The organism is Paenibacillus sp. sgz302114 (genome assembly GCF_056120345.1).
Genome location: NZ_JBVYOI010000001.1, coordinates 575,101 through 690,443 on the forward strand (window position 1 = coordinate 575,101; position 115,343 = coordinate 690,443).

Below are 115,343 nucleotides of genomic sequence, written 5' to 3' on the forward strand. Positions count from 1 at the left end.
CCTTTTATGAATTCCTCTTTTATAAACACTTGAATATGTTGAATACGATCTTCCCGCTGTTCATCTCAGGATTATTCTATATTTTTCCGATTTTTATATTGAAAAGCATTGCAAGCAGTCGAATGACGTTGCAGGAAGATGCAGAGGGAAAGGGAGAGCTGCATAAGTTTTTCTACGTTTACTTGCCAGCTTGCTGGCGTCCATTACTAGCTCTTGGCGCATTGCAGTTCGTGATGCAGTGGAACTCGGTGACATTGTCTACCATCATCTTAAGCAATCCTTCGAGTTTCCCGCCATTGCAGCAATTTATGATGGCGATGCATTCGGGCATCGGTACGGAAGCTGCCTATAGTCCGGCAGTGCTGCTGCAATTCGGAGCTATCATTCTATTGCCTTCTCTCGTCGTGCTACTAGTTTTTCGCAAGTGGCTGACCGCCGCTGTATTGACTTCGCAGGTTCGGAATCTATAGTTAAACATAACGAAGAGTAGTCGAGAAATGATTTCCATCCTATTGACAGAGGTGAAGCTGATGCAGCGTTCCATTATTTTGGCAGCCAAGCTCTTTGAGCATAACGATGAGAATCGGATGACGTTTTACTGCCTGATCCCGGACGTTAAGGAAGGATATATGGCACTTAATTTAGGGTTTGGCAGGGCCGATTACGGCTTTTGGAACGGTCTACATCGGGTTCTCTCCATCCTAAATCGCTCCTACCGCGAATACGGCATCGAGCTTGCTGTATCACCGGCTCTTTTCTCGATTATTGGACAAGCCAAACAACAGGTAACTGCGCTGCTAGATCGCTTTTCATCCTACCAGCTCATACCTGCCGATGCCTACTATGATCGTCTTGATAGCATTCATGAATTGAGCATTGCAGATGGGATAAAACCGTCGGAGCTCAAAGGGTACACACTTGGAGAGGCTGCTTCTGCAGCGTTAAAACCCCCCGTTGCTTCAAATGATAAGCTGAAAAAACAAGACTATTATACGGAGCTCTCAATGCCATATGAAGGTGTGGTGCTGGATTTCGAAACCACTTCTCCGATCGTTGAGTATGCCAAAATTATTGAGATCAGCGCGCTAAAGTTTCGTGACGGCCAAATCATTGATACCTATAACACGCTGGTCAATCCCAAATCCAAGATCCCGAAGCAGGTTAGGCTTTTAACCGGTATAACCGATGAGGATGTAGCTGATAGCCCAACTTCGTTTCAAGCGCTTAAGCAGCTGAATCGGTTTCTCCAAGGGACGCCAGTGCTCGTTGGGCATAACATTCAATATGATTACCGGGTACTTAAAGCGATGTGTAAAAGAGCCAATACACGACTCTGGACTGGGAAGCTGCTATGTACATTGAAGCATTCAAGGCAGCTCAATCTTCCAATCGCCAGCTATGATCTATCTACCCTATGTGAAGTGTTCGACATTGTGAATGAGCAGCCGCATCGTGCTTGGGCGGATACGAAAGCTACGTTTGAGCTAATGAAATGCATTTACCAATCGCAGCTTGTGTAGTGTTAATCATTGAACAGTAAACCAAAAGGGCTCTGCATCGAACAGCGTAAATGCTGATACGAAGCAGAAGCCCTTTTATATTGCGCGTGTATGAGCTAAGAGTTATTCGCCCGGTACTCCGTCGGACTCTGACCGGCTTCCTTGCGGAAAAATTTAGCGAAATGATTCGTTTCCTTAAAGCCGATCTGATCGGCAATTTCCTTGATGCTGAGCGTCGTCGTTGTTAAGAGGATGCGTGCTTTATCCGCTCGTTTGCGGCTCACATATTTAAGCGGCGGCACGCCGAAATGCTTCTTGAAGTAAGCGATAAAATAGTTCGGATGCAAATGCGCCGCCTTCGCCATATCTTCAATCTTCAAGCTGCTCTCGAGATGGCTGTCGATATATTCTTGGATGAACTGGATGCGCTTCATATCCTCCGAGCGATGCTGCAGAATCGTAATCGGCACATGCTCCAGATAGCGCGCGATAATCTCCAGCATAATCGACTTCTCCCGCAGGCGTGATATAAGCGAAGGGTTTGCATGCAAGCTGACGAGCAGCTTGAACAGTGCCGTCATCTCTTCCTGGTCGGCAGTCGTAATGCGCAGCGGAACGCCAATCCATTGGAACAGGTCGAACGGACCGATGGAGGCTGTGAAATGGCACCAATATTTCAGGTAAGGTTTCTTGCCTTCCAGATACGAATACGATTGCTGCGTAAAGGCAGGCATCAGGCAGAGCTCGCCGGGAACCGGGTACATCTCATTGCCGTCCACCTTCAAGTAGCCTTCTCCTTCGACGATATAGTAGAGCTTATTATACTCGGGTACGTAGTCCATATCCCGCCAATCGGTTGTCACTTGCGTCTTCTGAGCATGGCTTACGTCGACCTGCAGCGCCTGCAGCAGCTCCATTAAGGCGGAAGCTTCGCGTTTGTTTTTCATGGGATTCGATTCTCCTATTATTGCTTCTAAACATGATCTAGTATCGGCTGTAATCGTTTTCTATATCATAGAGCATTTTGGAGGGTTGCGATACCGCTACCTTAATTTTGGCACCTTCATTCTTATTCTTAGCCATTGGAAACGCATTCTTGATAGTCCATAATCGAGACATAGCTCGCGATACAAAATTATGGGAGGTTGGATGAAGATGACGACAATCGCACAACCGAAATTGCTTACGGACGAACAGATGAAGCAATTTATTACGAATGGCTTTTTGATTTTGAAGACGGATTTCCCGCGTGAATTCCACGAACGCCTTGTTGAACAGCTGAACAACATCTACGACAATGAGGGCAACCCTGGCAACAACATTTTGCCGAGGATCCGGGAGCTGCAACGGGTGTTCGAGAATCCGGTCATCACAGGAGCGCTCACAAGCGTGCTTGGACCAAACTACTTGCTCCATACACATCGTCACGGCCATTACAATTCCGTTCCTAAGCCAGGCGGCTGGCATAAGGACAGCTATTGGGGCTATGACCGTCTGCGCAACCATCATCCATGGTGGGCAATGATTATGTATTTCCCGCAAGACACGCCGCTTGAGCTCGGACCAACAGGCGTTATGCCAGGTACGCAGTATCAAGATCAGCGTAACTTTGTTTCCGATGAGAATGCAGAGGAAGCTACAGCAAAAGGTGAAGCGGGTACGTTTGCGCTGATCCATTACGATATTTGGCATCGTTCGACGCCGAATCTGCTCGGTCAGCCGCGCTTCATGCTGAAGTTTGAGTTCATGCGGACGCAATTCCCGGCTGCTCCAACGTGGGATAATAAGGTAAGCAGCTGGCAAGAGATTGCGGATGGCTCTGAGCTGAACAGCGTAATTGGCGAAGAAGTATGGAACTGGCTCTCGGGCCGTACGGCTGCAACTGCGAATACACAGCCAGGCGATGCTGCTGAGATTGCGGCGCTGCAAGAGGCTGTGAGCAAGACGGACCAGGAGCCTGCTGCGCTGACGGCAGCGTATGAGCTGGCGAGAAGGGGAGAAGCGGGCATTGCAGCTCTGCTTCAAGCGCTTCAAGATGAGAACAAACGCGTTTCTCGTGCAGCTTCTTACGGACTATCGGTTGCAGGAGCTGGCGCTGTAGAAGGTCTGACGGCTCTGCTTGACGATAGCAGCGAACAGATCGTGAATCATGCGCTATTCGCATTGTCCGAGCTGCGCGATCTGGCAGAAAGCGCTGTGCCTGCTGTAGCTGGACTGCTTGATCATCCATCTGCGAAAGTGCGTCGTACTGCCATCGAAGCGCTCGGAATTATTAGCAGCGATGCAGCGGCTGTTGTGCCTGCTCTTATTAAAGGCCTCAAAGATGAAGATACACAGGTACGTTTCACGACAGGCTTGTCGCTTGTGCGTATCGGTTCCGCAGCGTCCGAAGCCGTGCCGCATCTCGCAGCTGTGCTTGACGACGAGAACCGTTATGTGCGCGGACATGCGCTTGAAGCGCTTCGATACATTGGCACGAAGGAAGCGCACGAAGCATTGATGCAAGAGCTGTTCAACACACGCTGGTGCTCGGATACGACGCCTGCAAGCACGTTCTAATTTCAAATGAAGAAAGCCTTCGAAGCTGCCTACCATGCAGTTTTCGAAGGCTTTTTCTAACTTAGAGCAAATTAAACGAGCTTGTCCATGGTCGGCATCCCGTCCTGCGCGCCGAACACCGTTACGGAGTAGGAAGCTGCTCGAACCGCAAGCGGAAGCGTCTGTTCCAGCGGCCATCCGCTAGCAACGCCGTAGCATAATGCGGCATTGAACGAATCGCCGGCGCCAGTCGTGTCAACCACCTGCACGATAGGGGCAGCGAATGTTGCGATGCTGCCGGAATCTGCGCAGGAGATGCCGTGCTTGCCTCGCGTAACGATGAGCTTCTGTCTTGGGAAGCGAGTATTCCAAGCGTTCATTCGTTCGAATAGCTGCTCCTCGGAATCAACGTCGATCGTTCCGCCGCAGTACATTTCGAACTCGGTCTCATTCGGCGTGAAGTAATCAGCGAGTGCTATCTGTTCATCGGTAAGCGGCAGGGCAGGGGCGGGGTTAAGAATCGTCGTCACGCCAGCTTCGCGAGCGATACGTAGAGCCGCTTCGACGGCTGGCATTGGAATTTCAAGCTGCACGATCAGCGCATCGGCACTCCGAATAATATCGGCATATGGCGCTATAGTCGCCTCGGGTGAGCATTCGCCGTTCGCGCCGGGCACGATGACGATGCAGTTGTCATTCTCGGTATGCATTATGGTCGCTGTGCCTGTCGGAACGCCTTCAAGCGTCGCAATCGCATCGGTCTTCACGCCGAACTGCTTCATGCGTTTCATGATTTCCGAGCCGAAAGCATCGTCACCGACTGCGCCGACCATCGTCACTTCAGCGCCAAGCTTCGCGCAGCCGACCGCCTGATTCGCGCCTTTGCCGCCGGAGATGTAATGGATGGCGTCCCCTTGGATCGTTTCCCCGATCTTCGGCATTCTTTGCATGGAAATGACGAGATCCATGTTTAAGCTTCCAACAACTGCAATCGACGGGCGTCTGCTCACTCGTATATCATCCTCTTCTTTAATTGGGATATGGTAACGGTTACATACATCTTTCACTGAATATAGCATGCGCCAAAATAGATCGTCAATCTCATCCCGTCCGTGAAAAACAAAAAAAGCTTAAGCACGAGGCTTAAGCTTCTCTCAATCTATTCTAGTATTCCGTCATTTCAAATGGTCGGGATGACACGATTTGAACATGCGACCCCCTGGTCCCAAACCAGGTGCTCTACCAAGCTGAGCTACATCCCGGAGTAAAGAAGATGGTGCCGGCGATAGGAGTCGAACCCACGACCTACTGATTACAAGTCAGTTGCTCTACCAACTGAGCTACACCGGCATCTCATTTACTGAAGCACAAGACGTATCTTATCACATGAATAAAAATCTAGGCAAGTCCCTTTTTAATTTTTTTTGTTATTTTGTCGCCTCATGTTGAAGCTGTTTGTTGGTCCATAGAATTTGGCGGTCTTCGAGCAGCGCAAAACCGAATTTGCTGTAGAAATGGCGCAGCCGCTCAAGATGGCCCTTCTGATCGGTGAGATGCATGCGTCCTTCGATATAGGCGATACCTTCAATTTGAGCGCGCCTTAGAAGCTCCTCCATCATGATGGACCCATACCCTTGTCCAATTTTATCACCGAGAATGCGAATGTATTGGAGCTTCCACGCATGTTGTCCTGGCACTCTCGTAACATACATGTTCAGATCGTTAACATAACGCTTCGACGCAACGCCGCTTGCATAGACAATCCGTGCATTAATGTCGCAGCTGTCAACGGGTGAATACAGAATGACGGTACGGCCATGCCTCGATTCGGTGACGTGAAGTACGCGGCAATCGTCTTCTTCGATTCGGGCCAGCTCTGCGTATAATCTCGCTTCATCCATTAGAAAGGACCTCCCAAGTAAGAATGAGCTGTCGTAATTCCATCTTATTTTGCTTCTAGAGAACAAATGACTTTCCTGCTGCCATATCTATGAACTTGGCCGAATACGCTAGTACAAAAGCAAGGAAGAGGTGGGGCGCGCCTTGAGCACACAGAAGCCGGTTGTAACGAAGGAAGAGCTGCTGCAGAAGGACCGCAAGTATGTATGGCATCATATGTCGCCGCATAATGACAACCCGCTCATCATTGTCTCGGGAGATGGCTGCTGGATTACGGATGCGGACGGGAACCGCTATTTCGACGGAATGTCGGGGCTGTGGTGCGTCAACGTCGGACATGGTCGGGAGCGAATCGCACGGGCAGCTTACGAGCAGATGAAGACGATTGCTTATTCGCCGATGAGCCAGTCGCATGTTCCGGCTATTCAGCTAGCGGAGAAGATAGGCAGCTGGCTTGACGGTGATTACCGGATCTTCTTCTCCAATTCCGGATCGGACGCAAATGAAGTAGCGTTTAAGATTGCGAGGCAATATTTTCATCAAAAAGGGGAGCCCGCACGCCATAAGTTTATCGCGAGGCATCGAGCCTATCATGGCAGTTCATTTGGCGCGCTGAGCGCGACCGGTCAGGCGCAGCGAAAGATGAAGTATGAGCCGCTCGGAGCTGGATTTCAGCATGTTCCGCCTCCTTATTGCTACCGCTGTCCATTTGGACAAACATACGGAAGCTGTGCGCTGCAATGTGCGGATGCTGTCGAGGCGGCAATTAATGAGGAAGGCGCTGACTCCGTGGCGGGCGTTATTCTTGAGCCGGTCATAACAGGCGGGGGCATGATCGTACCGCCAGCGGAATATTTGCCGAAGGTCCGGGAGATCTGTGACAAGTATGGCGTGCTGCTGATCTTGGACGAGGTGATATGCGGATTCGGAAGGTCTGGCGAGAAGTTCGGACATCACAACTTCGGCGTGGAGCCGGATATTGTGACAATGGCGAAGGGACTGACCAGTGCATATTCGCCGCTCTCGGCTACGGCTGTTCGCAGCTCGCTCTACGAGAGCTTCAAGGGAAAGGATGGAGCAAGCCACTTCCGCCATGTGAACACGTTCGGCGGCAATCAGGTATCCTGCGCTGTGGCGATCGCAAACCTCGAAATTATGGAAGAGGAGCAGCTTGTCGCAAGGTCTGCCCAGATCGGCAAGGAGCTTAATCGGCTGCTGGACCCGCTGCGAGCGCATCCAAACATCGGCGACATCAGGCTCTTCGGCTCCGCGTGTGGCATCGAGCTTGTTACGGATCAGCAGTCGAAGAACCCTGCGGAGGCGGAGCTGGTGCTGCAGGTCATCGGCGGCTGCAAGTCGCGCGGCTTGCTCGTTGGGAAGAACGGCGATACGGTGCCGGGCTTCAATAACATTATTACGCTCTGTCCGCCACTCATTACGACGGATGACGAGCTCACCTTTATTGCAGGTACAATCACGGAGGTACTTGAGTCAATTCACTTATAGGCAGGGGGGAGTAAAATGTCAAAAGCCGGTAGTCTGACCATTAACAACGAGCGACTGCACCAGCGGATAGAGGAGCTTGCTCGGATTGGCAAGCTTGGCGATACCGGCGTATGCCGGCTTGCGCTTTCGCCTGAAGACTTGCAAGGCGTGCTGCTGGTGAAGAATTGGATGGAGCAAGCAGGTCTTGCTGCTCGCATAGATGCCTTCGGCAATCTGATCGGCAGATTAGAAGGGAAGGATCCAGGCAAGCCGATACTGATGCTCGGCTCGCATATTGATTCCCAGCCGTATGGCGGCAGGTTTGACGGCGCCATTGGCGTGCTTGGCGCTCTCGAAGCAGTGCAGACGTTGATCGAGCTGGGCGAGCAGCCAGAGCAGCCAATCGAGGTTGTCGCATTCTGCGATGAAGAAGGCTGCCGCTTCAATAAGGGGCTGTTCGGCGTTCGCGGCATGACCGGGAAGCTCGAGGAAGGGGAGCTTGAGCGCCAGGACGGGAGCGGCATGACGCGGCGCGAGGCATTGCTCGCCTTCGGCGGCGATCCGAGCCGCTTCGAGGCAGATCAATATGCTGCTGGTGCCATCGGCGCATTCCTCGAGCTGCACATCGAGCAAGGGCCCGTGCTTGATGCGCGGCAAGAGCCGCTTGGCATCGTGACAGGCATCGCCGGTCCGCTCTGGCTGACAGTGGAGCTGACCGGCTTCGCAGGCCATGCCGGCTCTGTGCCGATGCCGATGCGACGGGATGCGCTTGTTGGCGCCGCTCGCGTCATTACGGCGCTCAATCAGCTTGCGCGCTTAGAAGCAGGAGCGCCGACAGTCGGCACGGTCGGATCGCTATCGGTATTCCCGAACTCGCGGAATATCATCCCCGAGAAGGTGACCTTCACCGTCGATATCCGCGACATCGATATGGCACGGCGAGCCGACCGGGAGAGACAGCTTCGCAATGTGCTTGAAGAGGTGCGCGTTGAACATGGCCTCACGTATACGGTTCGTGAGGATACGAACAATGAAGCGAGATTTTGTGCGGATTGGATAAGGGCGATCATACGCGATGAAGCGACGGGGCTGCTTGGTAACGCGCCGACTGAACTCATGAGCGGACCGTTTCACGATTCTCTCGCACTGTCGTATGTGTGCGATTATGCAATGATTTTTGTTCGCTGCAAGGACGGCATTAGTCATAATCCGCTCGAATATGCTGCCCCGCGTGACATTGAGCTCGGCGCTGAACTGTTATTCAAGTCGATGGTACGTCTTTGCAAAGGGTGAGGAGGTGTAAAACTTGTTTATTTCTGAAGATGCATTGCAGCGCAATTTTGCAGAAGTGAAGCCGGGACTGCGACCGAAGCAGGCGTTCGAGGAGGCGCACCGATGTCTGTATTGCTACGATGCGCCGTGCATTAAGGCATGCCCTACAGGCATTAACATACCGTCCTTCATTAAACGGATTGCGAACAAGAATATGCTAGGCTCCGCCAGGACGATTCTGGAGGCGAACCCGATGGGAGCCAGCTGCGCGCGCGTCTGTCCGACTGAAGAACTGTGCGAAGGGGCTTGTGTGCTGAACGATTCATCGAAGCCGATTCTCATTGGCGATTTGCAGCGGTTTGCAACCGATTGGGCGATCCGCAACAATCAGCAGCTGTTCGCTTCCGGAGAACGTAATGGCCGTACCGTCGCAGTCATCGGAGGTGGTCCGGCAGGGTTGTCCGCAGCGCGTGAGCTGGCGAGGTTCGGTTTTGCCGTTACCGTATATGAGGCGAAGGCGCAAGCAGGCGGGCTGAATACATACGGGATTGTGTCATTTCGTCTGCCGAAGGAAATCGCCCTCTGGGAAGTGGAGCAAGTGCGTAGACTCGGTGTCGATATCCGGACGAACACGGTTGTTGGGCGGGATGTGAAGGCTTCCGAGCTGCTCGGATCGTATGACGCTGTCGTGTTGGCGGTTGGCATGTCCAAGGTGCCGATGATGGGAATTCCCGGCGAGGAGCTTGAAGGTGTCTACGATGCGATTGAGCTTGTTGAGAAGACGAAGGTCTCGCTCTCTGGCGAGCTGAGCGGCCGCCGAGTGGTCGTTATTGGCGCAGGCAATACCGCAATTGACGCAGCAACCTGTTCCGTGCGGATGGGAGCAGAGCATGTAGAGATCTGTTACAGGCGATCCAAGCAGGAGATGACCGCGTATGAATTCGAATACGAATTTGCGAAGAGCGACGGTGTTGCGTTCCGCTGGTTGACGGCTCCCGTACGTATCATTGGCGATGAACATGGTCGCGTGATGGCAATCGAGTGTGTAAGGATGAAGCTGGAACAGGCTGAGAGCGGCAGACGCGCGCGTCCGGTTCCGATTGCTGGAAGCGAATTTACTATTGAGGCAGACGCCATTATCAAGGCTATTGGCCAAACTCGGCATGTCTCGCTAGTAGAGCAATTTCAGCTCGCTCATAAGCGCGGTATAGTATCTATTGATCGAGAGTCGTATCAGACATCGAATCCGAAAGTATTCGCAGCAGGCGATGTCATTTTCGGTGAAGGCCAAGGGGATGCGATGGTCGTATCCGCTGTGCAGCAAGGGAAGCTGGCGGCATTCGCAATTTACAAGCAGCTCGTACTGGACGATCCAGAAGGGGAGCGTCAACAAACGTAAGTCCACATTTCATTGAAGGGCAGGGCGTTCCTATGGCTGATTTGCGCATTAACTTGGCGGGGATCGAATCCCCGAACCCGTTCTGGCTCGCCTCCGCTCCGCCAACCAATACGGGGTATCAGGTGCAGCGGGCTTTCGAAGCCGGCTGGGGAGGTGCGGTGTGGAAGACGCTTGGCGATCCGATCATCAACACCTCCTCCAGGTTCGCGGCCGTACATTTTAACGGACAACGGGTTGCAGGCTTTAACAATATCGAGCTCATTACGGACCGCCCGCTTGATGTCAATTTGAAGGAAATTTACGAAACGAAGAAAAGATTCCCGGACCATGCGCTCGTCGTGTCTCTAATGGTTGAGCCGAAGCGGGAGAAATGGCATGAGATCGTAAAGAAGGTCGAAGCCGTCGGCGTGGACGGGTTGGAGCTGAACTTCGGTTGTCCGCATGGCATGGCGGAGCGGGGGATGGGCTCAGCGTCTGGTCAACAGCCGGATCTCGTGGAGCGACAGACGTACTGGGTGAAAGAAGCCGCCAGGACGCCAGTGATTGTCAAATTGACGCCGAACATCACTGATATCACGGCAACAGCGATTGCGGCAGCGAAAGGCTGCGCGGATGCGATCTCGCTCATCAATACGATCAACTCGCTTGCAGGCGTCGATCTCGACTCCTGGAACACCATTCCGCATGTGGCGGGCAAAGGCTCGCATGGCGGCTACTGCGGTCCTGCCGTGAAGCCGATTGCGCTCAATATGGTGGCGGAATGCGCGCGCAATTCGAAGGTAGGCATCCCGATCTCGGGCATTGGCGGCATCTCGGATTGGAAGGATGCGGTAGAATTTATGCTGATGGGCGCTACCGGTGTGCAAGTGTGCACCGCAGTGATGCACCATGGGTTCCGCATCGTCGAAGAGATGATCGACGGATTGTCCAACTACCTCGACAGCAAAGGGATTCAACGGGTGAGCGACCTTACCGGGCGCGCTGTTCCGCGATATACGGATTGGGGCAACTTGGATCTGAATTATGCGGTTACTGCACGAATCGATACGGACACGTGCATCAATTGCAACAAGTGCTACATTGCCTGTGAGGATACCGCGCATCAATGCATCGAGCGAATTGAAGATTCGGGGGCGAGCTACTTGAGGGTGCGTGAGGAAGACTGCGTAGGCTGCAATCTATGCGCGATTGTTTGTCCGGTAGAAGGTGCAATTGAGATGGTGGATCAGCCATCAGCTGGCGTGCCGATGAGCTGGAATGAGCGGCAGGCGGCGATAGCGAAGCTGAAGATGAAAGGGGCGTAACGCAGATGGCACGGCTCATTACGAACGGTATCGTCGTGACGGCGGCAGATACGATGAAAGCGGATGTGCTTATCGAGAACGGCATCGTGACTGCAATTGGCAGTTCATTATGGCAGCTTGCTCCGCAAGACGCGGAGGTGATTGATGCTGCCGGTTGCTACGTGTTCCCCGGCGGCGTTGATCCGCATACGCATCTGGATATGCCATTCGGCGGCACAGTGACGGCTGACGACTTCGAGACAGGGACAATTGCGGCCGCATTCGGCGGCACAACAACCATCGTTGACTTCTGCCTGACGGAGAAAGGGAAGCCTCTCAGCAGCTCCATTGACGCTTGGCATCGCAAAGCCGAAGGGAAAGCGGTCATTGACTATGGCTTTCACCTGATGATCAGCGAGATCAATGATCAAGTGCTCTCAGAGCTGCCTGACATCATCAAGCTGGATGGCATCACCTCCTTCAAAGTGTTTATGGCGTACAAAAATGTGCTGCAAGCCGATGATGGCATTCTGTATCGGACCCTCCAAAATGCGAAGCAGCATGGCGCGCTCGTTATGGTGCATGCCGAAAATGGCGACGTCATTGATGAACTGATCAAGCAGGCGCTGGCGGCAGGCCGTACGGAGCCAATCTATCATGCGCTGACGCGTCCTTCGATATTGGAGGGCGAGGCGACGGGCAGAGCTGTAAGGCTGACGGCGCTTGCAGATTCTCAGCTTTATGTCGTTCATGTCACTTGCGAGGAAGCCGTGCATCAGATCGCGCAAGGCCGGCTCGAAGGCTATAACGTATGGGGAGAGACGTGTCCGCAATATTTGCTCCTCGATATCACGCAGCTGGAGAAGCCGGATTTTGAAGGGGCAAAGTACGTCTGGTCGCCGCCGCTCCGCGCCAAAGAACACCAGGAAGTGCTGTGGAATGCGTTGAAGAACGGACAGCTGCAAACGGTCGGCTCGGATCAATGCTCATTCAATTTCAAAGGGCAGAAGGAGCTTGGCGCAGCGGACTTCAGCAAAATCCCGAATGGCGGTCCGATTATCGAAGACCGCTTCAGCTTGCTCTACTCGGAAGGGGTCGGTAAAGGCCGGCTGACGCTTAATCAATTCGTCGAAGTAATCGCAACGCGCGCGGCGAAGCTGTTCGGGGTCTTCCCGCAGAAAGGAACGATAGCGGTCGGCAGCGATGCCGATATCGTCATCTTTGATCCGTCTGTCGAGCGGGTCATCTCCGCGCAAACCCATCATATGAATGTCGATTACAACCCGTTCGAAGGATTAGCTGTGACAGGCGAGCCTATTTCTGTTCTCAGTCGTGGCGAGTTCGTTATTCGGGATCGGCAGTTTGTCGGCACGAAGGGAAGCGGCAAGTTTCTACACCGTAAGACGTTCGGAGCTTCTTAATAAGGGAGGAGACCTCTTATGTCGGATTTTCAAGATTTTCTGGCGGAAAAGAATGCGATAGACGGGTACTTGGAGCAAGATTATCGCATCGTTGGGGTGACTGAGGAGCTGAATGGCGATAGGCTGCGGCTTCAGCCCCCGTCCGGTGCGCCGGATAGCAAGCCGGTCACGCTTCTAATCCAGAATGCGAATGCTCGCAAGTATTGGTCGACTCTGCTGTTTGCAAGCTCGGAGTCGGATGATTTGTAATTGTCTGATCTGCGGTGAGAGCGTAAGCATTTGAACCTTTTCCCATTATGCGGGAAAAGGTTCTTTTGTTTGCGGCTGCTTTTGATATAATGATGTCAACAAAGTTAACGTGAAACTCTGTCGCGAGGTGATCAGCATGTCCGGTGTCATTGGCAAAGCGATCGATATTCTGGATGCGCTCGTTCCGCAAGGGATGGAGAAGGAGCTCAGTGTGACGGAGATTAGCAAGCAGCTGGATATGCCCGTTCAGAGCGCGCATCGGATACTAAATACGCTCACCCAGTACGGCTTTGTCACCCAGAATAGCCGAACGAAGAAGTATAAGCTCGGCCTCTCGCTCATGAAATATGGCTTTCTGATGTGGGACAGTCTGATGTTCCGTTCCGTCGCGCGGCCCTACATCGAAGAGCTATCACAGAAAACACGGGAAACCGTATATCTCGCAAGCCGCGAAAACAATGAAGGTGTCTACATCGACTCAATCGATTCCCCGCAAATCCTCAAAATCTCCGAGCCGATCGGGCTTCGGCTCCCGCTCTACATCGGCGCATCCAACCGGGTCATTCTCGCGTACATGCCTCTCAAACTGCAAGAACAGCTGCTTCGGGGGATCGATTGGACGAAAGCGCCTTCACTAAAGCCGCTAACACCGGAGTATGTCAAAGCGGATTTGCAGCGGATCCGGGCGCAAGGCTACAGCGTTACTACGGGGGAGGCGACGGAAGGGACGACAGGAATCGCAGCGCCGATTTTCTCCTATGAGCGCACCGTTGTCGGGTCTATCAACGTCGCAGGACCGGAGCTGCGGTTCCAAGCCGATACAATTGAGAAGTACAGCTATTATGTCAAGAAATATGCGGGTCTGATCTCAGCTGAGCTCGGCTATTCGGGCAGCTCCGAACGGGCGTAACTTTAGCGAACGGTCCAGATATCTCCGGTGCACCTCCTTAAGGTAGGGGATGCCGGAGATTTTTTTATGTAAAATTTATGTGTCTTCCCATTATTCGGGAAATGGCTATTTGGAGTGCCCAGGTTTGTTTCTATAATGTGAGGTAACCTCACCTCGATCTTTCGCGAGTTTCGCTGCAGGATTGTGGAGGCATTTGGCAGGAGAAAGAGAGGAATGGAGATGGAACTCATACAGAAACAGAAGGTGAAGCACCCGCTTGAGCCGCTAAGCACTGAAGAGATTGCGCTTGCCGTGAAGGTGCTGAGAGAGACGAAGCATCTCGGCGCATTCGACCGGTTCGTATCTGTCATGCTGAAGGAGCCGAAGAAGAACGACGTGATCGTCTTCGATAACTCGAAGACGATCGAACGGGAAGCAGCCATCATTATTCTGAACAATGCGCAGAATGCTTGTTTTGAAGCGACCGTCTCGCTCACAAGCGAAGCAGTCATATCATGGGTGCATGTTCCGGGCGTGCAGCCGACAATTATGCTAGATGAGCAGATTGAGTGCGAAATCGCGGTCAAGGAAGATGCGGCGTTTCAGGCCGCGCTTTCCAGGCTTGGCGTGACGGACGCTTCGCTCGTCATGGTCGACCTTTGGTCTGCTGGTAACTTCGGAGGTGCCTATGAGAATTCTCGACGAATCGCAAGGCCGCTGTGCTTCCTGCGAAGCAAGCCAGGTGAGAACGGCTATGCGCGACCGCTAGGCATTATCCCAGTTGTCGACTTGAACGAAATGAAGGTGCTTCAGGTCGAGGAGCATCCTTACAAGGCGATTCCGTCACAGCCGGCTCATTATGCGCTCTCTGAGACAGGACCGTTGCGCGCTGATTTGAAGCGGATAGACATTACACAGCCGGATGGCCCGAGCTTTGCGATAGACAGCCATGAAGTGAATTGGCAGAAGTGGAATCTTCGTGTCGGCTTTAATAGCAGAGAAGGGTTGACGATTCACACAGTCAGTTATAACGATGGCGGAACGAAGCGTCCTGTACTTTACAGGGCGGCATTATCGGAAATGGTAGTGCCCTATGGAGATCCCGGACCTACGCAGAACCGCAAGAATGCGTTCGACAGCGGCGAGTATGGGATCGGACAATTGGCGAATAGCCTGGAGCTGGGCTGCGATTGCGTCGGTTATATTCGCTATTTGGACGCAGCAATGACGAACAGCCGCGGTGATACCGTTGTTATCAAGAACGCGATCTGCATGCATGAGGAGGACTACGGCATCCTGTGGAAGCACACGGACTGGCGTACGAATGAAGTCGAGGTCAGACGTTCGCGCAGACTCGTCATTTCGTCGATTTCTACGGTCGCCAATTATGAATATGGCTTCTTCTGGTATTTCTATCAGGACGGCAACATCGAATTTCAAGTGAAGCTGACCGGCATTCTGTCCGTCGGTTGTCTAACTGATGGCGAGAAGCCTCTGTACGGCACGATGGTAGCGCCTGAACTCTATGCACCGAATCATCAACACTTCTTCAATGTGCGGCTTGACCTTCAGATTGACGGGAACGAGAACTCCGTATACGAAGTCGATACAGTGCCTGCTCCTCTTGGGCCGGAGAATCCGATGAGCAACGCGTTCACGGCGAAGTCGACGCTGCTTGCTGCGGAGAACGAGGCTGTGCGGGATTTGAAGCTGGAGACGGCACGTTACTGGAAATTCGTTAACGACAATGTGAAGAATGATATGAATCAATCCGTAGGTTACAAAATCGTCCCTGGCGAGAACTGCTTCCCCTTCGCCGCGCCGGAGTCCGATCTCATCAAGCGTGCCGGATTCATTACGCACCATATGTGGGTGACGCCTTACGATCCAGATGAACTGTATGCAGCAGGCAAATACCCGAATCAACATGCAGGCGGCGACGGTTTGGCGAAGTGGTCCAAGCAGAACCGTTCTGTGGAGAACACGGACATCGTCGTCTGGTACACGATGGGCCACAATCATATCCCGCGTCCGGAGGATTGGCCGGTCATGCCTGCGGCGTATACTGGATTTCTGCTGAAGCCAAGCGGCTTCTTCAATTGCAGCCCGGCGCTCGACGTGCCTCCGACTTTGAAGAAAACGGCAGTAAGTGGAGGCGATACCTGCTGCTCGAGGGAGGGGCATGGATGAAAGTAAGCCGCGCAGCGATAAAAGGAGAAGAGAATCGCTTGTTTGCGCTATCGACCGTACCGGTAGCGCTTATGCTGCTCATTCATGGCATCCATCTGCTGCTCGCACCGGCACTTGCAGCAATTGGCCTTGGTGCAGCGGCGATGCATCATGCGCACCAGCATGAGATGGACTCCTCGATGGCGATGTCCATGCCGATGACCGGAGCAGGCAGCTCGCTGTCTTGGTTGACCGCTTTGCTAATGATCTTGAACGGCATCGCGATCTACTGCGCTTGCCGAATGCTGTACCGGATGGTGAAGCAGCGCGAGACGGGAAGAACACACGCAGCAAGGTTAAAGGCTGCGGTGTCAGTACTATCCATTCTGATTGGAATTGCGACTTTCGTTGTCATGTAAATGATGGAATGATGGAGGCGATGCGAATGAATAGAAGGAAGGGTTACTTATCGTTGTCGATGGCGGTCCGAATTGGACTCGCGGTTATCGCGTTATGGTGTTTAACGATGACCTCCGTGTTTGCGGAAGAAGCGGCTGCGCCTGTTGTGGATACAGGCGATACCGCATGGATGCTGATTTCCTCGGCGATCGTCATGTTCATGTTCGTCCCGGGGCTTGCGCTATTCTATGGCGGGATGGTCAGCTCGCGTAATGTGCTCTCGACGATGATGTACAGCTTAAGCAGCATGCTCGTCGTTAGTATCGTATGGGTGCTGTGCGCCTACACGCTTGCGTTCGGACCTGATGTAGGCGGCTTGATTGGCAAGCTAGATTTTTCCATGTTTAACGGGGTGAGCGGAGATCCGGCAGGCACGATGACGATTCCTCATTTCATCTTTGCGATCTTCCAGTGCTTGTTCGCCGCGATTACCGTTGCTCTAATCTCCGGTGCAGCTGCGGAACGGATTCGGCTGTCGGCATGGGTGATTTTCTCGGTGCTGTGGGTCATCTTCGTGTATGCGCCGATGGCGCACTGGACATGGGGCGGCGGCTGGCTCATGCAGCTGGGCGGGCTTGATTTTGCCGGAGGAACGGTCGTTCATATTCTTTCAGGCGTCAGTGCGCTCGTCGTTGCACTCATGATCGGGCCGCGTGAAGGCTTCCCGCATCAAAAGGAATCGATGCACAATGTCATCTTATTCTTCATTGGCGGCATGTCGCTATGGTTTGGCTGGATGGGCTTCAACGGCGGCAGCGCACTTGCTTCAAATTCTCTTGCAACGCTCGCCTACGCAACGACACATATGGCTGCCGCAGCAGGCGGTATCGCATGGATGGCGATTGAATGGTACAAACGAGGCAAGCCGACGCTCGTTGGTACTGTCACAGGTGTTATTGCCGGACTCATCGCCATAACTCCGGCGGCAGGGTTCGTCTCCGTCGCATCTTCACTTCCGATTGGAGCTATCGCGAGCATCGTCTGCTACTTCGGCGTTCATTTCCTCAAGTCTCGCTTTAACTATGACGATACGCTTGATGTGTTTGGCCTGCACGGTTTGGGCGGCATCTGGGGGGCTCTTGCAACAGGCATTTTCGCCAGCAAAACGGTCAATCCGGCCGGCAATGACGGACTGCTCTTCGGCAATCCGAAGCAGGTGCTCATTCAACTGCTCGATGTTGGCGTGGCGATCGTGCTCGCTGCTGTTGGCACCTACGTGCTGCTAAAGGTTATCAGCCTCTTTGTTCCCCTTCGCGTAGCTAAAGATCAGGAAGAGGTAGGGCTCGACATCAGCTTGCACGGGGAGAATGCGTATAAGGCACCTTCGCCAACTCCTGTGGTAGCAGTATCTAATCGGCAGTCGTCGCCAGCGCTTGTTGGCGATTGATGCGAATTGTTACTCATCAAATGAAATTGAGTATTAATTGTACCGATAATCTTGATAATCCGAAGGAACTGCTTCTTCTGGCGGTTCCTTCGGTTGCGTTGCTTAAGACATTCGGGGAGGGCTGGAGAGTGAGCTTATTCGATCTCTTGCGGGGAGTTTCGAGCATTATGCGAGGGATTTTCGAACTGAGAGCGCATATATGTTCTCAGGTCGCCTGAAACGATAAACTCAATCACATATCGACTTATCCTTGATTCTGAAGATCCTCTGTGCTGACGGAGGATCTTTTTGTGAGTTTGCGCGTTTGCACAAAGACAAACTAGCTGCGGCAGTTTATACTTGGGCTATGCGATGCTTCAAAATATTGGGAGGCGTAAGCGGATGAGCACAACAGTCGTAAAGATGGGAACGCGGGAGCTGGTCATGAACGGGCCGTACATGACGGAGCTGCGTGAATCAAATGATATACTGGATGACGAGGCTGCGCTTCGCAGCAGGCTGAAGGAAGACGGGTATTTGTTCATCCGCGGCTTTCATGACCGTGCGAAGGTGCAGCAAGCAAGGCTAGCATACTTGCAGCGTATAGCGGAGCAGGGAAAGCTGATGGCTGGAACGGCGATTGAGGATGGCATCATCAACTCGCACAATAAAAGCGCTGCCTTCTTGGGCAGCGAGAATCAACCGCAGAAGCTGCTCGAAGTTGTCAACAGCGAGTCGACCATGCAATTTTTCGACAGATTTCTAGGCGGGCCATCGCTTACCTATGATTACAAGTGGGTGCGGGCAGTCGGCACCGGCGACTTTACTGGCGCGCATTACGATATCGTGTACATGGGACGCGGCACCAAGAACCTGTACACGCTATGGACGCCTCTTGATGATATCTCCTATGAGCTAGGGGGACTTGCGATTCTGCTTGGATCGCAGCATTTTGACCGCGTTCGTGAAACCTATGGCCAGATGGATGTCGACCGCGATCGCGTCGACGGCTGGTTCGCGGATGATCCGCTCGAGTTGATCGAGAAGTTTGGCGGCAAATGGGCGACAGCGGAATTCAGAGCAGGCGACGCGCTGATCTTCGGTATGTACACGATGCATGGCTCGCTGACGAATCAGACGAACCGCTACCGATTTAGTGCGGATACCAGATACCAGCTGCAGAGCGAACCGGTTGATGAACGCTGGATCGGCGCCAAGCCGAAGGGCCATTACGGCTGGCATGCAGGTCCGACGATCAGTATGGAGGAAGCGCGGACGAAATGGGGCGTATAACAGCTGCAACTGCCGTTTTCTTGCAGAGACCGGTTATGATAAATTAAATAAATAATTTCTGAAACATCTTGCTGGATGTGCCGTATACAAAAGCATGAACGAAAGACGAACATCATTTTCGAGGAGGAACTTGAACCATGTCTGTATTTAAACGATTGCGAGATCTTACACTGTCGAACGTATATTCATTAATTGAGAAAGCGGAGGATCCGATTAAGCTAACCGACCAGTATATCCGCGATATGCAAGAGGATCTCGAGGACGCGGAGAAAGCAGTAGCTTCGCAAATTGCCATTGAGAAGAAGTTCAAACAATTGTATGAGGAGCAAGACGCTCTCGTTACGAAGCGTGAAGAGCAGGCGCATACGGCTGCATCGCTTCAGAACATCGAGCTTGCCCGCCGAGCTCTGGAAGAGAAGAGAGCAGCCGAGCAGAAGCGTAATGAGTACAAGGCGAGCTTCGATCAGAACAAAGCGGCAGCCGACAATCTTCGTGCCAAGCTTACTGAAATGCGCGGCCAGCTGACAGAGATGAAGAACAAGCGTGAGACGCTCGTGGCGCGTTACCAAGCAGCGAAGGCGCAAGCGGATATTAACAAGTCGATGGCAGGATTCAGCTCCGATACAGCAATGGCTGGTTTGAAGCGCATGGAAGAGAAGATGCTCCAAGCTGAGGCAATGGCAGAGGCGAGCAATGAGATGAACAGCAAGGCCAAATCGCTTGACGATGAATTCGAAGCGCTCGGCAAGAACAAGGAAGTCGATGATGAGCTTGCGGCGCTGATGAAGAAGTACGAGAACAAAGAGTAGCTAGGTGCTGGTGAAGGAAGAACGTCTGCAGGCAAGTCTGGGTCATTCCAGGGCGCCGAGCGACGTTTTTTCTTTGCATAGTAGATGAGTTCATATTGATGATGGAGGATCAATCCGATGACATTAGATGAGATGCTAGGTATTCTGGTATGGACAGGCGCAGGTGCTGTGCTGCTGATCGTGCTGATGGCGATCGATTCATTTTTTACGCGTTATAAGGATTTGGAAGAGATCAAGAAGGGGAATGTGGCGGTGACGAGCCGATTCATCATGAAACTGCTTGCACAAGCATATATTCTGGCGCAATCCATCTCAAGCTCGGATCATCTAGGCGATGCGCTGCTGGCATCGGTCATTTCCTTCGTCATCCTGCTGCTCATTGAGAGCTTGGTTGAAGTCGCGCTTAGAGCGACGGTCTCCCTTGACCTCGGCGAAGGCACGAAGGAAGGTAAGATGTCGCATGCGCTTCTGGCGGGCTCGCTGCATGTCGCAGGGGCGCTCGTTATCGGTTCGTGTCTATAAACTTGAACATTAGGGAGTAATCACTCATGGGTTTATTCAAACGAATAAAAAATATTATGGCGAAGCCGGAGCCGCCGCGTGCGGAGAAGAGCATGCTAACGATCGGGCCTGGTGACGTGTGTGAAGTGTCGCTTGTCACCTACCAAGTGGTCGGCCGACTGCATAACCGCCAGCGGAACATCGTAGTGCTTACGCTGCAGGATGGTTCAGCAATCAGTTACTTGACCATTGAGGAGCGGGAACGGACAGAGTTCGCGCTGTATGCGCCGATTGACGGCAGACTCGATTCCGTTGAAGAAGTGCCGACAGAGCTGGAGCTGGATGGCCGTATGTATTATCTAGAGGAACAATATTCCGGTTTTGTCGTGACGACTGGCCGAACACCGTTCTTGCAGGGCGGCGAGCAATACGTGTGGCAGTTTCAGTCCGATGATATGAAGCTACTGCGCATAGAGTGGCAGGACGGACGGTTTATGCTGTACGAAGGTGAAGATGTGTTGTCAGCCGATGTGCGCGTTCTCCGCGGCAGTTAGGAGTGGATGAGCTAAAGTGCGAATTCATCGATCTTATTTGATCAAAATATTGCTTGTCATCTCGCTGATCTTCCCGCTGCTTGCCGCTTGCGGAATCACGGACACGATTCAAGAGAAATATCCGCTCGAATCGGTGAACGGCAGCGGCTCGCAGACATCCTATGTGTACCGGGCTGCAGGAGTCAGCGTTCCGGAAGTGGCGAAGGCGCTCATTGATGAGTCGAAGCCGCAGCAGCAGTCGCCTGAGAAGACGGATCATATGTTTCTTGTCTACTCGGACAAGATCATCCATCTGCAGCAGGATACGAAGAAGACTGAGGATACGCTCATCGAGGTCGATTCCAAGGAGTATGTTCGCAACAATTACAGCTCCAGCTTCCTTGAAGGGTATCTGATTGCAAGCCTGCTTGGTGATCTCTTCGATAATGGCCGCTACGGGCATGGCACTTACCGCGGCTATGACGATCGGGACAAGTACAAGCCGAAGAGCGGCAATTATCACGCTCCGACGACGCAAGAGAAGAAAGCAATTCCGCCGATGACAGTGAACCGGACCGGTTCGATCTTCAAGCGCTCGAAGAATGCGGATACGAGCAGAGTAGGCGAGGGCGGTCTATTTAATAAAGCACCTCCGAAATCATCCGGATCTATTACGCGAGGCTCGGATAGTGATAAGAAATCAAGCTCGTTCACGCCGCCAAGGAAGTCAAAGCCGAAGACGCGAGTTGGATTCGGACGTGTGAAGAGGCGCAGATAGGAAGTATAATAGCAAGAAAAGAACAGCAAGAACGGCATGGTTGGGCGATAGCGCCTTGCGGATGCCGTTCTTTTTTTTGTAACTTTATGTTCGGGAGTGAAATGGTATATGATGAAAAAATGATGATTTTGCATAATGCTCCAAACAGGAAGGAGAACTAATGGGATGAAACGGATATTGTCACCGCTGAATACGGTGGTGCTCACGCAGTTTTTAAGTGCGTTCGCGGATAATTTGAACTTTTTTCTCATCGTAGGGATGGTCAAGCGCCAAGGGGTTGAGAACCCTGATATTGCGGTCAACTATATTCAGATCGCTTTTCTTTGTGCTTACGTATTTCTTGCTCCGATTGTCGGCGCGTTCGCTGACAAGAAGGCGAAATCGCATGTATTGCTGCTTGGAAATGTATTGAAGGCGATCGGAATTGCGATGCTTCTGTTTCACTTGCCGCCGGCGCTGTGCTATATGTTCGTCGGGATCGGTGCGGTCGTCTACTCGCCGGGCAAGTACGGTATACTAACCGAGCTTACTTCAACAGAGGATGAGCTGCTCCGTGCGAATGCCAAAGTGGAAGGCTCTACGATACTCGCGATTCTGCTCGGTACAGTGGCAGGGGGCTTCTTAGCAGAAAGCTCCGACATGCCGGCGATTATCACTTGTCTCGGCGTCTATCTGGTGTCGCTGTTCATGACGTTCATGATTCCGGCAAAAGCTGGCGACAAATCGATTAAGTATGGACCTGAAGCGATGCAGTTTCTACGCGATGTATCGCTGCTGTTCCGCAACCCGCGGGCGCGGTTTTCCTTGATCGGCACCGGCTCGTTCTGGCTGACAGCTGCTGTGCTGCGTATTGCTCTTATCGCGTGGTTGCCGCTCAACCTGGGCATTGAAGATACAGACCAGCAGTCGATGATGATTGGCATCACGGCAATCGGCGTCGTCTTCAGCGCATTCTTGACCCCGCGCTTCGTGCCTGCAGGCAAGCTGCACCGAGCTTTTTATTTCGGGCTATTCATGGTGGCATCGGTGATGGTGGCGTCGTTTACGTATGTGTTATGGCTAACGATTGCGCTGCTCTTCTTAATTGGTCTTTTCGGCGGCATCTTCGTCATTCCGCTCAATACGATGCTGCAGGAGGAAGGCAAGTCGCTTATCGGCTCTGGCAAAACAATTGCCGTTCAGAACTTCAGCGAGAACATTCTTACGGTTACCGGCTTGTGCATCTATTTGACGCTTAGCCAGATGCATGTATCCGTGAATGGCTCCGTTATTGGCATCGGGCTTGTGCTGCTTCTATTCATTCTCTTCTTGGCGACGCAGCTTTCCGGCATTCGCGGAACTAGGGGACAGGCCGCAGCGCTTCATGAGCAGCAACAATAAGGAATTACCGTGACAGAAGCTTAGGTAGTATCAATTGGCTATATCTCGATTGTCAATTGTCTGCTAAACTATACGGACGTTACTATTTTTGTAGGAGGCTTCACTCGTGTCGTCGGAACCGCTGCTTACATTTCTATCACCGCCGCTTCCTTATTTTATTGAGTCTAACCGAACTACATATCAGCCGGGTGGCGAGCATCCGAACCGCCGAAATATCGGTGTGTTCGATCTGTTATTCGTACATAGCGGAAAGCTGTATATTGGCGAGGAATCTCATATTTGGGAAGTCGGACCGGGCCAGATGCTCATTCTAAGGCCGGACAAATGGCATTATCCGACGAAGCCGTGCACGGAGGAAACCGTGTTCGATTGGGTACATTTCCAAACGGCAGGACCGTGGGAAGAGCTAAGCGATATCAATTGCGGCACGCTCCGCGGCGATTATTACTCCTATGCGATCCGGTTGCCGAAGACGATGTCATTCTCATATCCGCAAGAAGTTATCACATTGTTCGGGAAGCTTCATGAAGCCGCGCTTGGCACGTCGCATGCTGCGTTCTGGCAGCGCCAGCAATGGTTTCTGCATCTGCTGCAGCTATTCGATGAAGGCTGGCGAAGCGATGCGGCTAAAGCGCCGATTGCTGTTGCGGAAGAGGCTGCTGCGTATTTGAAGATGCATTTCCGGACAACGGTGACCAACGGCAAGCTTGGCGAAGTGCTGGGGCTTCATCCTAACTATATCGCGCGCTGCATGAGCGATGTGTTCGACTGTACGCCGCAGCAATATTTGCTCTCTTACCGGATGGATCAGGCGAAGCTCATGCTGATGAAGACGAATTGGCCGATTTCGCGAATAGCGGATGAGACCGGATTCAAGCAGACGCCGCATTTCTCGCGTTCGTTCGCGGAGCATGTCGGCATTACGCCGCTGTCTTACCGCAAACGCTTCACAGGCGGTGCGAGCACCAAGCACGCTGAGCCGCGCGAGGACGGATATTAACGCCATCATTCATTCCATGTAAAAAAAAGGTCGTCCCTTATTGAGGGACGGCCTCTTTATTTGCATTTTAATTGATTGCTACGTCCACGCAATTGCAAGTCGACTACAGCGCTAGTTCAAGAATCTGTCTAACATCCTCTTGCTGCAGCTTCTTGTAGTTGCCGAGCGGTCCGAATAGTACCGCTTCTCTCGCCATGACATCGAGATTCTCGCTGCCGATGTTGTAGTGTGAGAGCGTTGCAGGAGCGCCAATGCGATTGAAGAACTCGCGAGTCGCTTCAATGCCGGCAAGCGCCAGTTCATCATCCGACTTTGATCCGCGCTCGATTCCCCATACCCGCTCCGCAAATTGCGTGAAGCGGTCGATCCGCTCTTTATACACGTATTTCATCCAGTTCGGGAACAAGATGGACAAGCCTGAGCCATGCGGAATGTCATAGATCGCGCTAACCTCGTGTTCGATGCCATGCGAAGCCCAGTCGTTCTGCGTGCCGACACTGATCAAGCCGCCGTTCAGCGCCATCGTGCCGCACAGCATCAAGTTCGAGCGCGCGTCGTAATCGTTCGGATTCTCGAGCGCTTTCTCTGCATTCTCAATAACCGTGAGCAGCACGGATTCACAGAGACGCTCCTGAAGCGGCGCGTTCTCTGTCAGCGTGAAGTATTGTTCAAATACGTGCGACATAATGTCAACGACACCATTGACGGTTTGGTCGCGCGGTACGGAGTAAGTCAACGTTGGATCGAGAATAGAGAAACGCGGATAGACATGCTGGCTGCCGAAAGCGCGCTTCTGCTTCGTTTCCCAGTTCGAGATAACGGCGTTGCCGTTCATCTCCGAGCCGGTTGCCGACAGCGTCAGAATCGTGCCGATCGGAAGGGCTTCCTGGATTTGCGCCTTTTGCATCAAGAAATCCCATACATCGCCATCATACAGCGCGCCTGCAGCTATCGCCTTAGCTGCGTCAATAACGCTGCCGCCGCCAACGGCCAGAATCAGGTCGACCTTCTCGCTGCGGCACAGCTCGATGCCTTTATTTACGGATGTCAGGCGTGGATTCGGCTCAACACCAGCTAGTTCTACAACCTTCGCGTCAATGGAATTCAATTGGGCCAACACTTCATCGTACAAACCGCTGCGTTTAATGCTGCCGCCTCCATAGACGAGCAGAATCGTTTTGCCATATGGCGCAACCAAGCTAGCGAGCTGGTTTACCGTGCCTTGACCGAATACGATATTGGTCGAATTTTGAAATGAGAAAGAATTCATGGGAAGCCCCCTTGGTCAATTTAACATCCAGTTCATCTTAGCGATATTGCGATCTAGAAGTCAAGAAGGGCCGTGGCAGCGCGTTTGCGGAGTTCATTCTTAATATTATTAAAGAAATATCTAAATTTTCTGAAAATATAGTGCGAATTGTTAAGATGGCGTGTATAATAGAATAATATCGCGCTAGTGCTAATAAAGGTGACATTTTGTTCGCAAAAAGCTGTATTTTGGGAGGTGCTAGCCTTATATGGCGAATGCTGCTGCAATCGGATTATCAATGCGCGATTTATATCTGTTCAACAAAGGTAATTATTTCCATAGTTATCGAACTTTCGGCGCGCACATCGTGCAGCTTGACGGCAAGACTGGCGTTCGATTCACAGTATGGGCGCCTAATGCGAAGGAAGTAAATGTCGCGGGCTCCTTTAATGATTGGAATGGCACCGGGTATCGCATGGAGCTAATCGGTGAAACCGGCGTATGGAGCTTATTCATTCCTGATATCGGCGCAGGCGCCAACTATAAGTATGAGATTCTGACAGCGGAGGGCAACCGGCTGCTGAAATCCGATCCGTATGCGTTCGCAGCTGAGCTTCGGCCAAGCACGGCTTCAATTGTTAGCGAACTATTCACTTATAACTGGAATGATCGAGACTGGCATCAACGTAAGCTAGAAGACAGTCCTAGCGCTTACAGCGAGCCGCTGCTCATTTATGAAGTCCATTTGGGCTCATGGCGCAATAATGGCAAGGAGCTGTTCTGGAACTACGAGCAGTTTGCTGACGAACTCGTCGAATACGTGGTGCAGATGAAGTATACACATATCGAGCTGCTGCCTATTACCGAGCATCCGCTCGACCAATCTTGGGGCTATCAGACTACCGGTTATTATGCCGCCACGAGCAGATATGGCACCCCGGAGCAATTGATGATGCTGATTGATCGCTGCCATCAGAGGGGAATCGGCGTCATTCTCGATTGGGTACCCGGACATTTCTGCAAGGACGACCATGGCTTGCGGGAGTTCGACGGTACGCCGATTTATGAGGGGAAGGACTCGAAGCGGGCGGAGAAGCCGTTATGGGGTACTCTTGCTTTTGATTATGGCTGTACGGAAGTGCAAAGTTTTCTCGTTTCGAACGCTGTCTTCTGGATGGATGTGTTCCACATTGACGGCCTCAGAGTCGATGCTGTAGCCAGCATGATCGATCTTCATTTTGATAAACCACCTGAGCTTTACACCTATAACGCTTTCGGGGGCACGGAGAATACCGACGCCCTGCGATTCCTCAAACGATTAAACGAAGTTGTGTTTCAATATTATCCTAACGCACTCATGATGGCTGAAGATTCTTCCGCTTGGCCGGCGGTAACATCGCCTACCTATATGGGTGGTCTTGGCTTCAACTTCAAATGGAACATGGGATGGATGAATGACATGCTTCGTTACATGGCGCTTGATCCGAATGATCGGATGCGTCACCACAACCTCATTACATTTTCACTGATGTACGCCTTTTCCGAAAATTACGTATTGCCTTTGTCGCACGACGAAGTCGTCCATGGCAAACGTTCTCTCCTTAACAAAATGTCTGGTACATATGAACAGAAATTCGCACAGCTCCGTCTATTTTACGGCTATTGGATGACGCATCCCGGCAAGAAGCTGCTCTTCATGGGCGGTGAATGGGGGCAGTTTGACGAATGGAAGGACGCCGAATCGCTAGATTGGATGCTGCTAGATTACGAGCTTCACGGGGCGATGCAGACTTATGTATTGTCCTTGAATGATAGATATGGCAAGACGCCATCGCTGTGGGAACGCGATTGCGATCCCGGCGGCTTCGAATGGATTGATGTACACAATGCTGCACAGAGCATCATCGTCTTTATGCGCCGCGGCCACGCGGAAGATGAATTCTCGATCATCATTTGCAATTTCTCGTATCACCACTATCCCGAATACCATGTCGGTGTTCCGAAACCGGGTCGCTACCGGACTGCAATACACAGTCAGGCGGCAGCTTTCGGCGGCAGTGTTTCTACAGCTGCTTCTACGAAAGTTCATCATAGCACCAAGACAGCTTGGCATGGAAGACCTTGCAGAATCACGCTTGATCTTCCGCCGCTATCGTTTCAAATGCTTGTTTTTGCAGATGGAGAACCTCGCCGCAACCAAGAGAAAACCATATTGCACTAAATGATGGAACTCATCATTACACGAACTGCAGCAGGTCGCTGCAGTTAAGAAGGAGAGATTGTACATGGGCAGAAAACGGATGGTGGCTATGCTTCTAGCCGGCGGGGAAGGGAAGCGACTCGGTGTGCTGACGAAAGATGTGGCAAAGCCGGCGGTCCATTTTGGCGGGAAGTACCGAATTATCGATTTTACTCTCAGCAACTGTACTCATTCGGGGATTGACACAATCGGTGTACTGACGCAGTACCAGCCTCTCGTCCTCAATGCTTACCTTGGGATCGGAAGTCCATGGGGACTGGACAGACGTGATGGTGGCATGGCTATTCTTCCGCCGTATATGAAGCAGAAGGGCGGAATGTGGTACAAAGGCACGGCGAACGCGATCTATCAGAACATGGGCTTTATCGACCAATATGATCCGGACTACGTTCTCGTTATCTCAGGTGATCATATTTACACCATGGATTACGAGCTTATGCTCCAGGAGCATGAGGAACGCGGAGCGGACGTGACGATCGCATGTATTGAGGTCAGCTTGAAGGAAGCGAGCCGCTTCGGCATTATGCATGTCGATGATGATGGGAGTATTACCAAGTTCGAAGAGAAACCGAAGGTGCCGACGAGTAACCTGGCTTCGATGGGCATTTATATTTTCTCATGGCCAGTGCTGCAGCAGTACCTCATTCGAGATGAAGCGAACCGCAGTTCCAGCAACGACTTCGGCAAGGATATTATTCCTGCAATGCTGCAGGATGGCGTCAGGCTGAACTCTTATACGTTCAAAGGATACTGGAAGGATGTCGGCACTCTCGAGAGCCTCTGGGAAGCGAATATGGATCTATTATCCGAGAATCCAGTGCTGAATTTAAATGATAAAGATTGGCGTATCTATTCTGTCAATCCGAATCGCCCTGCGCATTATACGGCGGCGACGGCGGAAATTCACGATTCACTCATTAACGAAGGCTGTTATGTAGAAGGTCTGGTGCACCGGTCGGTGCTGTTCTACGGTGTGCAGGCGGGAGCAGACTGTGAAGTGTATGAATCGGTCATCATGCCGAACGTGAAGATCGGGAAGGGAGCGCGAATCTATAAAGCAATCATCGGCGAGAATGCCATCATTGCAGATGGTGTCGTAATTGGTGATCCAAGCAGGGAGAGCGTGACGGTAATCGGTAGCGATGAATTTGTTGCGGCTAACCATTCGTTGCAGGAGGTAGAGAAGATATGAACTCCAACATACTAGGTGTTATCAATCTCATACATGAAGCGGACGAAATGGAGACATTGACCGCAAGCCGTTGCCTAGCTACCGTGCCGTTCGGAGCGCGCTACCGATTAATTGATTTCATGCTATCGAGCATGGTGAACTCAGGCATTTCGAAAGTGGCTGTATTCGCGCAGACGAAGTACCGTTCCTTAATCGACCATTTGGGCTCCGGCAAGCATTGGGATTTGCATCACCGTCAGAGCGGCCTGTTTATTCTACCTCCGGTAACAGACGATGTGAATGAAGTGCGCCGCGGCGACCTTTATCATTTCTATCAGCACCGCGATTATTTTACGCGCAGCTCACAAGAGTATGTGCTCGTTACGCGCAGCCATATGATTTGTAATATCGACTTCGAAGAGCTGCTGGTGTCACATAAGGCGAGCGGCGCGAACATTACGGTCATCTGCAAGAGACAGAATGATCTGCTTGGCGGCAAGGCGCGCAAAGTGCAAATAGACGACAGAGGCCGAATCACCTCGATGCAGGACCATTATGGCCGTCTGAATACAGATCTCATCTCGATGGAGATGTACTTAATGAAGAAGGACCTGCTGTTAGAGATCGTTGATAGCTCGCTCGCGCAAGGACAGGATCATCTCGTGCGACATGCCATTATGTCACGTCTCGACCGGCTTCATATTCAGAGTTATATCTATGAAGGCTATCTCGGCGTCGTGAACACGTTGACCAGTTACTACCAGAACAGTATGCAGCTGCTGCGTCCTGAAGTATGGAAGAGCTTGTTCTTCGAGCCGGGGCCGATCTATACAAAAGTCAAGGATGAGCCGCCTGCGCGTTACGCAGAAGGCGCGAAGACGAGCAACTCGCTCGTTGCGAACGGCTGCATCATTGAGGGGACGGTGATTAACAGTATTCTGTTTAGGGGCGTGCATGTCCGCAAAGGCGCGGTCGTACGCAACAGCATTATTATGCAGAACGGAATTGTCGGCGAGAACAGCATCGTTGACCACGTCATTCTTGATAAAGATGTAACCGTGGAGCGCAGCCGTGAGCTTCGAGGCGCTGAAGTGTCGCCGTTCCTTGCGACGAAGAGAAAGGTTATCTAAGTCGTTCACGCTATACGGATCTGCTGCAATGCTAGAGAGATAGAAGCATTAAAAGCGATAGAAGAAGAGGTGAATCCATACGATGAAAGTTTTATTTGCAGCTTCTGAGGCGGTGCCGCTCGTGAAAACGGGCGGACTCGCCGATGTCGCTGGCGCGCTGCCGAAAGCGTTAAACGCCAAAGGGGCTGACGTCCGCGTCATTCTGCCTAAGTATGATGCCATTCCTGCCGCGTTACTCGAGCAATTCGAGACGATCGCGACCTTCACGGTGCGAATCGGATTGAGGGACCAGTACTGTGGATTATTGAAGGCAGAGCTGGACGGTGTCGTCTATTATTTGATCGACAATGAGCATTATTTTAAACGCGGTGTACTGTATGGTTATGGCGACGATGCAGAACGCTTCATCTTCTTCTGCTACGCCGTCATGGAGTCGCTGTATCATCTTGATTTCCATCCGGAGATCATTCACTGTCATGACTGGCAGACAGGCCTTATCCCATTCTTGCATAAGACAAGGTATCGGTTTGATCCGGCATGTGCGGATATCGCGACGGTGTATACGATTCACAACTTGAAGTATCAAGGGGTCTTTGGGAAAGAGCTGTTCAAGGAGCTAATGAATGCCGGCGAGGAGCTGTTCTTCTCTGAAGGGATTGAGTTCTACGGAGCCGGCAACTGCATGCTCGCCGGTCTTCGTTATGCGGACAAGCTCACAACCGTTAGCCCCACCTATGCGCAGGAAATTCAAACGGAATATTATGGTGAACGGCTGGACGGACTACTGCGTCATCGCAGCGCCGATCTCGTCGGAATCGTCAACGGGATTGATACCGACTTGTTCGATCCGATGAATGACGAGGCTATTCCGTTCCCATATCGCGGCTCGCTCGCGCGCAAACGGAAGAACAAGGTGTCGCTGCAGCGTGAGCTCGGTCTGCGAGAGTCGGAGGACACGCCGCTCATCGGTGTCGTCTCGAGGCTCGTCGATCAGAAAGGCTTCGACCTGATCGCCGCTGTGTTCGGCGAGATTCTGCAGGAAGATGTGCAGCTCGTCGTGCTCGGCTCCGGCGACTCGCAGTATGAAGATCTGTTCCGTACAGCGGAGCTGGAGCGCCCAGGACAGGTTGCGACCTGGTTCGGCTTTAACGACGGACTTGCCCGCCGCATCTATGCTGGCAGCGATATGTACTTGATGCCGTCGCAATTCGAACCATGCGGACTGAGCCAATTGCTTGCGCTTCGTTACCGCAGCGTTCCGATTGTGAGGGAGACCGGCGGATTAAAAGACACTGTACTTGCCTATGACGAATATACTGGGGAAGGCAACGGCTTCAGCTTCGCGAATTATAACGCGCACGATATGCTTCACACGATTAGAAGAGCAATTGGCTTCTATAAGGATGAAGCGGCATGGCAGCAAATTGTCACGAACAGCGCCAAGGAAGACTACAGCTGGACCCGCTCGGCGAAAGCCTACATGTCGCTTTACACCACGATTTCGCCACTTAGAAAGGAGCGCCAGCCATGGCCCGTCATCTCGTAATCGGCAACGGTAAAATTCTGATCAACCTAGATCGCAACTGTTATATTCGGGATATTTACTATCCATTCGTTGGACAACTGAATCATGTCGGCGGACAATATTGCAGGCTCGGCATATGGGTAGCTGGCCAATTCTCTTGGCTCGAAGACCCGGATTGGAAGATCGAGCTTGGCTACATCGAAGATTCGCTTGTTACGAATGTCATCGCACGCAATGAAAGGCTTGCGATTGAGCTGCATATGAATGACGGCATTCACCAGCGTGAGTGCATCTACATTAAACGTGTCGTCGTCCGCAACTTAGCGGGTGATGCACGGGAAGTGCGGCTATTCTTCCATCAGGATTTGATGATTGACGGCTCAGAGGTTGGAGATACAGCCGCCTATTATCCGGATAATCATACGTTATATCATTACAAACGGTCTTCTTACTTCATGTTTAACGGCTTCTCGGATGAAGGCGGCATGACGCAGTATACGACAGGTATCAAGCGGTTCCATTCCGCAGAAGGCACTTGGCGTGACGCCGAGGACGGCAACCTGATGGGTAACTCGATTGCCCAGGGCTCTGTCGACAGCACGATCAGCTTCCGGACGGTCGTACCACCTAATGGAGAACAGACGATATACTACTGGATGTCCATTGGCAGCGATCTTGAAGCGGTGAAGAAGCTGAACCAGTATGTGCAGGACAGCCATCCGGAGAAGCTGCTCAGCCGAATCGTCATCTACTGGAATCATTGGCTGCAGCGCGCTGAACATAATCTCGGTGATCTATCGCCGGAGGTTGCCCGGTTGTTCCGGCTCAGCCTGCTGCTCGTTCGGACGCAGACGGACGAACGAGGTGCCATTATAGCAGCGAATGACACGGATATTCTGCAATACAACCGCGACCATTACAGCTACATGTGGCCGCGCGACGGCGCTCTAATCGCAGAAGCGATGTCAGCGGCGGGCTTCCAGAGTGTCATTGCGCCGTTCTTCCAGTTCTGCGCGCAAGCCTTGTCACCGGATGGCTACTTGTACCACAAGTACAATCCAGACGGCACGGTCGGCTCCAGCTGGCATCCTTACATTGTGCAAGGAAGCCGGAGGCTGCCGATTCAGGAGGATGAGACGGCACTTGTACTGTTCGCGTTATGGAAGGACTATACGCGCCATCAAGTGATCGAGCTGCCGCAATCGCTTTACAACAATCTGATCCGCAAAAGTGCTGCATTCCTCAGCCAATATATGGATTACAGCTTATCGCTTCCGAAGCCGAGCTATGATCTGTGGGAAGAGCGATATGGCATCTGGACATATACCGTGGCATCGGTTTATGGCGGCTTAATCGCGGCAGCATTCTTCACGGAGCTGTTCGGCGACTATGAACGAAGCGATCATTTCCGTTCGACCGCGCATTCGGTCAAGCAGGCGATGATCACGCATCTGTGGGATGAGGAGTCTGGCCGGTTCGCGCGTGGACTTATCCAGAAAGATAATCAATGGGTGAAGGATATGACGCTGGAGAGCAGTCTGTTCGGGATTTGGGAGTTCGGCGTTCTTCCGGTTGATGACGAGCGGGTCATTAAGACGATGAATGCGATCAAAGGCGGTCTGTCCGTTCGCACGCATGTCGGCGGCGCGGCGCGCTACACGAACGATTACTACTTCCAACAGTCAGGCGACATCGAGAATGTGCCGGGAAATCCATGGATTATTTGTACACTCTGGGTTGCTAATTTCGAGATTGAATCGGCGAAGAGTCTTGCCGATCTCGAGAAGCCTCGCGAGACGTTGCAATGGGTCGTTGATCATGCCCTCGGAAGCGGCGTTCTGCCGGAGCAGCTGCATCCGCTTGACGGTAGTCCGATGTCGGTTGCGCCGCTTACATGGTCGCATGCGACTTATGTGCAGTCGGTTACCCGGTATGCAGAGAAGTATAAGGAGCTCATTGCGGCTGCGGCAGTATCAGCTGCTGCAGAGAAGCAATATGAGCAGGCATAATTGAAGAAGAACAGCAGTCTGGGCATTAATGCTCTGGCTGCTGTTCTTTTTTGTGCTTCTCGGATTTATGCTGAACGGGCACTTGAATTTCAAACATCACTTCGCTCGGATTGTCGGTAATCGTAATATCGACCTGCATAATTTGCAGCGCATCGCCGGTGATGACATAGCCTTGCTTCTCCAGCTCGCCGCAGAGCAGTGCTAGGCTCTCGCTACGGTTCCATAGCTCGCCGTAATAGCGAATGCAAGCGAATAGCCCCTCCGGGATGCGGATAAGATGCGGCTTGGCGACGGCTGTTGAGCGCTTCGCGACGACGAAGATCATTGAAGGTGACTCGAATCGGCGTGATTCCAAATCTTCCTGCGAGAGCAGTACACCGAGCCGATTGCTTGCAAGAATAGGCGCGGTCTCCGTCAGCTGGTTCTCCAGTCCAAGCACTCCATAGCATAACTCCAGATTGCTGTTAATCTTCTGATGCAGCGTAAACAGCTTCCGGCGTTCCAAATGGCGGAACACGACCGCAGGCCGTTTGGCTGCTGTGCCGTCCCTCATGTACTCGTCTACTTCCGTCGCAGCATCTGCCTCTGCCTCAGCATCAGCAAGCAGCCCTCGCAGAAACACGAGCTTATCTCGTACGTTCTCCTCGAGCGCCGTCAATTCTTTTACCTTCTGGACAAGCTCCTCATGCTTTGCCGCCAACAGCTCGGTCGAGTTGCGTATGTTGCGCTCATTGAAATACTGCTTGATCTCCGTCGTATTCATGCCGATTTCCCGAAGTTCCTTAATCGTGCCGAGCACTTCATATTGAAAAATCGAGTAATACCGGTAGCTCGTCTGCGGGTCTACATACTGAGGCTTAAACAGGTCGATACGGTCATAATGGCGCAATGTCTCAGTCGTCATGCCGCGCAGCTGCGCCATTTCGCTGATCGTTAACCGTTCCTTCATCGCCGATTCGCCTCGCTTTACTATTTTACGAGATATTCATGTAATAAAATATAACATCACCGTTGACTTTTGTGTAGCACAAACGTTTACAATCGCCTTAAGTTAATCGATTGGAGGGATAAAACATGAAAAAACGTATCGTTTCAGCAGCCGCCGCCTGTGTGATGGCCGCATTGCTGCTCACCTCATGCTCTAGCAGCGGCAATGGCAATTCCGGGGGGAAGAGCGATGAACCGCTCAAGATTGGACTTAACCCGTTCCCAACCTACTTCCTCTGGTACGTTGCAGAAGAGAAAGGCTTCTTCAAGAAGCATGATGTTCCGGTGCAGCTGGAATGGTTCCCGAGCTATAGCGATGGCCTATCGGCGCTCAATTCGGGCAATGTGGATGCGAACAGTCAGACTTTAAGCGATACGCTGCCACCAGTCGGCAAAGGCATCAAGCTGCAAATTCCGATGATCATCGACTATTCCGACGGCGCAGACGGCTTCGTCGTAGATCCTTCGATTAACAGCATCGCGGATTTGAAGGGCAAGCGTGTCGCGACCGAGCTGGGGACGGTCGATCAATTCTTCCTCTTAACTGTTCTGAAGGAGAACGGACTGGCGGAGAAAGATATCAATTACTTCAACATGGCGATTACGGATGCCGGTTCCTCCTTCCTCGCAGGCAAGATTGACGCCGCCGTCATCTGGGAGCCGTTCCTAAGCGAAACGCTCAGCTCCGGTAAAGGCAAGCTGTTGTTCTCGTCTAAGAAGACACCAGGCTTGTTGATGGATTCGATCACCTTCCGCGAGAGTGTCATTGAGAAACGGCCGGAGGATGTGAAGCATGTAATGGCGGCTTGGTTCGACGCCGTTGCATACCTGAAGAGCAATCCAGATGAAGCGATCGCCATCATGGCGAAGCATGCGGAGATTACGCCGGAGGAATTCAAAACCTCGCTCGAAGGCGTAAAGGTTTATGACCTGCAAGATAACGTAGCTACGCAGAAGGACGAAGAAGCTTACACATCCGTTCGGTATAACGGCCAGAAAGTCGGCGAGTTTCTGAAGGATTTGGAGTTTATCGATGACCTGCCGGATATGAACAAGCTTTACAATCCATCCTTTATCAATGAATTGGTGAAGGAATCCAAATAAGCTGGAGGCGAGTGCGATGACGATTTTGGTAACAGGCGGGATGGGATTTCTTGGGTCGAGTTTGGTTCCGATGCTGCGTGAGAAAGGATACGAAGTGGTCAGTTATGACCGACGCGCGAAGGACAATGGGGGCGACGAGAGGCTCGCTTATGTGCAAGGGGATCTGCTCGATCTACCGCTTCTGCTCGAAACAATCCGCAAATATAACATCGAACGCATCATTCATACGGCAGCGATCTCGCATCCCGTAACAGCGATTGATATCCCGTATCAGACGGTGCTGACGAATGCGCTTGGGACGACGAATGTGTTCGAAGCGGCTCGGTTGTCAGGCATAACACGCGTTGTCAACTTAAGCTCGGAATACGCTTATGGCAATAACGCCGAGCTTGGCATCGTGACGGAGGATGTGCCGCTGCATCCGAGCGGCGTGTATGGCGCAACGAAGGTGTTCACGGAGAAGCTTGCTTACGGGTATCGGAACCTGTACGGCCTCGAAATTCCGTCGCTTCGTCCGGGCTGGTTGTATGGACCGGGGCAGTTTATGCAGTGCTTCATGAAGGATCTTATTCAGAACGCGATCCGCAAGGAGCCGACCTACTTGAAGGAAGGCCGCGATTACGGCTTCCAATACGTCCATGTGAAGGATGTTGCCAAGGCGTGCATCTGTGCGATGGAAGCGGACAGTTCGGCGATGAAGGGCTACGTCTACAGCATTACTGCCGGTTACAAAACGACTTTCGGTGAGCTGATCGCATTCGTGCAGGAGCTATATCCAGACGCGGTTATCGAAGTGGGCGAAGGCAGGTTCTCCGAGCTGGATCACTACGGCACATTCGATATTACGAAGGCTCGTGAAGAAATCGGCTATGTGCCTTCCATGCCATTCGAAGAGAGTGTCCGCGCCTATGCGCGCTGGCTAGAGAACAATCCTTACTAAACGAAGGAACGAGGTGCTTCTACGATGACGAACGAGACGATAGCCCCACCGAAACACGGCCGTGCGAAGGAGCTGTTGCGTGAGATGCGCGAGAGCTTGAAGGAAGGCATCATTCCCGTCGGAATATTCAATGACCGCGAGCTGTATGAGCTGGAGATAGAGAAGATTTTTACGAAAAAATGGATCTATGTCGGTCTTGAGTCCGAAATTCCGTCTCCTGGCGACTATGTGCTTCGCTACATCGGTGAGGACCCGTTCATCGTAAACCGCGATGAATCCGGCGAGATCCGCGTCATGCTAGACGCCTGCGTCCACCGCGGCGTTAGAGTATGCCGTGCGGAGAAGGGGAACGCATCGCACTTCCGCTGCCCCTATCACGGCTTTATCTATAAGAACAACGGCGATCTGATCGGAATGCCCGCCCAGAAGCATGCCTACAACGGTCTGAATAAGAAGGAATGGGGGCTGCTAGAGGCAAGGTGCGAGCTCATTCACGGACTTATCTTTGCTTGCTTGGATAAAGAAACACCGCCGCTAGAGGAGTATTTAGCAGACAGCAAATATTACCTTGATCTGCTGTTCGGGCTGCAGGACGAGGGGCTGGAGGTCATCGGCGAGCCGCAGCGCTGGATTGTCAATGCGAATTGGAAAGTCGCGGCGGAGAACTTCAGCGGAGACGCGTACCACCTGATTTTCCTGCATCATTCGGCGTACGAGGTTGGCTCTTCTCCTTTCTCCATGCTTGCGAATATGAACGGGGAGCAAATTCTCGCCGGCAACGGGCACTGCGTCGACATCTCGCTCGATAAGACGGAGCAGGTGATCGAGATGCCTTACTGGAACTTCCCGAAGGAGATCGTCGATACATTCCGCCTTGACCGTCTGGAGCCGAAAGGGCTTGAAATCGTAAGGGACTCCAAGGAAATGCTCGGCAATATTTTTCCGAACAGCTCGTTTCTGCTCATGACTGTAACACCCGAGCGGGATTTGCCGCCGGTGCCGTTCATCAGCATGCGTCAGTGGCGGCCGAAGGGACCGGATCAGATCGAGATTTGGAACTGGTTCCTCATGTTCAAGAATACCCCGCAGTCGTTCAAGGAAGCCTCGTACCGCGCCGGCTCCGCTACATTCAGCTTGGCGGGCATCTTCGAAATGGATGATTCCATGACATGGGAGACGATTACACAGACGGCAGGGAACCGATTCGCCAAAGACAACCTGAAGTTGAACTTCCAGATGGGCATGAATGGCATGGGCAAGGCAAAGCGCGACGAGGAATGGCCGCTGCCGGGTATTGCTTACTATCCGCGATATGGCGAGGGCAATCAGCGGTACTTCTATGAGTCGTATGTCGATATCATGCTGGCTGGAGATGAAGAGTAGAGAAGGGAAAGGGCGGATGAACGATGGCAGATTTGTTGACAGAAGCTGTATCCGTATCGTCGCAGCAGCAGGAGCTGCTGATTGCTGCACAGCAGTTCTTAATAGCAGAAGCGGAATTGCTTGACGGTGGTGAATACACCGAGTGGATGGCGGTATTGACAGAGGATATTCGTTATCAAATCCCGATCAGACTAACGCGCGAACGGCATGCAGCCAGCCCGTTCAGCGATCAGGCGTGGCATATGAACGAGAACTACAAATCGATCCAGATGCGGGTCGAGCGGACGTTCTCCGACTATAACTGGGCGGAGGACCCGCCGTCGAGAACGAGACATTTTCTGACCAACTTCCGGCTTGTTGATGTGAGCGAGAATTCGAGCGGAGCGAGGGAAATCATTGTGAAGAGCAATTTGCTGCTGTTCCGCAGTCGATTCGACAGCCCAACGCACGACTTGGTATCAGGCGAGAGAGAAGATACGCTTCGGCTGGACGGTTCTACATGGAAACTCGCCAAACGGTTTGTGAAGCTTGACCATACGACGATGGGCATCAGCAGCTTAGGTATTTTCTTATAGGACGGGGAGTGGACGGATGTCGGCAGCGGAAACGGAAATTCGGATTGCGAATGAGTTCGCAAGCGTAACGGTTCGGAAGGTGAAAACCCGAAACGGCGAGCGGCTCGAAATTGTTTCGAACGGTCTAGGGCTGCAGGTCAGCCTGGACCCCTTATCGCTGGAGAGCTTAACCTGGCAGCGTGCGGATATGTATTCGGCATTGCTGCAAACGCCACTCGAGCCTTATCCATTCAAGGAAGTGACCGAGCTCGAGCTGCAGCTGCCAAGAGAAAAGGAGGAGGCTTCCAAATGATGGCTTACCAATCCGAGCATGTTCATCTGTTTCAAAGCGAGCTGTATCAGACGAATGCGATGGTTATCGAGACCGCTGATCTTGTACTTGTCGTTGACCCGAACTATTTGCCTTCGGAGGTTGAGGCGATCAGGCTGTATGTGGATGAAGTGCGCGGCTCGCGTCCGGTGTACCTGTTCTTCACCCACTCCGACTTCGATCATATCGTCGGCTACGGTTCGTTTACCGACTGCACGGTTATCGCGGGCGAAGCTTTCGTGAACCATCCGGATAAAGCGGAGCGGGTTGAAGTCGTCGCTCGCTTGGACGATGAATTTTATATCGACCGCCCTTATGACATTGTGTTTCCACAGGTGGATATCGTCATCAAGCGTGAAGGACAGCAGCTTGTTATAGGCTCGACCGTGCTTACATTCCAGACGGCGTACGGTCATAACGGAGACGGGCTCATGTGCCATGTGGCGCCGCTGGACCTGCTCATTACAGGAGATTATGTATCGGATATCGAATTTCCGTTTGTTTTCGACTCGTATGCGAATTACCGCGAAACATTGGCGAAGATTGGGGCATATAGCGATTCATCCCCAGCCTTGCTCTTGCTTCCAAGCCACGGCAGCGCAACGAATGATCGCGTTGAAATTACGGACCGTATCAAGGTTTCAGTAGACTACTTGCTGCTAACAGAAAAGCTATACGAATCGCGCAATCAGGACGAGAGCGAGTTTGAACTCAAGTTCGAGTTCGAGGAGTTCATGATACTGCACGGTTACCGGTATAAGCGAGGGTTCCGCTTGCGGCATGAAGCGAACATGAAGCTGCTTGCGAAAGAGCGACAGCGGGCGGCTCAAGTATCATTTTCAGAAAATTAGGTGAATGGCTCTTGAACTTTTCGAAGGACCCGCCTATAATATGGAGCACAGAAGTATATCAGGCGATAACCAAAGACATGATTCCCATACGTCAGGCTGCACAGAGAGAGGAGCGATTGCTGCAAGCTCCTTCTGTCCTGAGATCGGAGTTACCCCTTTGCAGCTGTGCCGTTGAACCTTGGCGACTATGTGTCCCAGTTGTAAATGGCGCCGTCTTATCCACGTTACAGGATGCTAAGAAGGACCTCTCGCACACGGAAGCTTATGCTTCGCGAGGGTTGAATTAGGGTGGAACCACGAGCTGAACGCACTCGTCCCTTACGGACATGTGCGTTTTTTTGCGTTCAAATTTGCCAATTGAAACGGAGGAAGTTTCGTGGGAAACATCGTAAATGTAAAGCTGCCAAGTGGAATGGTAAGAAGCTACGAAGCAGGGGTATCGGTGGAGGATGTGGCGAAATCCATTAGCGCATCCTTGGCGAAGCAAGCTGTAGCGGGCAAGGTGAACGGGAAGCTGGTTGATCTCAGCCGTCTCGTGGAAGAAGATTGCGAGCTTGCGATTATCGAGCAAGACAGTGAGGAGGGGCAACACATCCTCCGTCACAGCGCTGCGCATCTAATGGCGCAGGCGATTAAGCGCATCTACGGTGAAGAAGCTGTTCAGCTAGGCGTCGGACCGGTAATTGAGGATGGCTTCTACTATGACGTTGCGATTGCACAGCCGCTCGCCCCAGCAGATTTGCAGGCGATTGAGAAAGAAATGGAGCGGATCGTGCAGCAAAATGTACCGATTGTCCGCCGCATCGTAAGTCGCGAGGAAGCACTTGAATTCTTCGGGAGCCGAGGCGAGCATCTGAAGCAGGAGCTCATCCGGGACTTGCCGGAATCGGAAGTCATCTCGATCTATGAGCAGGGGGAGTTCGCTGATCTGTGTAGAGGGCCGCATCTTCCGTCTACAGGGCGGATCAAGGCGTTCAAGCTGCAGTCGGTAGCTGGCGCATACTGGCGGGGCAATTCCGACAATGAGGTGCTGCAGCGCATCTATGGCACAGCGTTCTCTAAGAAGTCGCAGCTGGATGAGCATCTGCAGCTGCTTGAGGAGGCGAAGAAGCGGGATCATCGGAAGCTCGGCAAGGAGCTGGAGCTGTTCATGTTCTCGGAGGAAGCGCCGGGCATGCCGTTCTATCTGCCGAAAGGGATGAAGCTGCGGACAGAGCTTGAGCAATTCTCCCGGGAGATGCAGAACAGACGCGGATATGATGAGGTTCGTACGCCGCTCATGATGAATGAGCGGTTGTGGCAAGAGTCCGGCCACTGGGATCATTACAAGGACAATATGTATTTCACTGAAGTCGATGAGACAGATTATGCGCTCAAGCCGATGAACTGCCCAGGACATATGCTGATCTATAAGAATAGCCTTCATTCGTATCGCGAGCTGCCTCTTCGCATCGCGGAGTTCGGACAGGTGCACCGACATGAGTTTTCCGGTGCGCTGAACGGAATGATGCGGGTGCGGACATTTTGCCAGGATGATGCGCATTTGTTCGTACGGCCAGACCAGATCGAGGAGGAGATCGGCAAAATCATCGCGCTCATTGACGACATCTATGCGGTGTTCGGGTTCTCCTACCGAATTGAGCTGTCGACTCGTCCAGAAGATTCGATGGGCTCACAGGAGCTATGGGACCAAGCGGAATCCTCGCTTCAGCTGGTTCTCGATCACAGGGGCATCACATACCGAGTGAATGAAGGCGACGGTGCATTCTATGGACCGAAGATTGATTTCCACATCCTTGATGCGCTGAAGCGCAGCTGGCAATGTGCAACGATTCAGCTGGATTTCCAAATGCCGGAGAAATTCGACTTGTCCTATATCGGAGAGGACGGCGCTAAACACCGTCCAGTCGTTATTCACCGAGCCGTCTATGGCTCGATTGACCGGTTCATCGGTATTCTGACTGAGCATTATGCTGGCGCATTTCCGCTATGGCTCTCGCCGGTACAGGTCAAAGTGATTCCAGTGTCCGAGAAAGATGTTGACCATGCGTTCTCCGTGAAGCAGCAGCTGGAGGAGGCAGGGCTGCGCACCGTGATTGATCATCGGAACGAGAAGCTTGGCTATAAGATCCGCGAAGCACAGCTTGAGAAGGTGCCGTATATGCTCGTACTGGGTGAAGCGGAGCGCCAATCGAACGGCGTTGCTGTTAGGCAGAGGGGAAAAGGCGACATCGGAACCATATCGATCGCCGTTTTCATCCAGCAGCTTAAGGACGAGGTTGTCTCGAAAAAGTAAAAACAAGCACAAGCAAAAACCGGCCCTGCACCCATGGCAGGACCGGTTCTTGTTATGAGCAATAGGATGTTAGATAAAACCGCCACGAAGAACGATTACTAACAAAATATAGAGTACAAGAATAATGCCTGCACTAGTCCAAAGAAGGCCTGGTCCGCATCCCATTCCTGCGCCACCTACACCGCCGTATCCCACTGTACATACCTCCCGAGTGGTTATTTTGTGATGTTTCTGATCACATTTGTAATATATGCCTTTGCTAGTAATTCGATTGGACGTTTGTACCGGGTGCAATTGTATTTGTACATTCGCCCAGATCGGGTTGCTGCAGCTGCGCGGGTCGATATGCCTGGCATGTCAAGCGCCTACTTTAAGATTCGAATCTTATATCGTCGGAACAGGTGATGACACAGAGAATTGCCGCACATGCTTGACTCTAGCCTCGCCTTTCATCTTCAGACCATTGCCGACAAGCAGCAGCGCCGCGCTGCTGACCGCAATAATCTCGATGCAGCCGACGCTGATCGTAGGCAAGCAATTGGTTGTCCGAACATAATCCGGCTCGGAATCCATTTCATTGATGAGGGGCTTCATCGTTGGAGTCTCACGGTCGAAGATGTCGTAGGATTCGAAATAAACATTGCCGGATGTGAGATGATCCGAAGCTCGCTGAACGGCAAGCGCGCGCAGCGATGCATTTACTTCAGCACGGTCGCCAATCTGCACGACTGAGGCGGAACCCACTGTGTTCACGTAGATGCCGCCAACTTCGGAAGTGCGGACCGGGAAGTCCTCTTGCTGCGACTCATTCGTCTCAAGATTCATGCTGTAGCAGCGCCTCCAGTCCTTCCAGCGTTGCCTTCTTGAAGACATCTGCTTCGCCTTCGGCGCGTTCAAACCCTTCCGGCTCTTCAAGCGGCGCAAGCGGTCCAACGATGACGGACTCCGGCGGCGTATCGAACATGGAGACGAGCGAAATCTGCTCCGTATCTCCGATTTGAAGCATGGAGGCACTCGCGACACCGGTTAATTGAATGCTCCCGACGGCGAGCACATGATTGACTACGTTTAGTTGCATTCGCGCTCAGGCCCCTTTCTAATTACCGTTGTTCTTCAGCTTACTCATATAGTTGCGCAGCGCCATCTCGATATCGCGCGTTGTCTTGGAGATGACGGTTTGCGGTATGCTTGGTTTGTCGATCTCACCAGTACCTGGACTGCTTTGTCCGTCAGATTGCAAATGCGTGCCGTTATGCGACTTGGACACTTGCTCGATATAGAACTGGATGCGCGTGCTCATTTGCTTGCGAATATCTTCAATGACAAGTCTGCGGTGATAGGGATCAAGCGGGATGGCCATTTCCGTCTCGATCGCCTTGAGCCGTTCAGGGGCTGTATGATCGAGGAATAGATCGACCTGCCGCCGAACTTCCGGGAACGGGGCGGAAGGCATGACATCTTGCGGTCCGCCGACCAAGCCGCCTTGTGCCGGGAAGTGATTGACTTTGCTGTTCTGCGCATTCTGGGCTGGAGTCAGTTTCTTGCCCAGCAAGTTCGGATCGTTCACGACGACCTCGCTCACATTGCCTTTGCCCGGCAGAACGAGCTGGCCGACTTCCTTGACGAATTCTTCGCTTGGCGGGGTCATCCCAATATTGAGCGTGCCGTCCAGCTTCTCGACCTTCAATTGGTCAAAATGATATTGTATCGTATCGACATGATACATCGGTTTGTTTTCAGTCATTTCGATGCGCATATTCAGCATTTCAATCTGCTTATTCAGCTTATTAATGACGGCCTGCTGCTCATTCAGCTGGCAATGCAGCTTATGCATATTATGGCTGAGCAGATTCCACATCTGCCACGGCGTGAGCGGCTGTTGATCGCTTGGCTGCATGGGCAATAGGCACCTCCGTCGTTATCGTGGATTCGGCAGCGGCACGAAATTCAGCGGGTTCTCCTCGACCTGCGGCGCCGCCTCGGCAAATCCACCTGAATTGTACAGCTGTGACAAGGACGAGATGGACCCCGCCGTCCCGACTTGCAGGACGGAGGAGTTCGCCACACTGTCAACCCTTAGCTGATGAATTGTAATGGTCTGATGAACGGTGATATTCATTAGACGTTCACTCCAGTAGCCACTTCATTGCTCGTATTGTCTTGGAAGTCAGGATCGTTCGTATTCGTTGCACTGACGGCGTTGTTGGAGTTCGTGAGGCCGCCTGTTAAGAACGAGCCTGCTCCAGCATACGTTTTGGATGAACTTGACGGGGAAATTTGGACGGAATCGCCAAATTGAACGACGGCGCTTGAGCCGACGCTGATCACTTTAACGAAGCCAACGATTGCGGGCATTGCACAGTCACTCCTAACCTGATCTTTCAGCGCGGGATATGACATCTTATGCGGCAAATGCCCAGTTGTTCCATCACGGAACGGGTTGTGCCCATCTAAAACGAAAATGCATATGATGTAGGCGACAAGGTTTATGGTGCTGGAGGTGTGGATGGGAATGGCAGGGGATTGGGAGGAGCTGGAGCAGTGGATGGAGACGCAGCAGCTGCCTAAGGGCTTCGATATCTTTAAGCAATCGGATTGGATCGAGAATTATGTTCGCAAAATGATGAATAAAGCGCTGCCTGCCGCTTCAACTGCGCTGAAGCCGACGGCGGCGAATATATTGGAGACGAAACGGCATGTGATTGTTACTTATCCGCTTGGAGAAGCGGCTGATCTGGGGGCGCTGAAGCTGCTCGTGAAGGAGGATCGTGTCAAGCTTAGCGGGATAGGCGGCAGTGAGAGCGAGGTAGTCCGGCTGCCGAAGCTCGTGCTACCGCGTTCGTGCATCGCTGAGTATGACGGCGCAGTTCTGAAGATTAAGCTGAAGAAACGACCGCCAAGCAAAAGAACGCACATTGCTTCTATTCATGGGCTCTGATCCGAGGCAGCATATTATAGAAGAAAATTCACGAATTTGACTGATCTTACCGCTCTCAGGCGCTGGCGATAGCTGTCGATATTGGCGTATAATGCGAGTATAGACTTGCATAGGGAGTGTTTTATTTGACACTGGTTGACGTTAGCCAAATTTCTGCGGCGCTGTTCGTTTTAGGTGCTGTGTTTATCTTGCTTTTCTTCTCGCTGCTCAGTCTCGGGGTTCTCAAGATGTTCCAGCAGCGTTTTCGTGCAGGTGTATACAGCTTCATTGGTGCCGTAGTTAGCGGCGTAACATTCGGTATTATTCTTGCCAATTGGTCTTTCTAAAGTCAGGTAGGCCGCTAGCAATATTGCTTTCAAATAAGCTGTCCCGGCGACTGTGATCAAGCAGTCCTGGGGCAGCTTTTTTCATTTCATTATATAGTTCATGTACATAAATGGCATGGTCTCTACAATGATTCCGCGAAACGGTAGCTATTACCGTTAGAAGAAGATAAATGCCGTTTGCGCGTAAATAAATTGTTGTCCAATTGGGCTCGAAATGGCTAAAAATAGTCAATAATCCAAGTTGCCAGAACATAAGATGAAGTATAAGATAATCATATGAGAGAATATTCAGAACATTTCGTCAAATGAATCCATACGAAGGGAGGGCTTGCCGATGAACAAAAGTTACGAAGTGGAGTACTGCAATTTGGAGCTGCGATTCGACCGCCGGCAAATCCAAAATCTTATTCGGGATTTGATACAGGAGGGATATTCGCTTTATTGGAGCGAGACGGATGTCTATTTTCTCATATCGGTCCGGAGCGGCCGCAAGCTGGTGAAACTGCGGTTTCAGCGGGTTCGGGGTCGTTACAAAATTATCGGGGATTATCTGATTAAAGATGAGAAGCTGTCGGATTTGCTCGAGAAGTTAATCAATGATACACGCGGTCATGCTGTCGTCAAGCGGTTTAAAGACAGACAAATTGTTATTGAGAGCATTATGTTTGGTGAGATTATTCGTTTAGTGGAGGTGTCCGGCATGGAACATCGTATCATTTATCAAAAGAAACCTTTTGTTACGGTGGAGGAAGTGATTCAAGCCTTTCAGTCGAAGAGGGCTGAGGAGCGGGCTTCAGTGCTGCGGTTTGAGCTTGATTATGAGCTATCCGTCCTCCACGAAGCAATAACGGATGGGCGCGAAGATGTTATGGCGCAGTCCAAGGAGCGACTACAATCCCTTAGAACTGAGATGATCCAGCTTGAGCTTTGATATAACCAGAATAAAGGCAATCGAATAAACCTCCGGAGCGTTCGCGTTTCCGGGGGTTTATTTTGTGCTATTCGCAATCTTTCACACTGTCATCGACAATTTTTATGGGGCACATGGTTTTCATTCCCGGCTAAAAAGAGTAAAATGGGAATATTGTATGTGAAAACTTGCCTCTACAGGCAATGCAGTTGTTACTACTATTAAAGAGAAAAGGTGTGGAGTAACCATATGTCTAAACAACAAATCGGCGTTATCGGTCTTGCGGTCATGGGCAAGAACCTAGCATTGAACATTGAAAGCAGAGGATTTACCGTTTCGGTATTTAACCGTTCCCGTGAGAAGACTGACGATCTATTGAATGAATCGGCTGGCAAAAACCTGGTCGGTACATACTCAATCGAAGAGTTTGTAGCTTCCCTTGAAGTACCTCGCAAAATTCTGATCATGGTACAAGCTGGCGCTGGTACAGATGCAACTATCGACGCACTCGTTCCTCACCTGACAGAAGGCGACATCATCATCGACGGCGGTAACGCATACTTCCCTGATACGGTTCGCCGCAGCAAAGCGCTTGAGGAGAAAGGCTTCCGCTTCATCGGCACTGGCGTATCTGGCGGCGAAGAAGGCGCGCTGAAAGGACCGTCCATCATGCCTGGCGGCCAAGAGTCTGCTTATAAATTGGTTGAGCCAATTCTAACTGCAATCTCCGCGAAAGTTGGCGGCGACGCTTGCTGCACATACATCGGTCCAGACGGTGCTGGTCACTACGTGAAGATGGTTCATAACGGCATCGAATACGGCGACATGCAGCTGATCTGCGAAGCGTACGATCTGCTAAACCGTGTTCTTGGCGTTAGCACGGAAGAGCTTCACTCGATCTTCACAGAGTGGAACAAAGGCGAGCTCGACAGCTACCTGATCGAGATTACAGCTGACATCTTCTCCAAATACGATCCAGAAACAAACAAGCCAATGGTTGACGTTATCCTCGACTCCGCTGGCCAGAAGGGTACAGGCAAATGGACGAGCCAAAGCTCGCTTGATCTTGGCGTGCCTTTGTCCATCATTACTGAATCTGTATTCTCCCGTTTCTTGTCCGCACTGAAGGACGAGCGCGTAGCGGCTAGCAAGCTGCTGAAAGGACCGCAAACTGCGCCTTACCAAGGCGACAAAGCGGCATTCATCGAAGCGGTTCGCAAAGCGCTGTTCGCAAGTAAAATTTGCTCGTACGCACAAGGCTTCGCTCAAATGCGCGCAGCAAGCGACGAGTACGACTGGAACCTGCGTTACGGCGACATCGCGATGATCTTCCGCGGCGGCTGCATCATCCGTGCAGGCTTCCTGCAGAACATCAAGGACGCGTACGACCGCGATCCAGGCCTTACAAACCTGCTGCTCGACAGCTACTTCCAAGAAATCGTGGAATCTTACCAAGGTGCATGGCGCGAAGTAATCGCAACGGCAGTTACGCAAGGTATTCCGGTACCGGCATTTGCAAGCGCGCTGTCCTACTATGACAGCTACCGCACAGAGCGTCTGCCTGCGAACCTGCTTCAAGCGCAGCGCGACTACTTCGGCGCTCACACGTTCAAACGTGTGGACAAAGAAGGTTCATTCCACTTCAATTGGATTCAATCTTAAGACCTGTAATGACATCTTGCAGACAGCGGCGCATTCGGTCGGCTTCAACGCCGCCCCAGCCGCTGCGCTGCTTCAGTAGAATCAATGACGCTTCGGCGAAGCTTTGAAATTTCTTTAATAGGAGTGGCTGAGGGAGACTGAGTAATTCAGGCGCTTCATCAGCCACTTTCTTTTTCATAAACTCAAGTGTCCATATCACATCTTCGGATGAAATCGGGTAATCCGGATTAAAGATGCGGTTTACACGGTACTGGACGGAGAACGGTTCGGGGATCGCTGCCATTGCACATGTCACTCCTCATCTAATTAGTATGCTTCTTAGTACTATCAACTCTACGGTTGATTGAACTTTTTTATACCGGATATTCTTGAATAATGGTATAATCGTGGGAAATGTTTTTGAATGCAGGTTTACGCTTTCAAAAGGCAGGGGAAGGTGTTTCGAGTGAGCATGGAAAAGCCGCGCCAACATGTAGCCCTCATCGGGTTTATGGGCACAGGCAAATCAACGGTCAGCAAGGAGCTTGCGGCACGTCTAAACTGCGGCGTCATCGATATTGATGCGGAGATCGTACGGCGCGAATGCGCTTCGATCGCTGATATCTTCGAGACACGCGGCGAGGCGGAGTTCCGAGCAGCGGAGACAGCAGCGCTCGCTGACGTCATAGACCGCGATGAACCTCTCGTTATCGCAACTGGCGGAGGCGCAGTACTGGCAGAGCATAATCGGAAGCTAATGCTTGAGGGCAGTTTCGTGGTGTCGCTCAAAGCAGACCCTTCGCAAATTATTGCGCGTGTCAGCCAGGACCCGGACCGTCCGCTGCTGCAAGGCGATGTTGCAGGCCGGGTGTATAAGCTGCTTGAGGATCGGAAGCATGCGTATGATTTTGCCCATTTGTCTATAGACACCACTCATCTTACTGTGCAAGAAGTAGTCGATCAAATCGAGCAAGGCTTGAAGCTGCGCTTGTAAATTTACACCTACATAAAGGAGACGACTTTAACGATGGATGTACGCGTAACCCCAACACCAAGACTGCAAGGCGAGCTGCAAGCACTTTCTTCAAAGAACTATACGACACGCTACCTGCTTGTCGCTGCACTGGCAGAAGGAACAAGCACCATTTATTATCCGGCTCACAGCGAAGACAGTGACGCGATGCGTCGTTGTATCCGCGATCTTGGTGCTGTCATCGAAGAAGACGAAGAGAAAATTACAATTACCGGTTTCGGACGCAACCCGAAGGATGTTAAAGAGCTTGATGTTGGCAATGCTGGCGCTGTACTTCGCTTCTTAATGGCAATTGCTGCTCTTGCTCCAGATGTCACCTTCATTAACCGCTACCCTGACTCGCTGGGCAAGCGCCCGCACGATGACCTAATTGTTGCACTCGATCAAATCGGCGTTGATGTGGAGCATAACAGCGGTAAGCTGCCAATCACAATTCGCGGTGGACAAGCTAAAGGTGGTAAGATTCAAGTAAGCGGCAATGTCAGCTCGCAGTTCCTCAGCGCACTGCTGTTCTTGACACCGCTGCTTGAAGAGGATAGCGAGATTGAAGTGCTCCATGACCTCAAATCCAAAGTTGTCGTCGGCCAAACGCTTGAAGTATTGGCGCAAGCCGGCATCGTTATCGAAGCTTCTGAAGATCTCATGCATTACAAGGTTAAAGGCGGCCAGAAGTACGAGGCGAAGAAGTACGTCGTACAAGGCGACTATCCTGGCTCCGCGGCCATTCTTGCAGCTGCTGCAGTAACCGAGTCCGATGTGATCCTGCACCGTTTGGAAGAGAACAGCAAGCAAGGCGAGCGTGCAATTGTTGACGTGCTTCGCATGATGGAAGTGCCGCTTACGCATAAAGACGGCATCGTACACGTGAAGGGCAATGGCAAGCTGAAAGCAGTCGAGTTCGACGGCGACAAGGCGACTGATGCGGTTCTGGCTATGGTTGCAGCTGCTGTGTTCGCGGAAGGAACTTCCCGGTTCTACGATGTGGAGAACCTTCGCTACAAGGAGTGCGACCGGATTACCGACTACTTGAACGAGCTTCGCAAAGCCGGTGCGAATGTGGAAGAGCGACAAGCAGAAATTATCGTCCACGGCCGTCCGGAAGGTGTTGAAGGCGGCGTTGAGATCAACGCGCATTATGACCACCGTGTTATTATGGCGTTGACGGTTGTTGGCCTTCGCGCGAAGCAGCCGCTTCGTATCCGCGATGCGCATCATGTGGCGAAGTCGTATCCGATCTTCTTCGATCACTTGAAAGCGCTCGGTGCGAACGTGGAATGGATTGAATAGGAAATAGGCTGTGTAAGCAGGCTAAGCGGGTACCCAATAGAAGAAGGGATGGTATTCACATGGCTTTTACTAATCCTTCACGCGATGAAATCAAACGCATTCTTGAAGAAACAACGACGATTGCTGTCGTCGGATTATCCGATAAGCCCGATCGCACCTCCTATATGGTGTCTGAGGCGATGAAGGCAAAGGGTTACCGGATCATTCCGGTTAATCCGAACGCTTCGGAGATTCTAGGAGAGACGAGTTACGCTTCGCTCAAAGATATTCCTTTTCCGATTGATGCGGTCAACGTCTTCCGCCGCAGCGAGCATACGCCGCCGGTTGCGGAAGAAGCAGCCGAGATCGGTGCAAAGACGCTATGGCTGCAGCTTGGCATTTACAATGATGAAGTCGCAGCAATAGCTGAACGCGCAGGCATGCAGCTCATTATGGATCGCTGCATTAAAGTAGAGGATTCCATACTGCTGCCGCACGGAAAAGCTAACTCTTAGCAGGCAGGTTGTCCACGTCAATATAATTTAGACGGACCATAATGGTCCGTCTTTTCTTTTGACAAAGGAGGAATGAACGCTTACGATCAAGAGTAGCAATCACGTCACAACAAACTTCAAGGAGGCAGCTTATGAACATAATGGGTCATCTGCAGCAGCTTGGCCGATCATTGATGCTGCCGACGATTGTATTGCCCGGTGCCGCTATTTTCCTCAGCCTTAGCGCGCTGCCATGGGCTTCGATTGGATTGCCCGACATGCAGACTCACCTGCAAGTTGCAGGTCACGCATTGTTTGCGTACTTGCCGTATTTGTTTGCGTTTGGCGTCGCGATGGGCATGACGAGCAATGCATTGACCGCAGGCCTGGCTGCTATCGCAGGGATGTTTATTTATACGAGCGTTATCAATGCGAGCCATTACGAGCTCGAACCAACGGTACTGACCGGAGTGCTCATCGGGCTCGTCACCAGTATCTTTAATGAAAGGTTCAAGTCTATAAAGTTTCCGGAATATATTCAATTCTTCGGTGGACCGAGGTTTATCCCGCTTGCCGTAAGCGTGTTCTCCACGCTGCTTGCAATTGTGATGGTCCAGATCGCGCCTTACATACATAACGGACTTATGGAGCTTGGCGATATCATCGAATCTGGCGGAGGCTTCGGCGTCTTCCTGTTCGGCTTCGTCCTGCGTATTCTTGTCGTCTTCGGCCTACATCATCTCGTCAGCCATGTATTTTGGTTCCAAGTTGGCGGCTATACGTCAGGGGACGGTTCGGTCGTGTTCGGTGATCTGCCTCGCTTCTTCGCAGGCGATCCGACTGCGGGCGGCTATATGGCAGGCTTGTACCCGACAATGATGTTCGCACTGCCCGCGATTGCTTTTGCCATTATTCATGAGGCACGTGAAGACTTGAAACCGAAGATCAAGAAGACGTTCATGATCGCTGCGCTTTCTTCTTTTTTAACAGGTGTGACGGAACCGATCGAATTTGCGTTTCTATTTGTAGCGCCATATTTGTTCGTCATCCATGCGCTTCTATCTGGTGCGATGATGTGGTTCACGTACGAGCTAGGCATTCGGCACGGCTTCTCGTTCTCGGCAGGAGCCATTGACTTCTTGATTAATGAGCATCTCGCAACCAGAGGCTGGCTGCTCATTCCGATCGGTCTCATATTCGGCTTGCTCTACTATGTCTTGTTCAGATGGGCGATTCACCGGTTTCAAATTCCGACGCCAGGCCGAGAGGAAGGCTCGCAGCTCGATGAATGGGCAGGAGATATTCCATACCGGGCACCGCTTATTCTGCAAGCGATTGGCGGCAAAGAAAACATCGTTCAGATGGAAGCCTGCATCACTCGACTTCGCCTGAAGGTTGGCAGCGACAAGCTCATTGACATTAACGCGCTCCGCCATCTAGGCGCAGCAGGTGTTATCCGGCTAGGCGGCGGCAACGTGCAGATCGTCTTTGGAACCTATTCCGAGCTGATACGGGAGGAAATGGACAAAGCGATACGAAGGGATATATCTAGAGTACTGTTCAGCGCACCGATGCAGGGCAGGATGATGCCGCTCTCCGAAGTGCCTGACCCGATCTTCTCCGGCAAGCTTGTCGGTGACGGTGTCGCATTCATGCCGGATAAGGGAGAGCTGGTCTCACCGGTAACGGGCAAGGTCATTCATATATACCCGACCAAGCATGCGATCGGCATTCGGACTGTGGAGGGGCTTGAAGTGCTGCTGCACATTGGCATCGATACATCGCAGCTGAAAGGGCAAGGCTTCGAAGCAATCGTGGAAGAAGGCGATCAGGTAAAGCCGGGTCAGCTCCTCATCACGTTTGATATGCAGAGAGTACGAAAAGGAAGCAAGTCGCTTGCGACACCAATGGTTATTACCAATTCGGATCTGGTAAGCTCCTGGAGCTTCGCCCCGTTCAAAGGGGTTAAGAAGGGTCAAGCTTCCGTCATGTCAGTTGTTCTAAAAGAGAGAAGCGGTGGAGGGGAAACAGCGTGATTCAAGGAATTGGGGCATCACCAGGCATCGCAATCGGGAAGGCGTTCGTCCTGCCGAATTGGGAATGGGATTTACCGGAGCAAAAGATCGACGTTGGCGACTTGGCACGTGAATTTGAAAGGTTGTATGAAGGTATTCGCACCTCCAAAGTCGAGATCGAGCAGATGAAGGATGAGCTGCGCGAGGTAGTCGGCCCAGAGGAAACGAGCATTTTTGACGCCCATATTGCTATTCTGGACGATCCCGTCTTTATGAATGAGATTCAAGGCATTATCCAGCGGCAATACAAAGCGGCAGAAGTTGCGGTGAAAGAAGCGATTGACCACTTCGTGACCATGTTCGACCTGCTCGATGATGAATATATGAAGGAACGTGCGCTCGATATTAAGGATGTCGGCAATCGACTGCTTAAGCATCTGCTAGGTGCGCCTGAAATTACGCTGCCTTCGGATACGCAGCCATTCATTCTTATTGCGAAGGAGCTGTCTCCTTCACAGCTCGCTCACTTGAACCCGAACCATGTTCTTGGCATCGCTACACTGGCAGGCAGCACGACTTCGCATTCGTCTATTATGGCGAGAGCGCTTGGCGTACCGCTCGTGGTCGGCATTGAATCGAAGCTGGAAGAAGCGATTCAGACAGGCGATATGCTCATCATTGATGGTGAGCTCGGCATCGTTATTTTGGAGCCGGAGCAACTCGCCGTGGAGCAGTATACAGAGAGGCAGCAGCTCCATCAGGAGAAGAAACAGCAGCTGCGTGGAATCGTTGGCGTGCAGCCGGTGACTAAGGACGGTAAGGAGCTGGAGCTGAGCGCGAATATTAGCTCGCTCAAGGAGCTGGAGGTCGCTCTGGCGAGCGGCACGAGCGGTGTTGGCCTGTTCCGTACCGAGTTTCTTTACATGGACCGCAGCAGGCTTCCGCGGGAAGAGGAGCAGTTCGAAGTATACCGCGGCGCTGCTGAGAAGCTCGATAATAAGCCGCTCATTATCCGTACGCTCGATATCGGCGGCGACAAGCAGCTGGATTACTTCGAGCTTCCGGAGGAGGAGAATCCGTTCCTCGGTTACAGGGCGATCCGAATCTGCCTCGATAAGCCATCCTTGTTCAAGACGCAGCTTCGTGCGATTCTACGAGCGAGCTATTATGGCAATGTGAAGATCATGTACCCGCTGATCTCATCTGTAGAAGAGGTTAGAGCGGCGAACAACTTGCTCGCGCAATGCAAGCAGGAGCTGCGCAATGAAGGGATCGGGTTCTCGGAGGAAATCGAGGTCGGCATTATGATTGAGCTTCCGGCCGCCGTCGTCCTCGCGGATATGCTGGCTGAGGAGGTCGACTTCTTCAGCATCGGCACGAATGATCTTATTCAGTTCACGCTCGCCGTCGACCGGATGAATGAACAAATTTCATATCTGTATGAGCCTTTTCATCCAGCCGTACTGCGTATGCTGAAGATGACGATAGAAGCGGCGAAGCGCGCAGGCATTCACGTTGGCGTCTGCGGCGAGATGGCAGGCGATCTGAAGGCGCTGCCGATCTGGCTGGCGCTCGACGTCGATGAGCTTAGCATGTCAGCTCAAGCGATACTGCCGGTCAAAGAGAAGTTGCTGACGCTTACTCAGCAAGCGAGCCGAGAAGTATTTGACCGGCTACTAGCGTGCAGAACAAGCCAGCAAATTCATGATATCCTTTCACCGCGGGCGATGAAAGCGGATAGTGAGAATAAACAGGCAGCTGAGCGCCAGCCAGCAGAGCCAACCAAACTGACCAAATAAAGAAAGGCGGCTTCCCCGATCATCGCGATCAAGGGAGCCGCCTTTTGTCTGTTATTGATTCTTCAAAGCGTCAACGAATGCTTTCGCATACGGAGGCAGATCCGGCGGACGCCGGGAAGAGATGATATGTCCATCCACGACAACAGGTGCATCAATCCAAGTTGCGCCTGCATTCTCCATATCGTCGCGAATGCCAGGCGTAGAAGTGACGTTGCGGCCTTGAAGGATTTTTGCTGAGATCAGAACCCAGCCTGCATGACAGATTTGGCCGATTGGCTTACCTGCCGCGTCCATTTCCTTCACGAGCTGCAGCACCTTCGGATAACGGCGGAGCTTGTCCGGCGCCCAACCTCCCGGAACGAGCAAACCGTCGATCTGACTGCCGTCAACCTCATCGAAGCTTAGATCCGCAGTTGCGGGAACGCCGTATTTGCCAATATGAGTCCGGTTCTTCTCCGGTCCTGCGAATAACACTTTAGCGCCTTCTTCACGAACGCGATAGACCGGATACCACAGCTCCAAATCCTCGAATTCGTCATCAAGCAAGCAGATAATCATTTTACCTTTTAATGACACATTCTTTCCTCCTCTAGCATGTGTAAAAGCTCCTACTTATTGTACCCTCCGGCGGTTCTGAGAAGCAAACCACACTGGTTGTAACATCCGAATGATGCAAAAATTACAACCTGCCGTAAAGCAGGACTTTTTTTGCAATAGGTCGAATATCATATTCGTCGAGTAACGCCTTTGAAACGTTAGCTTTTGCCTCCGAAGGTCGGACGGCGACAGCCGGTTTCACTTGAAATCCAAGAAAGTATTAGTTTTGAATATACTTTGCTTAGATTTCTCCGCGAACCGAAAGCTATTGCCGGAAAGACGGCGACAGCGGTTTCACTTGGGTGTTCTACTTGTTTAGGAGAAGGAGTGGACGATCTTGCTAAAACGCTGTTCTTGCGGCGACGATATGCCAATGAAGCTGCGTACTGTTGTATATTCGAATAAAGTTGAAATTGATAATGTACCGATATTCTCTTGTCGTTCCTGCAATCGCAGCGAAGTGTTTCCTGAAGTGAAGCCAGACCTTACGGGACTGATCGGCAAGCTAGGCGCTCACCCTGCAAAGCAGACGTTTCTGTTTAACGAGTGGAATGAATGGGCAAATTTGTTAGTAGAGGCTTACCATGATAAGAACGTGTCTGATCCGGTCATCATGCGGCGCATGACGGAAGAGCGCATCGATATGCTGCTTGATTTGTTCCAGGTTGCACAAGCTGCAGGTGATGCAGAGTGGACAGCAGATATACATAAGCGGCTTGCACAGCTTAGCCGGAGTCTGCTTCAATATGGAAGGCGATAGAGGAAGGGAGCGGGGACTAGCTTATGGAGCTGCCCTCACCAATCACAACGATCGAGCAGTGGGAAGCAGCTTACGCGGCTGCTGCTACAGAACCGCTGCTCATTTTTAAGCACAGCACGACCTGTTCCATTAGTAGCGGTGCTTATGAAGAACTGTCGAACTGGCTAGAGGATGCAAAGAAGATATCCTTCCACATTATTATGGTGCTCGTACCAGAGAGCCGCCAAGTTTCGAATGCGGTTTCAGAGAAACTCGGCGTGAAGCACGAGTCGCCTCAGCTTCTCTTTGTCCAGGATGGAAGTGTCTCCTGGCATGCTTCTCACTGGCGGATTACCTACTCAACATTAGATGAGCATCTCGGGACACATTGCGAAAAGTAATATTTTGTCGTATCATTACGGTAAAGTAGTGCGGTGCGAGAACAAATTTGAGTTAATGGAGAGAAGGACCGTGACAGTAACCATTTATGATGTAGCAAGAGAAGCCGGCGTATCGATGGCGACTGTTTCCCGGGTTGTGAATAACAATCCGAACGTAAAGCCACAGACCCGTAAGAAAGTATTTGAAGCTATTGAACGTCTTGGCTATCGTCCAAACGCAGTAGCGCGCGGACTTGCAAGCAAGAAGACAACGACAGTTGGTGTCGTTATTCCTGATATTTCGAATGCAATCTTCGCCGAAGTTGCACGCGGCATTGAAGATATCGCGAATATGTATCATTACAATATTATTCTTTGTAATGCTGATAAGAAGAAAGATAAAGAGATTCGCGTTATTAACACGTTGCTTGAGAAGCAAGTGGACGGGCTGTTGTTTATGGGCGGCGCTGTAACGGAAGACCATCTGCAAGCATTTAAGACAGCGAATGTGCCGATCGTTCTCTGTGCGACTACAGATGAGCAAGGCATAATTCCTTCGGTTGATATCGACCACGAGAGTGCTGCTTTTGATGCGGTACAAGCTCTTATTCGGGCTGGACATACACGCATTGCGATGATTTGCGGCACGCTTCAGGATCCGGCGAACGGCTATGCGCGTTTCCAAGGCTACAAGCGTGCGCTTGAAGTTGCTGGCTTGCCATATGATGAGTCACTCGTTCGTATCGGCAATTACCGCTATGAATCCGGCGTAGACGCGATGAAATATTTTTTGGAGCTAGACGAACGTCCAACAGCTGTATTCTCCGCGACGGATGAGATGGCAATTGGCGCGATTCACTGCATCCAGGATGCAGCACTTAAAGTGCCTGACAATTTCTCCGTCATCAGCGTGGATAACAGCCGCATGGCGTCGATGGTGCGTCCGCAGCTAACTGCTGTTGCGCAGCCAATGTATGACATCGGTGCGGTATCGATGCGTCTATTGACGAAGCTAATGAAGAAGGAAGCGGTTGACAACGCGCGCGTTATTCTACCGCATGAAATTGTGAACCGTCAGTCGGTAGGGAGCATATAAGCAATTATGACAACGAAGTATCACAAGATAGGCATTATCGGTGCCATGGTGGAAGAGATTGAACTGCTGCACAAGCATGTTGATAAGACAGGCTCGTTCGTGAAAGCAGGTATTGAATATGTAGAAGGCACGCTGCACGGTCGTCAAATTGTATTCTGCAAATCAGGCGTTGGTAAAGTCAATGCAGCTGTTTGCACGCAGCTTCTAATTGATGCGGGTGTGGAATGTGTGTTGTTCACTGGTGTTGCAGGCGCGGTTGACCCGAGCTTGAACATTGGAGACATCGTTGTGTCGACGTCTTGCTTGCAGCATGATATGGACGTGACAGCGCTTGGCTTCGCTCGCGGTCAGATCCCGTTCCAGGACGTTTGGGAATTTGAGGCGGCTCCGAATCTGGTCGAGTTGGCTACGAGTGCGGCGGAGAAGCTGTTCCCTGGCCGCAGCGCAAAGGGTAAAGTGCTCTCCGGCGATCAATTCGTATCCTCGAGAGAAACGGTAAAAGCGCTGCATGATGAGCTAAGCGGTGCATGTACGGAGATGGAAGGCGCGGCACTTGCGCAAGTCTGTGTCATGAATAAAGTACCGTTCGTCGTCATTCGCTCGATGTCGGACAAGGCAGACGGCTCCGCACATGTGAACTTTGCGGAATTCACGGTACAAGCTTCGGTGAATTCACATTCCATTATTGATGAAATGATCCAACATATGTAGGGAGCGGCTTACGAATAATAAACCGCTTGATTAATGATAAAGGCAGCTGTGCATCTTGTTCCTATCCGGAACGGATGTGAGCTGCCTTTTGGTTTACTTCAGAGCCCCTGAATCGCGAGTGAAGCGACATCGCGGTTACGCGCTTCAATTTCGCTTCTGCGGGGGATCGGCTGCCAGAGGTGTGAATCATCCAGCCAATGGGTCGGCAGCTCTTCAGGGCTGCTTGCAGACCAGCTATCGAGCCAAGCTTGCGGTAGTGGCTCATTGCCAGTCTGCTCGCGAAGCTGTTTAGCGATGGGATGGTCGGTCATCTCGAGCCATACGAGCGCCCAAGCGCGCGGAACGACACGCCAGATGTCATAGCCGCCGCCGCCGACTGCGATCCAGCGTCCGTCTGTGTAACAGTGAGCAAGCTGATGGATAAGTGCAGGCATAGCTTGATAGATTCGCATACTGCAGTGAATATGCGATAACGGATCATAAGCATGAGCGTCACAGCCATGCTGGCTGACGATGACATCCGGCTTGAATACTTGAGTGACCTTCTCGATCGTTGCGGCGAAGCTCGCAAGCCAAGACTCATCCTCAGTGTATGGCTCAACTGGCACATTAATGGTTGTTCCGTAGCCAGCGTCGATGCCGCGCTCTGAGACGAAGCCCGTGCCAGGGAATAAATATTTGCCTGTCTCGTGAATGGAATAAGTACAGACGTCAGGATCGGCATAGAACGTCCACTGAACGCCGTCGCCATGATGGACGTCAGTGTCGATATACAGGACGCGCGCTCCGTACTGCTTGCGAATGTGAGCGATCGCGATAGCCGCGTCATTATAAACGCAGAAGCCGGCACCACGCTCTGGAAAAGCATGATGCAGCCCGCCAGCCATATGGTACGCGTGATTGGCTTGTCCGCTCATCACGAGATCGGCAGCTAGCACTGAACCTCCGACGATGGCTGCCGTTGCTTCGTGCATACCGGGGAAGAATGGTGTATCATCCGTATTCAGCCCATATACAGCAGCTCGATTGATGGCTACCGCATCAGGCTTCTCTGCGCTTAACAAGCGCACAGCGTCAATATAATCAGGGCGATGGACCAGCTTCAGCAGCTCGTCATCCGCAGTGGCAGGGTATCTGTATTGGGAATCGTTTAGCGAATTCGCCGCCTGGAGAAGGCTATGCGTGAGCGTTAAACGCATCGGGTCGAACGGATGGTCCTTGTTAAATTTGTACCGGCTTGCATCTTGATGATGGATATAAACGGCGTTGTCCGTCATAATGCGTCTTTCGCTTCCTTTCTACGGTCTGCTGCACAGTTGCTAATACATAAAGCGCTGTTTGAAGCGGACACGGTCGAATTGTTCAATGGAGCTGAGCGGTACTTCACGGCCGATTCGCACCATCAGGCAGTTAGCCGGATGGGCACAGATCTCAGGATCATCAGTCGCCACCCATTCCATGTTTACAGACTTCATCAGCCGCTCCATCATGGAGCGGTATTCCCACACGCTGAGGCCTGTTCCTTCCAGATCCCAGTGCCAATAATACTCCGTTGTATATACAATGACATTTTCTAACTGATCATAGGCAAAAGCGTTCTGAATCATTTTCTTTCCAAGGCCAAGCGAGCGGTAATCATCAGCAACTTCTACGGCACCGAGCTCGACCAAATCCGTCATGCCGCCTTCTGACCAGCGCTCCAGTTCGTCTGGATAGTGGAAGGTGACATAGCCGACGATGACTTCACCGTCTCTTGCCGCGATAATGCGGCCTTCCGGAAGCTCCGCGATCTCGGTGAGAGCTTTATGCTGCTCAGCCGGTCTGCGGAATGCATCGAGCTGCGGATGAAGAGTGAGACCGCTGATCGCCTCAGCGGGGAGCGGCCCTTCTATGACAATATCGCGTTCGATGTTCGGGACAATCTGCGCATGAATCCTTTTGCGATGTTCTAACAAGTGATGGCTCCTTTCCCGTTCTACACTACTTATAGCAAAAAAAACAAGACATGAAAAGAATGGTTCAAGCGCAGCAAGCGTGATATAATATGTAAGCGTATTCCTAGTAAGAGCGTCATTACGGGGGCTGCTCCCGCTAGAAACGGTTGTTGTATATTGGGTAGGAGGATGATGGAAATGTCAAACATGCATCAAGAACGGATTCCGGCAACGGCATCTGGCTCCAACATGACAAGCTATGAAGAAACCTATAATGCGTTTAGTTTTGATCAGCTTGAACAGCAGTTCTCCTGGCACGAAACGGGTAAGGTCAATATGGCTTATGAAGCGATCGACCGTCACATTGCAGAAGGCCGAGGCGATAAAATCGCCCTCTACTATAGCGATAACAGCAGAGACGAGTCTTATACGTACCAGGAACTATCCAAACAATCGAACCGTTTCGCGAATGTGCTTCGCGGACTCGGAGTCGAGAAGGGCGAGCGCGTATTCATCTTTATGCCGCGTACGCCAGAGCTTTATTTCAGCTTAATCGGTTCGCTCAAAGTCGGTGCCATCGTGGGACCGCTATTCGAAGCGTTCATGGAAACGGCGGTTAGAGACCGTTTGCTCGACAGCGGCGCTACGGCGATCGTTACGACGCCTGCACTTCTCTCACGTATTCCGCGCAGCGAGCTGCCTAATCTGAAGCATGTCATCGTATTCGGTGACAATGTGGAAGCGGGCGAAGGCATCGTTGATTTCAAAGCCGAGATGAATACAGCTTCGGATGAAGCTGAGATTGAATGGCTCGGACGCGAAGATGGTTTGCTGATCCACTACACATCCGGATCGACAGGCAAGCCGAAGGGCATTTTGCATGTGCAAAATGCGATGATTCAGCACTATTTTACAGGGCGGGTCGTGCTCGATCTGCAGCCTGATGATATTTATTGGTGTACGGCCGATCCAGGCTGGGTAACAGGAACGTCATACGGTATCTTCGCACCTTGGCTTAACGGTGCGACGAATGTAATCCGCGGCGGTCGCTTCAGCCCGCAGGATTGGTATTCGACAATTGCACGTTATGGTGTAACGGTATGGTACAGCGCGCCAACCGCATTCCGCATGCTGATGGGAGCAGGCGACGATGTCGTGAAGCAATTCGATCTGTCGAGCCTTCGCCACGTGCTTAGCGTCGGCGAGCCGCTTAATCCAGAGGTTGTACGTTGGGGTCTTAAAGTGTACAATCAGCGCATTCACGATACGTGGTGGATGACGGAGACTGGCGCTCAGCTGATCTGTAACTACCCGAGCATGGACATTAAACCAGGCTCGATGGGCAAGCCGATTCCAGGTGTGAACGCAGCTATTATCGACGATAGCGGCAACGAGCTTCCGCCATACCGGATGGGTAACCTCGCCATCCAAACGCCATGGCCTTCTATGATGCGTAAAGTATGGAACAACCCGGCGAAGTACGAGGAATACTTCCGCATTCCAGGCTGGTATATCTCTGGCGACTCTGCATATCGCGATGAGGATGGCTACTTCTGGTTCCAAGGACGTATCGACGACGTCATTAATACGGCAGGCGAGCGCGTAGGTCCATTCGAGGTCGAGAGCAAGCTGGTCGAGCATCCGGCTGTTGCTGAGGCAGGCGTAATCGGCAAGCCTGACCCAATGCGCGGTGAAATCATCAAAGCTTTTGTCGCGCTTCGTGAGGGCTACACGCCATCCGAGGAGCTGAAGGCGGATATTGCCAAGTTCGTGAAAGAAGGGCTGTCCGCGCATGCTGCTCCGCGTGAGATCGAGTTCAAGGATAAGCTGCCGAAGACACGCAGCGGCAAGATTATGCGCCGTGTATTGAAAGCTTGGGAATTGAACCTCCCGACAGGGGATTTGTCGACGATTGAGGACTAATCAGCGTTAGCTGATTAGGAGATGGAGCGTTAGCTGATTAGGAGATGGAGAGGAGGCTGTCCCGAAAGTAGGTAAGTTCACTACCGAGACAGCATCCTTATTTTTCGAAGATGGCTATTTTAACGCAAATAGTGGTGCAGAGGTTAACTCTGTACCACTATTTTTTTGTTTACGAAGTTATAGGCTCCCTAATTTTGAGGATAACCGAGAAGAAATTTCGCACATCCATGCCCTGATAATGGAGTCCTCTTTCGTCATGCAAACTCAGGCAAAATCACCGAAAATGTTTCGTTGAGAGCGGATAAACCCTCTCAAAGCGCTTAACGAGACCCGAATGATCACACGAGAGCGGGAAAGCCTCTCTCTCGATGCAAATTCAATCACGTCGTCCTGGGTTTTGCTAGTTTACGATTGGGGAGCTATTTCCTTATCTGCGAGTGCTGAATCTGTACTCTCAGAGCTTCAATCAGCCGAATATTGTGCTGAGAGTACGTAATATGGACTCTCAGCTCCGCCAAGCTGCCGATTTCGGTTGTTCCTTATCTGCGAGTGCTGCTGAATCTGCACTCGCAGAGCTTCAATCAGCCGAAAATTGTGCTGAGAGTACGTAATATGCACTCTCAGCTTCGCCAAGCTGCCGACTTCGGCTATTCTTATCTGAGAGTGCTGAATCTGTACTCTCAGAGCAAGTATGAAGTGCAGCGCATTTCCCGGTTAACCAGGTTTGCCAATGCATAGAACGAAAGAGAGGGCTTTCCTAAAAGTTATCTATAGATAACTTTCGGAAAGCCCTCTCTGTTAAGCAACCAAACTATTGCACACTTGCCGTCGCAGAGGCAGCGGATTCGCCGACCTCATTGACTGCAGTGACGCGGAAGAATCCGCTCGTCATTGGTGATACATACTCAAACCTGGCTTCATTCGTTGAGCCGATTTTTTTGTATCTGCCTTTCTCGCTTGTACTGAAATACACATCATATTGTGTAACCTGTTCAGAGGTCGCATTATCGAGCCATGTCAGCGTAATGCCGATATCGGTTCGTTCGATCCCAACATTCATTGGCGCACTCGGCGGCGTGAGTCCTGTTGCCTGCCCATTCGACGGTCCCTGGTTCCCGTTCGAGCTGCTGTTCGAACTACCATCATTACCAGGCAAAATGATGCCTGTGTCATCACCCGTATTCTGAGCGCCTGACTGTGAATTTGAATCACCAGGTAGATCTGTAACGTTCTCCGCTGGCGGCGGTGTGCCGACACCGTTTGTGACAACTAAGCTAGGCGCGGATTCCTTACCCGCAACGTCAACCGCTGTTACGTAGTAGCTGAAAATGCCAGCACCAACATAATTAACGAATCTTGTTTCCTCGCCTGTAAGAACGGGCTTATTCGTATTGACGAATTGGCCGTCGTTCACCTTGCGGTACAACCGATATCCGACAACATCCTTCTGAGGGGACGCTGTGTATGTAATTCGATATGCACTTGACCCTTCAACAGGCACAAGACGTACATTGGAAGGCGGTGAAGGGACCGCTCCATCGTCTACACGAGGGTCAACGATAGAAGGGGCATCCTGCGCTGCATCCGGCGGCAGGTACACAGACATTGGCCTGCGGCTGTCCGCTGGTAATTTCGACTGTGCGGCTTCGATCTCTTGCATGAGCGCATCGAGCGGCTTCTCGCGTTTCACAAGCGTCAGCTCTTTGATCATGTCAGCAGGAGTCGTAGGCTGCGGAATATAGTTGACGCCATTGAAGGAGATGATTGCCATCTTCACAAGCGCGTCGTCCGATTCCTTCGGAATGAACTTGCTGTTGAACCAGTCCGTCACAAGCTTGCCGCTTGCTCTTGTCAGCTCCGTCGGCAGCTTGCCGCTTACGCTGGACACAGTCGACTTCACGATACCCGAAGGCATGGTGAATTGCTTCGTTGGGAACAGCTCCGGCCGTTCATCCGTTATTTCGTTCATTATTTTCGACCAAATTTGTTTCGCATGATTGCGGCCATCTTTGGACAAGGAATTGATCTGCTTCTCGTAACCGACCCAGACACCTAGTGTGATGTCAGGAGTATAGCCCATGAACCACACGTCACCGTAGCTTTGTGTAGAACCTGTCTTACCGACTACCGGGATTTTGCCATATTTCTTGAACAACGTTGTAATCATATGACCAGAGCCGTTCTTCTCTGAAATAACCGTTCTGAGCATATCCGTCATCAGGAATGCCGTCTGTTCGGAGAAGACACGAAGAGGTTTCTTCTCATGCTCATAAACGACGTTGCCATTCGCGTCGGTAATCCGACTGATCATATAAGCGTCATTGAAAACGCCGTTGTCTGCGATCGCGCCATATGCATTCGTAAGCTCTTCAACGGACACACCGACGCTAAGTCCTCCAATAACGCCTGTCTTCGCACCGTCATCGATTGGTTTAAGCGTCGTAATGCCGAGCTTCTTCGCGAACTTCCACGCCTCAGGGATTGTCACCATATTGTTGAAGATCTTGAGCGCCGGCAAGTTTAAGGAGCGGTTCAGCGCGTCGCGGGCTGTAATCAAGCCGTAAAATTTCTTCGTGACGTTCATCGGGATGTGATAGCCCTTCTGTCCATCTTTAAGTACCATAGGCGTATCGTCCACGATACTCGCTGGCTGGATGAGACCTGCTTCAATTGCAGGCAGGTAAGCCGCGATTGGTTTCATCGTTGAACCCGGCTGACGCGTCATCTGCGTCGCATGGTTCATCTGCTCGGTGTAGAAGTCACGTCCCTCGAGCATGCCAAGAATTGCGCCAGTCTTATGATCCAGCATGACGGCTGCCGTTTGCTCCATCCCTTTGGTCTTGCTGTCCGGATCAAAGTTGGACGGATCGGAGCCGACTTTGTGCATTGAATTGTAAATCCGTTTGTCTATCGTCGTATAGATATGATAACCACCGCGGAGCAGGTGCTCACGGGCTTCTTCGATTAGCGGTGCGTTCTCTTTCTTGCGGACATCGCTAATTGTCAAATTCGGATCTTCCTGCATGAGCAGGATTTCGGCAGCCTGACGCTCGGACTCCAGCATGAGGTACGGGAATGTCGAGTAAGCTTTCTCCGTCGGCTTCGCGAGTGAGGCACGAACGTCGAAATTGAGCGCTTCATTATACTGTTCACTGCTGATACGTCCTGTTTCAAGCATGCGTTTCAGCACGATATGCTGGCGATCCATTGCCAGTTTGAAGCCGGATTCATTAAACTTCCCTTTGCTTGTGAAAGCGGTATAAGCGGAAGGACGCTGCGGCAGGCCTGCCAGATAAGCGGACTGCGCAATGTTCAGCTGAGTCAAGTCGGTAATATTAAAAATCCCTTTGGCAGCGGCTTTAATCCCGTACAAGTTGTATCCGCTGTTACCCGTACCGAACTGAACTTTGTTCAGATAAGCAGTCAAAATCTCGTCCTTTGTCATGAATCGCTCAAGACGCAGCGAGAGGAAGATCTCCTTCACCTTACGGCTGTCGGTCTTGTCCAGTGTAAGGAACACTTGCCTCGCCAGCTGCTGAGTCAGCGTACTGCCGCCGGTCTGCGTATCTTCATTTAATACCTTCTGTTTAACAGCGCGAGCAATTCCGTTGAAATCGACGCCGATATGCTTATAGAAATTGTTGTCTTCTGTAGCAAGCACGGCATTGATGACTTGCGGCGGAATATCGCTCCGCTTGATGAGCCGCCGATCCTCCTGCGTACGCAGCTGGCCGACAGGCGTTTGTCCATCATTGAAATATACAAATCCCGTGATCGCATTTTCATCAATTTTATTCTCGATGTCAGTGCGTGGACGTACTGGCTCGTCCTTGACGAAGGAAGCTACATAGCCAGCGACGGTTGCTCCGGCAAACAACCCAATTAATAAACCGAAGATGAATAACCATTTCAAGGTGATGAGCGTAACGAGCCCAAAAGTCCGCCATTTGCTGTATCCTTTTGTCTTCTGCTCACGTTCTTGTTCCATATAATGATAAGCCTCCTCTGATTAACAGAGCTATTATAGCATAAATCGCCAGCCTGATTGCAGCTTCGGGAGATGTATTTGTCTAAGAATTCACTAATTTGGCATTCGAATGGCTGGACGAAATGGGAATTCATTGACTTTTATTAATTGCATATGGTATAAGAAGATCAGTTAAAAAAGTTCATATTCCAACGTGTTGACAGGCTTCAGTAGAGCTGCAGATGGAACGTTTCAGAGAGCCGGTGGTTGGTGCAAACCGGTACGCGCTGCAACTTGAATTACCGCCTCGAGCTGATCAGACGAACGACGCGCAAGGTGACTTGTGACGTGCCAGTAGTCTGTTTCCGGATAGAATCCGTTATGAAATGAAGTGAGAGCCGCCTTATTCGTGAAGGCTCGTATCTATATATAGGTACGATTGCCGGCGACTCTAACGAGGGTGGTACCGCGAGCAAATCCTTCTCGTCCCTTGAGGACAGAAGGATTTTTTGTATTTTCCGGATAAGAGAGAGGACAGTTGAAATGGTTAAATGGGAAGAGCTAACAGCTGCACAGAAGCAAGAAGTTGAGCGCCAAATGGATGTAATCCGCCGCGGCGTTGTGGAGATTGTACCGGAGGATGAGCTGAAAGCGAAGGTGGCGAATGCAGTTGCAACGGGCAAGCCGCTCAAAGTGAAGCTTGGTCTTGATCCATCTGCGCCAGACATTCACATCGGTCATACAGTCGTTCTGCATAAGCTGAAGCAGTTCCAACAGCTGGGACACTCGGTACAGCTCATTATCGGTGACTTCACAGGCCGAATCGGCGACCCGACAGGCAAGTCCGAGACGCGCAAGCAGCTGACTGAAGAAGATGTGAAGCGCAATGCTGAGACGTACAAAAAGCAGATTTACAAGCTGCTTGATCCGGAGAAGACGACGGTTTACTACAACTCCGAGTGGCTTGGACCGATGAATTTTGCAGAAGTCGTCACTCTTTCGGCTAAAGTAACTGTAGCACGTATGCTGGAGCGCGATGATTTCACGAAGCGTTACACGACAGGCCAACCGATCAGCATCCACGAGTTCTTCTACCCGCTGATGCAAGGCTTCGATTCCGTGGCGCTAGAGAGCGATGTCGAGCTTGGCGGTACAGACCAGAAGTTCAACCTGCTCATGGGCCGTACGCTGCAGAAGGAATATGGCAAGTCGACGCAAGCAGCGATTATGACACCGCTGATCGAAGGCTTGGACGGCGTCAACAAGATGAGCAAGAGCCTTGGCAATTACATCGGTATCGATGAAGAGCCGAATCAAATTTACGGCAAGTCGATGTCCATTCCAGATGAGCTGATGTTAAAATACTACGAGCTAGCTACAGATATGAGCAATGAAGAGCTGGCTGCAATGCGTTCTGGACTTGCAGACGGCACGAAGCATCCGCGTGATGCGAAAATGGCGCTAGGTCGCACATTCGTACGGATGTACCATGGTGAAGAGGCGGCTGAGGCAGCGGAGCAGCATTTCATAACGGTGTTCCAGAAGCGCGCGCTTCCCGACGATATTCAAGATGCGGTGCTCAATGCAGCGGATCTTGATAACGGTACGATCTTGATCACGAAGCTGCTGACGACGCTTGGCATGCAAGCTTCCGTCAGCGAGGCGAGACGGAGCGTTCAGCAAGGCGCTGTGCGTATCAACGAAGAGAAGATTGAAGATCCGGCTGTTGTAGTTACTCCTGCTGACGGAGATATCATTCAAGTTGGCAAACGTAAATTTGCCAAGTTAGTGCTTCAATAGTATGGAGAGAAGCTTACTGTGCAGAGATTCTGCGGCAGTAAGCTTTTTTTTTTGCCCAATTTGGCGGAAACTAGGTTGAGCGAAACTTCTCATCATATGTAGCGTAATACATAACATGAAGGATTCTTCTAATTTTTGGATTTTGTGATAATTGAAGGGAGGGAGGGCTCTGGAAGGCTTATTTATCGGCTGTTTGACTTTAGGCATCTTGTTCGCAATAGTGAGCGTAATTATTGGCGACTGGCTGAGCGCTTCTCTTGACGGGATGCTCGATTTCTTATCGTTGGATGGATACCCCATCGTGCAGCCGACCACAGTCGTGAGCGGCATTACCGTCTTCGGCGGTGCAGGGCTGCTGCTTGAGCATCACACTTCATTGCATGCTGCACTTGTGATTCTCACGGCTATCCTCATCGGAGCTGCTGGAGCTGTCGGTATGTTTTTCTTCTACGTACGCCCTATGGCTCGCAGCGAGAACTCGACCAGCTATTCCATAAAGGAATTGACAGGCAAGATCGGAGAAGTCAGCATTACCATTCCGGGGAAAGGCTTCGGCGAAGTGCTCATTAAAGTCGGAGCGGGACTTACGAATCACATTGCCTCAAGCGTGGATGGCGATCAGATTCCGAATGGCGAACGGGTCGTCGTCGTTGGCATTGACGGACATACGCTCCAAGTTACCAAGCTAGAGCTGTAACAACACTGTAACTACGGACAAGAGAGGGGATTTTCACTTGATTCCAGATTACTACATTATTCCAGCAATTGTGGTTGGCGTTCTGATTGTGCTCGCTCTTGCCTTCTGGGCGAGATACCGTACGGTTGGACCAGATAAAGCAATGATCGTAACCGGTTCTTTCCTTGGTAGCAAGAATGCGACTGTTGATGAGACTGGACGCAAAATCAAGATCGTAAGGGGCGGCGGCGCCTTCATCCTGCCCGTGTTCCAGAAGTCTGACTTCCTATCCTTGCTCTCGCATAAGCTGGATGTTACGACACCTGAAGTGTACACCGAGCAAGGCGTTCCTGTAATCTGTGACGGCGTAGCGATCATCAAGATCGGCGGCGCAGTCGAGGATGTCGCGACTGCTGCAGAGCAGTTCCTCGGCAAGCCGACGGAGGCGCTGAAAGGCGAGGCACAGGAAGTATTAGAAGGCCATCTGCGCGCAATTCTTGGCTCGATGACCGTTGAAGAAGTGTACCGTAACCGGGATAAGTTTGCTCAAGAGGTACAAGGCGTTGCAGCGCGTGACCTGAAGAAAATGGGACTGCAGATCGTCTCGTTCACAATCAAGGATTTGCGCGATAAGCACGGTTATCTCGATGCGCTCGGTAAGCCGCGTATTGCAGCTGTGAAGCGGGACGCTGACATTGCAGAGGCTGAGGCGGTTCGGGATTCGCGGATCCAGAAGGCCAGAGCAGAAGAAGAAGGCTTGAAGGCAGAGCTGCTGCGCGACACGAATATCGCGGAAGCTTCCAAAGCGAAGGAGCTGAAGGTGGCTTCCTTCAAGAAGGAGCAGGATTCGGCGAAGGCGGAAGCGGACCAGGCGTATGCGATACAAGAAGCGCGTGCGAAGCAGCAGGTCGTTGAGGAGCAGATGCAGGTTGAGCTCGTCCGCAAAGAGCGCGAAATCGACCTTGAAGGCAAGGAAATTTTGCGCCGCGAGAAGCAGTATGATGCAGAAGTGAAGAAGAAGGCGGATGCAGACCGCTATGCGGTAGAGCAAGCGGCAGAAGCCGACAAGTCGAAGCGGATGCGCGAGGCGGATGCGGCGCAGTACAAGATCGAAGCGGAAGCGAAGGCGAATGCCGAGCAGAAGCGGCTTGAGGGACTCGCGATTGCAGACGCGGAGCGGGCAAGAGGTACAGCAGAGGCCGATGTCATCCGGCTGCGCGGTCTTGCGGAAGCGGAAGCGAAGGAGAAGCTCGCAAAAGCGTTTGAATTGTTCGGCGAAGCGGCTGTTCTCGATATCGTCGTGAAGATGCTGCCGGAGCTTGCCGGTAAAATAGCGGAGCCAATTAGCGCGATTGATAAGCTGACAGTTGTCGATACGGGTCACGGCGAAGGTGCTGCTCGCGTAAGCAATTATGTCACGACACTTATGGCGACAGCGCCAGAGATGCTGAAGAGCGTGTCGGGCATTGATTTGAACGCGTTCGTTAGAGGTCTGACTTCGAAGACTGCTGCGGGTGAAGCAGCAACAGCAGCAGCTGCTTCAATGCTGCCTGAGAGCTTGCCTTCAACGAATTTCATTAAGCCTGATCAAACGAGCTAATTCCTAGTGTAACGTTTCACCAAATGATCCGAAGCAAATGCTTCGGATCATTTTTTTTTGCCCAAAAGACCATCTCGACGAATGTCCTAATTGCAGTTATACTTCATTTAGAATGGCAATCTACTAAAATTTACTAGCATAAGAAGGGGAATTGAACATGACAAAACTTACGCAAGTTCCTTGGCGAAACGTTTCGATTGGCGAAGGCTTCTGGGGAACGTGGCAGCAGACGAATTCTAGCTCTACCGTGAATGCCGTTTACAATCGTTTCTAAGAAACAGGGCGAATTCATGCGATGAGTCTCGACTGGCAGGAAGGTAAACCAGATAAACCGCATGAATTTTGGGATTCGGATGTGGCGAAGTGGATGGAAGGCGCTGCGTATATTTTGTACTATCATCCTAATGAAGAGCTGAGTCAGAAGCTTGAGAACATCATAGATCTCATCGAGAAAGGTCAGCATGAGTCTGGTTACTTCAACTCGTTCTTCTTAACGCTTGAACCACAGAACATCTTCACTGACCGTAGTGCGCATGAGCTCTATACAGCAGGTCACATGATTGAGGCAGCAGTTGCCCATTTTTACTCTACAGGAAGTAAGCGCTTCCTTAATATTATGTCCCGTTTCGCCGATTGCATTGAGGATGCTTTTGTAATTAACGGAACAGCTAAGTACACCACATGCGGTCATCAGGAGATTGAGCTTGCTCTCGTACGACTCTGGCAGGCAACAGAAGATGAACGCTATCTGGAGCTATCGAAGCACTTCGTTGATTCTCGTGGAATAGATCCGAAGGAGCGGGTGTTCTCGGTGCCAAACGGTACTCCGCCAGCCGATCCGAAGGTGCGCTGCTACGTTCACTATAACGACAGCTATGCGCAGGACGATGCACCGGCTCGCTAGCTGCCTGCTGCGGCAGGCCATGCCGTAAGGGCGATGTATTACTATTCCTCCATGGCGGATCTCTCCAGAGACTATGATGATAAGGAGCTGTACGAAGCTTGCTTGCGCCTCTGGAACGATGCAACACTTCGCAAAATGTACGTAACAGGCGGAGTTAGTGCGGATCGTTACGGCGAAGCCATCGGAGCGGCGTTTACGCTTCCGAATGCCGGGTCTTATGCAGAAACCTGCGCGTCCATCGCAATGGCATTTTTCGCGCAACGGATGTTCTCGATGGAGCCTGATGCGCGGTTTACCGATATCGTTGAACTGCAAATGTTTAATGGCGCATTGGTCGGATTGTCGCTGGACGGGACAGGCTTCTTCTACGATAATGCGCTGCAGTCATCGCCGGCTTACAATGACTTCTCGCGCGGCATTGACGATAAGCGTTTGCCGTTCCCTCACTACCGGCGCGAACGCGTATTTGAATGCTCCTGCTGCCCTCCGAACATCCTACGATTCATCGGAGCGCTTGGAGAATATGTCTACGCGACGGAGAACGATACCGTATATGTCAGCCAATATGCGCAGAGTGAGGCGAGCGTCCAGTTAGCTTCTGGCGCTTTGCAGATCTCACAGGTGACCAACTATCCTTGGACGGAGACGGTCACGGTTAAAGTGGACGCAGAGCAAGCGCCGAATTCGGTTGTTGCCTTCCGTATGCCGGGCTGGTGTACAGCTCCAACCGTTACGATTGACGGTACGGTCGTCTATGGCAACGGAACGATTGCACACGGCGTCGTTGAAGCACGAGGTTATGTATATCTTCCTGCTGCGCTGATTGCTGGCGGCACAGTTGTTCTGAACTTCCCGATGAAGGTCGTCGAGCTTGAAGCCAATCCACTCGTCTCAGAAGATTGTGGCAAAATTGCGATAATGCGCGGTCCTATCGTTTATTGCGTGGAAGCAGAGGATAATGCCGGCATCAATGTTTTTGATCTCACAGTGCTTCGCAATCCTCAATATGAGAATCAGATGGGAGAAATAGCAGGTGTTCCGATGGTGCTGCTAAATGGCAAAGCGGCGGTGCGCTCGACAGAAGGCTGGACGAATACGCTATATCGCCCCGGCAGCTCCAAGTTTACGAATGTAGACTTCACGGCGATTCCGTATTTTGCATGGGCGAATCGTGAAGCTGGGGATATGTCCGTGTGGTTGAAGAAGGAATCGATGATTTCATAATAAATACACAAAAAAAAGCGATCCGGAGCAAATGCTCTGGATCGCTTGATTTATTAACGGCTGTAGAACTCGACGATTTGCTTCTCGTCGATCTCTTGTGGAAGCTCAGCGCGCTCAGGAAGACGAAGGAACTTGCCTTCAACAGCTGCTTCGTTGAACTCCAGGTAGTTTGGCAGGAAGTTGCGACCAGCCAAAGCTTCTTTAACGGATTTCTGTGCACGGCTGCGCTCACGCAGACCGATTACATCGCCGAGTGCTACTGTGTAAGAAGCGATATCGACTTTTTTACCGTTTACTGTAACGTGACCGTGGGATACCAATTGACGAGCACCTGCACGGGAGTTAGCGAAACCAAGACGGTAAACCAGGTTGTCCAAACGGCTCTCAAGAAGGGCCATGAAGTTTTCACCGGCAATACCTTTCAGTTTCGAAGCTTTATCGAACAAGTTGCGGAATTGTTTCTCGTTCATTCCGTACATGTGACGAAGCTTTTGCTTCTCTTGCAATTGGATACCGTAACCGCTCATTTTTTTACGTTGGCCAGGACCGTGTTGACCTGGAGGGAAAGCACGTTTCAATTCTTTACCTGTACCGCTAAGGGAGATGCCGAGGCGACGGCTAAGTTTAAATTTAGGACCTGTATATCTTGACATGTGTCGTAAAACTCCTTCTTCAAATGGGATGTTTGAAAATGGGTGTTTCGCCGAGTGCTGTCGATTGCCACATTGTATAAACAATGAAGGCCTAATATGCATGTTCAGCCGCAGGCATATTAGCGACAGTCTCTTGAGGGTGACACAAAACCGTTCCCATGTATTCAACTATAAATATTATATAAATTCAGGGGTCAAAGTCAAGCGGTTTGCGTTATAAAAATGTAGGACAATTTATAACATTCTACTTTGGGTTGCAAGTCCTATTGATCGAGCCCCGGTAATAGTGCATTTACACTACTAATCGAGTATAGTAATAGAATGGTCATGACTGACAACAAAGAGGTGGCTGCTTATGGCAAGAAACAGTGACTCACAGTGGAAGATCTTATCGATAAATGTGACACACAGCAAAGTGCAGCAGCCTAATCTAGAGCTCTTTCAAAGAGATGTACGTGAGAGGGACGAGTATGACATTGATGAATTGCTGAAGGAGAGCTTCCAGCAATGGTTGGACGAGACGCAGCAGACGCGCTCGCCGCTCCTTCATTATAGTTTGGAATTATGCCAGGCTGGCGGCCAGCCGCTCGTGCAAACAGGGCAAGCCAATCCAGCAGCGCCGCATCAGGTCATAGAAGTGCCGATTACGATGCGATCAGACGATACTCAGCTGCTTGGCCTGCTACGCTTCAAGAAGCAGGACATGAGCGACGATATTATCGCGCTCTTGCATGCTGCAGCGATGCACATCAAACAAATCTTTTATCACCGGTATGATCTGGACCAAGCCGCGCAGCTGCTTAGGCAGCACCAGAGGCGTATGCTTGACGAAAGCAGCCGCGACATCTTGTTCCTCGTTGCCAAGCGTCTCCATGATCAGAATGACGTCTCCAGCGTCCTTCAAGTGCTTCTGGAAGACTTCGCGCAGCTATATCCGTACGCGGAATTTCAGCTGTATCTTTCCCAGGACCATGTAAATGTGGATCCGCGGGTAAAACCGCTTCTTCTGCGGCACGCGATGGAAGATCTGAATGCAAAGGCTTTTCTGACCGGCCAGCCGAATCAAATGGAGGACGAGCAGGGCAGAATTAAGCTCGCGGTTCCGATGTGCGGCAAACAAGCTGTGTACGGCGTACTAAGCATCGGTATGCAAGGTGAACGATGGGACGAGTCGGAACTGGACGCATTGATCATGCTTGCAGATACGGCAGGCTCGGCCTTCGAGAACGCGAAACTGTTCGAGCAATCTAATTTGCTAATTAGCGAGCTCCAGCTCATTAATGAATTAACGAAGCGGCTTAATCAATCGCTTCGGCTAAGCGAAGTGTTTGAGTTTGCCGTCAGTGAGCTGCTTTCTATATTTAAGGCGGATTACTGCAATATTTTGCAATTAAATAATGATGGGAAGTTTCAAGTTGTCGCGAGCAACTTGCCGCATGAGGCGAATGAGTCGTATTCCACTCGTTACGGATTTTGCGGAATGGTATACAGCACGAGGGAACCGCTCATTATTGCCGATTACTGGTCCACGCGCATTGTCGACTCAAAGCTGATGGACGCGACCGGCTCAAGATCGCTGATCGCCGCGCCATTAATGGCTGGACAAGACGTCGTTGGCGTTATTATGGTTTCACATCAGAATGCGAATTATTTCTCCTATGAGAATTACAAGCTGCTGCAAGTGCTGTCAACGCATATCGGGCTTGCAATCTCCAATGCATCCTTGCATGCGGAGGTTCGCCGGATGGTCATTACGGATAATCTGACCGGCTTGTATGCACGTCATTATTTGAACGAGAACATTCAAATGAAGCAGCGCAAAGATCCGTTCGGCTCACTCGTACTTGTAGATATTGATCATTTCAAGAAAGTGAATGATACTTACGGTCATTTGCACGGCGACAGCATCCTGGTGACAGTAAGCGAAGTGATCCGATCATGTATCCGTGATAGCGACATTGCAGCAAGATGGGGTGGCGAGGAGCTTGCCGTATACTTGCCTAAAATACGTACAGCACAGGCTTATCGGATCGCGGAACGAATTCGCAGCATGGTGGAGCTTCATACGACCCCGGTTGTAACGGTGTCATGCGGCTTGTCGGAATGGACGTTTGAGGATGAGAAAATTAGTGTAGAATCCCTTTTCAATAAAGCGGACGTGGCCTTGTATGAAGCGAAGAAGAAGGGCCGCAACTGCATCGTCATTGGTTAACGGATATAGAATAGCGAACGGGAGCGCCTCAGGTGCTTCCGTTTTTTTGTCGTAAGATTTTCACATAGAAATGGTGACAACCGTTTACGATTGCATAAAGCGAAGCTAGGCTACAGACGCTACAAGCAAAGTATTAATGAGGAGGGATGTCAGATGAGAAAGCTGCGAATAGTAACGTTTGGCTGTGTCCTGCTCATGCTGCCTGGCTGTGGCAACGCGGCAAACAATAGATCACCGCAAGAGCTGCTCTCCCTTTCGGTGTCTGGTCTATCTGGCGTTGATCGGTATGCTTTTACAGGAAAGACCGGCATTGGCTTCGGAAGCAGTGGGACCCAGAGCAAAGCGACTTCGTTCGAAGGTACCGTCGAGAATCATAATCAAGTTCAGCTGAAAGCAAGCGAGAACGACACGCTAAGCTCAAATGTACGCCCGCTCGAGCTGCTCACTGAAGTGCAGAAGACTGCGCAGACAACAGAACTCATCGAATCCGAGTCGGGCAACCGGACTGCTGTGCTGCGCATCAAGGCGAATGAGAAGCTTGCGAGCGAGAACTGGCGCAAGAAGCTGCGCAGTGAGTTCAGCGTGTTGGAGCAGAAGGTGCCTGCCGCCATAAGTGCGAAGATGAAGAGCAAACAAACGATTGCTGCGAGCAAGAGGTCAGATCTTGAGAAGGCATGGCAAGAAGAGCTTGCGAAGTCGAAGAGCCAGCTCGAGGACATGCTGTCCACGCTGCGCGTTCAGTCGAACTACCGCTTAATTATCGACCGGAACAAGCTGCTGCCACTTCAACTGGAGGAGCAGACGGTGCTTCGCTACAAGGCGGAAGGCGAGCAGCAGCAGGAATCGCGGAAGACGGTGGTCAAGTTCATGCGTCAGGGCGGGGGCAATCTATAGGTTCGTGCATCCGAGTTGAAAAAGTGGTAGGATAGAATTGAAATTCTTAAACTTTGGAGGTTTTATTAACCATGCGTGATCCTCGTATGCAGAAGCTTGCTCAGAACTTAGTTGGATACTCCATCAATGTACAGCCTGGAGAAAATGTCCTCATTGATATGATTGGCTCAGAGCGTGAACTTGCAAAATGCATCGTCGAAGAAGTTGCTAAAGCAGGCGGACGCCCCTTTGTGGAAACAAGCGACCGTTCGGTGCTTCGTTCGATGCTGATGAACGCGACAGAAGAACAAATCAAGCTGTGGGCTTCGTTTGATTTGGATCGTATGAAAGCGATGCATGGCTATATCGCGATCCGTTCCGGCGAGAATATTAACTCCCTTGCTGACGTGCCAAGCGACAAAATGCGTCTTTATGAGAAGTACTACCGTCATCCTATCCATTCCGAGCAGCGCGTAAAACACACGAAATGGGTCGTGCTTCGTTACCCGAACGACTCCATGGCGCAGCTTGCAAACATGAGCACAGAAGCTTTTGAAGACTTCTACTTCGATGTATGTAACCTTGACTATGCGAAGATGGATAAAGCACAAGACCCGCTGGCTGAGCTGATGTCGAAGACAGACAAAGTCCGCATCTTATCGCCAGGCACGGACTTGTCGTTCTCGATTAAGGGCATTGGCGCAAGTAAATGCTCCGGCGAACGCAACATTCCAGACGGCGAAGTGTTCAGCTGTCCGATCAAAGAATCCGTACAAGGCACAATTACATACAATGCGCCTTCGGTATACTCCGGCATTACGTTTGAGAACATCAAGTTCACGTTCAAGGACGGCAAAATCGTAGAAGCGACAAGCAACAATACCGAGAAGCTGAATGAGATTCTCGATACGGATGAAGGCGCTCGTTATATCGGTGAATTCAGCCTTGGCTTCAACCCGTACATTTTGTACCCAATGAAAGATATTTTGTTCGATGAGAAAATTTCCGGCAGCTTGCACTTCACTCCAGGCCAAGCTTATGAAGAGACGGATAACGGCAACCGTTCCGCGGTTCACTGGGATCTTGTCCTTATCCAAAGACCGGAATATGGCGGCGGAGAAGTGTACTTCGATGATCGTCTGATCCGCAAAGATGGACTGTTCGTCATTCCAGAATTGGCAGGGCTGAACCCAGAAAGTTTGATGTAAATAAGTCTTGTATGTGACTTTAAATCGGGTTATGATGAGGAAGTTAGCGATTCTAACTAAATTATGGAGGGATTCCCATGTCCAATAACGCGGCAATCGTAGATATTTCCCAAACGGCTAATAAATTCGTATCATCCATCGTACTTCAAGCCGAGAATAAATACATTGACGTTAAGAGTATTCTCGGTCTTTTCACAACATTGGTCGGCGGACTTTCCTACGAGCTTCACGTGCACGGCTCAGATGCAGAAGAAGCGAAAGCGGCTCTCTCTGAAGTGTTCGCGAAACATAATTTGAACGTTAAAGTTATTGAATAGTAAGCTGCTATAGTGAACAACCTGAAAGCGCCTTTGCTGAATAATCAGCGGGGCGCTTTTTTCGTTTGACCTTGTACATTCCGTTCATTTCGACTAATATAAGATTATAAAATGTTTCGTAAGTAGCGCGAGAAGGAGGAGTACGATGTCTTCATCCGATGTTCTTATTCACCTGCATCAAAAAGCGATCAATCTCCTTCACGAGGATGCCAATAAAATCGAGAAGTTAATCGAAGTGCAAATGGAAAATTTGGCAACGAGAAAATGTCCGCTATACGAAGAAGTGCTGGACACTCAAATATACGGTTTTTCCAAAGAAATCGATTTTGCAGTTCGAGCAGGACTTGTTTCCGAAGTGGCAGGCAAAGAGATGATTAGCAAACTCGAGCGGAACTTGGCACAGCTCTATGAAGCTCTAGGCAACTAACCGCTTAAATAGTGCGATGAATAACAAAGACGCTCCCTCATGCGAGGGAGCGTCTTTGTTATATATCTTTAGTTCGGCTCGTCTACACGAGATAGAACGAGATGCCGAGAATAATGTAGACTATGAGGAGAAGAGCGCCTTCGTACCAGTTCGTCGTTCCGTCCTTGGAGATCGACTTGGCGATAAAGACGGATACGCCGATGGCCGCAAGCTCGATCGGGCTGAAGACGATGTCCATCGTCTCTCCGAACAGTGCGCTGACAAGAATAAGGACTGGTGCAACGAATAGCGCGATCTGAAGGCTGCTGCCAACCGCGATTTCAACTGCAGCACCGATCTTGTTCTTCATCGCCAGCATAACTGCCGCACTGTGCTCTGCGGCGTTACCGACAATGGCAATGAGGAATGCACCGACGAACACTTCCGAAAGCCCGAACTTGGCTGTGAAGGAGTGCAATGTGCTAACTAGCCATTCAGATACAAACGCGGTCATTACGGTAGCCAAGACGAGATACATAATCGACTTGCCTTTGGACCAGGCAGGTTCTTCGCCATGATCCGGCGTCGTTTCTTCTTCGTCGGCCAAAATATCTTTATGTGTCACCATCGAGAAGACGAGCCACAATATGTAGGCGACAATCAGAATGCCAGCAATCGTTAAGCTTAGCATATTCGTCTTGTGCGTCGTGAAATGCTGTGTGGAGATAAAGATTGCCGGGATGCCAAGCGCGATAACGGCTAGAATCATCAAGGATGAGTTATGGCTGGCAAGCTGTACATTGAAGCGCTGCTCTTTATATTTCAGGCCGCCCAGCAGGACGCTGGCACCAAGAACAAGCAGCAAGTTACCTATGATGGAGCCGGTGATGCTCGCTTTTACCATATCGAACAAGCCTTCGCGTACAAGGAAAATGGCGATAATGAGCTCAGCTGCGTTACCGAACGTGGCGTTCAAGAATCCGCCAAGCCGTTGTCCCGCGTAGTGTGCCACGCTCTCTGTCGCTTTACCGAGAAAACCGGCGACGAACAAAATCGCGGCTGCGGAAATAATAAATTCAATAATCGTTCCGAAGTGGGCGTAATGGCTTATACCGCTGAGTACAAATAAAGATAGAAGCAAGGTGAAAAACAATTTCTGGTTCAACGAAGCAGCACCTCTCTTGAGCATTTTGATGAAAATGGAAATCTGTTAACACTATAGCTGAAAAAGGGTGTTGTGTAAACTTGTCGTCTCATCGTAACGATACCTTGATTCAAAAGTTGTGTTCTATTACAATGGAAACATAAGGTGAATAAGGAGTGAGTGGCATGACAGAAGAACTTCAAACAGGCATTATTCGTATTTCCGACGACGTAGTTGCCACGATCGCGGGATTGGCTGCACTTGAAACTCCAGGTATTGCTGCGATGTCCGGAGGGATCTCTGAAGGATTAGCTAAGCGTCTGAGCGGAAAAAACGCACAAAAAGGCGTATCTGTTGAGGTTGGCCAGTTGGAAGCTGCAATCGATCTGCGCATTATTGTGAAATATGGCATCCCGATTCAGGAGGTATGCCGCCAATTGCAGGAGAATGTCCGCGAGACGGTAACGAATATGACAGGCCTTCATGTCGTTGAGGTCAACATTAAGGTAGAAGGCGTTGCTTTCAAGGAAGACGAAGCACCGGAAGAAACAGCGCGTCTGAAGTAATCGACTCGGTCCAAATGTCAAAAGGCATGCTCATGTGAGCATGCCTTTTGTTTATTTACGAGCAGAGTGCTGCGGTCGTAATGTTTGGGTATGTTTTGCAGTCGTTCGTGACTGCTGTGGCTTCTCTGGACGATTGTACTCGCGAGAGATGCTGAGCAACACGCCCATGCCAAGCAAGGAAACGATCAACGACGAACCGCCATGGCTGATGAACGGAAGCGTAACACCAGTTAGCGGGATTGCGCCAGTTACACCGCCGATATTGACGAGTGCTTGTACCGCAAACAACCCGATAATGCCGACGCCGACGATGGTGCCATACGTGTCCGGACACCTCAGCGCAACGAGCAAGCCTCGCCACAGGAAGAACAGATAGAAGAGCAGGAATAGCAAACTTCCAATAAATCCGAATTCCTCGGCTATGACGGAGAAAATAAAATCGCTGTACGCATAAGGCAAGTAGTGGAGCTTCTGAACGCTGTGGCCGAAGCCTGCGCCGGTAATGCTGCCATGTCCAAGCGCCTGCAGGGAGCGGGACAGTTGATAGGTGCTGTTCTGCTCGTCCGATGTCGGATCCATAAAAGCGGTAAATCGGTTAATCCGGTAATCCCAGCCCGTCGGATCTTTCATGATGGAGATGCTTGCCCATGCACCAACAAGTGACGAAATAATAATGCCTGCGAGAAACAGCTGCTTCAGGTTGGCGCCGCCTGCAACGATAATAATAATTGAACAAGCGCCAATGACGATACATGCGCCAAGATCGGGCTGCATCATAATAAGCCCGCAGATGAAACCGATGATGATGAAGACGGGAACGAGCCCTTTCTTGAAGTCCCGAAAGTTATCGCCTTTCTTGGAGATCAAAGAGCCTAAATAAAGGATAAGTCCAAGCTTTGCAAATTCAGTCGGTTGTATGCCAAGAGAACCGACGCCAAACCAGCTGCGTGCGCCGTTCAATTCTTTCCCTATGAAAGGAACGAGAATGAGCATAATCAGGACGGGGATAAAGTAGAGGATGAACCCTTTTTTAAAAACCGTGTAGGGTATGTTCATGATGACGAACATGGAGACGATGCCCATAACGGCCCACATCAACTGGCGCTTCGTGAAATACAAGGCATCAAAATTGGAGCTTTTGGAAATGACCGCTGTGTTCGAGCTGGCGCTGAATACCATTACAAGGCCGAAGCCGACGAGCAGCAGCGTAAGAACGAGTAATAAGAAATCCGGCCTGCCGCGCAGGCCGGTTATCTTCTGTTTCATTGGTTGTTGTGGACTCATCGCCCATTAAGCAAGCAATTTCTTCAATTCTTGCAAACGTTGATTAGCGGAGTTAAGAATCGCTTGAGGTACTGGCGACTCATAATCCAAGCCGTGCGGGAAAGTTGCGCGTCCGATATAGACGGTTTCCACTTGAAGCACAGCGTGCGATGATTCCAGCTTGCCCTCAATTGCGCGGACATTGAAGCGCAGGAAGTAATCTTCGCGGTTAGTGCGGTCTTCCAGCTTCAAATCATAAGTAGCGCGATAATATTCCCATTGCCAGCGAACGAAGCCAAGCTTCTCCGAGGACTCGTCAAGATGCGCAAGGTCACTAGTCATGCCATTCAGGCCTGTATTCTCAATAATCATGTGGGGTGCGTCCTCCTTCAAGCTTCAAAACAGGTTTTCTTCTTATCCATGATAGTATTTTTCACCTGCTAGTGCAAGCCTTCCTCTTGCGACAACCATGCGCCAAAAGTGACATTTTATCGAAAAATGTTCCCATTATTTAACCAAAACGTATCTTTCGGTAACTTCTATCATTCTGCTACAATAGGGAGATAAAGTCATTAGGGCGCAAGGAGGTTTGTTAGCGTGGAGATTACAGCAACAACAGAAGCACAGCTGCAAACTGTATACCCTCAAATGGTACAGTGGCGTCGTTATTTGCATCAGCATCCGGAGGTTTCATTTCACGAAGTGGAAACATCGCGCTGGATTGCAGACCGCCTGAAGGAAATGGGCATTCATGTGCAAGAAGGTGTTGGCGGAGGCTACGGGCTGATTGCGACGATTAAAGGCGACAAGCCAGGTCCTGTCGTAGCGCTGCGCTGCGATATCGACGCTTTGCCGATTCAGGATGAGAAGAAAACAGACTATATCTCGACCGTTCCAGGTGTCATGCATGCATGCGGGCATGATGCGCATACATCGACGATGCTCGCGATTGCGAGCTACTATAACGCGAATAAAGAAGCAATTGCCGGCGAGCGCAGGCTGATCTTCCAGCCAGCGGAGGAAGTGTCGCCAGGAGGCGCGAAGAGTATGATCGAAGCAGGCGCGCTTGATGGCGTCGATGCGATCTATGGCGTGCATCTGTGGACGCCGATGCCTTATGGAACGGCGGCGACGAGGCCAGGACCGTTTATGGCAGCGCCGGATGAGATCTACATTGATATTGCCGGCAAAGGCGGGCATGGCGGGCTGCCGCATGAGACCATTGATGCGATTCTAGTCGGCTCGGCAATGGTACAGGCTATTCAAACCGTCGTAAGCCGCAATGTCAATCCGCTTGATCCAGCTGTTGTATCCATCGGTTCGTTTCAAGCTGGATCGACTGCAAATGTCATCGCCGAGCGATGCAGGATGATCGGGACAGTTAGAACGTTCACGGAAGAGGTTCGCGCCTTTATTAAGGAGCGGCTGTCGGTCATCGTGAGCCAAACGGCGGCGATGTACGGCGCTACTGCGACTTTTGAATATCGGGACGGGTATCCGCCGGTGGTGAATGATGCGAATGAAGCGGCACGGTTCTTCAAAGTCGCGCCTTCCGAATTTGGAGAAGCTGGTGTATCGGAATCGCCGCTCATTATGGCAGGTGAAGATTTTACGTATTATCTTCGAGAGGTTCCCGGATGCTTCATGTTCGTCGGAGCAGGCGGTGAAGCATGCGGTGCGACATACCCGCACCACCATCCGCGATTCGATATTGATGAACGAGCGATGCTGCGCGCTGCCAAGCTAATGATTGCAATGGCGGACGATTACGCGTCGGAAGCGACTTCTGGCGTCTGAGGCTTGTGATGCATGAGGGAGTCACCTCAAGGCTAACCTAACGGATGAAGCAATGCTGCAAACGTCGTGCGGCTACTTCATTAAGAAGGGAGCAATAGTGAAGTGACGAGACTTGTAAAAGATCTGATGTCCACCAATTGTGTGACAGCCACACTGCTCGATAACGTGTATGAGCTTGCTGTTTTGATGAAGGATCACGATATTGGTTTTGTGCCCATCGTTGACGGAAAGAAGCTGATCGGAATTGTGACGGACCGGGATTTGGTCGTCCGCGGCTATGCGGAAAAGCATTCCGGTTCGACAGCGGTTTCGGAAGTCATTACGACCGATATTCGAACGATTGATTCGAATACGACCGTCGATGATGCGGCTCGGATTATGGCCGATCACCAGATTAGGCGGCTCCCCGTTGTGCAGGATGGTAATCTTGTTGGGATCGTGTCGATTGGAGATTTGGCCGTACGCGAAATATTCGTGAACGAAGCGGGCGATGCGCTGAGCAGCATTTCGCAGCAGCATGGCGGGGATATACAGCATCAAACCGTACACTAAGAGAAACGCGATTCAGCCCTTATCGGCTGGATCGCGTATTTTTTTTGCAATATCAGAAAGTATAAATTTAAATTAATCATTATCTCATCTGATATCTCATCTGATATCTCCGCACAAAACGGTTTCGCCTATTTAGTCAGGCGAAGCCGTTTTTGCTTGCATAATTTTGTTGCTTTCATTGGATACTTGAGTAATAGGCACATTAGGGCAACTATGGACAAAATGCTTGTGATTCAGGGGGGTTGATGCAGGTGATGAAACGTGAAGACAAGCCCTTATGCGTACAGGCAGACTTTTCTGTACTGCTGGATGACCGGCACGCGGATGCAGAGGCTGCCCGTGTGAAGCTGAGCCGCTTCGCGGATTTAACGAAGCGGCCGGGTCATATCCATACGTACCGGATTACGCCAATGTCGATATGGAATGCAGCTTCGGCAGGCATGACGCCGAAAGAAATGATTCGGACGCTCGGCGAGAATAGCTGCTACGAGGTGCCGCTCCAGGTGACGAGCGGCATTCGTAAGCTTGCAGAGCGCTATGGAAAGCTGATGCTTCAGCTGACCGCGGAAGGCAAGCTGATGCTGCTCGGCGAAGAAGAGCTGCTAATTACACTTCGGGCAAATAAGACGATTAGCGAGCTATTGCGCGGAGCTGACCTCCACGGTGAAGGAAGCCTGATCGTCCGTCCTGAAGCAAGAGGGCTGCTGAAGCAGGAGCTGACCCGGCTTGGCTACCCGGTGTTAGATTTGGCGGGATACCGGCACGGTGAAGCGCTTGACGTCTCTTTAACAGAGCGGACGGCTGCAGGAAGATCGTTCGAGCTGCGTGATTATCAGCTGCGGGCTGTTAATTTATTTTATCTAGAGGGACAGGCTGACGGCGGCAGCGGCGTGCTTGTCCTGCCTTGCGGTGCAGGCAAGACGGTTATCGGAATTGCGGCGCTTGCGCGGCTGCGCTGTGACACGCTTATACTGACCTCGAATGTAACCTCCGTGCAGCAATGGAAGGCGGAGCTTCTCGATAAGACGACGCTGACTGAGGATAAGATCGGCACCTATGCGGCGGATTCTAAGGATGTTAGGCCGGTAACGATCGCGACTTATCAAATATTGACGAGCCGCAGACAGAAAACCGACGAATACAGCCATATGCGGCTGTTTCAGGAGCGGAACTGGGGACTCATTATTTATGATGAGGTGCATTTGCTGCCAGCACCTGTTTTTCGGATGACGGCAGATTTGCAAGCGACAAGGAGATTAGGCCTTACGGCAACGCTTGTCCGTGAGGATGGGCGGGAAGAGGACGTCTTCTCGCTCATTGGACCGAAGCGGTTCGATTTGCCGTGGAAGACGCTGGAGCAGCGGAAGTACATCGCTTCGCTGACTTGTACGGAAATCCGGCTGCCGCTCGCGCATGAGGAGCTCGAAGGCTATGTCGCTGCAGAGGAGAAGGCGAAGGTGCGTATAGCCGGCGAGAACTCCGCCAAGATCGAGGTCGTACGCGAGCTGCTGCGATATCATGCAGACAAGCCTGCACTCGTAATTGGTCAATATCTGACGCAGCTGCACCGACTCGCAGAGGAACTGCAAGCGCCTATCTTGACAGGCGAGCTGCCTCATGAGGAGCGGGCGAAGCTGTACGAGCAGTTCAAGGCGGGTGAAATACCGGTGCTCGTCGTCTCGAAGGTTGCGAATTTCGCCGTTGATTTGCCAGACGCAGCCGTTGCGATACAAGTATCGGGCAGCTACGGTTCCAGACAGGAAGAGGCTCAGCGAATTGGACGCATTCTAAGGCCGAAATCTGGTGATAATCAGGCGTGGTTCTATACGGTAGTTTCAGATCATACGAAGGAAACGGAGTATGCGAGTAGACGCCAGCTCTTCTTGCTTGAGCAGGGCTACCGGTATTTCCTGCGCGTGTGGGACGAGATGAAGGAAGAATTGTCCGATGAGGATGAAGAAGTGAGCCGGGAGGCAGCACAGTGAAGCTGGATGAGATTGCTGGGAAGCTGACGGAAGAGCAGAAGCTTGATTTTGAAGCGCATCCTCCGTGGCGAGGTATGAGTGGATTCAAATGGCCGATATCGCTGACCACGAGTATATGCGCGAGAGAAGCATGGCTTAGGCTGAATGATCCGGATCATTATGTGCTTGAAGTGATCCTGCTCGGTTTCGGGCTGTCGCTGTTCAGCGAGGAGCAGCTCCTTCAGGCAGCGAAGCCGCGGCTTGCCGGGTCCGAGCTGCGAATTGGACTGCTTCACCTGCAAGAAGCAGGCATTGTGTTCGCTGTCCGTAGAGGTTGGGGCGAGAAATTGTACGGAGTCCCGAGTGACATGTATACGGTCTGGTATCATGCCATGCAAGATGGGAAGCGGCTGCCTGGGATGCCGGTGATAGATTCATATGATATTGTCCCATTAGTTGGCAGTGAAGGCTATGTACCGCCATTGAGCGTTCAGCTTCTTCATGCGATGGCTGCAATACAACATGCGGGGATGAAGCGGACAACGCGTGGTGTGCTCACGAAGCGCGCAATTGAGAGTGCAACGGTACAGCTTCATTACGACAGCGAGCGGCTGCTTGGTGTTGCGGAGCTGACGCAGGCGGACGCTGCGCAGCTGTATCCGCTGCCGCTTGCGATTATGCTTCAGCTCGCTGTGCAAGAAGGTTGGCTCATCGAGCGCGCAACCGCCTATTATGTAAACCAAGCAGTATGGGAGAACTGGCTGGAGCAGCGAGCTCCTAAACGTGAAGAGAGGCTGCTTCTGCAGATCATTGAGCTGCTCAGCAGCCAGAACGCGGCTGCTGCAGTTGGCGCAGCCCAGTTGCGTACGCAATCGGAAGCATACATCTGGTACGGTGCCGCCGATGTGGAAGAGCGGCTGAACCGTGCAAGCAGCGCTGTTTTATCGAAGCTGCCACAATCAACAATTGCGCCATGGTGCCGGCTGCTTCGCACGTTAGGCTATATGGAACTCGCGGAGGATGAGTCTGGGACTGCCGTCTTTCGATGGTTGATTCAACCGTTCGAGCTTGGTGGCGTAAACGATGACGCCAACTCGAACTACAACGACAACTTCGAGGACGAGTACAACGACGACGACGATGATGTCATGAAGCGCTTCGGAGCAGCTGCGATTCAGTTTACGCCAGACGGCGATATCTACGTACAAGAGGATTGCCCTTATTCCGTCAGATGGCAGCTCGAGCTCATTGCGGAGCGGCGTAGAACGGATCGCGTTACCGTCTACCGGATGACGGAGCGCAGTTACAAGTGTACCGTTGAACAGGGGATAGGTGCAGATAAAGTCATTCGTATGCTGGAAGCAGCAGCAGATGAGCCTTTGCCTGAGACGATGAGGGCAGCGATTTCAATCGGGATGAGCGCTCATGATGCGGCGCTACCGCCTGCTCCAGAACCGTTATCGGTTACGCTGCACGGTTCAAATCCGAGCGAGTGCGAGCCGTCTCTTCTAGTACTTGGAAGCCAATCCTACGAGCTAATCGTCGAGCACAAGGCAGTCCGTTCATTGTTTGCAGGCATTGAATCCGTTCCCGCGATGTGGATGAAACAATTCCGCAGCTATCATCTGTCTACGCGAAGGGAACTGATGGAACAGGCGTTAAGCTGGCGAGCGGCGGTTAAACTAAGCTGTGAAGGCCAGATCAAGCCTTTTATTCCCGAACGAATCGTCGATGAAGAAGGCAAATGGGCGGTTGTCGGCCATTTGCAGGAGGGTGATAGCTGCCTGCCCGTCAAGCTTCAGCCGGACATGTGGCAGGAAATGATGCTCGTGCTGCCAGAAGGTACGTTCAATAACGCTCAATAATTAGGTTCTCCCGTTTCTTCTTATCTATCGTTATGATATGATGTTGAAAGTAGGCGCTAGCCTACAAGTTCATAAAGGGGCGGATATGTTTGAGAACGATATCATTATCAGACCCTGGCAGCCTAGAAATGAACTTGCCTACCTATGAAGCATTCAATGCTTATGGAGGAAGTCAAGATTCAACGCTGGATATGGGTCAGCTGCTGTTAAACGCCTATGAAATTGGCGATATGATAAACCAGTCGGCTGAAGTAGCCGAATTCGCATATTGGAAACAAGTTGTCGACCAGAACGATCAGGTGCATGAGCTTGTGAAGCAGTTCAATAAAGCGAAGGAGCTGTTCGTGGAATGTGAGCGCTTCGGACGCTTCCATCCCGACTACAACTCGGCGAAGGATAAAGTTGTAGCAATCGAGCATCAGCTCGGGGAGATTGAATGTGTGAGCAAGTACAAGGCAGCTGAGCAGGCTGTAGATGACATGCTGCATGAGATTGCGAAAGAAATTGCGTTCTCGGTTTCCGAGACGATTAAAGTGCCGAGCAATGATCCGCTGCCTAAGGGCGGCGGCTGTGGAAGCGGCGGGTCTTGCAGCTGCGGGAGCGGCGGCTGCGGTTAGTTTTACAAGAGGGGAAACGGGGGGCTTACATGTTTTCGGAACGTGTCGGTTATATCGTGTGGGTCAGCGATCTAAAGGCAGCCCGCACATTAGAGAAATACGGCACCGTTCATTATATGTCGCGTAAGATGCATTACGTCGTCATGTATATGAACGCGGATCGTGCAGAAGAGGTAATTCGCAATATGGGCCGGCTTCCGTTTGTGAAGCGGATAGAGCGCTCATTCCGCAATGAAATCAAAACCGAATACACACAAGGTGTTCCAGATAAAACTAGGTTTTACAGTTTATAGTACAGCATGAAAGTCTCGCCATGATGGATGGCGAGGCTTTTTTGCAGCTTACGAACCCAGTTAGTCCCATAATTGGATCGGCGTTATTTTAATCTTGAAATATCAGACAGGCATGCTACAATAAAATGGAAAGTACATATAGATAATAAGTCCTACTTCCAAAGGAGGGGTGGATTGCGATGAAAGACAAGATGACAGAACGTTGGAGCACCTATGAGACATTTCACATCGCACTTGGTGACAAGAAAGTTGCGGATATCGTCATCACGAACCACGCCAAGAGCCGATGGGGTGATCGAGTCGAAAGCGAGAAGACCGGCTTCGAGGACATCGCCGATTTTATGTGGCAAACATTGAAGCAGGGGCGTGTTGAGCCTTATTATCGCAATGAGCAGGATGTGTACTTAATTGATGACGATCTTGTTTTCGTCGCCGAATTTACGGTTGTTGAGAATGAAACCGATCTGGCTGGCGGACCGCTCCACAAGATGATAGTCGTCACCTTTCTAGGGCGAATGTCTGAGACTATAGAACTACGTGATTTGAAATCGTATTATTCATGGCTAAGGCATTCCAGAAGAATGACATTAATTAAAAATAGCAGGAAGCGGAAATAATAACTTACATTAATTGGCTAAGTTAAAGCATGGGCATCAGAGGCTCATGCTTTTTGCATTATAAAGGCGATGACAGCTTCTCGGATTGTTGTATAATGGTTCCAAAGAGAAAGGAAGGGATGCCCTTCATGGCGCTTAATTTTCATCAGCTCCATATCTTCTATACAGTTGCGGAGCGGGGGAGTTTCTCGGCAGCTGCGCAAGCGCTCCACATGACTCAGCCTGCCGTGACGATGCAGATCCAGTCGTTGGAGGATTATTTTGGCACGAAGCTTCTGCAGCGTTCCACGAAACGAATCGAGCTTACTGAAGCTGGACGAGCTCTCATGCCTTATGCAAGGCAAAGCATTGAACTCATTCGGGATACGGATATACAAATGTCCAAATTCACGAAGCAGCTCAAAGGCAGGCTGCAGCTCGGGGCCAGCTTAACAATCGGTGAATATATTTTGCCGCGGTTGCTCGGTCCGTTCGGAGCAGAGTACCCGCATATCGCCATCAGCATGAAAGTGATGAACACGGCGCAGATCATGGAAGATATCCTCAATCATCAGCTGAACTTCGGCCTCGTTGAGGCGCCTGTCAATCATCCTGACATGCACATGGAAGCCGTCATGAGCGACGAGCTGAAGCTCATTGTCGGCAAATCTCATCCGCTCGCAGGGTCGAAGGAAGTCGAGCTTGAAGACGTAATGACTTATCCATTCGTGCTGCGCGAGCAAGGCTCAGGTACCCGTCTTGTGATGGAAGACGTTCTGCGAGCGAAAAATATTGATCTGTCTACGATGAAGATTGTAATGGAGCTGGGCAGCACAGGTGCAGTCAAGTCGGCAGTTGAGGCAGGGCTTGGAATCTCCTTTGTTTCGAGTTCATCGGTAAAGCATGAGATAGCGCTTGGCCTTATTCAGACCATTCCGATTCGGGATGTGCAGTTCAAACGGCAATTCTATTCCATCTTCTTGAAGTCAGCGCTGCTGCCGATCTCGGCGGTGACGTTCCTAACCTTTTTGAGAGAGAGGGATTTGCACCAATGGCTGTAACAGGGAATGGAAGAGCTGATTTGCATTCGCATACAACGGCGTCAGATGGTACGATGCGGCCAGCAGAGGTCGTAGCGCTCGCGAAGGAGCGAGGGCTTGGCGCTGTCGCGATAACCGATCATGATACGGTAGACGGAATCAAGGAAGCGCTGGAGGCGGGCGAGCGGTTAGCGATAACCGTCGTACCCGGCGTTGAAATTAGCACAGTTGCAGATGGCCGCGATATTCATATGCTCGGCTACTATATCGACTGGCAGAACGAAGAATGGCGAGCGAAGCTGGGGACATTGGTTGCAGTGCGCGATCGCCGCAACGATATGATCGTCGAGAAGCTGCGTGAACTCGGCTGCTTGATTACGATGGACGAGGTTTTTGCGGAGGCGCGTGCTAAGGGCAAGGACAGCGGATCGATCGGACGGCCGCACATCGCAGCAGTGCTGGTGAACAAAGGCTACGTCAGCTCGATGCAGGAAGCTTTCGACCGGTATCTCGGCAGTGATGGCGCAGCATACAGGAACCCGCCGAGGCTGCATCCCTTCGATGCGATTGCTTGGATTAAGGAAGCGGGCGGTACTTGTATTATCGCCCATCCGGGCTTATACGGTAACGACGAGCTTGTTGAGCAGATCATCGCAGCAGGGGTAGATGGCATCGAAGTGTATCACTCTGACCATTCCGAGGCTGATGAGACCCGTTATCTGGAGCTTGCGCAGCGTCACGGCTTAATTGTGACAGGCGGCTCAGATTATCATGGCGAGCGTCATGGACATGTTTTTCACGGCGAGCTTGGATCGAAGTCAGTTGGTATCGAAGTATTGGAGCAGCTGAACCGTAGATAAAAGAAAGACACGAGTTATGCAGCAGAGATCGATCTGCTGCGCGACTCGTGTCTTTTTTATTTATTGCTTGATTACAGAAGGGAGTGCCTTAATGCGCGGCTCGTCCGGCGTAATGAACAGCGTCTTCTGATTGTCATAGATAACATAGCCGGGTTTGGCCCCGCTTGGCTTCTTCACATAGCGAATCAGCGTATAATCGACAGGTACGGAACTGGACGACTTCGCTTGGCTAAAGTGCGCGGCAAGCATCGCAGCTTCCTCAAGCGTCTCATCGCCGAAGCTTGTCCCCCGAATGACGACGTGGGAGCCAGGAATGTCCTTTGTATGCAGCCAAGTATCATTCGGCGCTGACGATTTGTTCGTTAGAAAATCGTTCTGCGTATTGTTCTTTCCAACGAAGATCGGCACACCTTCGGAAGACGTATAGCATAGCAGTGCCGGCTGCTTCGGTTTGCGCTTCTTGGCGCCGCGTTTCTCGCGGGATCGCAAGTAGCCTTGCTCGATAAGCTCATCGCGGATCTCGTCGATGTCAGATAACGAAGCGCTCTCCAGCTGCTGAAGCAGCGACTCCAGATAAGCCATCTCTTCCGATGTGCGTTCCATCTGTTCCGCTACAACGGTTAAGCTGTTGCGATACTTCGTATACCTTTTGAAATACCGCTGTGCGTTCTGCGATGGGGTTAGAAGCGGATCGAGCGCAATCTTAATGATCGGCTGCTCTTCGTCGTAGTAATCGATGGTCTCGACAAATTCGTCTCCGCGCTGGATGGTATGCAGACTCATCGTGAGCAGCTCGCCGAGACTGCGGAACTTATCCGCATCCTTCGCTTCCTGCAGCGTTTCCTCGAGCTTACCTTGCTTCTTCGCGTTCTTGTTCCGCTCGTTTTGCAGAAATTTAATGAGATCGTTCGCACGCTGCTTGACGGTATCGCGCTGCGCCTTATCGCCGTAGAAGGCTTCCAAGCAGAGGCTCACTGTCTCAAATGTGACTACTGCGCCATCTAGATGTGTCAGCGCCGTTACGGAGAACGAAGGCTTGGCGCTAGACGATGCTGCGATCATCTGCGGCTTATACTGATTCGAGCGGAACTGTTCCATCATTTCGCGGAAAGCCGGCCAAACCCGCGCTGCATTCACATCGATGTGGTCGGCGCCGTTCAGGAGCGGACCGGACTCATCGGCAGTTGTGCCCCGGTGCATGATCTCTTTCGCCAGAAGTGGGCTTAGACCGCTGAATGCTCCGACAAGCAGTTGGTTCAGCGTAATCGAAGCCGGGTCCGCTGCCTTCGGCACCGATCCGAAATGAATGCTGTCCTCATCCGGAATCGGCGGGTTGATGAGCGCGTCCGCAGTTTGCCTCAGCGCTACGGTGAAGGTCGCTTCATCGAACATAGCCAGCGGATCGTCCTTGCCTTGTTCCGGCGGTGCGACGTATGTCGTGCCCGGCATGATCACCCGATAGCTGCTGATCATCGGCGTTACGTGATGAATGCCGTCGTGAATCATCTCCGTCGCGGCATCGACCAGAATGATGTTGCTGTGCTTGCCCATTAGCTCAATAATAATCCGTTTAAAGGACATGTCGCCGAGCTCATCGCGCTGCCTCACATCCAGATGAATAATGCGCTCATTGCCGACTTGGCGCACCGCTTCAATAACCGCGCCCTCGCAATGCTTGCGAAGCAGCATGCAGAACATAGGCGCTTCCATCGGATTAATGAACGCTTGCTCCGTGAAGTGAATGCGCGGATAAGTCGGGTTCGCCGATATTAGCAGCTTCCCTTGCACACCTCCGCCGCGAATTTGCAGCACCAGATCATGGGGTCCTGGCTGATGTATTTTATAAATGCGTGCGCCTATACAAGCTTGAAGCTCGTGCGTTATGGCACGGGTAACGATTCCATCCAAAGCCATGCTGATCTTCCCCTTTATATCTGATTCACTCTCTATCATGCCATAACTTGTACAAAAACTTAAGTGCTTGCTGGGATATTTTGCAGTTTGTCCGAATACAAATAGCCCATAGAGGCTGTCCGTCAGGCGGCAGGCTAACGGGAGGGAGACGGGGCATGGAACAAGGGAAGTGGCATCAAATGGAAACTGGCGAGCTGGCGCATTCGCTTGGAGTGAAACTAGATACCGGTCTTACAGCAAGCGCGGCTGCGGAGCGGCTCGTACAGACAGGACGCAATGAGCTGACGGAGGGGAAGAAGGCTTCTCCGATTATGCTGTTTCTTGGCCAGTTCAAAGATTTTATGGTGCTCGTGCTTATGGGGGCAACGCTTATATCCGGGTTGCTTGGCGAGTATCTCGATGCAATTACGATCATAGCCATTATCGTCATTAACGCTGTGCTTGGATTCGTACAAGAATTCCGTGCGGAGAAATCGCTTCGAGCGCTGAAAGCATTATCGGCGCCCTTAGCGAAAGCAATTCGCGGTGGAGAGACGGTCATTGTGCCGGCTAACGAGCTCGTGCCTGGCGATATCGTTGAGCTCGAGAGCGGAGACCGCATTCCGGCGGACATCCGGTTTATCGAAGCAAACAGCTGCTATGCGGAAGAATCAGCGCTGACAGGTGAATCGGTACCGGTTGGGAAGCATTGCAACCCGATTAGAGAAGACGAGCTGCCACTTGGCGACATGCGCAACATCGGCTTCATGGGAACGATGATTACTCGCGGTACGGCCAAAGGGATCGTTATTCGTACGGGCATGTCGACGGAGATGGGCAAAATCGCCAATCTCATTCAGCAGACCGAATCGATGGAAACACCGCTTCAGCACCGACTCGAGCAGCTTGGCAAAATACTCATTATTGTGGCGCTGGCGCTCACTGTCATGGTTGTACTCGCAGGTATTTTACACGGACAGCCACCATATGAAATGTTCCTCGCAGGCGTAAGCCTCGCGGTAGCCGCCATACCCGAAGGACTTCCAGCAATCGTTACAATTGCGCTTGCCCTTGGCGTACAGCGCATGATTAAACGGCGAGCAATCGTCCGCAAGCTGCCTTCTGTTGAGACACTTGGCTGCGCTTCGGTCATCTGTTCCGACAAGACGGGTACGCTCACGCAAAATAAAATGACTGTTACAAAGCTATGGATCGGCGGGCACAACATGGACGTCACAGGCGAAGGCTACGAGCCTGCCGGCGGCTGCTTCGAGAACGGCAAAAACGTCGATGTGAAGCACGACCAGTCATTACGCAGATTGCTGCAGGTTGCAGCGCTTTGTAATAACGCGGTTGTCTCTAAAGTAGACGACGAGAGCGAAGCGGCGAAACGGAAGAAAGGAAAGTCCACTTTCATTCAGGACGAATGGGTATTAAAAGGCGACCCGACAGAAGGCGCGCTAACGGTGCTTGCATCCAAGCTCGGTGTATCAGCGAAGTCGATGGAGGGCATTTATCAACGGGTGAAGGAGTATCCGTTCGATTCCGAGCGTAAGCGCATGTCGGTGCTCGTGACGCATCAAGGCGGACGGCTGATCTGCACGAAAGGCGCACCAGATATGCTGATGGAGCAGTGCTCCTACGTTCTGTGGGATGGCAAGGTCGTACCGTTCACGGCAAGCCTTAAGCAGAAAGTGACGGATTCGGCAGAGGCGATGGCGCAAAATGCACTGCGGGTGCTCGGCTTCGCATACCGCGAGCTGCGTTCGCATGATGCCATTGAATCGGAGTCGGATGTCGAGAATCAGCTCATCTTCGTCGGCCTCTCGGGCATGATTGATCCGCCTCGCCGTGAAGTGCGTGAATCGATTGCAAACTGCCGCCGTGCGGGGATCAAGACCATTATGATTACAGGCGACCACCAGTTAACAGCGGAGGCTATCGCCGGACAGCTCGGTATAATGCCGCGAGGCGGCTTGTCCATAAGCGGACAGCAATTGAGCGGAATGAGCGAGGAGCAGCTGGATCGTTTGATCGACAATATCTACGTTTACGCTCGCGTATCTCCAGAGCATAAGCTTCGTATCGTAAAAGCGCTGCAGCGCAAAGGCCATGTCGTGGCGATGACTGGCGATGGCGTGAATGACGCACCGGCGATCAAAGCGGCGGATATCGGTATCTCGATGGGCATTACCGGCACGGATGTCTCGAAGGAAGCTTCGGCGCTTGTCCTCAGTGACGATAACTTCTCCAGCATCGTCGCTGCGATTGAAGAGGGCCGCGGCATTTACGAGAATATCCGCAAATTTATCCGGTATTTGCTCGCTTCCAATGTCGGCGAAATTCTGACGATGTTCCTTGCGATGATGGCAGGCCTTCCGCTCCCGCTCGTCCCGATCCAGATTCTGTGGGTCAACCTTGTAACAGACGGACTGCCGGCAATGGCGCTCGGCGTTGACCAATCCGAGAAGGACTTGATGCAGCAGAAGCCGCGCTCGGCGAAAGAAAATATTTTTGCAAGACGGCTTGGCTGGAAAATCATTAGCCGAGGCATTCTGATCGGCGTCTGCACGCTCGGCGCATTCTGGATAACGCTGCAAATCGCACCGAAGAGTCCGGGCAATCTCGTGCATGCGCAAACGGTTGCTTTTGCCACACTCGTAATGGCTCAGCTCATTCACGTCTTCGACTGCCGCAGCTCGCGCTCGATTTTCCATCGCAACATCCTGCAAAATAAATACTTGCTCTTCGCGGTGCTCTCATCGGTGCTGCTCATGCTCGGCGTGCTCTATATCGATGCTCTGCAGCCGATCTTCAAGACGGTGCCGCTTGGCTTCCGCGACTGGTGTCTTGTCCTCGTAGCCGCAGGCATTCCGACGTTCTTAATGGGCATCGGCAGCGTGCTCGGCACGACAGAGAAGAAGAAAAAGTCCAAATGGCCGCTTTCAGGGCCGAAATCAGTTACAAGATAATCAAGGGCAAGAGGAAAGCCAGTGCTGGTCGCTGGCTTTTTTCGTTATTTGAGTATCTGTTACACTTAACCTTCACCTAAGGTTATAGTTTATAATTGGTGTATAGGAAGGGAGGAACGGGCCATGAAAATCAATGAATTAGCACAGAAGCTGCATCTAACGCCGAGGGCGATCCGTTTATATGAGTCAAAAGGTTTGCTTAGTCCAGCACGGGGTGAAGAGAATGGTTACCGCTACTATTCGGATCATGATGCATGGCGGCTTCAAACCATTGCGTCACTGCGTGAAATGGGACTGAGCCTTGAACAAATCAAAAGATTGATGGAGAAGCAAGATCAAGGCGACTCTGCTTCCGTCCATCACTATTTGGAGCTGCAGCGAATGGCGCTCTACGAGAAATGGACCAGCTGGAAACACGTAATTGGTACGCTAGACGAGCTTATCGAACGACTAGAGACGAAGCAGACGTTAGTGCTCGATGATTTGTTTCAGCTGTCAGGCGAGTTGCAGCACATCCATGAAAGTGTGTCGACATGGAAGGATGCGTGGGAATTCGACCGAATCGCGCCGAGCTTCGATGGCTCGCCAGCATTACTGTCTAGCGGATCATCATTATCTCAGAGTGAATATGAGAAAGTGCTTGATTTTATCGTGCAATGGGTCGCGCCGAAGCAAGGCGAGGAAGGGTTGGATATTGGAACAGGTACGGGTAACTTGGCGGGCAGGCTGCTGCATGGCGGAGCGTTAATGTCGGCGATCGACCAGTCGAAGGAGATGCTCGCGCGATGCCGAGACAAGTTCCCGTCCATTGCGACCAAGCTTGGTAATGCGCTCGCGCTGCCTTTTCTGGACAAGCAGTTCTCGTTCCTCGTATCAGCGTTCGCGCTTCACCACTTGGATGCGAAACAGCTGGAGCTGGCTATTGCGGAGATGGATCGTGTGCTGAGACCGAACGGTCGGATCTGCATGGCAGGACTTATGCACGAAGGTGCTGGCGACGGCGAGATGTATGCGAAGGAAGTGTCAAACGGCAAGTATCCGATAGATCGAGCGAAGCTTCTTAGTTGGTTCTATGAGCATGATTACATAACGGTGCAGCATGCGGTGAATGAATGGATTCACGTTGTTTATGCAGTGCGCAAACATTAGGGGAAATCGGATATTGACCTTAACCTTACGTCAGCTCTTATGGTGGTGTTGGAAGAATCTAATCTGATGAAATCGGAGCGTGTCAGCTATGCCAAATTATGATCAAATTTATAAAAGTGAAGCGGAGCGGTACGATCAGCTTGTTTCCCGTGAAGATGTTTCGAATAACTTGCTTGAGACCATTCGGAGAATAAATCCCAATCTGTCTGACCTTCATACAGCGGATCTAGGAGCGGGTACGGGGAGACTGACGACGATGCTCGCACCTCTGGTACGCTCGATTATTGCCATTGACTCATCGGAGTCGATGTTGGAAGTGGCAACTGCGAAGCTTCGCGGGATGGGGGCGGAAAATTGGTCGAAGAAAGTCGGCTATCACGATGCAATGCCATTGCCTGATAACTCGATTGATTTACTTACGGCTGGTTGGACCATCTGTTACTCAACGAACTCGAACAATGCGGACTGGCGTGAGCAGTTACAACGAATTATAGTTGAAATTCAACGCGTGCTACGCCCAGGCGGTACAGTTATCCTATTCGAAAATTTCGGCACAGGAACAGAACAGCCAAGTCCTCCGGATTTCTTAACAAGTTATTACTCTGCTTTGGAGCAAGACTTCGGATTTGAGCACGCAGCGATTCGAACGGACTTTCAGTTCGAGTCGGCCGAAGAAGCGATTGAGCTCATTCATTTCTTCTTTGGCGAAGCGTTTAGCAGCGGAATAGAAGCAAGCGGCAAGACGACTTTCCCGGAGTGGACGGGGGTTTGGTGGAAAAGGTTTTAGGTTGTTGGAATTAAGCGGCGCAGCCGCAAAAGGTGGCGCAGCCGCTCCCGGGTAGTCCTCAGATTACCAGGATTGGCGCAGCCAATCCAAGGTAATCACTGTCTCCGGTCTACCAACTAACATATCCGCCAGTAATACGAGGCGGCCCCCAGATTACCGGGAGTGGCGCAGCCGCTCCCCCTGGTAATCATCCATCTTTCCCACGCGCCAAAAGTAAAGTGTGTCCCACGGGGACGAAAACGCTCCCCAGCACACCACCACCACACCTGTGCCTCTGTAGCTCCGATCGTTCCCATGGTCCCGCGAAGGCGGGACACCAGGTAGCTCGCGAGCGCCAAACGTCAAAGTGGGTCCCGTCAGGGACGTAAACGAGGACTAGCGCGTACGATCTCAACCGCGCTTCTCTCTAGCTCCATCGTTATCCCATTCGGGTGTCCAGAGGGTGAAACCCCCTAAATCCCCCTTCGGGAAGGGGGATTTAGGGGGAAGCATAAAGTGCAAGGAAGTGTTCCAAAAATGCAAAGATTAAAGTACACTAAATAAATTATAATGTTTGCAACAATAGTTTTCAGGGGAGTGCGAGCAAATGAACTTTACAAAGATGCATGGACTAGGAAACGACTTTATCGTCGTAGCAGGGGAAACACAATTACCGGATAACGCAGCTCAGCTCGCAGAACAGCTCTGCAACCGCTTCTTCGGAATCGGCGCAGACGGTCTTGTTTATATTTTGCCTTCAGAAAAAGCAGACTTTCGGATGCGCATTATCAACTCGGACGGCTCGGAAGCGGAGCAATGCGGCAACGCAATTCGCTGCGTAGCGAAATACGTCTATGATAATGGCCTCACAGATAAACAATCGCTCACAATCGAGACGCTCGGCGCTGGCGTGCAAGAAGTGCAGCTGACGGTCGACAATGGCAAAGTTGTACTCGTTCGCGTTAACATGGGTCAGCCTATTCTCGAAGGTCTCAAAGTGCCGACGACAATTGATGCCAACCCAGTCATTAACCAATCCATCGAAGTAGATGGTCGCGAATTCAAGTTCACAGCTGTCTCGATGGGCAACCCGCACTGCGTCATCTACGTCGACGACGCGGTTAATTTCGACCTTGCAGTATGGGGTCCGAAGCTCGAAGTACATCCGCTCTTCCCGCGCAAAATCAATGTAGAATTCGTAACGGTACGTTCGAAAGACTTCACGGATATGCGTGTATGGGAGCGCGGCGCAGGCCCGACGCTGGCATGCGGAACGGGCGCTTGCGCGACAGTTGTAGCATCCGTGCTGAACGGCTACACGGATCGTACGGCAACGGTATCGCTTAAAGGCGGCGACTTGCTGATCGAATGGAATGAAGAAAGCAACTTTGTATATATGAGTGGCCCAGCAGCGGAAGTGTTCCGCGGTACAGTATAAGCTAGCTCAGAAGAAAAGGGAGTTTTGAATATGAAACCGGATTTTCGAGAGGCGCTCACGAAGCGCATCTTGACCGGGGACGGCGCGATGGGAACCTACCTGTATGGGATGGGGTTCCCTGTCGGCGTTTCATACGAAGAATTTAATTTAATTCGTCCCCAAGTCATCGAAGACGTGCACCGCCGTTATTATGAAGCAGGGGCACGCGTGATTGAAACCAATACATTCTCAGCTAACCTTGCGAGTCTATCGAACTATGGCTTGGACAGCGAAGTCGAAGCGATCAACCGGGCTGGCGTTCGAATTGCACGGGCAGCCGTCGGCAGTGACGCTTATGTTGTCGGTGCGGTAGGTTCGATACGGGCAGGCAAGCGTAAAAATATCTCCGAAGCACAGCTAGAGCAGCTGTTCCGTCAGCAAATGGACGCCTTGTTGCAGGAAGGTGCCGACGGACTGCTGCTCGAGACGTTTTATGATCTGGAAGAGGCTTTGCTTGCACTTCGTATCGCACGCTCGCTATCGGATGTACCGGTCATCACTCAATTTGCGGTTGAGAAGGATGCGGTTACGCAAGACGGCGTGCCGCTCGCTGCGGCATTCGAACAGCTGAAGCAAGCTGGAGCAGATGTGGTCGGTTTTAACTGCAGAAGCGGACCGAACGGCATCCTCCGCGCGATTGACGCAATCGTAGGCGACATTCCATTGCCGTTGTCGGTATTCCCGAATGCAGGGATTCCGGATTATGTTGACGGGAAATATACGTTTACAGCATCGCCGGAGTATTTTGCCGATTCAGCACGGAAGTTTGCAGATCGCGGAGCACGCATCATCGGCGGTTGCTGCGGTACGACTCCGGAGCATATTTCGGCGATCTCCGCTGCGCTAAACGGATATGTACCACAGCAGTCAACAGGAACACGCGAAATAGAACCAGCCTCGCAAGCAGAATCTATTCAAGTTAGAGAAGCATTCGTGCCGCCTGCACAAACGGAACCGAACATCGTCGACATGGTTAAGGAGCGACATACCGTTATCGTCGAGCTGGACCCGCCGCGTGATTTGGATATTCAGAAGTTTATGGCAGGAGCCAAAGCGCTCAAGGAAGTAAAGGCAGATGCCGTCACGATGGCGGACAACTCCTTGGCGGTCACGCGTATGAGCAATATTGCGCTTGCCGCACTCGTTCAGCAGCAAGCCGGCATCCGGCCGCTTGTCCATATTGCATGCCGCGACCGCAATCTAATCGGCACGCAGTCGCATATGATGGGTCTAGATGCGCTCGGGATCGACCATGTTCTTGCTGTAACAGGCGACCCTGCAAGATTCGGCGACTTGCCGGATTCCAGCTCGGTCTATGATCTCACCTCTTTCGAGATGATTCGTATGATCAAGCAGTTGAATGAAGGCATTGCCTTCTCAGGCAAACCGCTCAAGCAGAAAGCAAGATTCGTTACAGGTGCAGCATTCAACCCGAACGTCAAATATTTGGACAAGGCGATTCAGCGTCTGGAGCGCAAAATCGAATCCGGCGCAGATTACATCATGACGCAGCCTGTCTACGACAAAGAATTGATCATCCGTGTAGCGGAAGCGACGAAGCATCTGTCCGTACCGGTATTCATCGGCATTATGCCGCTCGCAAGCGGCCGGAATGCTGAATATCTTCATAATGAGGTGCCAGGCATTCAGCTGTCGGACGAAGTGCGGAAGCGGATGGCTGGACTAGAAGGCGAAACAGGACGCGCTGAAGGCGTGAAAATCGCGGAAGAGCTGCTGGATACGGCCTTGGAACATTTCAAAGGAATCTATCTGATCACTCCTTTCATGTTCTATGAAATGACGGTCCAGCTGACGGACTATGTTTGGCGAAAAACGAGCAAAATAACGAGGTAAGCTCGTAATTTCTCTTGTTTACGCTTTAACACTTGTTCGTCTGTCCAAAATGAATTAGAATAGACCTTGGATGCACTTGCCATGCCGCCCCGATTGCGTTAGAATAGGGGACCTGACCAAGTGACTTATTTGACGGGTTTAATCGGCTGGCGTAACGTATGCTCCGGGCATTTTTCGTCAAGAATAGTGCAATATTCTGTGGTTTTCTCTGAAATTTACAGGGGAATTCGACTCCATCATTCTTGCGCTTATCTATACATCGTGTTCTTATTGCATTCTTATGCACGAGAGATACCGGAGGGGAACTTAAATGGCGATTAAGCTCATTAACATCGGTTTCGGAAACATCGTTTCCGCCAATCGGATCATATCGATTGTAAGTCCTGAGTCGGCACCGATTAAACGTATTATTCAAGAGGCACGCGACCGTCATATGCTGATTGACGCTACATATGGACGCCGCACACGCGCTGTTATTATTACGGACAGCGATCACGTTATACTATCGGCTGTGCAGCCAGAGACTGTTGCGCACAGACTATCGACCAAGGATGACGATCACGACGAATAGTGACGGGGAGCTATATGAAAAGAGGATTGTTAATTGTACTTTCGGGCCCTTCAGGTGTAGGCAAGGGTACGGTTTGCGCAGAGCTGCGGCATAAGCAGAGTGATCTTATTTATTCGGTATCTGCAACAACAAGGTCGCCTCGCCAAGGAGAGACCGACGGAATCAATTATTTTTTTAAGAGTAAAGAACAGTTTCAAGAAATGATCGCGAAGGATGCGCTGCTCGAATTTGCGGAGTATGTCGGCAATTACTACGGCACACCGCGTGATTTCGTAGAACGCACGCTAGCTTCGGGCAAAGATATTATTCTTGAGATTGAAGTGCAGGGCGCACTTAAGGTTAAAGAGAAATTCCCTCAAGGTGTGTTTATTTTCTTGGTGCCGCCGTCACTGGATGAGCTTAAACAGCGCATTACCGGGCGTGGTACGGAGAATCCCGATATTATCGATCATCGCATGAATGTTGCGGTGGAAGAGATGAGTCTTATTCATTACTACGATTATGCTGTCGTTAACGATCAGATTGATGCGGCATGTCATCGGATTCAATCCATTATTGAAGCCGAGCATTGCCGGAAGGAACGGTTTATCGAACAGCTTGAAGAAGTGAAAGAAGCTTCTGAGAAAGCGTGAGGGGTGAAGGAAATTGCTATATCCATCCATTGATGAAATGATGAAGAAGGTAGACAGTAAGTACTCCCTTGTTGTTGCAGCATCCCGTCGTGCAAGAATGCTAAGAGACGGAAGCAAAACAGAGATCCGCTCGCCGAGATCGCACAAGTTCGTTGGTGTGGCGCTTGAAGAAATTTATCAAGATATCCTTGTTGTTGAAAGCACGTTGAACAAGAAGGACTAGCTTAAGAAAGTCATGATGGTAAATCAATAACAACCCTTGAGGTTGTTATTTTTTTAGCCGTCTTGACGTATGCAAAGGCGAGAGGAGTGGTCTGCCATGCTGCAAGGCAAAACGATTGTGCTTGGCATTTCCGGCGGAATCGCGGCTTATAAGGCGGCGACAATCTGCAGCAGGTTAGTCCAGGCAGGTGCGCAAGTACGCGTCATCATGACGGAATCGGCGACGAAGTTTATTACACCGCTGACGCTGCAAACATTGTCGCGGCATCAGGTCTACTTAGATACATTCGATGAATTCGACCCTTCGGTCGTCGCTCATATTAATGTTGCAGACAGCGCGGATCTGGTCGTAATTGCTCCGGCGACCGCTAATATTTTGGCGAAAATGGCAAATGGATTAGCAGATGATATGTTGAGTACGACGCTGCTCGCTACGACGGCGCCGATCATGGTTGCTCCTGCAATGAATGTACATATGTATGCGCATCCCGCGGTTGCACGCAATATGGACATTTTGGCGGAAAGAGGCGTTCGTTTCATTGAGCCGGGTACGGGTTTGCTCGCTTGCGGTTACGTTGGGAAAGGGCGTCTGGCTGAGCCGGAAGATATCGTATTTGCGGTGCAGCAGTGGTTCGCTCAAAGCCGGGAGCTTGAAGGCAAGAAAGTCCTTGTGACCGCTGGCGGAACGATGGAACGGCTTGATCCGGTACGCTACTTGACGAATGATTCCTCGGGGAAGATGGGGTTCGCGTTAGCGGAAGCCGCAGTGAATCGAGGAGCAGATGTCACGCTAATTGCGGCGCGTACAACAGCAGAACCAGTGGCAGGCGTGAACACCGTTCATGTTGAGTCAGCCGAAGAGATGCTGAAGGCAGTGCTTGAGCGGTACGAGTCGGCAGATATCGTCATCAAAGCGGCAGCTGTGGCCGATTACCGCCCCGTGGCGAAAGCGAGCACCAAGATCAAGAAGGGCAATGAGAAGCTCGTGCTTGAGCTTGAGCGGACAACGGACATCTTGAAGACGCTTGGCGAGCGTAAACAACATCAGTTTCTGGTCGGCTTCGCGGCAGAAACGGAGCAACTGGCCCATTATGCAATGGACAAGCTGAAGCGCAAGAATTGCGACCTCATCGTTGGGAACGATGTGTCGCAAGCAGGCGCTGGATTTAACGTGGATACGAATATTGTGCACATTTTCGGCGAAGAAGGACTTGTCGAGTCATTGCCGATGCTTAGTAAACGTGAAGTGGCGAACAGGCTCCTGACGCGGATTACGCAGCGGATGAAAGCCGCCCAGGGGGCCGCGGAATGATCGCGAAAGTCATTGTTGATGTGCCGAGCCGGGCGACGGATCGGCCTTTTGACTATAAAATCCCGCAGCAGCTGCAAGGCTGGGTGGAGGTCGGCAGCCGAGTTGGCGTTCCGTTCGGCGGACGCGTGCTGCAGGGGTTCGTCATCGGCATCGCGGACTATGCGGATATAGATGTCATGAAGCTGAAGCCAATTACCGAGCTGCTGGACCATATTCCACCGCTGTCGCCGGATCTCGTCGAGCTCGCAATCTGGATCAGCGATAAATATTGCTGTACGATGACAGCCGCGCTTCAAGTGATGATCCCTGCTGCTCTGAAAGGGAAAGCGGATTCGGTCGTTACGCTCGTGGATGAGGAACTGGAGAACAGCTTCTTTGGAGAAGAAGCCTGGCTTCAATACATCCGCCAAAATAACGGATCGATGCGAATGGCTGCGCTCCAAGAGCGGTTTCCAGAAGACGCCGCTGCCATTAAAGCTGCGGTAAAGCAGGGACTTCTTACGGAGCAGGTGACGATCAGAGACCGGCTTTCTGTCCGGAAAGTGCTTACCGTCTTCCCACCGGACAATGAAGCGCTGGCGCTTGAGGCGCTGCACAATTATCCGGCAAGAGCTGCGAAGCAGCAGGAAGTGCTTCGTTATATGCTGGAACAACGCGAGCCGATTGCAATGACCGCGCTCGTTGAAGCGTTATCGACGACTTCTAGCACCGTTCGGGCAGTCGCGGATAAAGGCTTGCTAGAGATCCGGGAGATGGAACAGAACCGCGATCCATACGCAGGGCGTAATTTCAAACGTACAGAGCCGCTCTCGTTGACTGAAAGTCAGCAAGCGGTGTACGAAGAGATTGCTGATTCGCTCGATGCGGAGCAATCTCGTGTTTTCCTCCTTCATGGAGTGACCGGCAGCGGCAAAACAGAAGTATATCTGCAGACGATCGAGCACAGCTTGCAGCATGAGCGGCAAGCGATCGTGCTTGTGCCGGAGATCTCTTTGACGCCTCAAATGGTGGAGCGGTTCAAAGGTCGCTTCGGCGATTTGGTCGCCGTCATGCACAGCCGTTTATCAAACGGTGAGCGGTATGATGAATGGCGCAAAATCCGCGAAGGACGCGCGCAGGTTGTAGTAGGCGCAAGATCAGCGATTTTTGCACCCTTTGACCGTATTGGCCTCATTATTATAGATGAAGAGCATGAGTCCTCTTATAAACAAGAGGAGACGCCAAAGTACCATGCGCGCGATGTCGCGGTGAGAAGAGCAAGGCAGCATGGCGCAGCCGTTGTACTCGGATCGGCAACGCCATCGCTGGAGAGCTTCGCGGCAGCTTCGCGCATCGTTACTGCAAGTAGCGAGCCAACAGGCGTGTCCGCTGCCAAAGCGTCAGGAGGCGCAGCCTTATTACCGATGCCGACTCGGGTCGGCGGCCGGCCGATGCCGAAGGTGCATCTCATCGACATGCGCGATGAACTGAAGAACGGCAATCGCTCGATGTTCAGCCGGCAGCTGCACGAAGCGCTGCTTGATCGGCTTGAGCGCGGTGAGCAGTCCGTGCTGCTATTGAACCGCAGAGGCTATTCGACGTTCGTCATGTGCCGCTCCTGCGGCTATACCGCGCAATGTCCGCACTGCGATATATCGCTGACGTATCATCAGAAGTCGCGCGTCCTGCGCTGTCATTATTGCGGTCATGCCGAGCAAGCGCCGGAGAAATGCCCGTCCTGTGAGAGTGAGCATATTCGCTTCTTCGGCACAGGCACGCAGCGGGTGGAAGAGGAGCTTGCTAAGCTGTTCCCCGGCATCCGCGTCATACGGATGGATGTCGATACGACGACCGAGAAGGGCTCCCACGAGAAGTGGCTCACCATGTTCGGCGAGCGCAAAGCCGATGTGCTGCTTGGCACGCAGATGGTAGCCAAGGGGCTCGATTTTCCATATGTTACGTTAGTCGGTGTTATTGCGGCGGATACTTCGCTGCATCTCCCGGACTTCCGTGCTGCCGAGAAGACGTTTCAGCTGTTGACCCAAGTAGCGGGACGCGCGGGCAGGCACGAGCTGCCTGGCGAAGTTGTCGTACAAACTTACAACCCCGAGCACTACGCCATCGTAACCGCACAGCATCACGATTACGCGGGGTTCGTGCAGGAAGAGCTAAAGCATAGACGCTTCATGGGCTACCCGCCATTTTGCCGGCTTATTGTGGTGACTCTCTCTGATGAGCAGCTGCCGCTTCTTATTACGACAGGCGAGAAATTGGCATCAGCTCTGCGCCAGCTTGCATATGAATCAGGCATAAAAGGTTCCATTGATAGTGACGGCACACGATTTATGGATATTCTGGGGCCAGTCGCTTCCCCGATTCCGCGCATGAAGGATCGATATCGTTTTCAATGTATGGTAAAATATCGGGGAAATGTGAACGCAAACGAGCTGCTGAAGCAGGCGATCAGCATGCTTCCGGGGCCGCAAGGGCAGCCTCCGGTTCAAATTAGCGTGGACGTCGATCCGCAAATGATTTTATAACATGACTGTTTATTAGGGGGACTATAGTATGGCGATCAGATTGATTGTTCAAGATCCAGATCCGGTTCTGCGCGAGAAAGCGATGAAAGTGACGAAATTCAATTCCAATCTGCATAAATTGCTGAACGATATGGCGGAGACGATGTACGATGCGGATGGTGTCGGCCTTGCTGCTCCGCAAGTAGGAATCTCCAAGCGAGTCATCGTAGTGGATATAGGTGATGAAACCGGCCTTATCGAGATGGTCAATCCGGAAATTATCGAAGCTTCGGGCGAGCAGCTCGGTCCGGAAGGCTGCCTCAGTATCGCGAAGCTGAACGGCGACGTGAAACGCGCTCAGACCATCAAGCTCAAAGGTCAGGACCGCGATGGCAACCCGTTCGAACTCGAAGCGACGGACTTCATGGCACGTGCGTTCCAGCACGAGGTTGACCATTTGAACGGTATTTTGTTCACAGACATTGCCGTATCGATCTATGATGCTTCGGCTCGCCAGCGTCAAGACGGAGAGTGATCAGATGCGCATCGTGTTTATGGGTACACCTGAGTTCGCGGTTCCATCACTTACAGCGATCTTGGAAGAAGGACATACGGTTGAACTAGTCGTCACACAACCAGATCGGCCCAAAGGCCGCAAAAAAACGTTGACGCCGCCTCCGGTTAAGGATGCGGCGCTTCTGCGCGGTTTGCCTGTTGCGCAGCCTGAGCGTCTTCGCAAATCAGATACCGTTGACCAAATCGCAGCGATTAAGCCGGATTTGATTGTTACAGCTGCTTACGGACAAATTTTGCCGAAAGCGGTACTCGAGATTCCACGCTTAGGCTGCATCAATGTACACGGTTCGCTGCTGCCGAAGTATCGCGGTGGCGCTCCGATACAACGATCCATTATTAATGGCGAGACCGTGACGGGCGTCACGATTATGTATATGGCGGAAGGTCTCGATACCGGCGATATGATCAGCGTCGTGGAAGTGCCTATCTCTGATGAGGATACGTCGGGCTCCTTGTTTGAGAAGCTAACGATTGCGGGCGCGCAGCTGCTGCGCGAGACACTGCCGAGCATTGAAGCAGGGACCGTTCAAGCCGTTCCGCAAAATGATGACGAAGCGACATATGCCCCGAACCTGACAAGGGAAGATGAGCGAATTGATTGGAGCCGATCGGCACAGCAGATCTATAACCAGGTTCGCGGGCTGTCGCCGATGGCAGGCGGCTTTACGATCTGGAACGGCGAGCCGTTCAAAGTATGGGGCTGCAAGCCGGTAAGCCAGAGCCGTGCCGTTGTTAAGCCGGGTACGGTACTCGAAACGACAGACGCAGGCATTATCGTGCAGACCGGTGAAGACACGCTTCTACTAACGGTTATTCAACCAGCAGGGAAGAAAGCGATGAACGTCGTGGAATGGCTGAAAGGTGCGCGTCTTGAGACGGGCACGGTATTCGGCGGAGGTGAAGCGTGAGCGGGCGGGACAAGCAAGGAAGCGGCGGACCTGTTAGTGTGAAGCCTGGTGGAGGCGCTGGCACTGGAGCTTCGCGAGGTATTCGCAACAAGAAGCCACAGCAACAGCAGAAGCAACAGCAGCCTCAGCGCAAGAAGACTGCACGCGAAGTCGCGCTTGATACGCTCGTAAAAGTCGCAGAAGCCGGTGCGTACAGCAATTTGCAGCTCAATCGTGCGCTGCAAGATGCGCAGCTGTCGCGTCAGGACGCGGGGCTTGCAACAGAGCTGGTGTATGGCACGATTCAGCACCAGCGGCTGCTCGACGAGCGACTCAGTGAGCTTGTGACGAAGGGCTTCAACAAGCTGACGCCTTGGGTTCTCGTGCTGCTGCGGATGAGCGCGTATCAGCTTTTGATGCTTGACCGGATTCCACCGCATGCAGCCGTCAACGAAGCGGTTGTCATTGCGAAGCGTCGCGGTCATAGCGGAATTTCAGGCATGATTAACGGCGTACTTCGCAACATGGAGCGCAGCTTGGCGGAGCTCAAGAAGCCGCTTGAGATCGCTGATCCTGTGAAGCGGATCGGCATCACCTATTCTTATCCAGATTGGCTAGTGAAACGCTGGATTGGCAGCTATGGCGAAGCGGTAACCGAGCAAATCTGCGCGGCGGGCAATGAGCCCCCACACAATAGCGTGCGCGTGAATCCGCTGCGTCTATCTCGTGACAAGGCGATCGCGATGCTAACTGAATCCAGTGGCGGCGAAGCATTAGCAGAGCCTTCGAGGCTGTCCGAGCATGCGCTTATTGTAAGCGGCGCGGGCAACCTGGCGGGAACCGATGGCTATCGCAACGGGCTGTGGTCGCTGCAAGACGAGAGCTCGATGCTCGTCGCAGAAGTGTGCGCGCCGAAGCCGGGCATGAAGGTGCTCGATTGCTGCGCTGCTCCTGGCGGGAAGACGACACATCTGGCAGAGCTGATGGAAGACCGCGGACAGGTCATCGCCAACGACGTGCACCCGCATAAGAAGCAGCTTATCGAAGAGCAAGCGACGCGGCTCGGTCTGACCTCCGTGCAGGCGGTGACTGGCGATGCGGCTGAGCTAGCGACTAGATTCGAGCAGAGCAGCTTCGATGTGGTGCTTCTTGATGCGCCTTGCTCTGGCTTTGGCGTCATCCGGCGAAAGCCGGAGATCAAATGGACGAAGAGCGCCGAGGATGTCCAGTCAATAGCCGCACTTCAGGAGCAGCTTATAGATGAGGCGGCGAAGCTCGTTCGTCCGGGCGGCACGCTCGTGTACAGCACGTGTACAATCGAGCGTGAAGAGAATGAACACCAAGTGGCGAAGTTTCTGGAGCGCCATGCAGATTACAAGCTCGACGCAGAATGGCCGGCGCAAGTGCTTCGTTCTTTGCAAGAGGGGAATGCCTTAGCTGAGCCGTTCAGCGGCATGTTGCAGCTGCTGCCGCAGCAGTTCGGCAGCGACGGATTTTTTATCGCGCGAATGACTCGTCAGTTGTAGCAAGCAAATAACGCCCATGACAGCACAAAGTGGTCTGTTATGGGCGTTTGTGGTAATATAATCGAAAGGCGCGAACCTCGCAGCTTCATGCTTGGCAGCGTCAATATTTTCTAAAGAAACAGGTGTAACCCGATGAAACCAATCATCTATGACTATACGCTAGAGCAAATTCAAGACTGGATGAAAGAAAACGGCGAGTCCGCATTCCGCGGCACTCAGCTGTTCGAGTGGCTCTATGTGAAACGCGTGAAGAACTTTGAAGAGATGAGCAATCTCTCGAAGGGTCTTCGTCAGAAGCTCGACGAGCATTTCCAATTCGTCACGCTAACTGAAATTACCCGCTTTGAATCGAAAGACGGAACGATCAAATTTCTATTCGGTTTGCATGACAACCATGCGATCGAGACCGTTATTATGCGGCACAGCTACGGCAACAGCATCTGCGTCACGACGCAGGTCGGCTGCCGGATCGGCTGCACATTCTGCGCATCAACCCTCGGCGGCTTGAAGCGTAACCTGACAGCAGGTGAAATTGTCGCTCAGGTTGTCGTCGCACAGCAGCTGCTTGATGCAACGAATGAACGTGTTTCGAGCATCGTCATCATGGGCTCTGGCGAGCCGTTCGAGAATTATGATGCTACGATGACATTCCTTCGTCTCATGATCCACGACAAAGGGCTCAACATTGGCCAGCGCCACATTACGGTATCGACAAGCGGTATCGTGCCGAGCATGTACAAATTCGCTGAGGAGAACACACAGATTAACCTCGCGATCTCGATTCATGCACCGAACGACAAGCTTCGCTCTAAGCTGATGCCGGTTAACCGCCGCTTCCCATTCGAAGAAGTGATGGAGGCTTGCCGGAACTACATCGCGAAGACTGGACGACGCATCACGTTCGAATACGCTTTGATCGGCGGCGTGAATGATCAGAGCGAGCACGCCGAAGAGCTTGCGCAAGTGCTCAAGGGCATGCTTTGCCATGTAAACCTCATTCCGGTCAACCATGTACCGGAGCGGGATTATGTGCGTACACCGCGTGAACAGATTTTTGAGTTCCACCGCATCTTGGAGAAGAACAAAATTAATGCAACAATCCGCAGAGAACAAGGCCATGACATCGCAGCGGCATGCGGACAGCTTCGTGCTAAACATATGGAGTCTACGGCGGGGTGATGAGTTGTGATAATCGCTTATCGAAGTGATGTTGGGCGAATTCGAACAATTAACGAGGACACAGCGTGGTCGGAACATTTGGTTGATTCCGGCCTTGCCTTGGCGATTGTTGCCGACGGCATGGGCGGCCATAAAGCTGGCGAGGTTGCCAGCGGGCTCGCTGTCGATACATTCCGGGAAGCTATGGAAGACATTTCTGCCTCGCTTACGCTGGAAGAGCGTAAAACATTAATGAGCCAAGCGATTTTGCAAGCGAATGAAGCTGTTTATGAAGCAGCTTCGAGCAACGAGCAGTACCATAATATGGGTACGACGGTCGTTGCAGCACTTATTCAAGATGATAATGCAGTTATTGGTCATATCGGCGACAGCCGGGTTTATAAATGGCGGGACCAAGTGCTTACACAATTGACAGATGATCATACCCTTGTCAATGAGCTTGTGAAGTCCGGTCAAATTACGCTTGAAGAAGCGGCAACACATCCGCGCCGTAATGTCATTACGCGAGCTCTCGGTACAGATGAGCAAGTGGAAGTAGACATTATTTGCACAGGCTGGCGTGAAGACGATGTGCTAATGCTGTGCAGCGATGGGTTGACGACGATGGTCAGTCCTTCCGAAATCATAGGTACCTTGGAGCAGAATGAATTAAGCTTGGATCAGAAGGCTGATAAGCTCTTACAGCTTGCACTGCAAGCCGGCGGAGACGATAATATCACGGTCATTCTGCTGCATCATGCCGAAGACACAAAGCAAGAGGAGTGATCGACATGATAGGACATGAACTCGGCGGACGTTACGAAATTATTACCCGTATTGGCGGGGGCGGCATGGCGCTCGTTTACAAGGCGCAAGATATTCTGCTGAACCGCAACGTTGCTGTAAAGATATTGCGACAGCAATTTGTGCATGACGAAGAATTTATTCGCCGTTTCAGACGCGAGGCGCAATCGGCTGCCGCGCTGTCTCATCCCAATGTCGTCAGTATTTACGACGTTGGGCAGGAAGACGATACGCATTATATCGTCATGGAATATGTTGAAGGCAACAATTTGAACGAAATGATTAAAGAGCGGGCGCCGCTTCAGGCGGATGAGGCTGTTCGGATAGCGACTCAAATTTGCGATGCACTTGATCATGCGCATCATAACCAAATTATTCATCGCGATATTAAGCCGCATAACATTCTCATAGGCAAGAACGGTCGCGTCAAAGTAACGGACTTCGGTATTGCGCGTGCAGTGACGTCCTCGACGATTACGCAGACGGGTTCGGTAGTAGGATCGGTGCACTATTTCTCGCCTGAGCATGCAAAGGGTGTCGTTACCGGTGAGAAGTCCGATCTGTACTCGCTCGGTATCGTTCTTTACCAGATGGTTACGGGAAAGCTGCCGTTCCTTGGTGAGAGCCCGATCAGCGTCGCGCTGAAGCATTTGCAGGAAACCTTTGCGGAGCCGCGAACGCTTAACCCGTACATACCGCAAAGCGTGGAGAACGTTATTCTCCGGGCGATGCGTAAAAATCCGAATGAGCGTTACTCTTCGGCCTCAGAAATGCTGAGCGATCTCGAAACAGCACTTCAGCCAGAGCGGCTGACAGAACCGAAGATTACGTTCGGCAATCCGGATTTCGATGAAACGCGCGTCATGCCTGCGATCCGGGGCAGCATTGCAGACAAGCTCGCTGCTCCCTCTGCAGCTTCGAAGACGGAGCCAGTGGAGACCGCACAGATTTCTGCGAAATCGGATGAAGACGGCGATAAGGCTGACCGCTGGAACTCCGATGGACTTGGTGAACCACGTAAGAAAAGATGGGTCAAGCCTGTCGTTACCGTACTCGTTACGTTCCTCGTTATTGCTCTGGTTTATTGGGGAGCAATGAAAGTGATCAGTTGGTTTGACATTAAGGAAGTCGACGTGCCGTATGTCGTGAACATGACGGAGACAGAGGCGCGGACGACACTTGAAGCAGCTGGCCTGAAGGTTGAGGAGCCGTCGATTTACACTGATAAAGAAGACGTGGCCAAAGATATTGTTTACGAGCAATCGAAGCCGAATCAGCGTGTGAAGGTTGGTTCGTTTATCAAGCTCTACGTCAGCAAGGGGCCGAAGCTCGAAACGGTCAGCGATTATAAAGGCAAGAGCTACGAGGATTCGTATAATACGCTCGTTAGCCTTGGTGTAGCTGAAGAGAATATTGAGAAACATGAAGTGTTCAGCGATGAGACGCCGGGAATCATTCTGGAACAAACGCCGGCTTCAGGTGAGCAGTACGATCCGAAGACTGCGAAATTCAGCTTCACGGTAAGCCAAGGCAAAGAGACGTTCCCGATGCCGAAGCTGCTTGACTTGACCGAGAAACAAGCGATTGCTCTCTTGAAGTCGAAGGATCTCAAGATCAATGAAGCAGACATCGTTCGGGAGCCAAGCTATAAACCGGAAGGAACGGTTATCGCACAGTATCCGTTTGATCCGCAGGCGCCAGTATCAGCTGGGGAAGCGATCACGTTGACTGTCAGCTCCGGCTTGCCGCAGGAAGCGCTCGAATATACGTTCAATATCGTCATTTCGCCAGCAGTTGCGGGCAAAACGAGCGAGATTCGGATTACGTATACCGATGCGCGCGGCGAGAATATTGAATGGGGCAAACGCAAAATCAAAGATACTCAGACGTTCCCGGTTAAGGTCGTTCTGAGCCCGAATACAGAAGCAAGTGTAACAATCTATCGAGATAAGCAGTTTACCGATACGTTCTCCAAGACGTATGAGGATGTGAAGTCGGGAGCTGATGGGGCGCCGGAAACGGTTCCAGGTACCGAAATGCCGCCGGCCGATCAGCCGGCACAAACCGAGGAGAGTCCAACTGATGGCAATACGACCACCACAAACGAGCAGCCAGCGAAACCAGAAGACGAGCAGCCGGCTAACCAAACAGCAGAGCAATAATAAAGAACAAACAGGGCGAATTGTCAAAGCATTAAGCGGCTATTATTACGTTCGGCCAATTGATGCAGCTTCGGATGAGCCGACGATACAGTGTAGAGCACGCGGCATATTCAAGAAGAGGGGCGAATCGCCCCTCGTAGGCGATATCGTGGAGTTCGAAGAGACGGAGAACGGCGAAGGCGCTGTGAATTCGATCTCGACTCGTACTTCAGAGCTTATTCGCCCGCCTGTTGCGAATATTGATCTGGCTGTTCTCGTTTTCTCGGTGACCGAGCCGACGCTTAATCTGCAGCTGCTCGATAAGTTCCTCGTTCATATTGAGCATGCCGGCATTAACGCGGTGCTATGCCTCAGCAAGCAGGATTTAACGGAAGATGGCGAAGAAACGGAAGAAGCGCGTCAAGCATTAAGCGACGTGCTGCGCGTTTACGAGCCGATCGGCTACGAAGTGCTTGTGACCAGCTCCAAGCAAGGCGAAGGGACGACAGCCTTATCTGAGCGGCTGAAAGGGCATCTTGCGGTGTTCGCGGGCCAATCCGGTGTAGGCAAGTCGTCGCTCCTCAACGCTCTTGTTCCGGGTCTGACACTAGAAACGAATGAAATTAGCAACCGGCTCGGCCGGGGTAAACATACTACACGCCATGTAGAACTTATTGATATTGGCGGCGGCTATGTTGCAGACACACCTGGCTTTAGCCAACTGGATTTTGCCGAGCTTGGCATTGAAGAGCTGGGCAGCTGCTTCAGAGAAATGAAGGAGCTGTCCTCTTCATGCAAATTCCGCGGATGCACTCATCTGCATGAGCCGGATTGTGCCGTGCAAGCTGCACTGGAGAGAGGCGAGATCGCTCCAAGCCGCTACAGCAACTATGAGATCTTCATGGCTGAAATGAAAGATAAAAAGCGGAGGTACTGAAATGTCTATCATTGCACCATCCATTCTGTCGGCGAATTTCGCGACACTTGCAGAAGAGATTAAAGACGTTGAACGTGCCGGTGCCGATTGGATTCACATTGATGTCATGGACGGTCATTTTGTACCGACCTTAACATTTGGGCCGCTCGTCATCGGAGCGGTTCGGCCAGCAACGAAGCTGACGTTCGATGTTCATCTTATGATTGAACGCCCTGAGCTGCACATTGCTTCTTATGTCGCGGCAGGCGCGGACCGGATTACGGTTCATGCGGAAGCTTGTGTCCATTTGCACCGTGTCATCTATCAGATCAAGGAAGCAGGTCTTCCAGCTGGCGTTGCGCTTAATCCGGCGACACCGCTAAACGTGCTGGATCATGTTCTGGACGATCTGGACATGGTACTCATCATGACCGTGAATCCGGGCTTCGGCGGGCAGCAGTTCATTCCACAGTCGGTTCAGAAGCTTCGTCAGCTGCGCACGCTGCTGGAAGCGCGTGGATTAGGCGATATGCTTATCCAGGTGGATGGCGGCATTAATGCGACTACAGCACCGCTTGTGACTGAAGCAGGAGCGAATGTACTCGTGGCTGGCAATGCGGTCTTTTCTGAACTGGACCGGGCAGCTGCTATCGCGGCATTGCGCTAGAGGAGGGACATCGTGGGCGATAATATGAAGAAAGGGCTATGGTTGACCCTATACAGCGCAGGCTGTGGACTCATGCTCTCCATCTTTCCCTTTATGAAAAGCGGCATTAATATGATTTTTTCAGTGCTTGCAATCGTCATAGCCATATTCTATTTCAAAAGGTTCGCATCACTGCGCTCGCGTATCTTTTTCGTGATCTTTGCGCTCTTCTTCTTTATCTTCTTTACTCTTGGCATTGCCGTCATACTCTACACCAAGAATCACTCGCTGCCGTCAGCAGCTTGACCTTGGAACTACTGTCCCGTTATGGAATAGGACAGTTATATTTCGCATAGGATGGTTACATGAACGAACGTTCTTGTAACCTTTTTTATTTGGAAGGTGAGAGAGCTGTTACGGATGGAGTGAACAGAAGTTTTGCTTTGCTAGCAAAACTTTTAGGAGGGGTGGAGCATGAAATTTTATACCATCAAGCTGCCGAAGTTTTTGGGTGGCTTTGTGAAGGCGATTTTGAATACGTTTCAGAAGAACTGAGGCAAGCGCCATCTCGAGGAACGGATCAAGTGGAATGAATCAAGACGAAGTGGCAAGACAAGCAAAAAAGCACCTGATCGAATCAGGTGCTTTTTGTCCATGGCTTTATGCCGTTATACACGAGTAACTTGTCCGGATTTCAGAGCACGAGTGCTGACATAAACGCGTTTTGGCTTACCGTTAACGAGAATTCTAACTTTCTGTACGTTAACGCCCCAAGAGCGGCGGGTTTTGTTGTTAGCGTGCGAGACATTGTTACCTACCCCTGGACCTTTGCCCGTAATGAAACATTTGCGAGACATGGAATACACCTCCCTTGAAGATTCACTGCAAACAAACAGACTCCAATATAATATCACATGTCTATACATTCATCAAGCATTAGCTGAAGACGAATAAAACCTAAGAAAACGCTTATGATGTAGAATATGGTCGAAAAACAGGTGCTGGACTTCAAAAACGTCGTTATTTATAGTACAATGCTATTTAGTCCATAATAATAACGGTGAAGGAGTGGTATCCATGCCTCTGCAGATCAATTCGGAAATCGGAAATGTTTTCATTACGGACCATGTCA

At 51.6% G+C, this 115,343-nt stretch carries 108 protein-coding genes, 2 tRNA genes, 1 pseudogene and 1 other annotated feature (2 of these 112 only partly in view); of the genes and pseudogenes, 87 read left to right on the top strand and 24 right to left on the bottom strand.

The genetic code is table 11. The features are described from left to right. Both AC0LWF_RS02655 and AC0LWF_RS02660 read left to right on the top strand, forming a co-directional pair. Nucleotides 1–470: the 3' end of a hypothetical protein gene (locus AC0LWF_RS02655; RefSeq protein ID WP_474650012.1), read on the top strand. 1,210 nt of this gene lie to the left of the window's left edge; only the last 470 of its 1,680 coding nucleotides appear in the window; its start codon lies beyond the left edge, outside the window; the stop codon is at nucleotides 468–470. 27 nt (nucleotides 471–497) lie between these two features. Continuing rightward, the gene (locus AC0LWF_RS02660) at nucleotides 498–1,520 is read left to right on the top strand and encodes a 3'-5' exonuclease (protein WP_474650013.1); all 1,023 of its coding nucleotides are present in this window, start codon (nucleotides 498–500) and stop codon (nucleotides 1,518–1,520) included. Between the two features lie 95 nt (nucleotides 1,521–1,615). Here the strand turns inward: AC0LWF_RS02660 and AC0LWF_RS02665 are convergent, their stop codons facing one another. Beyond that, nucleotides 1,616–2,446, bottom strand: a complete 831-nt coding sequence (locus AC0LWF_RS02665) for an AraC family transcriptional regulator (protein WP_474650014.1) — start codon at nucleotides 2,444–2,446, stop codon at nucleotides 1,616–1,618. Nucleotides 2,447–2,654: 208 nt separating this feature from the next. Between AC0LWF_RS02665 and AC0LWF_RS02670 the strand changes: the two genes are divergently transcribed. After that, a complete protein-coding gene (locus AC0LWF_RS02670; RefSeq protein WP_474650015.1) occupies nucleotides 2,655–4,058 on the top strand; it encodes a HEAT repeat domain-containing protein in 1,404 nt (467 codons plus the stop codon). Between the two features lie 71 nt (nucleotides 4,059–4,129). On the opposite strand, the gene AC0LWF_RS02675 is transcribed toward AC0LWF_RS02670, so the two are convergent. The 4 genes from AC0LWF_RS02675 to AC0LWF_RS02690 all read right to left on the bottom strand — a co-directional run bounded on the left by AC0LWF_RS02675 (nucleotide 4,130) and on the right by AC0LWF_RS02690 (nucleotide 5,938). Beyond that, nucleotides 4,130–5,047 carry a ribokinase gene (locus AC0LWF_RS02675; protein ID WP_474650016.1) on the bottom strand — a complete coding sequence of 306 codons (918 nt, stop codon included), beginning with the start codon at nucleotides 5,045–5,047 and terminating at the stop codon, nucleotides 4,130–4,132. 175 nt (nucleotides 5,048–5,222) lie between these two features. After that, nucleotides 5,223–5,299, bottom strand: a tRNA-Pro gene (locus AC0LWF_RS02680). A gap of 12 nt (nucleotides 5,300–5,311) precedes the next feature. Then, a tRNA-Thr gene (locus AC0LWF_RS02685) sits at nucleotides 5,312–5,387 on the bottom strand. A 77-nt stretch (nucleotides 5,388–5,464) separates the two neighbouring features. Next, on the bottom strand, nucleotides 5,465–5,938 hold the full coding sequence (locus tag AC0LWF_RS02690) for a hypothetical protein (RefSeq protein WP_474650017.1): 474 nt from the start codon (nucleotides 5,936–5,938) through the stop codon (nucleotides 5,465–5,467). Nucleotides 5,939–6,080: 142 nt separating this feature from the next. On the opposite strand from AC0LWF_RS02690, the gene AC0LWF_RS02695 reads away from it, so the two are divergent. The 17 genes from AC0LWF_RS02695 to AC0LWF_RS02775 all read left to right on the top strand — a co-directional run bounded on the left by AC0LWF_RS02695 (nucleotide 6,081) and on the right by AC0LWF_RS02775 (nucleotide 24,222). Continuing rightward, complete coding sequence (locus AC0LWF_RS02695) at nucleotides 6,081–7,442, top strand: aspartate aminotransferase family protein (RefSeq protein WP_474650018.1); 1,362 nt, start codon at nucleotides 6,081–6,083, stop codon at nucleotides 7,440–7,442. A 15-nt stretch (nucleotides 7,443–7,457) separates the two neighbouring features. Then, on the top strand, nucleotides 7,458–8,714 hold the full coding sequence (locus tag AC0LWF_RS02700) for a M20 family metallo-hydrolase (RefSeq protein ID WP_474650019.1): 1,257 nt from the start codon (nucleotides 7,458–7,460) through the stop codon (nucleotides 8,712–8,714). A gap of 13 nt (nucleotides 8,715–8,727) precedes the next feature. Further along, nucleotides 8,728–10,092: an NAD(P)-dependent oxidoreductase gene (locus tag AC0LWF_RS02705; protein ID WP_474650020.1), complete on the top strand. Its 1,365-nt coding sequence runs from the start codon at nucleotides 8,728–8,730 to the stop codon at nucleotides 10,090–10,092. A 32-nt stretch (nucleotides 10,093–10,124) separates the two neighbouring features. Beyond that, a complete protein-coding gene (preA, locus tag AC0LWF_RS02710) occupies nucleotides 10,125–11,396 on the top strand; it encodes an NAD-dependent dihydropyrimidine dehydrogenase subunit PreA (protein WP_474650021.1) in 1,272 nt (423 codons plus the stop codon). Between the two features lie 5 nt (nucleotides 11,397–11,401). Beyond that, nucleotides 11,402–12,796, top strand: a complete 1,395-nt coding sequence (gene hydA / locus AC0LWF_RS02715; protein WP_474650022.1) for a dihydropyrimidinase — start codon at nucleotides 11,402–11,404, stop codon at nucleotides 12,794–12,796. Between the two features lie 18 nt (nucleotides 12,797–12,814). Further along, a complete protein-coding gene (locus AC0LWF_RS02720) occupies nucleotides 12,815–13,045 on the top strand; it encodes a hypothetical protein (protein ID WP_474650023.1) in 231 nt (76 codons plus the stop codon). A gap of 136 nt (nucleotides 13,046–13,181) precedes the next feature. Beyond that, entirely contained in the window at nucleotides 13,182–13,955 is a 774-nt protein-coding gene (locus AC0LWF_RS02725) for an IclR family transcriptional regulator (protein ID WP_474650024.1), read from the top strand. A gap of 213 nt (nucleotides 13,956–14,168) precedes the next feature. Beyond that, a complete protein-coding gene (locus AC0LWF_RS02730; protein ID WP_474650025.1) occupies nucleotides 14,169–16,124 on the top strand; it encodes a primary-amine oxidase in 1,956 nt (651 codons plus the stop codon). After that, nucleotides 16,121–16,522, top strand: coding sequence for a hypothetical protein (locus AC0LWF_RS02735; protein WP_474650026.1), 402 nt, complete (start codon nucleotides 16,121–16,123; stop codon nucleotides 16,520–16,522). Before AC0LWF_RS02730 ends, AC0LWF_RS02735 begins: the two co-directional genes overlap by 4 nt. 107 nt (nucleotides 16,523–16,629) lie before the next feature. Then, a complete protein-coding gene (locus AC0LWF_RS02740) occupies nucleotides 16,630–17,949 on the top strand; it encodes an ammonium transporter (RefSeq protein WP_474650454.1) in 1,320 nt (439 codons plus the stop codon). A 381-nt stretch (nucleotides 17,950–18,330) separates the two neighbouring features. Further along, nucleotides 18,331–19,221: a phytanoyl-CoA dioxygenase family protein gene (locus AC0LWF_RS02745; protein ID WP_474650027.1), complete on the top strand. Its 891-nt coding sequence runs from the start codon at nucleotides 18,331–18,333 to the stop codon at nucleotides 19,219–19,221. A gap of 137 nt (nucleotides 19,222–19,358) precedes the next feature. Continuing rightward, complete coding sequence (locus tag AC0LWF_RS02750; protein ID WP_474650028.1) at nucleotides 19,359–20,030, top strand: PspA/IM30 family protein; 672 nt, start codon at nucleotides 19,359–19,361, stop codon at nucleotides 20,028–20,030. A 117-nt stretch (nucleotides 20,031–20,147) separates the two neighbouring features. Next, complete coding sequence (locus tag AC0LWF_RS02755; RefSeq protein WP_474650029.1) at nucleotides 20,148–20,552, top strand: DUF350 domain-containing protein; 405 nt, start codon at nucleotides 20,148–20,150, stop codon at nucleotides 20,550–20,552. Nucleotides 20,553–20,578: 26 nt separating this feature from the next. After that, nucleotides 20,579–21,085, top strand: a complete 507-nt coding sequence (locus tag AC0LWF_RS02760) for a DUF4178 domain-containing protein (protein WP_474650030.1) — start codon at nucleotides 20,579–20,581, stop codon at nucleotides 21,083–21,085. Between the two features lie 16 nt (nucleotides 21,086–21,101). Beyond that, a complete protein-coding gene (locus AC0LWF_RS02765; protein ID WP_474650031.1) occupies nucleotides 21,102–21,842 on the top strand; it encodes a DUF4247 domain-containing protein in 741 nt (246 codons plus the stop codon). Between the two features lie 165 nt (nucleotides 21,843–22,007). Then, complete coding sequence (gene lplT / locus AC0LWF_RS02770; protein ID WP_474650032.1) at nucleotides 22,008–23,222, top strand: lysophospholipid transporter LplT; 1,215 nt, start codon at nucleotides 22,008–22,010, stop codon at nucleotides 23,220–23,222. Between the two features lie 106 nt (nucleotides 23,223–23,328). After that, a complete protein-coding gene (locus tag AC0LWF_RS02775; protein ID WP_474650033.1) occupies nucleotides 23,329–24,222 on the top strand; it encodes a helix-turn-helix transcriptional regulator in 894 nt (297 codons plus the stop codon). Between the two features lie 103 nt (nucleotides 24,223–24,325). Here the strand turns inward: AC0LWF_RS02775 and AC0LWF_RS02780 are convergent, their stop codons facing one another. Beyond that, entirely contained in the window at nucleotides 24,326–25,492 is a 1,167-nt protein-coding gene (locus AC0LWF_RS02780) for an iron-containing alcohol dehydrogenase (protein WP_474650034.1), read from the bottom strand. A gap of 247 nt (nucleotides 25,493–25,739) precedes the next feature. On the opposite strand from AC0LWF_RS02780, the gene glgB reads away from it, so the two are divergent. The 5 genes from glgB (at nucleotide 25,740) to AC0LWF_RS02805 (ending at nucleotide 33,566) form a co-directional block, all read left to right on the top strand. Beyond that, a complete protein-coding gene (gene glgB, locus AC0LWF_RS02785; protein WP_474650035.1) occupies nucleotides 25,740–27,692 on the top strand; it encodes a 1,4-alpha-glucan branching protein GlgB in 1,953 nt (650 codons plus the stop codon). Nucleotides 27,693–27,756: 64 nt separating this feature from the next. Continuing rightward, nucleotides 27,757–28,923, top strand: coding sequence for a glucose-1-phosphate adenylyltransferase (locus tag AC0LWF_RS02790; RefSeq protein WP_474650036.1), 1,167 nt, complete (start codon nucleotides 27,757–27,759; stop codon nucleotides 28,921–28,923). Then, entirely contained in the window at nucleotides 28,920–30,032 is a 1,113-nt protein-coding gene (glgD, locus tag AC0LWF_RS02795; protein WP_474650037.1) for a glucose-1-phosphate adenylyltransferase subunit GlgD, read from the top strand. The genes AC0LWF_RS02790 and glgD overlap by 4 nt, the downstream gene beginning before the upstream one ends. Nucleotides 30,033–30,114: 82 nt before the next feature. Continuing rightward, on the top strand, nucleotides 30,115–31,578 hold the full coding sequence (glgA, locus tag AC0LWF_RS02800; RefSeq protein WP_474650038.1) for a glycogen synthase GlgA: 1,464 nt from the start codon (nucleotides 30,115–30,117) through the stop codon (nucleotides 31,576–31,578). After that, the gene (locus AC0LWF_RS02805; RefSeq protein WP_474650039.1) at nucleotides 31,560–33,566 is read left to right on the top strand and encodes a glycoside hydrolase family 15 protein; all 2,007 of its coding nucleotides are present in this window, start codon (nucleotides 31,560–31,562) and stop codon (nucleotides 33,564–33,566) included. The genes glgA and AC0LWF_RS02805 overlap by 19 nt, the downstream gene beginning before the upstream one ends. A 25-nt stretch (nucleotides 33,567–33,591) precedes the next feature. Here the strand turns inward: AC0LWF_RS02805 and AC0LWF_RS02810 are convergent, their stop codons facing one another. Then, nucleotides 33,592–34,515 (bottom strand): MerR family transcriptional regulator, encoded by a 924-nt coding sequence (locus AC0LWF_RS02810; RefSeq protein WP_474650040.1) that lies wholly within the window; start codon nucleotides 34,513–34,515, stop codon nucleotides 33,592–33,594. 125 nt (nucleotides 34,516–34,640) lie between these two features. Between AC0LWF_RS02810 and AC0LWF_RS02815 the strand changes: the two genes are divergently transcribed. The 7 genes from AC0LWF_RS02815 (at nucleotide 34,641) to thrS (ending at nucleotide 42,012) form a co-directional block, all read left to right on the top strand. After that, a complete protein-coding gene (locus AC0LWF_RS02815) occupies nucleotides 34,641–35,657 on the top strand; it encodes an ABC transporter substrate-binding protein (RefSeq protein WP_474650041.1) in 1,017 nt (338 codons plus the stop codon). Between the two features lie 16 nt (nucleotides 35,658–35,673). After that, nucleotides 35,674–36,597 carry an NAD-dependent epimerase/dehydratase family protein gene (locus AC0LWF_RS02820; protein ID WP_474650042.1) on the top strand — a complete coding sequence of 308 codons (924 nt, stop codon included), beginning with the start codon at nucleotides 35,674–35,676 and terminating at the stop codon, nucleotides 36,595–36,597. 24 nt (nucleotides 36,598–36,621) lie between these two features. After that, on the top strand, nucleotides 36,622–37,980 hold the full coding sequence (locus tag AC0LWF_RS02825; RefSeq protein ID WP_474650043.1) for an aromatic ring-hydroxylating oxygenase subunit alpha: 1,359 nt from the start codon (nucleotides 36,622–36,624) through the stop codon (nucleotides 37,978–37,980). Between the two features lie 23 nt (nucleotides 37,981–38,003). Then, nucleotides 38,004–38,555, top strand: a complete 552-nt coding sequence (locus AC0LWF_RS02830; RefSeq protein WP_474650044.1) for an aromatic-ring-hydroxylating dioxygenase subunit beta — start codon at nucleotides 38,004–38,006, stop codon at nucleotides 38,553–38,555. Between the two features lie 16 nt (nucleotides 38,556–38,571). Further along, on the top strand, nucleotides 38,572–38,847 hold the full coding sequence (locus AC0LWF_RS02835; protein ID WP_474650045.1) for a hypothetical protein: 276 nt from the start codon (nucleotides 38,572–38,574) through the stop codon (nucleotides 38,845–38,847). Further along, a complete protein-coding gene (locus AC0LWF_RS02840; RefSeq protein WP_474650046.1) occupies nucleotides 38,844–39,716 on the top strand; it encodes an MBL fold metallo-hydrolase in 873 nt (290 codons plus the stop codon). Before AC0LWF_RS02835 ends, AC0LWF_RS02840 begins: the two co-directional genes overlap by 4 nt. A gap of 376 nt (nucleotides 39,717–40,092) precedes the next feature. After that, entirely contained in the window at nucleotides 40,093–42,012 is a 1,920-nt protein-coding gene (thrS, locus tag AC0LWF_RS02845) for a threonine--tRNA ligase (protein WP_474650047.1), read from the top strand. A gap of 69 nt (nucleotides 42,013–42,081) precedes the next feature. On the opposite strand, the gene AC0LWF_RS02850 is transcribed toward thrS, so the two are convergent. From AC0LWF_RS02850 to AC0LWF_RS02875, 6 genes are all read right to left on the bottom strand, one after another. Then, nucleotides 42,082–42,177, bottom strand: coding sequence for a YjcZ family sporulation protein (locus tag AC0LWF_RS02850; protein ID WP_218150164.1), 96 nt, complete (start codon nucleotides 42,175–42,177; stop codon nucleotides 42,082–42,084). A 219-nt stretch (nucleotides 42,178–42,396) separates the two neighbouring features. Further along, nucleotides 42,397–42,837: a spore germination protein GerPE gene (locus AC0LWF_RS02855; protein WP_474650048.1), complete on the bottom strand. Its 441-nt coding sequence runs from the start codon at nucleotides 42,835–42,837 to the stop codon at nucleotides 42,397–42,399. Continuing rightward, nucleotides 42,827–43,090 carry a hypothetical protein gene (locus tag AC0LWF_RS02860; RefSeq protein ID WP_474650049.1) on the bottom strand — a complete coding sequence of 88 codons (264 nt, stop codon included), beginning with the start codon at nucleotides 43,088–43,090 and terminating at the stop codon, nucleotides 42,827–42,829. The genes AC0LWF_RS02855 and AC0LWF_RS02860 overlap by 11 nt, the downstream gene beginning before the upstream one ends. An 18-nt stretch (nucleotides 43,091–43,108) precedes the next feature. Further along, nucleotides 43,109–43,909: a spore germination protein GerPC gene (gerPC, locus tag AC0LWF_RS02865; RefSeq protein WP_474650050.1), complete on the bottom strand. Its 801-nt coding sequence runs from the start codon at nucleotides 43,907–43,909 to the stop codon at nucleotides 43,109–43,111. A gap of 21 nt (nucleotides 43,910–43,930) precedes the next feature. Then, a complete protein-coding gene (locus AC0LWF_RS02870) occupies nucleotides 43,931–44,131 on the bottom strand; it encodes a spore germination protein GerPB (RefSeq protein ID WP_090573028.1) in 201 nt (66 codons plus the stop codon). Continuing rightward, the gene (locus AC0LWF_RS02875) at nucleotides 44,131–44,367 is read right to left on the bottom strand and encodes a spore germination protein (protein WP_474650051.1); all 237 of its coding nucleotides are present in this window, start codon (nucleotides 44,365–44,367) and stop codon (nucleotides 44,131–44,133) included. The genes AC0LWF_RS02870 and AC0LWF_RS02875 overlap by 1 nt, the downstream gene beginning before the upstream one ends. A gap of 157 nt (nucleotides 44,368–44,524) precedes the next feature. Here AC0LWF_RS02875 and AC0LWF_RS02880 point away from each other — a divergent pair, with 157 nt between their 5' ends. The 4 genes from AC0LWF_RS02880 to gndA all read left to right on the top strand — a co-directional run bounded on the left by AC0LWF_RS02880 (nucleotide 44,525) and on the right by gndA (nucleotide 47,848). Continuing rightward, nucleotides 44,525–44,950: an Hsp20/alpha crystallin family protein gene (locus AC0LWF_RS02880; RefSeq protein WP_474650052.1), complete on the top strand. Its 426-nt coding sequence runs from the start codon at nucleotides 44,525–44,527 to the stop codon at nucleotides 44,948–44,950. A 125-nt stretch (nucleotides 44,951–45,075) separates the two neighbouring features. Next, the gene (locus AC0LWF_RS02885) at nucleotides 45,076–45,276 is read left to right on the top strand and encodes a hypothetical protein (protein ID WP_474650053.1); all 201 of its coding nucleotides are present in this window, start codon (nucleotides 45,076–45,078) and stop codon (nucleotides 45,274–45,276) included. A gap of 334 nt (nucleotides 45,277–45,610) precedes the next feature. Beyond that, nucleotides 45,611–46,207: a hypothetical protein gene (locus AC0LWF_RS02890; RefSeq protein WP_474650054.1), complete on the top strand. Its 597-nt coding sequence runs from the start codon at nucleotides 45,611–45,613 to the stop codon at nucleotides 46,205–46,207. Between the two features lie 228 nt (nucleotides 46,208–46,435). Beyond that, a complete protein-coding gene (gene gndA / locus AC0LWF_RS02895) occupies nucleotides 46,436–47,848 on the top strand; it encodes an NADP-dependent phosphogluconate dehydrogenase (RefSeq protein ID WP_474650055.1) in 1,413 nt (470 codons plus the stop codon). On the opposite strand, the gene AC0LWF_RS02900 is transcribed toward gndA, so the two are convergent. Next, entirely contained in the window at nucleotides 47,829–48,131 is a 303-nt protein-coding gene (locus tag AC0LWF_RS02900) for a hypothetical protein (protein ID WP_090573034.1), read from the bottom strand. The two genes, gndA and AC0LWF_RS02900, sit on opposite strands and share 20 nt — an antisense overlap. Before the next feature lie 168 nt (nucleotides 48,132–48,299). Here AC0LWF_RS02900 and AC0LWF_RS02905 point away from each other — a divergent pair, with 168 nt between their 5' ends. From AC0LWF_RS02905 to ptsP, 5 genes are all read left to right on the top strand, one after another. Further along, nucleotides 48,300–48,821 carry a shikimate kinase gene (locus AC0LWF_RS02905; protein WP_474650455.1) on the top strand — a complete coding sequence of 174 codons (522 nt, stop codon included), beginning with the start codon at nucleotides 48,300–48,302 and terminating at the stop codon, nucleotides 48,819–48,821. A 33-nt stretch (nucleotides 48,822–48,854) separates the two neighbouring features. Next, nucleotides 48,855–50,147 carry a 3-phosphoshikimate 1-carboxyvinyltransferase gene (aroA, locus tag AC0LWF_RS02910; protein ID WP_474650056.1) on the top strand — a complete coding sequence of 431 codons (1,293 nt, stop codon included), beginning with the start codon at nucleotides 48,855–48,857 and terminating at the stop codon, nucleotides 50,145–50,147. 59 nt (nucleotides 50,148–50,206) lie between these two features. After that, on the top strand, nucleotides 50,207–50,641 hold the full coding sequence (locus tag AC0LWF_RS02915) for a CoA-binding protein (protein ID WP_474650057.1): 435 nt from the start codon (nucleotides 50,207–50,209) through the stop codon (nucleotides 50,639–50,641). A gap of 131 nt (nucleotides 50,642–50,772) precedes the next feature. Then, a complete protein-coding gene (locus AC0LWF_RS02920; RefSeq protein ID WP_474650058.1) occupies nucleotides 50,773–52,656 on the top strand; it encodes a glucose PTS transporter subunit IIA in 1,884 nt (627 codons plus the stop codon). Then, nucleotides 52,653–54,434 carry a phosphoenolpyruvate--protein phosphotransferase gene (gene ptsP, locus AC0LWF_RS02925; RefSeq protein ID WP_474650059.1) on the top strand — a complete coding sequence of 594 codons (1,782 nt, stop codon included), beginning with the start codon at nucleotides 52,653–52,655 and terminating at the stop codon, nucleotides 54,432–54,434. Before AC0LWF_RS02920 ends, ptsP begins: the two co-directional genes overlap by 4 nt. A gap of 51 nt (nucleotides 54,435–54,485) precedes the next feature. Here the strand turns inward: ptsP and AC0LWF_RS02930 are convergent, their stop codons facing one another. Next, nucleotides 54,486–54,992, bottom strand: coding sequence for a type 1 glutamine amidotransferase domain-containing protein (locus tag AC0LWF_RS02930; RefSeq protein ID WP_474650456.1), 507 nt, complete (start codon nucleotides 54,990–54,992; stop codon nucleotides 54,486–54,488). A 376-nt stretch (nucleotides 54,993–55,368) separates the two neighbouring features. Here AC0LWF_RS02930 and AC0LWF_RS02935 point away from each other — a divergent pair, with 376 nt between their 5' ends. From AC0LWF_RS02935 to AC0LWF_RS02950, 4 genes are all read left to right on the top strand, one after another. Next, nucleotides 55,369–55,791 (top strand): hypothetical protein, encoded by a 423-nt coding sequence (locus AC0LWF_RS02935; RefSeq protein ID WP_474650060.1) that lies wholly within the window; start codon nucleotides 55,369–55,371, stop codon nucleotides 55,789–55,791. 23 nt (nucleotides 55,792–55,814) lie between these two features. Then, nucleotides 55,815–56,171 (top strand): bacillithiol system redox-active protein YtxJ, encoded by a 357-nt coding sequence (gene ytxJ, locus AC0LWF_RS02940; RefSeq protein ID WP_474650061.1) that lies wholly within the window; start codon nucleotides 55,815–55,817, stop codon nucleotides 56,169–56,171. A 70-nt stretch (nucleotides 56,172–56,241) separates the two neighbouring features. Continuing rightward, complete coding sequence (gene ccpA, locus AC0LWF_RS02945) at nucleotides 56,242–57,246, top strand: catabolite control protein A (RefSeq protein WP_474650062.1); 1,005 nt, start codon at nucleotides 56,242–56,244, stop codon at nucleotides 57,244–57,246. A 6-nt stretch (nucleotides 57,247–57,252) separates the two neighbouring features. Next, entirely contained in the window at nucleotides 57,253–57,957 is a 705-nt protein-coding gene (locus AC0LWF_RS02950) for a 5'-methylthioadenosine/adenosylhomocysteine nucleosidase (protein WP_474650063.1), read from the top strand. Between the two features lie 98 nt (nucleotides 57,958–58,055). Here the strand turns inward: AC0LWF_RS02950 and AC0LWF_RS02955 are convergent, their stop codons facing one another. Both AC0LWF_RS02955 and AC0LWF_RS02960 read right to left on the bottom strand, forming a co-directional pair. Further along, nucleotides 58,056–59,234, bottom strand: coding sequence for an acetoin utilization protein AcuC (locus AC0LWF_RS02955; protein ID WP_474650064.1), 1,179 nt, complete (start codon nucleotides 59,232–59,234; stop codon nucleotides 58,056–58,058). 42 nt (nucleotides 59,235–59,276) lie between these two features. Continuing rightward, nucleotides 59,277–59,912, bottom strand: coding sequence for a GNAT family N-acetyltransferase (locus AC0LWF_RS02960; RefSeq protein ID WP_474650065.1), 636 nt, complete (start codon nucleotides 59,910–59,912; stop codon nucleotides 59,277–59,279). 177 nt (nucleotides 59,913–60,089) lie between these two features. Between AC0LWF_RS02960 and acsA the strand changes: the two genes are divergently transcribed. After that, nucleotides 60,090–61,814 (top strand): acetate--CoA ligase, encoded by a 1,725-nt coding sequence (gene acsA, locus AC0LWF_RS02965; RefSeq protein ID WP_474650066.1) that lies wholly within the window; start codon nucleotides 60,090–60,092, stop codon nucleotides 61,812–61,814. A gap of 811 nt (nucleotides 61,815–62,625) precedes the next feature. Here the strand turns inward: acsA and AC0LWF_RS02970 are convergent. Then, complete coding sequence (locus AC0LWF_RS02970) at nucleotides 62,626–65,802, bottom strand: transglycosylase domain-containing protein (RefSeq protein ID WP_474650067.1); 3,177 nt, start codon at nucleotides 65,800–65,802, stop codon at nucleotides 62,626–62,628. Between the two features lie 187 nt (nucleotides 65,803–65,989). Then, nucleotides 65,990–66,275: a binding site (T-box leader), on the top strand. 49 nt (nucleotides 66,276–66,324) lie between these two features. On the opposite strand from AC0LWF_RS02970, the gene tyrS reads away from it, so the two are divergent. The 5 genes and pseudogenes from tyrS to AC0LWF_RS02995 all read left to right on the top strand — a co-directional run bounded on the left by tyrS (nucleotide 66,325) and on the right by AC0LWF_RS02995 (nucleotide 71,985). After that, the gene (gene tyrS, locus AC0LWF_RS02975) at nucleotides 66,325–67,581 is read left to right on the top strand and encodes a tyrosine--tRNA ligase (RefSeq protein WP_474650068.1); all 1,257 of its coding nucleotides are present in this window, start codon (nucleotides 66,325–66,327) and stop codon (nucleotides 67,579–67,581) included. A 151-nt stretch (nucleotides 67,582–67,732) separates the two neighbouring features. Next, nucleotides 67,733–68,278 carry an NfeD family protein gene (locus AC0LWF_RS02980; RefSeq protein ID WP_474650069.1) on the top strand — a complete coding sequence of 182 codons (546 nt, stop codon included), beginning with the start codon at nucleotides 67,733–67,735 and terminating at the stop codon, nucleotides 68,276–68,278. A gap of 40 nt (nucleotides 68,279–68,318) precedes the next feature. Further along, entirely contained in the window at nucleotides 68,319–69,857 is a 1,539-nt protein-coding gene (gene floT, locus AC0LWF_RS02985; RefSeq protein WP_474650457.1) for a flotillin lipid rafts scaffold protein FloT, read from the top strand. Nucleotides 69,858–70,152: 295 nt separating this feature from the next. Then, a pseudogene (locus tag AC0LWF_RS02990) lies at nucleotides 70,153–71,268 on the top strand (glycoside hydrolase family 127 protein); the annotation flags it as partial. Next, nucleotides 71,266–71,985, top strand: a complete 720-nt coding sequence (locus AC0LWF_RS02995) for a glycoside hydrolase family 127 protein (RefSeq protein WP_474650458.1) — start codon at nucleotides 71,266–71,268, stop codon at nucleotides 71,983–71,985. The pseudogene AC0LWF_RS02990 and the gene AC0LWF_RS02995, both read left to right, overlap by 3 nt. Before the next feature lie 53 nt (nucleotides 71,986–72,038). Here the strand turns inward: AC0LWF_RS02995 and rpsD are convergent, their stop codons facing one another. Then, on the bottom strand, nucleotides 72,039–72,638 hold the full coding sequence (gene rpsD / locus AC0LWF_RS03000; protein ID WP_474650070.1) for a 30S ribosomal protein S4: 600 nt from the start codon (nucleotides 72,636–72,638) through the stop codon (nucleotides 72,039–72,041). Between the two features lie 355 nt (nucleotides 72,639–72,993). Here rpsD and AC0LWF_RS03005 point away from each other — a divergent pair, with 355 nt between their 5' ends. From AC0LWF_RS03005 to AC0LWF_RS03025, 5 genes are all read left to right on the top strand, one after another. Then, nucleotides 72,994–74,850, top strand: coding sequence for a diguanylate cyclase (locus tag AC0LWF_RS03005; RefSeq protein WP_474650071.1), 1,857 nt, complete (start codon nucleotides 72,994–72,996; stop codon nucleotides 74,848–74,850). 153 nt (nucleotides 74,851–75,003) lie between these two features. Further along, the gene (locus AC0LWF_RS03010) at nucleotides 75,004–75,744 is read left to right on the top strand and encodes a hypothetical protein (RefSeq protein ID WP_474650072.1); all 741 of its coding nucleotides are present in this window, start codon (nucleotides 75,004–75,006) and stop codon (nucleotides 75,742–75,744) included. Between the two features lie 71 nt (nucleotides 75,745–75,815). Continuing rightward, nucleotides 75,816–76,931 (top strand): aminopeptidase, encoded by a 1,116-nt coding sequence (locus AC0LWF_RS03015; protein ID WP_474650073.1) that lies wholly within the window; start codon nucleotides 75,816–75,818, stop codon nucleotides 76,929–76,931. A gap of 77 nt (nucleotides 76,932–77,008) precedes the next feature. Beyond that, entirely contained in the window at nucleotides 77,009–77,248 is a 240-nt protein-coding gene (locus AC0LWF_RS03020) for an HPr family phosphocarrier protein (protein ID WP_090573054.1), read from the top strand. Nucleotides 77,249–77,393: 145 nt separating this feature from the next. Continuing rightward, nucleotides 77,394–77,675 carry an Fpa/YlaN family protein gene (locus tag AC0LWF_RS03025; protein ID WP_126017797.1) on the top strand — a complete coding sequence of 94 codons (282 nt, stop codon included), beginning with the start codon at nucleotides 77,394–77,396 and terminating at the stop codon, nucleotides 77,673–77,675. Between the two features lie 82 nt (nucleotides 77,676–77,757). Here the strand turns inward: AC0LWF_RS03025 and cax are convergent, their stop codons facing one another. Then, entirely contained in the window at nucleotides 77,758–78,819 is a 1,062-nt protein-coding gene (gene cax / locus AC0LWF_RS03030) for a calcium/proton exchanger (protein WP_474650074.1), read from the bottom strand. Between the two features lie 164 nt (nucleotides 78,820–78,983). Between cax and AC0LWF_RS03035 the strand changes: the two genes are divergently transcribed. Beyond that, nucleotides 78,984–79,364: an Asp23/Gls24 family envelope stress response protein gene (locus tag AC0LWF_RS03035; protein ID WP_474650075.1), complete on the top strand. Its 381-nt coding sequence runs from the start codon at nucleotides 78,984–78,986 to the stop codon at nucleotides 79,362–79,364. Nucleotides 79,365–79,415: 51 nt separating this feature from the next. On the opposite strand, the gene ftsW is transcribed toward AC0LWF_RS03035, so the two are convergent. Both ftsW and AC0LWF_RS03045 read right to left on the bottom strand, forming a co-directional pair. Then, nucleotides 79,416–80,630 carry a putative lipid II flippase FtsW gene (ftsW, locus tag AC0LWF_RS03040; RefSeq protein ID WP_474650076.1) on the bottom strand — a complete coding sequence of 405 codons (1,215 nt, stop codon included), beginning with the start codon at nucleotides 80,628–80,630 and terminating at the stop codon, nucleotides 79,416–79,418. A 24-nt stretch (nucleotides 80,631–80,654) separates the two neighbouring features. Then, complete coding sequence (locus AC0LWF_RS03045; protein WP_474650077.1) at nucleotides 80,655–80,999, bottom strand: YugN family protein; 345 nt, start codon at nucleotides 80,997–80,999, stop codon at nucleotides 80,655–80,657. 276 nt (nucleotides 81,000–81,275) lie between these two features. On the opposite strand from AC0LWF_RS03045, the gene AC0LWF_RS03050 reads away from it, so the two are divergent. From AC0LWF_RS03050 to AC0LWF_RS03090, 9 genes are all read left to right on the top strand, one after another. Further along, a complete protein-coding gene (locus tag AC0LWF_RS03050; RefSeq protein ID WP_474650459.1) occupies nucleotides 81,276–82,424 on the top strand; it encodes an amidohydrolase in 1,149 nt (382 codons plus the stop codon). A 102-nt stretch (nucleotides 82,425–82,526) separates the two neighbouring features. Beyond that, nucleotides 82,527–82,976 carry a CBS domain-containing protein gene (locus tag AC0LWF_RS03055; RefSeq protein WP_474650078.1) on the top strand — a complete coding sequence of 150 codons (450 nt, stop codon included), beginning with the start codon at nucleotides 82,527–82,529 and terminating at the stop codon, nucleotides 82,974–82,976. A 254-nt stretch (nucleotides 82,977–83,230) separates the two neighbouring features. Continuing rightward, nucleotides 83,231–84,961, top strand: coding sequence for a DNA repair helicase XPB (locus AC0LWF_RS03060; RefSeq protein WP_474650460.1), 1,731 nt, complete (start codon nucleotides 83,231–83,233; stop codon nucleotides 84,959–84,961). Then, nucleotides 84,958–86,805 carry a helicase-associated domain-containing protein gene (locus AC0LWF_RS03065; RefSeq protein ID WP_474650079.1) on the top strand — a complete coding sequence of 616 codons (1,848 nt, stop codon included), beginning with the start codon at nucleotides 84,958–84,960 and terminating at the stop codon, nucleotides 86,803–86,805. The genes AC0LWF_RS03060 and AC0LWF_RS03065 overlap by 4 nt, the downstream gene beginning before the upstream one ends. Before the next feature lie 128 nt (nucleotides 86,806–86,933). After that, nucleotides 86,934–87,422 (top strand): YlbF/YmcA family competence regulator, encoded by a 489-nt coding sequence (locus tag AC0LWF_RS03070; protein WP_474650461.1) that lies wholly within the window; start codon nucleotides 86,934–86,936, stop codon nucleotides 87,420–87,422. A 29-nt stretch (nucleotides 87,423–87,451) separates the two neighbouring features. Next, nucleotides 87,452–87,715: a YlbG family protein gene (locus AC0LWF_RS03075; RefSeq protein WP_090573063.1), complete on the top strand. Its 264-nt coding sequence runs from the start codon at nucleotides 87,452–87,454 to the stop codon at nucleotides 87,713–87,715. A 179-nt stretch (nucleotides 87,716–87,894) separates the two neighbouring features. Further along, the gene (locus AC0LWF_RS03080; RefSeq protein WP_090573064.1) at nucleotides 87,895–88,332 is read left to right on the top strand and encodes a hypothetical protein; all 438 of its coding nucleotides are present in this window, start codon (nucleotides 87,895–87,897) and stop codon (nucleotides 88,330–88,332) included. A 128-nt stretch (nucleotides 88,333–88,460) separates the two neighbouring features. Further along, nucleotides 88,461–89,372, top strand: coding sequence for a selenium metabolism-associated LysR family transcriptional regulator (locus AC0LWF_RS03085; RefSeq protein ID WP_474650080.1), 912 nt, complete (start codon nucleotides 88,461–88,463; stop codon nucleotides 89,370–89,372). Further along, nucleotides 89,363–90,211 (top strand): PHP domain-containing protein, encoded by an 849-nt coding sequence (locus AC0LWF_RS03090; protein WP_474650081.1) that lies wholly within the window; start codon nucleotides 89,363–89,365, stop codon nucleotides 90,209–90,211. Before AC0LWF_RS03085 ends, AC0LWF_RS03090 begins: the two co-directional genes overlap by 10 nt. 60 nt (nucleotides 90,212–90,271) lie before the next feature. Here AC0LWF_RS03090 and AC0LWF_RS03095 read toward each other — a convergent pair whose 3' ends face one another. After that, nucleotides 90,272–92,125: an Rqc2 family fibronectin-binding protein gene (locus AC0LWF_RS03095; RefSeq protein ID WP_474650082.1), complete on the bottom strand. Its 1,854-nt coding sequence runs from the start codon at nucleotides 92,123–92,125 to the stop codon at nucleotides 90,272–90,274. Between the two features lie 155 nt (nucleotides 92,126–92,280). Between AC0LWF_RS03095 and AC0LWF_RS03100 the strand changes: the two genes are divergently transcribed. From AC0LWF_RS03100 to spoVM, 20 genes are all read left to right on the top strand, one after another. After that, the gene (locus AC0LWF_RS03100; protein WP_474650083.1) at nucleotides 92,281–95,076 is read left to right on the top strand and encodes a calcium-translocating P-type ATPase, SERCA-type; all 2,796 of its coding nucleotides are present in this window, start codon (nucleotides 92,281–92,283) and stop codon (nucleotides 95,074–95,076) included. A gap of 123 nt (nucleotides 95,077–95,199) precedes the next feature. Next, nucleotides 95,200–96,225, top strand: coding sequence for a MerR family transcriptional regulator (locus tag AC0LWF_RS03105; protein WP_474650084.1), 1,026 nt, complete (start codon nucleotides 95,200–95,202; stop codon nucleotides 96,223–96,225). Nucleotides 96,226–96,313: 88 nt separating this feature from the next. After that, nucleotides 96,314–97,012 (top strand): class I SAM-dependent methyltransferase, encoded by a 699-nt coding sequence (locus AC0LWF_RS03110; RefSeq protein ID WP_474650086.1) that lies wholly within the window; start codon nucleotides 96,314–96,316, stop codon nucleotides 97,010–97,012. Between the two features lie 586 nt (nucleotides 97,013–97,598). Further along, nucleotides 97,599–98,429 carry a diaminopimelate epimerase gene (dapF, locus tag AC0LWF_RS03115; protein ID WP_474650087.1) on the top strand — a complete coding sequence of 277 codons (831 nt, stop codon included), beginning with the start codon at nucleotides 97,599–97,601 and terminating at the stop codon, nucleotides 98,427–98,429. Between the two features lie 30 nt (nucleotides 98,430–98,459). Then, nucleotides 98,460–100,322, top strand: a complete 1,863-nt coding sequence (locus AC0LWF_RS03120; protein ID WP_474650088.1) for a bifunctional homocysteine S-methyltransferase/methylenetetrahydrofolate reductase — start codon at nucleotides 98,460–98,462, stop codon at nucleotides 100,320–100,322. A gap of 310 nt (nucleotides 100,323–100,632) precedes the next feature. Beyond that, on the top strand, nucleotides 100,633–100,893 hold the full coding sequence (gene remA / locus AC0LWF_RS03125) for an extracellular matrix/biofilm regulator RemA (RefSeq protein ID WP_020615370.1): 261 nt from the start codon (nucleotides 100,633–100,635) through the stop codon (nucleotides 100,891–100,893). Between the two features lie 14 nt (nucleotides 100,894–100,907). After that, nucleotides 100,908–101,525, top strand: a complete 618-nt coding sequence (gene gmk, locus AC0LWF_RS03130; RefSeq protein ID WP_474650089.1) for a guanylate kinase — start codon at nucleotides 100,908–100,910, stop codon at nucleotides 101,523–101,525. A gap of 13 nt (nucleotides 101,526–101,538) precedes the next feature. Continuing rightward, on the top strand, nucleotides 101,539–101,748 hold the full coding sequence (gene rpoZ / locus AC0LWF_RS03135; RefSeq protein WP_090573074.1) for a DNA-directed RNA polymerase subunit omega: 210 nt from the start codon (nucleotides 101,539–101,541) through the stop codon (nucleotides 101,746–101,748). Between the two features lie 96 nt (nucleotides 101,749–101,844). After that, nucleotides 101,845–103,059 (top strand): bifunctional phosphopantothenoylcysteine decarboxylase/phosphopantothenate--cysteine ligase CoaBC, encoded by a 1,215-nt coding sequence (gene coaBC / locus AC0LWF_RS03140; RefSeq protein WP_474650090.1) that lies wholly within the window; start codon nucleotides 101,845–101,847, stop codon nucleotides 103,057–103,059. Then, nucleotides 103,056–105,578 carry a primosomal protein N' gene (gene priA / locus AC0LWF_RS03145; RefSeq protein WP_474650091.1) on the top strand — a complete coding sequence of 841 codons (2,523 nt, stop codon included), beginning with the start codon at nucleotides 103,056–103,058 and terminating at the stop codon, nucleotides 105,576–105,578. Before coaBC ends, priA begins: the two co-directional genes overlap by 4 nt. A gap of 28 nt (nucleotides 105,579–105,606) precedes the next feature. After that, nucleotides 105,607–106,092 (top strand): peptide deformylase, encoded by a 486-nt coding sequence (gene def, locus AC0LWF_RS03150; protein ID WP_474650092.1) that lies wholly within the window; start codon nucleotides 105,607–105,609, stop codon nucleotides 106,090–106,092. A 4-nt stretch (nucleotides 106,093–106,096) separates the two neighbouring features. Beyond that, a complete protein-coding gene (gene fmt, locus AC0LWF_RS03155) occupies nucleotides 106,097–107,041 on the top strand; it encodes a methionyl-tRNA formyltransferase (protein ID WP_474650093.1) in 945 nt (314 codons plus the stop codon). Continuing rightward, nucleotides 107,038–108,546 carry a 16S rRNA (cytosine(967)-C(5))-methyltransferase RsmB gene (rsmB, locus tag AC0LWF_RS03160; protein ID WP_474650094.1) on the top strand — a complete coding sequence of 503 codons (1,509 nt, stop codon included), beginning with the start codon at nucleotides 107,038–107,040 and terminating at the stop codon, nucleotides 108,544–108,546. The genes fmt and rsmB overlap by 4 nt, the downstream gene beginning before the upstream one ends. 132 nt (nucleotides 108,547–108,678) lie before the next feature. Beyond that, nucleotides 108,679–109,725 carry a dual-specificity RNA methyltransferase RlmN gene (gene rlmN, locus AC0LWF_RS03165; RefSeq protein WP_474650095.1) on the top strand — a complete coding sequence of 349 codons (1,047 nt, stop codon included), beginning with the start codon at nucleotides 108,679–108,681 and terminating at the stop codon, nucleotides 109,723–109,725. Between the two features lie 6 nt (nucleotides 109,726–109,731). Next, nucleotides 109,732–110,490 (top strand): Stp1/IreP family PP2C-type Ser/Thr phosphatase, encoded by a 759-nt coding sequence (locus AC0LWF_RS03170; protein WP_474650096.1) that lies wholly within the window; start codon nucleotides 109,732–109,734, stop codon nucleotides 110,488–110,490. A gap of 5 nt (nucleotides 110,491–110,495) precedes the next feature. Next, the gene (gene pknB / locus AC0LWF_RS03175) at nucleotides 110,496–112,670 is read left to right on the top strand and encodes a Stk1 family PASTA domain-containing Ser/Thr kinase (RefSeq protein ID WP_474650097.1); all 2,175 of its coding nucleotides are present in this window, start codon (nucleotides 110,496–110,498) and stop codon (nucleotides 112,668–112,670) included. Then, on the top strand, nucleotides 112,591–113,586 hold the full coding sequence (gene rsgA / locus AC0LWF_RS03180; RefSeq protein WP_474650098.1) for a ribosome small subunit-dependent GTPase A: 996 nt from the start codon (nucleotides 112,591–112,593) through the stop codon (nucleotides 113,584–113,586). The genes pknB and rsgA overlap by 80 nt, the downstream gene beginning before the upstream one ends. A gap of 1 nt (nucleotide 113,587) precedes the next feature. Then, nucleotides 113,588–114,232, top strand: coding sequence for a ribulose-phosphate 3-epimerase (gene rpe / locus AC0LWF_RS03185; RefSeq protein ID WP_474650099.1), 645 nt, complete (start codon nucleotides 113,588–113,590; stop codon nucleotides 114,230–114,232). Between the two features lie 12 nt (nucleotides 114,233–114,244). Continuing rightward, nucleotides 114,245–114,517 carry a hypothetical protein gene (locus tag AC0LWF_RS03190; RefSeq protein WP_474650100.1) on the top strand — a complete coding sequence of 91 codons (273 nt, stop codon included), beginning with the start codon at nucleotides 114,245–114,247 and terminating at the stop codon, nucleotides 114,515–114,517. A 168-nt stretch (nucleotides 114,518–114,685) separates the two neighbouring features. After that, nucleotides 114,686–114,766 carry a stage V sporulation protein SpoVM gene (gene spoVM, locus AC0LWF_RS03195; protein ID WP_010345573.1) on the top strand — a complete coding sequence of 27 codons (81 nt, stop codon included), beginning with the start codon at nucleotides 114,686–114,688 and terminating at the stop codon, nucleotides 114,764–114,766. Between the two features lie 113 nt (nucleotides 114,767–114,879). Here spoVM and rpmB read toward each other — a convergent pair whose 3' ends face one another. After that, entirely contained in the window at nucleotides 114,880–115,068 is a 189-nt protein-coding gene (gene rpmB / locus AC0LWF_RS03200) for a 50S ribosomal protein L28 (protein ID WP_090573085.1), read from the bottom strand. Nucleotides 115,069–115,288: 220 nt separating this feature from the next. Here rpmB and AC0LWF_RS03205 point away from each other — a divergent pair, with 220 nt between their 5' ends. Further along, nucleotides 115,289–115,343 carry the 5' end (the start) of an Asp23/Gls24 family envelope stress response protein gene (locus AC0LWF_RS03205; protein ID WP_090573086.1) on the top strand. The gene runs 305 nt beyond the window's last position, so the window shows 55 of its 360 coding nt (coding positions 1–55); the start codon lies at nucleotides 115,289–115,291; its stop codon lies off the right edge, out of view.

Excerpts from the sequence above, each read along its gene's own strand:
- rpe (WP_474650099.1), top strand. The coding sequence starts at position 113,588 with ATGTCTATCATTGCACCATCCATTCTGTCGGCGAATTTCGCGACACTT.
- AC0LWF_RS03010 (WP_474650072.1), top strand. The coding sequence starts at position 75,004 with ATGAGAAAGCTGCGAATAGTAACGTTTGGCTGTGTCCTGCTCATGCTG.
- acsA (WP_474650066.1), top strand. The coding sequence starts at position 60,090 with ATGTCAAACATGCATCAAGAACGGATTCCGGCAACGGCATCTGGCTCC.
- pknB (WP_474650097.1), top strand. The coding sequence starts at position 110,496 with ATGATAGGACATGAACTCGGCGGACGTTACGAAATTATTACCCGTATT.
- AC0LWF_RS02810 (WP_474650040.1), bottom strand. The coding sequence starts at position 34,515 with ATGAAGGAACGGTTAACGATCAGCGAAATGGCGCAGCTGCGCGGCATG.
- gmk (WP_474650089.1), top strand. The coding sequence starts at position 100,908 with ATGAAAAGAGGATTGTTAATTGTACTTTCGGGCCCTTCAGGTGTAGGC.
- AC0LWF_RS02970 (WP_474650067.1), bottom strand. The coding sequence starts at position 65,802 with ATGGAACAAGAACGTGAGCAGAAGACAAAAGGATACAGCAAATGGCGG.
- AC0LWF_RS02660 (WP_474650013.1), top strand. The coding sequence starts at position 498 with ATGATTTCCATCCTATTGACAGAGGTGAAGCTGATGCAGCGTTCCATT.
- AC0LWF_RS02825 (WP_474650043.1), top strand. The coding sequence starts at position 36,622 with ATGACGAACGAGACGATAGCCCCACCGAAACACGGCCGTGCGAAGGAG.
- AC0LWF_RS02790 (WP_474650036.1), top strand. The coding sequence starts at position 27,757 with ATGGGCAGAAAACGGATGGTGGCTATGCTTCTAGCCGGCGGGGAAGGG.
- AC0LWF_RS02950 (WP_474650063.1), top strand. The coding sequence starts at position 57,253 with ATGACAACGAAGTATCACAAGATAGGCATTATCGGTGCCATGGTGGAA.
- rpsD (WP_474650070.1), bottom strand. The coding sequence starts at position 72,638 with ATGTCAAGATATACAGGTCCTAAATTTAAACTTAGCCGTCGCCTCGGC.
- AC0LWF_RS03005 (WP_474650071.1), top strand. The coding sequence starts at position 72,994 with ATGGCAAGAAACAGTGACTCACAGTGGAAGATCTTATCGATAAATGTG.
- AC0LWF_RS02750 (WP_474650028.1), top strand. The coding sequence starts at position 19,359 with ATGTCTGTATTTAAACGATTGCGAGATCTTACACTGTCGAACGTATAT.
- glgD (WP_474650037.1), top strand. The coding sequence starts at position 28,920 with ATGAACTCCAACATACTAGGTGTTATCAATCTCATACATGAAGCGGAC.
- AC0LWF_RS02735 (WP_474650026.1), top strand. The coding sequence starts at position 16,121 with ATGAAAGTAAGCCGCGCAGCGATAAAAGGAGAAGAGAATCGCTTGTTT.
- AC0LWF_RS02780 (WP_474650034.1), bottom strand. The coding sequence starts at position 25,492 with ATGAATTCTTTCTCATTTCAAAATTCGACCAATATCGTATTCGGTCAA.
- AC0LWF_RS02905 (WP_474650455.1), top strand. The coding sequence starts at position 48,300 with ATGGAAAAGCCGCGCCAACATGTAGCCCTCATCGGGTTTATGGGCACA.
- AC0LWF_RS02835 (WP_474650045.1), top strand. The coding sequence starts at position 38,572 with ATGTCGGCAGCGGAAACGGAAATTCGGATTGCGAATGAGTTCGCAAGC.
- AC0LWF_RS03120 (WP_474650088.1), top strand. The coding sequence starts at position 98,460 with ATGAAACCGGATTTTCGAGAGGCGCTCACGAAGCGCATCTTGACCGGG.
- glgA (WP_474650038.1), top strand. The coding sequence starts at position 30,115 with ATGAAAGTTTTATTTGCAGCTTCTGAGGCGGTGCCGCTCGTGAAAACG.
- AC0LWF_RS02855 (WP_474650048.1), bottom strand. The coding sequence starts at position 42,837 with ATGAATCTTGAGACGAATGAGTCGCAGCAAGAGGACTTCCCGGTCCGC.
- AC0LWF_RS02820 (WP_474650042.1), top strand. The coding sequence starts at position 35,674 with ATGACGATTTTGGTAACAGGCGGGATGGGATTTCTTGGGTCGAGTTTG.
- spoVM (WP_010345573.1), top strand. The coding sequence starts at position 114,686 with ATGAAATTTTATACCATCAAGCTGCCGAAGTTTTTGGGTGGCTTTGTG.
- AC0LWF_RS02730 (WP_474650025.1), top strand. The coding sequence starts at position 14,169 with ATGGAGATGGAACTCATACAGAAACAGAAGGTGAAGCACCCGCTTGAG.
- lplT (WP_474650032.1), top strand. The coding sequence starts at position 22,008 with ATGAAACGGATATTGTCACCGCTGAATACGGTGGTGCTCACGCAGTTT.
- AC0LWF_RS02670 (WP_474650015.1), top strand. The coding sequence starts at position 2,655 with ATGACGACAATCGCACAACCGAAATTGCTTACGGACGAACAGATGAAG.
- preA (WP_474650021.1), top strand. The coding sequence starts at position 10,125 with ATGGCTGATTTGCGCATTAACTTGGCGGGGATCGAATCCCCGAACCCG.
- AC0LWF_RS02805 (WP_474650039.1), top strand. The coding sequence starts at position 31,560 with ATGGCCCGTCATCTCGTAATCGGCAACGGTAAAATTCTGATCAACCTA.
- dapF (WP_474650087.1), top strand. The coding sequence starts at position 97,599 with ATGAACTTTACAAAGATGCATGGACTAGGAAACGACTTTATCGTCGTA.
- AC0LWF_RS02725 (WP_474650024.1), top strand. The coding sequence starts at position 13,182 with ATGTCCGGTGTCATTGGCAAAGCGATCGATATTCTGGATGCGCTCGTT.
- aroA (WP_474650056.1), top strand. The coding sequence starts at position 48,855 with ATGGATGTACGCGTAACCCCAACACCAAGACTGCAAGGCGAGCTGCAA.
- AC0LWF_RS02860 (WP_474650049.1), bottom strand. The coding sequence starts at position 43,090 with ATGCAACTAAACGTAGTCAATCATGTGCTCGCCGTCGGGAGCATTCAA.
- AC0LWF_RS02760 (WP_474650030.1), top strand. The coding sequence starts at position 20,579 with ATGGGTTTATTCAAACGAATAAAAAATATTATGGCGAAGCCGGAGCCG.
- AC0LWF_RS02915 (WP_474650057.1), top strand. The coding sequence starts at position 50,207 with ATGGCTTTTACTAATCCTTCACGCGATGAAATCAAACGCATTCTTGAA.
- gerPC (WP_474650050.1), bottom strand. The coding sequence starts at position 43,909 with ATGCAGCCAAGCGATCAACAGCCGCTCACGCCGTGGCAGATGTGGAAT.
- AC0LWF_RS03105 (WP_474650084.1), top strand. The coding sequence starts at position 95,200 with ATGAAAATCAATGAATTAGCACAGAAGCTGCATCTAACGCCGAGGGCG.
- AC0LWF_RS03045 (WP_474650077.1), bottom strand. The coding sequence starts at position 80,999 with ATGATTATTGAGAATACAGGCCTGAATGGCATGACTAGTGACCTTGCG.
- priA (WP_474650091.1), top strand. The coding sequence starts at position 103,056 with ATGATCGCGAAAGTCATTGTTGATGTGCCGAGCCGGGCGACGGATCGG.
- AC0LWF_RS03100 (WP_474650083.1), top strand. The coding sequence starts at position 92,281 with ATGGAACAAGGGAAGTGGCATCAAATGGAAACTGGCGAGCTGGCGCAT.
- AC0LWF_RS03025 (WP_126017797.1), top strand. The coding sequence starts at position 77,394 with ATGTCTTCATCCGATGTTCTTATTCACCTGCATCAAAAAGCGATCAAT.
- rpmB (WP_090573085.1), bottom strand. The coding sequence starts at position 115,068 with ATGTCTCGCAAATGTTTCATTACGGGCAAAGGTCCAGGGGTAGGTAAC.
- AC0LWF_RS02755 (WP_474650029.1), top strand. The coding sequence starts at position 20,148 with ATGACATTAGATGAGATGCTAGGTATTCTGGTATGGACAGGCGCAGGT.
- AC0LWF_RS03070 (WP_474650461.1), top strand. The coding sequence starts at position 86,934 with ATGAACTTGCCTACCTATGAAGCATTCAATGCTTATGGAGGAAGTCAA.
- AC0LWF_RS02930 (WP_474650456.1), bottom strand. The coding sequence starts at position 54,992 with ATGATTATCTGCTTGCTTGATGACGAATTCGAGGATTTGGAGCTGTGG.
- AC0LWF_RS02880 (WP_474650052.1), top strand. The coding sequence starts at position 44,525 with ATGGCAGGGGATTGGGAGGAGCTGGAGCAGTGGATGGAGACGCAGCAG.
- hydA (WP_474650022.1), top strand. The coding sequence starts at position 11,402 with ATGGCACGGCTCATTACGAACGGTATCGTCGTGACGGCGGCAGATACG.
- AC0LWF_RS02955 (WP_474650064.1), bottom strand. The coding sequence starts at position 59,234 with ATGACGGACAACGCCGTTTATATCCATCATCAAGATGCAAGCCGGTAC.
- tyrS (WP_474650068.1), top strand. The coding sequence starts at position 66,325 with ATGGTTAAATGGGAAGAGCTAACAGCTGCACAGAAGCAAGAAGTTGAG.
- AC0LWF_RS02830 (WP_474650044.1), top strand. The coding sequence starts at position 38,004 with ATGGCAGATTTGTTGACAGAAGCTGTATCCGTATCGTCGCAGCAGCAG.
- AC0LWF_RS03050 (WP_474650459.1), top strand. The coding sequence starts at position 81,276 with ATGGTACAGTGGCGTCGTTATTTGCATCAGCATCCGGAGGTTTCATTT.
- rsgA (WP_474650098.1), top strand. The coding sequence starts at position 112,591 with ATGGCAATACGACCACCACAAACGAGCAGCCAGCGAAACCAGAAGACG.
- AC0LWF_RS02745 (WP_474650027.1), top strand. The coding sequence starts at position 18,331 with ATGAGCACAACAGTCGTAAAGATGGGAACGCGGGAGCTGGTCATGAAC.
- AC0LWF_RS02840 (WP_474650046.1), top strand. The coding sequence starts at position 38,844 with ATGATGGCTTACCAATCCGAGCATGTTCATCTGTTTCAAAGCGAGCTG.
- AC0LWF_RS02700 (WP_474650019.1), top strand. The coding sequence starts at position 7,458 with ATGTCAAAAGCCGGTAGTCTGACCATTAACAACGAGCGACTGCACCAG.
- coaBC (WP_474650090.1), top strand. The coding sequence starts at position 101,845 with ATGCTGCAAGGCAAAACGATTGTGCTTGGCATTTCCGGCGGAATCGCG.
- AC0LWF_RS02875 (WP_474650051.1), bottom strand. The coding sequence starts at position 44,367 with ATGCCCGCAATCGTTGGCTTCGTTAAAGTGATCAGCGTCGGCTCAAGC.
- glgB (WP_474650035.1), top strand. The coding sequence starts at position 25,740 with ATGGCGAATGCTGCTGCAATCGGATTATCAATGCGCGATTTATATCTG.
- ftsW (WP_474650076.1), bottom strand. The coding sequence starts at position 80,630 with ATGAAACAGAAGATAACCGGCCTGCGCGGCAGGCCGGATTTCTTATTA.
- AC0LWF_RS02665 (WP_474650014.1), bottom strand. The coding sequence starts at position 2,446 with ATGAAAAACAAACGCGAAGCTTCCGCCTTAATGGAGCTGCTGCAGGCG.
- AC0LWF_RS03015 (WP_474650073.1), top strand. The coding sequence starts at position 75,816 with ATGCGTGATCCTCGTATGCAGAAGCTTGCTCAGAACTTAGTTGGATAC.
- AC0LWF_RS02815 (WP_474650041.1), top strand. The coding sequence starts at position 34,641 with ATGAAAAAACGTATCGTTTCAGCAGCCGCCGCCTGTGTGATGGCCGCA.
- ytxJ (WP_474650061.1), top strand. The coding sequence starts at position 55,815 with ATGGAGCTGCCCTCACCAATCACAACGATCGAGCAGTGGGAAGCAGCT.
- AC0LWF_RS03060 (WP_474650460.1), top strand. The coding sequence starts at position 83,231 with ATGAAACGTGAAGACAAGCCCTTATGCGTACAGGCAGACTTTTCTGTA.
- fmt (WP_474650093.1), top strand. The coding sequence starts at position 106,097 with ATGCGCATCGTGTTTATGGGTACACCTGAGTTCGCGGTTCCATCACTT.
- rlmN (WP_474650095.1), top strand. The coding sequence starts at position 108,679 with ATGAAACCAATCATCTATGACTATACGCTAGAGCAAATTCAAGACTGG.
- AC0LWF_RS03090 (WP_474650081.1), top strand. The coding sequence starts at position 89,363 with ATGGCTGTAACAGGGAATGGAAGAGCTGATTTGCATTCGCATACAACG.
- AC0LWF_RS03110 (WP_474650086.1), top strand. The coding sequence starts at position 96,314 with ATGCCAAATTATGATCAAATTTATAAAAGTGAAGCGGAGCGGTACGAT.
- AC0LWF_RS03035 (WP_474650075.1), top strand. The coding sequence starts at position 78,984 with ATGACAGAAGAACTTCAAACAGGCATTATTCGTATTTCCGACGACGTA.
- AC0LWF_RS03075 (WP_090573063.1), top strand. The coding sequence starts at position 87,452 with ATGTTTTCGGAACGTGTCGGTTATATCGTGTGGGTCAGCGATCTAAAG.
- remA (WP_020615370.1), top strand. The coding sequence starts at position 100,633 with ATGGCGATTAAGCTCATTAACATCGGTTTCGGAAACATCGTTTCCGCC.
- AC0LWF_RS02740 (WP_474650454.1), top strand. The coding sequence starts at position 16,630 with ATGACCTCCGTGTTTGCGGAAGAAGCGGCTGCGCCTGTTGTGGATACA.
- AC0LWF_RS03095 (WP_474650082.1), bottom strand. The coding sequence starts at position 92,125 with ATGGCTTTGGATGGAATCGTTACCCGTGCCATAACGCACGAGCTTCAA.
- AC0LWF_RS02920 (WP_474650058.1), top strand. The coding sequence starts at position 50,773 with ATGAACATAATGGGTCATCTGCAGCAGCTTGGCCGATCATTGATGCTG.
- AC0LWF_RS02720 (WP_474650023.1), top strand. The coding sequence starts at position 12,815 with ATGTCGGATTTTCAAGATTTTCTGGCGGAAAAGAATGCGATAGACGGG.
- AC0LWF_RS02850 (WP_218150164.1), bottom strand. The coding sequence starts at position 42,177 with ATGGGATGCGGACCAGGCCTTCTTTGGACTAGTGCAGGCATTATTCTT.
- AC0LWF_RS03085 (WP_474650080.1), top strand. The coding sequence starts at position 88,461 with ATGGCGCTTAATTTTCATCAGCTCCATATCTTCTATACAGTTGCGGAG.
- AC0LWF_RS02690 (WP_474650017.1), bottom strand. The coding sequence starts at position 5,938 with ATGGATGAAGCGAGATTATACGCAGAGCTGGCCCGAATCGAAGAAGAC.
- def (WP_474650092.1), top strand. The coding sequence starts at position 105,607 with ATGGCGATCAGATTGATTGTTCAAGATCCAGATCCGGTTCTGCGCGAG.
- AC0LWF_RS03080 (WP_090573064.1), top strand. The coding sequence starts at position 87,895 with ATGAAAGACAAGATGACAGAACGTTGGAGCACCTATGAGACATTTCAC.
- AC0LWF_RS02900 (WP_090573034.1), bottom strand. The coding sequence starts at position 48,131 with ATGGCAGCGATCCCCGAACCGTTCTCCGTCCAGTACCGTGTAAACCGC.
- AC0LWF_RS02870 (WP_090573028.1), bottom strand. The coding sequence starts at position 44,131 with ATGAATATCACCGTTCATCAGACCATTACAATTCATCAGCTAAGGGTT.
- AC0LWF_RS03020 (WP_090573054.1), top strand. The coding sequence starts at position 77,009 with ATGTCCAATAACGCGGCAATCGTAGATATTTCCCAAACGGCTAATAAA.
- AC0LWF_RS02890 (WP_474650054.1), top strand. The coding sequence starts at position 45,611 with ATGAACAAAAGTTACGAAGTGGAGTACTGCAATTTGGAGCTGCGATTC.
- gndA (WP_474650055.1), top strand. The coding sequence starts at position 46,436 with ATGTCTAAACAACAAATCGGCGTTATCGGTCTTGCGGTCATGGGCAAG.